Below are 95,543 nucleotides of genomic sequence, written 5' to 3'. Positions count from 1 at the left end.
AGTATAGACTGAAGCCCCTTGATTTGGTTTCATTATTATTTCTCTTAGGAGATAAAATTTATTTCCAAAATCCTTTATGCATACTTAGTTTTTTTACGAAACCAGCAGGTAAAAGAGTATAGTTCTGCCCTAGTTTATATCCGATGATTTTCATGAAATTATGCAGGCATGCCCTGACAATCCATGTGGGGTTAGTTTTCATTAAGAATTTAAACTCTGAAATTAAAAATTTTTTTCCTTCACCTCCAGCCCCACCAAAATTATCTCTGATCCACCTTTCATCATGATGAAAAACACCTATATCAAAATATCTCTTAAATTCTTCAAGTGGGGAATAATTATGAGAGTGCTTTACACATGCGTTAGCAAGGTAAGCAATCTTATAGTCGGCTAAAACAGCTTTAGCCGCAAAGTACATGTCCTCACTTAAAATTGTATTTGCCGGGAAACCACCGATATCTCTGAAAACGTCAGTTCTATATGCAGAAAAAGAATTTGAGGTAAATACAGTTTTTATTCCATACTGGTACTTCTTGCTTTTATCTGTAAGAAAGTCTTCTGTACTATAGTTGAAATTTCTTGCATGTATAGCAAGCGGATTTGCATCATCATGAGGTAATTGTCTACCGTAAGCCAAAGCCACTTGCGGATCATCAAAGGCGCGTATAATATTTATTATACAATTGGGGCCGGGAATAGCATCCTGAGTTAAGAAAATAATAATGTTACAATCACCTGCTATTTGCACTCCTTTATTACGAGTGCTTCCATGGTTAAACTCTTCTTTTGGAATTTTTATTGTAGTAAAATTCATCATTTCGCTGTACTGTACGGTGTCATCACTGCTTGATGAATCAATTATTATAATATCATCAACATATTTCTTCTGCTGACTCAACTCTTTTGCAACTACCTTCCACAATACCCCACCATTATATGTAGGTATGACGATTTTTACTTTTTCCAATTCAACCTCTTTTATCTATTTCAAAGATAGTTTTAAGCCCAAAAATTAAATGTTCTGCAGCTTTATTCCACGTAAATGATTCAGAAATAAATTTATATTGTTCAAGATTATCTGTTTCTTTCAACAAAAGAGACGATATCAATGAAAATGCATTTTCAATTTCTGTTGGGTTAAGATAATTTACTCTCTGTCCCAAGTATGAGTTAGTATACCCGTTAGAAGATGAAATAACATGGCATCCATAGGCATAAGCTTCAAGGTCAACTAAAGAAGCGACTTCAAACCAGCTAGCTGAAAGGCTTACTTTTGATCTTGAATATAGTTCGACCATTTCCCTTGAATTTACTTTTCCTAAATATTTTAAATTATCAGTTTCATCAATGACTTTTTGAAATTGCTCACAATATTTTTTAGAGTTTTGATTTAACGCACCAACGAATGACACATTACAATTTAAATTAGCTAATGATTTAGCTATGGCCAGCGCATTTTTCCTGGGTTCAATTCTACCTGCGACGAGAACGTCGATATCTCTCTTGTTCCAGGGGTAATTACCTATTTCTGCCAGATCAACTCCGTTATGAACAATAAAAAAATCATGTAAGGAAACCGAGAAATCTTTTTCTATACTTTCCCTCTCTTTTTCTGCAATGGTAATAAGCGCAGCGCTATTATTTATGATTTTTTTGATAGCCAAAGGATAATTTATAAAAAACTGCCTTATCGCAGGGAAAAGTAATTTTTTGTCTTTAATCCCCCTGATAATATTTTTTAATTTTTCTCTTTTTAAATTATTTGACAATAATTTAAAAGGAGTATACAGCAATCCTTCTCTGACATTTTTTTCATAATATTCGATATAGGAAAAATCATGATGAATAGACAAAATAAAGGTTTTATTCTCTAATCCTTTTAACGCTAGCTTTCTATAATACTCAACTAACTCCAGCGGCCGATCTAAATTCGCTATGATATAACAGTCAAAATCATCAGGAATGTTCATATCATTATAAATGACACCTTTATGATTTTTGGTATTTAAGTACTTTACGTACATTTCCAACTGATATGTATCGCCACCATATTTATTAAAAGCATCCACTCTTGTTAAAAAAGCAATTTTCATATTTTATCTCTATACTCTTCACGATGAGAATTGTCATCTTTCTCTTTCAGGTATACTCCATAGTAAATCCATAAAAGAAGCATAGCTTTCTGAGTAACAAAAATATCAATGAACAGAGCGGTAATCATAAGGATATATAAATAATTTCTAATGATTTTATCTTTAGTTTCCCTCAAAAAAGTTATCAAGAAAAAGCAATAAAGTATTAACCCCACGAATCCATTTTCTGCGAAGAGACGAGTATAATTCCCATCGACAGCCTTGCCCGCAAAAGAGGCTCCAAGTCCAAAAATAAACGAATCCAGACTATTGCAAGTTGTTTTTATCAACATAGCCCAGCGGGTAAACCTTATATATGCACTAAGGTCACCATCATTCATCATTATCTCATTTAATCCATCGCCATAGGTATAATCAAAATAAACATCTTTATTTTCAGCGACTTTACCAGTCGAATAAATGTCTTTAATTTTATTTAACGTACTAGCATCAAAGAACGATTCTATTCTGTTATAAACCTCTGGTATTTTAAATGTCGCATTAGAATACCCTGTCGTCAGATATAAAACATACATATTAGCTAGTAATATAGCACCAAGAAAAGAAACAAAGACGTATTTATTTTTTAATAATGATATCGTCTTTTTAAAATTACCAGCCAGAAAAACTAAAAGGGTTCCTGCTAGCGTAATTCTGGACTGCGTTAATATAAGTATAAAAAATGATAACGCAGATCTAACTACATATCTATTTTCAAAAAAATAGCAAGACAAAAAGGCGGAAACGGCGGCCAACTCCCAAGGCCCACCAGTATTAGCAATCGCACGGTCAAAAGAGAAGCTAGTCAGACCGCCGATTAGACCATTCATTTGGGCCAATACTAAGGCAATACAATAATAAACATATACCGTAAGTATTTTTTTGAAGCTATACCCATAACGAGCAATTTCATATCCAACAAAAACGTACAGAAGATATTCAAACGGTCTTATTGAAAACAAAACCCCCGACAATAATTCTATATTGTTGCCTATATAGTTGTATATTGTAGAAAAAATACAGAATGAAATATATAGTAAAAAAATGAATATTGGTTTTTTCTTAAATACAGCAATTAATTTGTTTTTCTTAAAGAAATAACATAGTATAAAAACAAGTAAAAGAACATCATCAATTCTAATACTAGATAATACTCCTCCAGAATCTGAACCATCTATGCTACCCGATAGTGAAAGCTTAAATCCAAATAAGGCATAAATAAACACCAGTAATACAAATTTTTTATACATAATTATGCTATTCTTTATTTTCTATGCTTGATAATCCTTGCTGGATTTCCAACAGATACTGTATTATCAGGGATATCTTTGGTTACAACACTTCCAGCACCAATTACAACGCCATCGCCGATGGTTACGCCATCAAGAATTATTACATTATTACCGATCCAGCAATCATCACCAATGTTAATCCCTTTTCTGGTGACTCCCTGTAGGAAAATATTACTGTCACCTTCGAATTTATGATTTTCGGCAATGAAGCTAACACCAGCACCGATTTGGCATCTTTTCCCTATTTTTAATTCAGCGGCAGCGCCTAAATTACAACGGGGGCCAATATATGTCTCATCACCGATAAAGATCCCTTCCCCCATCTCCGAGTTGTTACTCGTGATTTGCAACCATGCAAACTCTCGTATAGTGACTCTTCGGCCCAAATTAACCCCTTTTTTGCTCAGGCAGTTTATATATGAAAAATCGCCAATATAACAAAATGGTTTTGAGTTGATATGGTTCGCATGAATTATGCGAGTTTTTTTTCCACAGAAGAAAGGAAATGCGATCTTTTTATTTAGCAAACAACAAGCCAATCCTCTTAATAGAGGTGTCCCGCCTTTTCTAAGGATAAATTCAAAATAATCTCTATAACTTAGTCCATTCCTTTTTATTTTTTTTAAAATTCTACTTTCCATTATCTATTCCTTTATATACAGCCAAATATTTAGAGGCACAGTTTTCTAATGAAAAGCACGAAAGATCCGTCTTCAGGGATGTCTTGGGCATTTTTGCAATTTTTTTCATCGCCTCTGCATAATCCCGGTTTCTGCAAATTAAGCCATTCACTCCAGGTAATATTTGCTCCGGTAATCCCCCCTTATCCGAGACGATAACAGCTTTCCCCATAAATATCGATTCCATTGCAACGCGGCCAAACGGCTCATTGTACCTGGATGGTACTATTACACAATCGACTTTTTTATAAAATTCTATGCTATCGACAACACCTAAAAAAATCACATCATCACAATCTTTAATTAAATTCCCTAAATCTGGATATTTATCGAGGAACTCTTTTTTTAAAACGCCAGCGATAACAATTTTATAGTTTTCATTTCTTATTTTTAGAAATCCCCGGACCAAATCATCTAGTCCTTTTTCTTCTGAAAATCGCCCAATATAGCCAAATATCCTTATTTTATTTTCTAATTCACATTTTGTTTCTGGTATATATTTGGTGTTATCAAAGCCATTATATATTACGCTTTTTTTCTGTTTTTGAAAAAAACCACAAGCCAAATGATAATCCATCATAAATTTGCTATTAAATACAACATGATTAATAGACTTACTACAAACCAACTTATTCATTCTTCTTATTTTGTTTTTCAGTGTATTATGATTTTCATTTATATCACGGTACCAAGAACCACTATCTAACAAATAATAATCTCTGGTTGTATGAATAACACGAAACCCAAAAAACCTTAAAAAAGGGAAAATCCATGGAGATGCCCCTTTTACATTATTTGTATGTACTATATCAAAACCATTTTTTTTTAACCAAAAGCATAAAAAGAGCACCATTGGTATGTTACAAACGTCAATCAAGTTCCACACTACTTTCTTCAAAAAACTTTTCTTTTTTTTATCAGTAGGGAAATAAATATTTAACAATGGCAGTTTGAATATATTAACATTTCTATATTTTATTTTTTTTATTCCTGATTTGAAATTTTGCAAAGCGACGATAGATACATCCTCCCCAGCAGAAACCAATTTCTCCGCCAGCTCAAGACAGGATATTTCACTACCGCCCGACATTTCAGGATAAGAGTTTAAATTATAAATCGCTATCTTATTCATGGCACCTATTCTTTTTAAACAACAGCGAAAGATATATAAATACTATTAAACATTTTAACTCAAATGACCAGGAACACAAAGTAATGTTAAAGTTAATCTAAATAGCTGTTCCAAATAGTAGATCACCAGAAGGGAACTCAGTCCGAATTGAGCGATCTGATCAATCGCCAAAAAGAACACATCACCAACCGGACTGAGCAATGCCGATCATAGCACCGATACCCCGAACCGAACGACACCAGATGCAGAAAGCCATTCATAAAACACGCGATAAACAGCATGCTCGCTGGCTAACAGCCATGCTGATGCTGCACCGGGGCGACACTGTTAGTGATGTCGCCAGAACGCTTTGCTGTGCTCGTTCATCGCTGGGACGTTGGATACACTGGTTTACGCTTTATGGTGCTGAAGGTCTGAAATCATTGCCTCCGGGTCGGGCAAGACGCTGGCTGTTTGAGCATATCTGTTCACTCTTGTGCCAGCTTGTTAAGCACACGCCTGAGCGTTTTGGTTATCAGCGTTCCCGCTGGAGTACAGAGCTATTAACAATAAAAATCAATGAAATAACCGGATGTCAGTTACATGCTTCAACCGTGCGTCGCTGGCTTCCCGCTGCCGGGCTGGTGTGGAGAAGAGCAGCCCCTACACTGCGTATTCGTAATCCACATAAAGAAGAGAAAATGGCAGCCATTAATGAAGCGCTTGCCCGGTGCGATCTTGAAAACCCGGTATTTTACGAGGATGAAGTGGATATCCATCTCAATCCTAAAATCGGTGCTGACTGGCAACTCCGGGGGCAGCAGAAACGCGTTGTCACACCCGGTCAAAATGAAAAATATTATCTGGCTGGAGCCTTGCACAGCGGTACCGGGAAAGTCATTTATGTGGGCGGTAGCAGCAAGGGTTCATCGTTATTTATCGAGTTGTTGAAACATCTAAAGAGCCGATACCGACGAGCAAAAACCATCACAGTGATTGTCGATAATTACATCATTCACAAGAGTCATGAAACGCTATGCTGGTTGAAAAACAACCCGAAGTTCAGCGTAATTTACCAGCCAGCCTATTCGCCATGGGTGAACCACGTTGAACGGCTATGGCAGGCGCTACATGACACGATAACCCGGAACCACTGTTGTCGCTCCATGTGGCAGTTGCTGAACAAAGTACGCCACTTTATGCAGACGGTAAGCCCATTCCCCGGAGGGAAACATGGTCTGGCTAAAGTGTAGCGGTAATAGGATCAGCTATTTAGCAGATCAGTCATATAATCAGGTAGCGCAGATAAATTCATCAATCATGGTAGAAGCCAAACGAAGTTAATTTTTTATATATTAACTTTGGTCTGGCTCTCAAACTTATTTATATCTTTGATAGCATCTCATACGTTAACAATTATTCTTTCCCTTTATACTCATATGTATAATAGTTATAGTTGCCATAACCATAGTAACTGGCAGCACGTTTAACTATAGCATTAAGGATGACGCCTTTAATTTCTGTTCCATTCTGCTCAAAGCGACGAATACTTACCTCAATTTCTTTTAGCGTATTTTCTTCAAAACGCGCCACCAATAGCGATGTCCCGGCATGGCGGCTGATAATGGCCGCATCGGTTACCGCTAGAATCGGAGGAGTATCCAACAATACCAGATCGTAATGCTCACCAGCCCAAGTTATAAACTCGGCAAAGCGACTATGCATCAACAATTCGGAAGGATTGGGCGGCACTTGCCCGCGAGGAATAAAATGCATATTTTCCAGCGCCGTATTGTGCACGCTTTTTTCTGCGCTGCACTGAGCGGATAAAATATCCGAAAGGCCTTCGTTACTGTGAGTGCCCATCAGTTCATGGGCATACCCTTTACGCATATCGCAGTCGACAATCAGCACCCGCTGCCCGGCCTGCGCAATCACAGCCCCCAGGTTGGCGCTGATAAAGGTTTTACCAATCGCCGGACTGGCGCCGGAAATCATCAATACGTTGTTTTTCGCCTCCATCATGGCGAAATGCAGACTGGTACGTAAACTGCGGATTGCTTCAATAGCCAAATCCATTGGGTTACCGACAGCTAATAGCTCGTTAGAGCGCGTATTGGTTTTCTTACTTTTATTGCGGGTAAATAATTCCTTATCTTTCTTTTGCTGCCATTCGGAAAGCGGCACACTGGCATAAACATTAATACCCAATTCTTCTAACTGTTCCGGGCTTTCAATTCCTTTATGCAACATCGTCTTGATGATAACAAACACAGTGGAAAGTACCGCACCAAGAATCAGACTTAATAATATAATTAGTGTTTTTTTAGGCTTAACCGGTTTCAGCTGCGTAACGGCAGAGTCGATAATACGCACATTTCCCACCGTACTAGCCTTATTAATACTAAGCTCTTGCTGTTTATTAAGCAGTTGCATATACACTTCTTGCCCGGCTTCAACATCCCGCGTTAAGCGTAGTATTTCCTGCTGGGTTTTAGGCATCCCGCCCACTCGCTTATTCAGCTTATCCCTTTCCTGTTCCAGCGTGACGCGTTTCTCCATTAAAGCGCGATAGGCCGGGTGCTCTTTGGTATACAGCTTGGAGATTTCCGCTTCTTTAAAGGTCAGTTCATTAAGCTGCGATTCTACCGATACCATGGTATCCAGCACGGCTTTGGCCTCAAGTGACAAATCAACCGAGTCGTTTTGCTGGCGATATTTATTAAGCTTATTTTCTGCGTCGTTTAGTGAATCACGCACAAACGGTAGTTGCTCTTTTAAAAACTCCAGACTTTTCCCGGCTTCTTCCGATTTGCGCTCAACGTTTTGCTGCAAATAGTTTTTGCTAATGCTATTTAATATTTTACTGACTTTGGCCGGTTCTTCCCCTTCCAGACTAAGCTGCAACACGCCGGTATCTTTCCCGCTATCTTCCACTGAAAAATCATTAAGCAGTGCATTAATCGCGGTGAGCACATTTAGCTTTTTTAAGCGGAAAACCGTGCCATCCTTTGCTGCAATATCACTGACCAATAGCGAAAGTCCGTTCTGTTTTTCCAACTGACCGACCGTACCGGTAAAACTGACGATATCGCTGGCGGTTACCTGATAAGTGGTGCTGCTTAATACCGTTAATTCAATTTTTTCATCCTGCCAGGAATCGGGCACCTCCAGGCGAGAAACCGCGATTTCCCCCGGTTCTTTATTTAGAATTCGTGCAAAGCCTTTACCTACAACAGGGAAATATTTTTGCTCAACCACCGTATCCAGAGAAAGATCGCGGATAGTCTTACCAATCACCATCCGGGATTTGATCAGTTCAATTTCTGCATCGGATTGAGGCTTAGCCTCCGGCAGTATGCTGGAGATATCACTCAACAGTTTATTACCGGAGTTCTGCTCCACCTGAATTAACGCATCCGCTTTATAGATTGGCGTGGCCAAGGTGGCATATAAAATCCCGACAATCGTAAATAGCACGGTAACACCAATAATCAACCATTTATTGTCCAGCAATGTTCCCAATAAACGCCCTAAATCAATCTCATCTGAATTGGTTTCAGATGCTTTTACTGAAATTTTCTCTGCCATGGGTTTCCCTGACTGGTTAACGGCTTAATGCTTGCGCCCATTTCCGGGCAGACTGCTCAAGTTGCGAATAGACGAATTCAAATGCTTCGCGGCTTTTGCGGTAGGGGTCGGCAATTTCCTGCTGATTCAACCAGTGTCCGAACAGCATGGTTTTGCCGCGCACCTCGGGGGCAATACGGCACACCTCATCAATATGACCTTTTTCCATCACCAGAATCAGATCGTACTGACGGCATAAAGCGGAGGTGAGTTGTTGCGCGCTATGCCCTTCAAGTGAAAGACCATACTGGCTTGCCACTTCAGTTGCAGTGGCATCTGCCGGTTTTCCTACCAAGGCCCCTAATCCGGCCGAAGCAATCTGTTTTGCGGGTAATGCCTGTTTTAGCAACCGCTCCCCGGTTGGGGAACGGCAGATATTGCCCACGCAAACCACTAAAATAGAATCAAACATCATTTATCTCTATGGCCAGTTACGAATGCGCAATGTGCCTTCGGTCAAGTCGTTAAAGCCGGAGATGGTCGGTACAATCTGGCTGATAACTCGGTTCCAGCGCGCCAGCGGCGCCGTAGTCACATAAACGATATCGTAAGGCTGAAGATGAAACTCCGTGCCCATTACCATTGCCGTAGCATCAGCCATATTGAGCTGATAAATATTAGCCAGCTTTTTACCCTCCGTGCCGCGTAAAGAGCGAATGACAAAAATCCCGCTCGCATCGGACACAGACTGAGATATTCCTTCGGCATTACCCAACGCCTCGGTCAGCGTCATACCGCTGCGGTCCATTTTCAGCGTAGCCTGTTTGGTTACTTCCCCCATCACAAACACTTTCAGGTCATCGTTACGGGGAATATAAAGAATATCGCCGGGATACAGCAGACGGTTTTGCGACAGATCGCCATTTTGCATCAGCGCCTGCAGGGAGATAAGCTGCTCTTTGCCGTTATGGGTCAGCACAATATTGCGCCAGTCGGCATTTTCCGTTAACCCGCCAGCTTTATTAACCGCATCCAGCACCGTCAACGGCACATTGGTAATTTCCTGCTGGCCTGAAGTAGTCACTTCCCCCGTCACATACGCTTTTTGCGAGCGGAAAGCGGCGATGCTGACATCTACCTGCGGGGATTCAATATACTGGGCCAGGCGCCCCATAATCTCATCACGCACCTGCGTCACCGTTTTACCGACAACTTTTACCTTGCCGATATACGGATAGAAAATGGTGCCATCAGAGTGAACCCAGTTACCGGTATCCGCTGCGGTACGGTAAGTCCCCGCCGGGGTGGTTAACTCCGGGTGATCCCATACGGTAACCATAATCACATCGCCAATGCCGATACGGTACTCGTAGCGCTGCAATTCTTGATCAAGCTGTGGATTGGTCTGCGCCACCAGCGGTTTAGGGCGCATTTTATCCACCAGAGACGGGGTCAGCGGATAGACATTGACCAGTTTATCAATGTCAAAATCAGCATCCTGTTGCTTAAAAACTTCTTTACCGCTAGTAGAAAGGTGGGAACCGGGAACAATGGTACAGCCACTCAGCAAGACAGTGGATACCATTAGCGGTATCAACTTCAGTTTATGGTTTATCATCCTGTTTATGCCATCACTTTCAATAAGTTATGATAATATACGTATCAAATCCCTACAAAAACCATTCATTATAGAGAATAAAAGTTGTCTTAATACAATAAATTTGAGTGTAAAAAAACTAGTAATTCATTTATTTAATGCATGTGATCCGCTTACTTTGCCAACCAGTGTAGCCTGATTTTCTCCCTGATTACCCCTACGAATTACTGTCAGAATGTGACATATGCGACTGTTCGACCAGAAATAACCAACAAACATGACGATAAACGCGTTCAGCATTATAGATTCCGCCACACCTGCACGCTCGGCAACAATAGCAATCGCCGCTAAGAATAGTGCAAAACCGGTGATTACAACCAAAGCCTGACGAGGTTTTAATCCGCCCCGTATCAGAATATGGTGCAGATGTTCCCGATCAGGACGGAAAGGACTATGCCCACGAAGAATGCGTCGCACCATAATAGTCGTCATATCCATCAGCGGAATGGCTATCAACCACAATGCGGTTACCGGGTTAATAATCGCCTCTTCCCCCTGAGTCGCCAGGATCAGTAACCAGATTACGGTAAAACCTATCAGTGTGCTGCCTGCGTCACCCATAAAAACTTTAAATTTCTGCCCCAGCGGTATGCCAAGGTTTAACATAATATAAGGAATAAGCACAATCAGCAGACACAGGCTCCACTGGGCAAGCTCAGTTTTGCCGCCCAGCCAGAACAACACGGCCAGCGCTCCGAAAGTCACTGTGGACAGTGAACCTAGCAAGCCATCAATGCCGTCTACCATATTGAAAGCATTGATGGCTCCCCATACGGCAAATAGTGTCACAATATAGCCAAACAGCCCTAAAGCGACTTCATGACCAAAGAAAATGTTACCCAGGGTGGACAGATGGAGGCCGAAATACATCATCAGCACCGCTACCATAGCCTGTAGGACGACACGGGGGAAAACGGGAAGATCAAAGCGATCATCCAGTACACCAACCACCAGCAGCACGCTGGCACAGATCATATAGACGGAGAATTCGGGTAACCATTCAGGATGGAACGCATACAAAATCCATAGCGCCAGGTAGATAGAAATGCCGCCAACATACGGAATGTGTCCATGATGGTGTTTGCGTGCATTGGGCTTGTCCACTAACCCAACTTTTATCGCCGCTTTTCTTGCCAAGAAAAGCGCAATGAATGCACTTATAAAGATAACCGTAAATTCCTGCATTTTCGCACCATCATCAACCGTTATGAGTATGTAGCATCAGACACGCTACCGCCCTTGGCTTATAGCAACCAATGCGCTGTCGAAGTACGGAACACCATCCTGCTGGCTTAGACTTTGGGATCTTCAATCACACTCACTATGTGATATTTATGGCGGGCTATCCTGCTCGCCCCCTGCGGGCCGACACTGCGTAACGTTAAAAAACGCGCCCGGCGTTTTTTATGTTTACTCCGGCTTAAACTAGAACTAACAAAAAATTAACAACCATTTTTTTGTTAAAAAAGTGATCTTTACTACAAAAACTGAATTTTGCACACTCATAGTATTGACGAGTAATTGCAGAGCACAAGGATAAGATGTTTTAAGAGGAGTTTTTCGGAATAAGACTACGTTCATCCATAACTATGCGGCCTCCATTAGAATAAAAAACCAACTTAAGAGTAAAAATCAGTATGTTTTAATAAGAATTTTATTAAAGATGACAGTCTGTAATCATATACAGCTATCCAGACGTATTCTATTCACCGTATGCCAACACTTCAAACATTTCGCGCTGTAACATGGTCATAAAGCTAAAAAATCATATATAAGCGTGATTTTTAATCAGTTTTTATAGCTATCATTCGTTACAGCGGACTCGCATAGTTTGAATGAGTCTCATCCGTAAATAAGTTGTTTAATCACCACTCGCTTACAACAGTTTTTATTAACTGCTACAAATACCCACAAATTCTGGTTCATCTGCGTTTGCCCTGATACGCTAGCAAACGTCATATTCAGATAAAGGTGAAATAACAGGTATGGAGTGGATCGCAGATCCAACGATATGGGCTGGTTTGGCCACACTCGTCGTACTGGAACTGGTGCTGGGAATCGACAATCTCGTCTTTATTGCCATTCTGGCTGAAAAATTACCTAAACAACAAAGAGATAAAGCCAGAGTGGTTGGTCTGCTACTGGCACTGGTAATGCGGCTGATGTTGTTATCGTCGATTTCCTGGCTCGCATCCCTGACTACCCCCCTTTTCGCTCTGCTCGGACATTCATTCAGCGCACGTGACGTCATTATGCTGATTGGCGGCATGTTCCTGCTGTTTAAAGCAACGATGGAACTCAACGAGCGGTTGGAAGGCAAAGATCAAGAACAGCAAGCACAGCGTAAAGGCGCACGTTTTTGGCCCGTAGTTGCGCAAATCGTCGTGCTGGATGCCATTTTCTCGCTCGATTCAGTTATCACCGCCGTCGGCATGACAGACCACTTATTAGTGATGATGTCTGCGGTGACGATTGCCATCTTCCTGATGCTACTAGCCAGCAAACCGCTAACTCGCTTTGTCAACGAGCATCCGACCATTGTTATTTTATGTCTAAGCTTTCTGTTGATGATTGGTTTCAGTCTGGTCGCGGATGCGTTTGGTTATCATATTCCCAAAGGTTATCTGTACGCTGCGATTGGCTTTTCGGTACTCATTGAGTTGTTGAATCAGGTATCACAATTTAACCGCCGACGTTTTCTTTCCTCTTCCATTCCCTTGCGTCAACGCACCGCTGAAGTCGTTCTGCGTATTTTGCGGGGAAATCATGATGAGGCTGAACTGGACAACCAAACATCATCAATGATTGCGGATAATGCGCACACCGGTCAGGAAGTTTTCAACCAGCAGGAGCGCCGCATGATAGAACGCGTTCTTGGTATGGCACAGCGAACCATCAGCAGTATTATGACCTCCCGTCATGACATTGACCCGGTTGAACTGAATATCTCGCAGGCCGAATTAGCGCAAATATTAAAAACCAATCAGCATACCCGGCTGGTCACTATCGACAGTGGGATCTCTGATGAGCTATTGGGAATTGTGAATGTCACCGATCTGTTACAGCAACAGCTAAACCATGAACCTTTTGACCTGCGTATTCTGGTTCGTCAGCCCCTGGTTTTTCCCGAACAGCTTTCTCTGTTACTGGCCCTTGAGCAATTCAGGGAAGCACAGACCCATGTTGCGTTTGTCGTTGATGAGTTTGGTTCGGTGGAAGGTATTGTCACATTAAGCGATGTGATGGAAACCATTGCTGGCAACCTGCCACTGGCAGGCGAGGAGCTGGACGCCCGCCATGATATTCAGCAGAATGAGGACGGCAGTTGGACAGCAAACGGCTATATTCCTCTGGAAGATTTGACCATGCATATACCTCTCACGCTGGATGAAAAGCGGGAATACTATACGCTGGCAGGCTTACTGATGGAGCACTCGCAACGGATCCCACAGGCCGGAGATACGTTATCTTTTGATGGTTACCAGTTCACAATCTTAACGGTAGAAAGCCATCGCATTATGAAGGTGCTGATCACACCAGATAACGATCAGCCGTCTGATTTTGAGGTCTGATGATAATAAACGTTCAGATCGTTTCAATATCAAGAAAATCCCGGCCTGGTATCAAGATGATTTATCTTTTTGATTCCCAGGCTACTGGTCAAGAAAGCGTTTTAAATCCTTACCTTCCTGCTTTTGTTGATTTTTATCAGCCCATTCGTTTAAACGCTTTTTCATTTCGCTCTGCAAGCGCTTACGCAATAGCTGCTCCACTTGCAACTGATAATTCAACTTGTCCCATGAACCATAAATCCGTAACGGTATCGCGGTATTTTTCAGCACCTCAATCAACTGCGCATCACCCTGCCAACCATTGGTAATCCACACGTTCAAATTGGTATCACAGGTTCTGACGAGCAGGTCAATCTGCCCGGCGCCAGTAAGCGTCAGTAATTCAGAGCTACCGATTAGATCACTTATCCGCAGCTTGCCCGCATTCAACTGAATGTTTCCGGTTAATTGCCGAACTTCGGTATAGTGTTCGTAGCGTTCCTGCCCTCGTACACTATTGTTACTGCGCACAACAGCCATCTGCACCATCTGTTGAATATTCAACCCCTGCAAACGCAGGTTGGTGGCGTTCAGTGCCGCTTCCCCCTGCCACTGCTGCGTCATGGCTGGCTGAGTAAAGGCGTTACCGCCGAACTTACCGGTCATAGAGAACTTACCGCTCAGGTTTTCAGGCAAGGCAAACGCTGCCGTCAGTTGAGAAATCTCGACATCGTGGATTTCAGGCTGAAAAGTAATAGCAGGAGAGGCATTGACATCTCTCTTTCCGGGCAGAGAAAAACGCCCGTCGCCCAGTTTGCCGCTTAACGTGGTAATATCCAGCAGCCCCTGCTGATTGGTAGCCTGAATAGTAAACTGGTTAATATTAAGCCCGCGATAGAACAACGTTTCAGCCTGCAATGACAAACGCGCCGTAAATCCCCCCAAGCCGCCCTCACCGTTGTTTAGCATCCTTTCTTCTGCGGAGATGACCGGTTTCCCAGCTTTAACCTGAGCGGCTAAAGAACCACGTTCCGCCGTATTGATACCGAGCAGCGAATCCAAATCGAGTTTGTCAGATTTCAAATCCACCACATAGGCCGGAATATCGCCAAGCGTAGCACTACCGCTTCCCGTCAGTTGGCTCTCATTGGCACTCAACGCCAAATGGCTTACGGTGATTTTTTCCGGCCGTTGCTGATAACTGGCTTGCAAACTGCCCTTGCCAATAATGCCACCGGCTGGAATATCCGCTCCCTGAATCTGGTAATCCAACTTCTCAATATTCACATTTACCTGCTGCGGAAAATGCAGCGTATCCATGTCAGCTGACAGAGAAAAAACAATGTCCCGCTGATCGCGATTGACGCGACTGGACAGTTCAATACTCACCTGACGATTACCATCCTGCTGCATCAATAAATTAATATCGCGGACGTTTATCTGTTCATTGTCGTTACGTTGCAGAATCAGCAAACTGTCTGCGATCTTTAATTTATCAATATCCAACTGCCAGCCTCGCTCTTCAGCGGGGGCCGGTGATCCTGGCGGGGCGATGGGGGCATCAGTGGTTTGTTTAACTTCGCTTTCCGGCGTCAGCCGAATGACCGCGCCTTTCAGCATGACTTGCTTAACCGCGAGTTTATGAGAAAGAAGCGGCCAAAGTTTAACATCCAGACGCATGTTTTCCGCGCTGACCAGCGGTGCGGTTGAGCCTGGTGCGTTTAGCGACATACCGCCAGACAAAATACTGAGTTGCGGCCAGACATGCCAGCGCAGATCACCATCCAGCCGTAGCTGATAGCCGCTTCGCTCCTCGACTTGCCTAACCATGTAAGCGCGAAAATCATTGGGATTAACCAGCATGACCAGCGCCGTCATTCCTGCAACCAGCACAACAAGCAAAATTGCCAGTGTTGTCAGAAATCTTCTCATGCCATCCTCATTGTTATTCGCCTTACCGCAATCAATCAGTCTTCGTCGATCCGGCTTGCCACAGCACCTTGCTGGTCTTTATATTTGGCATCCTGACGGCGGTTATAAGGGCGGGCAGCCGGACCGGAAAGCGGTTCAAAACTCAGCGCGCCAATCATCATGCCGGGACGCAATGCCAACGGCAACTTACCTGAATTATAGAACTCCAGCACAATTCTTCCTTGCCAACCTGGATCGATACGGTGTGCTGTCACGTGAACCATCAACCCTAAACGCGCCAGGGAGGAACGTCCGTCAAGCCAGCCAACCAGATTATCCGGCAATGTTACTGACTCCAGCGTTACCGCCAGCGCCAGTTCTCCTGGGTGCAGAAAGAAGGCTTCGCCTTCCGGCAGGTTGATTTCATCACTCATCACGCGATCCAACGCCGCGCTGACTTCATCTTTCGGGCCACTTAAATCGATAAAGGCCGCAGTGTGCCCTCTGAAAACCCGGAACTGATTCCCTAAACGAACATCAACGGTCGCGCCATTAATTCTTTCTGTTGGCGGACGGGGTGTAATGACCAACCGGCCATCATCCAACCAGACCTCGATATCACGATCACACAGTCTCATTTTTTTCTCCACTCAACATCGGTATTGGGTAAAAAAAACCCAATAAGATTATTCAAAGAACTGGCTTATCTTGGCTTTCAGAATATCAATCGCAATCCGGTTTTTCCCGCCGCGTGGCACGATAATATCGGCATATTGTTTTGATGGCTCAATGAATTGCAGGAACATCGGACGTACCGTTTTCTGATACTGCTCCATAACAGAATCCATTGAACGGCCACGTTCGTTAACATCGCGCCGCATCCGGCGCATCAGGCAGATATCCAGTGGCGTATCAACAAAAATGGAAAAATTCATCTCATCACGCAGACGGGCTTCCGTCAGCAGCAGAATGCCTTCCAGAATAATGACCTTCTTTGGCTCAAGGTGCACCGTTTCCTGCTTACGGGTATGTTCAACATAGCTGTACAAGGGAAGTTCTATCGCCTGACCCGCTTTTAACATTTTAAGATGCGTCAGCAACAGGCTGTGATCCATTGCGTTGGGGTGATCGTAATTCGTCTTGACCCGCTCTTCCATCGTCAGGTGACGTTGATCTTTGTAGTAACTGTCTTCGGGTATCACACCAATATGCTCGTCACCAACCTGGTCACGCAATTCACGGTACAGTGTGCTGGAAATAAGACTTTTACCGGAAGCAGATGCACCCGCTATCCCGATGATGACACACTGATGAGATTTATCAGTCATGGTATTAACGACCTGATTAACATAAAAAAAGAGAGGGATACACCAATGGGTGCCGTGACGCGGCAATTATAGGGAGTTAGCGCTATTCATGCCAGCGTTTCCATTTCACGCTGGCCAGCCGGAATACGCCGCTCCCCGATCTGTGCTATCTCTTTGTTATTACGGCTGTCCCTCCGTCATTTCCGCGCCAAAAACACTCCCGGTGTTTTGAACGCCGATTGCGGCGACCCTAAAGGCCCCCAGGGATGGGACGAGTAACCGATTATCTTGTGGCCGATTACAAGGCGCGGAAAGCGATTTCGGTCGGAATCACCTCCCCCTGCCAGTAAAGCTGTGCGGCAACCTGCCCGGCCAGCTCACGATACAATGAGGTAAATTCGCTGTCAGGATGACTGACCACCGTCGGTTCGCCACGATCCAGATCTTCGCGCAGCGAAATATGCAGCGGCAGTTGCCCCAACAGCGCGCAATGGTATTTTTCCGCCAGTTTCTGCGCTCCGCCTGCCCCGAAAATCGGTTCCAGATGGCCGCAATGACTACAAATATGCACGCTCATGTTTTCTACGATGCCCAGAACCGGCACGCTGACCTTCTCGAACATGGCAATGCCTTTCATGGCATCCATCAGCGCGATATCCTGCGGCGTAGTCACCACTACCGCACCGGTGACAGGAATACTCTGCGCCAGCGTAAGCTGGATATCCCCGGTTCCCGGCGGCATGTCCAGCACCAGATAATCCAGATCCGGCCAGAGGGTGTCCTGCAGCAGTTGCAGCAGCGCCTTACTGGCCATCGGCCCGCGCCACACCATAGCGTTATCATCGGTGACCAGATAACCAATCGAATTGGTTGCCAGTCCGTGCGCCATAATCGGCGCCATATGCTGACCGTCCGGCGAGGTCGGGCGTTCGCTCGCCGCCCCAAGCATGGTGGGAATCGACGGCCCATAGATATCGGCATCCAGAATACCGACATTGCCCCCTTCCGCCGCCAGCGCCAGCGCCATATTCACCGCAGTACTGGACTTGCCGACGCCGCCTTTGCCGGAGCTGACCGCAATAATATTCTTCACGCCTTTCACCCCGGCCTGATCGTTCACCCGGCGCAACGTGGCGATACTGTGCGTTAAACGCCACTCTACCGCCGCCGCGCCAGACAGGCGCAGCAGCTCATCACTCATCGCTTCTTTTAATGCTTCCAGACCACCAAGCCAGGCAAAGGGCATGGTCAATTCAATATGCAACACATCATCCAGCAGCGCACAGTGATGCAGCGCATTCAGGGTCGTCAGGTTATTTTTCAACGTCGGGTGCTGAAAAGACGAGAGTACCCCGGTAACCATAGCACGCAGTGCTTCCGGACGCTGATCGGGGAGATTAGGGTTCATTCCGGCTCCTTGAAATTCTCGTTATTTAACCGATAAAAAACCGTTATAGCATACCAGAAGGACATACGGCTGGCGTCATCAGCGATAAAAAACCCCGTAACGCTTCGCAAAATAGCCACAACGGTTTGGTCTTCAAACCGGTTTGCATAAGGCAGCGGTTTACGCGCTAAGGCGCTATCGGTTAACATCGGCTTCCCTCTATCATCAAAAGAAAGCAAGTTCCTTATGACTCAAGTCGCAAAGAAAATATTGGTAACGTGCGCGCTGCCTTACGCTAACGGTTCGATCCACCTCGGTCATATGCTTGAACACATTCAGGCGGATATCTGGGTTCGTTTCCAGCGAATGCGCGGCAACCAGGTTCACTTTATCTGTGCAGACGACGCCCACGGCACGCCAATCATGCTGAAAGCCCAGCAGATGGGGATCGCGCCCGAGCAGATGATTGCGGCGATGAGTCAGGAGCATCAGCAGGATTTCGCGGGTTTCAACATCAGCTATGACAATTATCACTCCACGCACAGTGAAGAAAACCGTGAGCTGTCCGGGCTGATTTACCGTCGCCTCAAAGAGAACGGCTTTATTAAAAATCGCACCATCTCCCAGCTTTACGATCCGGAAAAAGGCATGTTCCTGCCGGACCGTTTCGTTAAGGGCACCTGCCCGAAATGTAAAGCGACCGATCAATATGGCGATAATTGTGAAGTCTGTGGCGCGACGTACAGCCCAACGGATCTGATCGATCCGAAGTCAGCCGTTTCCGGCGCCACGCCGGTGATGCGCGACTCAGAACATTTCTTCTTTGATTTACCGGCATTCAGCGGCATGTTGCAGGCCTGGACACGTTCAGGTGCGTTGCAGGAGCAGGTTGCCAATAAAATGCAGGAGTGGTTCGATGCCGGCTTGCAGCAGTGGGATATCTCCCGCGATGCGCCTTACTTCGGTTTTGAAGTGCCGGATGCGCCAGGTAAATATTTCTATGTCTGGCTGGACGCGCCGATTGGTTATATGGGCTCATTTAAAAATCTGTGTGATAAACGTAGCGATCTTGATTTCGATGAGTTCTGGCGTAAGGGTTCCACCACCGATCTGTATCATTTTATCGGCAAAGACATTGTCTATTTTCACAGCCTGTTCTGGCCGGCAATGCTGGAAGGCAGTAACTTCCGCAAACCCACCAACCTGTTTGTACACGGTTACGTAACGGTCAACGGCGCCAAGATGTCAAAATCACGTGGCACATTTATCAAGGCCAGCACCTATCTGCAACATCTGGATGCAGACTGCCTGCGTTATTACTACGCGGCCAAGCTCTCTTCCCGTATTGATGACATCGACCTTAATCTGGAAGACTTTGTCCAGCGCGTGAATGCCGATATTGTTAACAAACTGGTCAATCTGGCGTCCCGTAATGCCGGTTTTATCAGTAAGCGTTTCGGCGGCAAGCTGGCCGATAAGCTGGCTGATGCGAAACTGTACCAAACCTTTACCGATGCGGCAGAAAGCATTGCCGAAGCCTACAGCCAGCGCGAGTCAGGCAGAGCGATCCGTGAAGTGATGGCGCTGGCCGATGTGGCCAACCGCTACGTGGATGAAAAGGCGCCGTGGGTAGTGGCAAAAGAGGAAGGGCGCGATGCCGACCTGCAAGCCATCTGCTCAATGGGCATCAATCTGTTCCGTGTGTTGATGACCTATCTGAAGCCGGTGTTGCCTGCATTGGCGCAACGTGCCGAAACGTTTCTGAATCAGGAGCTGAAGTGGGATGAGATTACCGCGCCTTTGCTGAATCATCAGGTGAATACCTTTAAGGCGCTATTCAACCGCATCGATCTGGATAAAGTCACGGCCATGGTGAATGCGTCGAAAGAAGATATGGCGACCGCAAAAACCGTATCCGGCCCGCTGGCGGATAACCCGGTACAGGAAACCATCAGCTTTGATGACTTTGATAAAGTGGATATGCGTATCGCCCAGATCAAACAGGCTGAACGGGTTGACGGTTCCGATAAGCTGCTGCGCCTGACGTTGGATCTGGGCGGCGAAACCCGTCAGGTCTTCTCCGGCATCCGAACGGCTTACCCGGATCCTTCCGTGCTGGAAGGTCGGCTGACCGTAATGGTGGCAAACCTGGCTCCGCGCAAAATGCGCTTTGGCGTTTCAGAAGGTATGGTGATGGCCGCTGGCCCCGGTGGAAACGACATCTTCCTCCTCAGCCCGGACTCCGGGGCTAAACCTGGAATGCAGGTGAAATAAATACGCCGTCCAGATCGTTAGCAAACTGCGTTCATTACGCCGTCTCTGCGGCCTCTTCCCTCCCCCGTCCGATGCAAACGCACGCTATCGGAAGGTGAATACAAAGCCCCTGCTCCTGCAGGGGCAGCCAAACCCAACTTCGGCCGACCATCGATAACAACTCACATTTTCGTTCCGGTGCGGTGCGGTGCCGATGAAGGCGCTGAATAAAATGACATTAGGTATGCCGATCAGCGTTCGCGTTGCGTGCCATAGCCCGAAAAGGCACATTGTGTACTAAATCTCATTTATCCAACAATGCCAAATTTTCCCTTTAATCTGAAAAATAAAAGAATAGGGAACTCCATCCTTAATACACCACAAATAAACCGTAAGTCGCCACAGAATGTCTGTAAAAAAATTAATCATGCTAAAGATTGAATAAATAAACATCAACAAATTGAATGAGAATAGAAAAAATATGCACATAATGAATAATATCTATCCAAATAACTGGCAAACTCACTATCAAGATCTTAGCGACCAGGAAGCAACGAACTCTGGAATGTTAAGCCATTCTGAATACCAAGATGTTGCCTCTTCCTCCAACGTAACGAATCATCCACAATCATTACCCTCTCGTGTTGTTAATACCGCGACCGACCATGAACGCCAACTGAGCCTGGCGCAAATGGCACGTCCTACGGCTGGTAACCAGGAAAGGTCGTCATCAAACATCAATATGCGCCCATACCGCATATTGGAACAAACCTATCGTTCATTATTCAACGCGGGTGGCATCGAAGCAACAAATCGCACGAGCGTACCTAACTCAGGACGTGTATTGGATGTCGACATGGATGAATGCATGGCGACTACCACGCAACATTACAACAGTATCGGCACCAAAGCACTTGGCCCTTGTGTTGCAATATGCGGAAGGAGTAAGAATGAATCAGGAAACATGGTAATGGGCATCTATCATTACTCAGGCCTTGAAGATGCCAATGAAGCGATAGATCATTTAATTAATTCAATAAAAAAAATGGGCGGAAAAACAAATATTGATATCCAACTTGTCGGGGGGTGTGCTCTGGAAGATGAAGATGAAAGTAGCCTCGTCACAGAACAAAACTTACTTAGCCTTAGTAACGAGTACAACATTTCGGCAGTCAGGTTACATGTTAGTCAAGGAGCTGATGAAGACGATTGTACCCATTATGTAAACCTTATTATGACGCCGGAAAAAACTTATTACGGGCCTAATCTTGATTACTAATATTAATATCAGGTCTTTCTTTAAGTTTAGTGAGAGGTATATCCGCTGCGACGACAGGCAAAGCCACCAAAAAAACGCTGATGATAGATAATGACATCAGTTTAATTTTTTAGCCGCAGTAAGTTGATGTTTACTATATAGGGCGATAAACGTGCCGCCGACGACGATTGCCGCGCCCGTTACTTTCCACGGATTCAGACTGTCGCCCAATACTACGGCCCCCATCAGCAAGGCAAAAACCGGGCTAAGTAATGACCAGGGAATAATCTGGTTGACAGGATATTGCCGGAGTAAGCCATACCACAATGAATAAGCCACGACGGAGCATACGATGGCGCTATATAGCACGGCAAACCATCCGCGCCAACTGGCGTGGGTCATGGCGGTCAACTGATGCGACTCAAACAGCCATGACATTATCCCGACTATCGGGATCGCCAACAGCGACATCCATCCCGCCATCGTCACGGGATGGATAGCCGAAACCCGGCGCACGATAACATTGGTGACAGCCCATCCCAATGCGCTAATCAGCAGGATTAATCCCCCCAGCCAACTGTTGAGCGTCGGACTGCCGCAAAGCACCGCCAGCCCTGCCAACGACAGCACAATACCGCTCATTTGCCTTGCATTCAGCCTTTCATGATAGCAGATAGCCGCCAATATCATGGCCAGAGGCGTTCCCAACTGCACAATAACGGCTGCCGTACCGGCATCGGTGTAGGTCACCCCTAGAAACAACAATGAAAAATGCATAAAACCAAAGGTAAATGCCAGACAACACAGCACCGGCAACTGCGCCCGGCGAATACGGGTGAAAGGCACCACCAGCGCAGCCACGACGATAAAACGCAGTAACGTCATAAATAGCGGCGGGATCTCACTCACCCCCATCTTGATCGCCACGGCATTGAACGCCCAACAAGCGACGATGAATATAATCAACAGCAGATGTTTTAATGGCACGATATTTACTCATAAAAAGAGAACATACCGCCAACGGCGGACGGTACGAAACACAATGATGGCGATAATGCTGTTGTGCTTTTTCCAGCTAACGAACGCAATCCTCCCGCAGGCGGCTAAGGCGTTATTTCACCCGACAGTCGTCGAGAGAAAACGAATTGGCCGTGGCAAAACCGCGCAGGCCACCGACCAGTACCGACATTAGTTGCGTGCCCACCTGCTTTTCGGTCAGGCCCACGGTGTCAATCAGATCGAAAATTTCACGCGGGTCAAACAGAATATTCCACAGAAATACCGCCTTATCGCCGATATCCGGCAGATCCATCTCTTCCATAGCGTCACGCAGCGCGGGCCGTACGGCATTGGCTTGCACCAGCAGGTATTCCGCCCCTTCCCACAGGCGTTCCAGATATCCCCGGCGGTTACGCATCGGCACCATCGCCGCACCGCGCTGACGCACCAGTTTGATCCAGTAGCGGCTGATGCTATCCAGCCGCTCCAGGCCGCTGCCGGACTGTTTCTGGCTGTATTCAAGCAACAACGCGCCGACGTCGTGACGATAGGTGTTCAGCACTTCCTCAACCGAAGCGAATTGCCGATACGCCGTCGCCACCGAAACGCCAGCCTCATTGGCGATTTCCGTCATGCTGATCGGCCCTTCCGCCACTTCAAATAGTTTTGCCGCCGCCTGAATCAGGTTCTTACGGTTTCTCTCGGTGTCACTGCGCAGGGGTTTCCTCATCATGATCCTTATCCGTTGGTTATTGTCATCAGGCAGGGTTACCGCAGCATCGCCAACCCCTGTTTCAGGCGTTTGATACCTTCAACGATAGCCTCTTTGCTGGCCGCGTAAGAAAGACGCAAGTGCCCTTCGCCCGCCGCGCCGAATTCACTGCCTGGCCGCACGGCGATACCCTGTTCGCGCAGCAGGGCAACCATGTCGATGGATGGAATCGGCATTTCGTAAGACGGGAAGCAATAGAACGCGCCTTCCGGCTCATTGAGCGTCAGACCGGGGATGTCCCTCAGCCCCTCTATCATTAATACACGGCGTTCACGGTAAATATCATACATACGTTTGACGTCATCTTTACACTCTTTGAGCGCCACCAGCGCCGCTCGCTGAACCGCGCTGTTCACCGAGCCATTGACGCTATTATGCACCCTGGCGGCGGCGGCGATCATTCCGGCGCTACCGGCCAGATAGCCGACGCGCCAGCCGGTCATGGCATAGCTTTTCGAGAACGTCTGGCAGTACAGGGTGCGCCCGCGGAACGTCGGCAACGCCAACACCGAGGTGAACGGCTCGCCATTGAACACCAGATCGCTGTATGCCTCGTCGGCGATAACCAATGTATTGTGTTTATTGACCAGTTTGCCCAGCGTTTCAATCTCTTCACGGGTATGCACGATACCGGTGGGATTACCCGGGTTGCAGAAGACAAACAGCCGGGCTTCTTCCAGTACGTTGTCCAACCGTGCCAGATCCCAGTGGAGATCGGCCTTACAGGGCATCGGCACGCAAACGCCGCCCGCCATATTAACCAGATCCGCATACAGCGAATAGGTAGGATCGGGGATCACCACTCGATCGCCAGGATTGACCATCGATAAGATCGCCGCCGACAGTCCGGCGGTGCCGCCGTGCGTCACCAATACTTCGCCCGCTTTTACCGCATAGCCGGACTGAGCGGAAATATGATCCGCCAGCGCCTGACACAACTGTTTATCACCCAGCAGCGGCGCATAATGGGTAAAGCCGTTTTTCAACGCGTCGGCGGCGGCCTGTACGATGCGTGGCGGCGTATCAAAGTCGGGTTCGCCCATCGCCAGCGAGATCATATCGCCGCTGGACGCCGGCTGTTGTACGCGCAACGAGGTGCGTTCGATACGCAGAACGGCTTCCGCCGCTTTAAATTGAGAGACAGAGGAAAACATGCTTCACCTTTTTCGTTAATTGATGCTCAGAATTCAGAGAGATTCCGTCCGTTCGTCACAGCACTCCGGCGGGGCGTTTTTCCAGCGGCTGACATCCAAATCGCCGGAAATGTCGCGCTGATGAGTGGGCGCCACTATCAGTTCTTCAATCACAGTGCGGGACGGCAGCGCGGCGCACAGCAACACGGCCTCGGCCACGTCCTCCGGTTGCACCATGCTGTCGCGTACACTTTGCAGCGGCGGATTGGCGCGGCTGTCCATGATCGGCGTATTCACCTCGCCGGGCAGAATACAGGTGGCGCGAATGCCGTCATTGCGGAATGTGTTGTGCAGATAGGTCATAAAGTTGCGTACCCCGGCTTTCGCCGCGCCATAGGCCGCCCCCCCCAGCAGATTTGGGCGTAGCGCCGCCAGCGACGATACGGTGATGATGGTGCCGTTGTTGCGCGCCAGCATGTCCGGCAGCACCGCCTGCGTCAGCAGAAATACCGCTTTCAGGTTGACGTTCTGCACTTGCTCCCACTCTTCTTCCGGGACCCAACGTGCGTTCAGGGTTTTGCTGGCGCTGCCGGCATTGTTCACCAGAATATCGACGGCCCCCAGTTCGCGCCTGACCCAACCGACCAGCGCTTCAACTTCAGCCTTGTTTTCGATGTGGGCGGCGTAGGCCGATGCCTGTCCGTCCTGTTGACGGATCTCCCAAGCCACCGCTTCCAACACCGACTGGCGGCGCCCCACCAGCACTACATGCGCGCCGCGTGCCGCCAGTAATTGGGCCGAGCTTTTACCAATGCCGGTGCCAGCGCCAGTGACAATTGCTATCTTTCCTTGTAATGCGTTCATATTCAATTCCTCAACAGTTCTTCCGCACCGACGCCGTAATCACGCAGCGCCCCTTCTTTGGTGATATAGCCTTCTCTAAGGTCGAACAGGATGTCGGCTTTAGCCCGCTCAGTTGTCGGCATCTTGCCGCCGCCGCCGGGCATCTGAATGGTGACTTCACCACCGGGCATCACATCATGGCGACCCACGGGCTTTTCCAATTGCCGTCCATTGAGGGCGATAAAATTCGGCGCGCCGGCTTTGCCGCCCAGAACCCCTTCAGCCGGGTGTTTCTGGCGGGAATAAAACATGCTGTGCGACAGCGGATAGTTGCTGGTATTGCGGATCACCATGCGCTGCGCTACACCGCCGCGATAGCGGCCCGCGCCGCCGGAATCCGGCACAATCGCTTTTTCCAAAAAAAGCAGAGGCGTGGTGGATTCGATCAGCTCAATCGGCGTGGAGGACATGTTGCCGGGGAACCCGGTGACAATACCGTCTGCGGCAGGACGGGCGCCGGTGCCGCCGTTGACGCATAAACTTTCGACAAAGCGGTGGCCGTCATTGAACTGCCCGGCGAAAACGTCGCAGGTCACCGGGGCGCTTCCAGAGTGGCCCATCACCCGCTCCGGCATGACTTCCGACAACGCGCTAAAGATGGCGGCATGGGCCATATGGCCGACGCGGTTGCGCATTTCCACGGCACGTGGCGGGCGGGCGTTGGCGATAGAGCCTTCCGGCGCGGTCACCCGGATGGCGCGGAAACAACCTTCATTATTCGGCAGATGCGGCTCCAGCAGGCATTTGAGCGGATATACGCTGTAGGCATAGGTAAACGACATCGGGCAGTTGCTGCCGAACATCGATTCAGCGGAAGAACCGGTATAGTCGATCACGATACTGCTGCCGTTGACGATGACCGCCACATGCAGATGGATGTCGCCTTCGTAGTCACCGATATCGACGGTGGCCTCATAGCGGCCATCCGGCACCGCCTCAATAGCCTTGCGCATCGCGTTATCGGTCAGGGCGTGAATTTTTTCCGCCAGCGGTTCCACCGAACTGAGGCGCAGGTCGTTCATCAGGTTCAACAAGCCGTCTGCGCCGATCTGGTTGGCGGCCAGCATCGCGTGCAGATCGCCTTCCACCTGATCCGGCGCACGCACATTCGCCAGCAGCAGATCCATCAACTGCTGGTTTACCTGACCGGCGATCATCAGCTTGCTGGGGGGAATGAGAAAGCCTTCCTCGTACATATCACGTGAGGAGCCCATATTCAGCGAACCGCCAATATCCGACATATGCGCCGCCGAACCGGTGAACGCCACCAGTCGGCCACTGCGGAACACCGGAGTGACGATGGTGACGTCATTCAGATGACCGGTGCCAAGCCAGGGATCATTGGTGATCAGGCTGTCGCCCGGCTTAAGCGTTTCCGCCGGGTACTTCGCCAGCAGGTGGCGCACAGTGGCGGGCAACGTGCCGATAAAAACCGGGACGCTGGTTTTCGGTTGCGCCAGCGAATTGCCTTTCGCGTCCATCAGTAAACAGGAGTAGTCGCCCACCTCACGTATGATGCTGGAGAAAGCCATGTTGACCAGCGTGGTGGCCGCCTCTTCCGAAATGCTGACCAACCGATCCCAGGTAATACGCAGACTGATGGGGTCGTCGAGAAAGCTCAGATTATCTTGCGTCGGGTTGGTCATCAGTTTAACTCCATCAGAATATTGCCTTGTTCGTCGAGATGGGCGACCGCACCCGGCCCGACATAAATCGCACACTCTTTTTCCTGTAACAGCGCCGGCCCGTCGATTTTCCGCCCCGTTTCAAGCAGGCTGCGCGGCACCACCCGGCATTCGCCGAACCCTTGTTCGCGCCCCAGATAAACCTTCAGCCGTTTCTCGTGCGCTTCAGGTTCCGGTGCCTGTTTGGCGGAGGTATTCAGGCGTGGCGGCGTGGTCTGCACCCGGCCACGCCAGTTCACCACTTCCACGCCCAGCCCCGGCAAGGTGCGACCGAAACGCGCCATGTGCGCCGCCTCAAAGGCATCGATCAGCGATTGCACGTCTCCCTGAGAGAAAAATGTATCCGGCGGCGTGATAGTCAGTTCGGAGCCTTGTCCGACATAACGCACATCCGCCAGCCGTTGCGCCGTGGCGGTCGCCGGATCGGCATTCGCCGCCGCCAGCGTGGTGAAGGCTTCGTCTAACCCTTCGGCAAACAGCGCGTTAATCGCCTCAAAGTCGATTCCCGGTTGCAGGCGGCAGCGCTCGGCGCGCACGAAATCGGCGCTTGGCGGCGCGGTGAGCAGACCAAAAGCGGAATAAACACCGGCGCCGTTGGGGAAAAACACCCGTTTTACGTCCAACAGTTTGGCCAGCGACCAGGCGTGGCTGGGACCGGCGCCGCCGAACGCCAGCATGGTCATCTGCGCCGGACTAACGTTCTTCTCCACCGCATGGGTACGTAGCGCTTCCGCCATCTTATGGTTAGCGACTTCGTGAATGCCCCAGGCGGCGTCTTCCACGCTCAGGCCCAACGGTTCGGCCACGCGGCGTATGGCCTGACGTGCGGCTTCCACATCCAATGCCATGCGCCCGCCAAGAAAGGCGTCCGGGTCGAGCAGGCCCAGCACCAGGTTAGCGTCGGTGACGGTGGGCAGCTCGCCGCCGCGTCCGTAGCAAGCCGGGCCGGGGTAGGCGCTGGCGCTTTCCGGGCCGATTTCCAGCAGGCCGAGCGTGTCCACGCGGGCAATACTGCCGCCACCGGCGCCAATCTCAATCATGTCCACTACCGGCAGCTTGACCGGCAGGCCGCTGCCTTTCAGCAAGCGGTCTGCACGGCCAACTTCATAATCCGTGGTGATCGCCGGTTCACCGTTGCGCACTACACAGGCTTTGGCCGTTGTGCCGCCCATATCGAAAGCCAGCACCTGCTTCAAATCGGCCTTGCGCGCAAAAGCGGCGGTGGCGACAATCCCGCCCGCCGGGCCGGATTCGATAATACGCGTCGGGTACTCCGCCGCCACTTTGGGCGCCATCAACCCGCCATTGGAACCCATTACCAGCCAGTCGCAGGTAAATCCTCCTTCACGCAGCTTGTTTTCCAACCGCGCCATATAGTTGCGGGCTTTCGGCTGAACAAAGGCGTTCATCGCCGTCAGCACGCCGCGATCGTATTCGCGGATCTCGCGCGACACCTTATGCGACACCGAGATGGATACGCCCGGCAATTCCCGCGCCAACAACGCTTCAATACGGATCTCATGCTCAGGCCAGGCGTAAGCGTGCATACACAGCACCGCCACCGCCTCATAGCTCTGCGCTTTCAGCTCTGCCGCCAGCATCACGATCTCCTGCTCATCCAACGGTGTGACGACCGCTCCCCGGCTGGTAACGCGTTCGTTGATTTCATATGACTGTGAACGCGGCAACAGCGGCGCCGCCGGTGCGCCGTTCAGATCGTAAATGTCGTAACGGTATTCCCGCCCAAGCACCAGCACATCGCGGAAGCCTTTGGTCACCACGAACGCGGTTTTCGCTCCGCGCCGCTCCAACAACGCGTTAATGGCCAGGGTGGTGCCGTGGGTGATGGTGTGAATGTCGCCGGTTTGCAGTCCCGCCATTTCCACCAGTTGCGTCAGGCCGGTATAAGCTCCTTCCGACGGATCATGCGGCGTGGTCAGCGTTTTATGGCGCAGCGCATAGCCGGTGATATCATTCAGCAGCACCAGGTCGGTAAACGTACCGCCAATATCAAACCCGATTCGCCAGGGAAACGCGTGTTTCATAATTACCTCAGTGTTCGATTCAATAGGTTCAGATAACTACCCGATCAGGCAATCACTCCGCATTGAGCGGTTTGCCAGCCGTCTCTTTCAGATACAACGCGCTGATAATGGTGAGAATGGCGGTCAGTATCACCATATAGCTGGGGATACTGGCGATACCGGTCAGACCGATAAGCCAGGTCATCAGCAATGGCGCGGAACCGCCGAAAATCACCGTGGACAGGTTGAAACCAATGCTGTAAGCGCTGTAGCGCACGTTGGTCGGGAACATCTCCGCCAGCGTTGCCTGGATCACTGCGGCATGGCCAGCAAAGGCGAAAGCCAGCAGGATGGCGGCCATACAGGCCAGCGGCATCATGCCCAGCGTTAACAGCCAGAAACACGGCCAGGCCAGCACCGCCATCGCGACGGCGGACGCAATCAGCAGCGGTCTGCGCCCCAGGCGATCCGATAGCCAGGCCATCATCGGGATAGCGCCGATAATCGTCAGCAGGCCACAGGCGGTCACCATCAGGCTCTGTACCTGAGTGAAGTGCATAACCTTGTGTAGATAGGTCGGCATATAGACGAACAGCACGTAATAGCCCGGCCCGTTCACCGCCGGCAGCGTGATCGCCAGACCGATGGCTTTCAGATGACGTTTTGAGGTCAACACGGTACGAATAGGATTGTGAACCACCCGTTTGCTTTGCTTGATCAGTTGGAAGTGCGGGGTGTCCTGAATACGGGTACGGATATAGACGCCGATCATCGCCATAGGTATGGCCAGCAGAAAGGGAACGCGCCATAGCCATTCTTTCATGGCGTCAGCCCCCCAGATGTTGATAAGGCCACTCACCAGCAGGCTACCGAACAGCAGAGCGATAAACGATCCCATCACCAGCGGCGACATCACCACGGCGCGGCGGTGATCCTCGGCATATTCGGCCACGAATGAGCCTGCGCCGGAAACTTCCCCACCGGCGGAGAAGCCCTGCACGATACGCAGCAGAATAAGCAATGCCGGCGCTGCCCAGCCGATGCTGGCATAACTGGGCAATAGACCGATGGCTGCGGTAGCCAACGAAATCATCAGCAGCAGAATCGCCAATAGTTTTTGCCTGCCAATACGATCGCCAAGATAGCCGCAGATAACCCCGCCGAATGGGCGCACCACGAAACTGACGGTAAAACCAAGATAGGTGAGCATCAGTCCGGCGTCGGTCAAGCCCATTTCGCTGGATGAGAACACCAGCACCAGCGTGCTAACCATCAAGCCATAAATACCGTAGTCATACCATTCGACAAATGAACCCACGCCCCCTGCCAGTGAAGCGCGTCTGACAACGTTATTCTGAGCGTTTTCTTTGACGGGTAAAGCGTAATTCATTGGAACCGTTTGTGATTTAGTCATTTTTTTGCCCTGCAACGATAGTTGAAGTTACCCGCTCAACCACTGGCGGCGGCACCTGTTTGCTCTTTAAATCAGCGGTATTTCCGGGTGACCTCGGCAGTCATCTCGGCTTCGCGTTTTGCTACTTCCCGCACTTTTTCCAGCACGTCACGCGCACGCCAGAAGGGAATCACGATAGCGCCGTCTTCATCGGCGACCACGATATCGCCAGCGGCGCACACCACGCCGCCGATCGAGACGGGTTCGCCAATCACACCTGGTCCGTTTTTGTACGGGCCGGCCGGACTGACTCCGCGGGCAAAGGTGGCGAACCCGGTGGAAGCAATGACCCGAAGGTCGCGGACGGCGCCGTCAATTAGCTGTCCGACTGCGCCGGCATGTTGAAAACGTTGGGTGAGCTGTTCGCCGACCAGCGCACGGTCAATATGTCCCATGCCGTTAATCACCACGACATCACCGGGTTCGATATGATCCAACGCCATAATTACGGCGGCGTTATCGCCTGCGGGTACTTGTATCGGTAGCGCGAAACCGACCAAATGCGTGGCGGCGGTCATGGGCTTAATCCCGGCGTCGCACATATTTAGGCGTTCCATCGCGTCGCCGATATTGGCTACCGGAAATGGCGAGAAAGCGTCGAGCCATTCTTTTGACGGTCGATCCCAGTGCGGAGCGATACGGACTTCTGCATCTTCAAGAGCCATGAAACTCACCTCTGTCTTATAATTTAAAAGGAGAAAATTTTCTCTATTGAGAATGTATTATCATTTTTAAAAAGACAGTAATCATATTTTCTTTTGATTAATCCATTGGTGAGGGGAATAAATTTACGGGTTATTATAAAAATTATATGCTTCAATAAGTTAGTCTTTATTTTTCATAATTCATCGGTGGATTTACACTATTCTTGATAAGAAATTCATATACATAACAAATACCACAATAAAATAATGCACCATTTCGGAATATATGCACCATATGCGACTATTATTTTGCATCATATTAGCGCCCGAAATTAGGGCATTGCACCATAATTACTTCATTTAACTAATTGGTGAATATTTAAATCATTATGAGAAAACCAATAATATAGATTCAGATAAAATAGGCTTTTTATCTGAATATCCTGTTATGCCGATAACCTCTATCCGCAGGTTATCACCCGAGACACTCTGCACATGATCCAAGGTCGCATCGACCAGAACCTTGCTCTGCTGCGCTAAGGTTACACAAGCTGCGGTTGGTGGTGATAATCGTAGCGGCAAGACAGCGGCTCAATAGCCGTCCGGCCTATCGAACATTCTATTTTCCGATGAGATCCACTGCCCGGCAGCCAGCAACAATGAGTCGCTATTTGATAAAGATCTGTTTTAACCGCGGTATCAGTTTCATGACCATTACGGTTGCTTGTTTGTATCTCATGGGCCACATTAACCGATATCGACGATATATTGTGCAAAGCACGCCGTGAAACCGGTCTGATCCAAGAAGCGCTCGCCCAACGCCGGGTTGAGGAGGAATGAAACCAGGCGTGCGTATTTGCGGACAACCGTCGCTCGGTAAGCCCGCAGGCCACGCCACTGGCCGCACACAATCTCAAGAAGGTATGCCTTATTCCGATAAGCCGCACCCTTGTCAAATGCAAAAATAAAGGAGGAATCCATGTATACACGACGCAAATTCCTGACCAGCACGCTTACTGCTACAGCAGTACTAACCTTCGGTGGTTTGCCTGGCCTTAACGGCACTGTGCTGGCTCAGGACATGCCCGGAACAGGCAAGCGCCAGCTGGGCCGCTCCGGGATCGAGATTGCCCCGTTCGTGCTCGGTGGCAATGTGTTTGGCTGGGGCATCACCGACAAGCAACGTGCGTTCGATATCCTCGACCACTACCTCGACGCAGGCTTCCAGGCCATCGACACCGCCGACGCCTACTCGCACTGGGTGCCGGGCAACAGCGGCGGCGATTCGGAGACCCTGATCGGGGAGTGGCTGCGCAGCCGCGGCAGGCGTGACTCGGTGGTGCTGATAACTAAGGTCGGCGCCCCCTGGGGCGACAACGGCGGCGGCCTGGCCCCGGCCTATATCGAGCGTGCGGTGGAAGGCTCACTGCGGCGCCTGCAAACGGACCATATCGACGTCTACTTCTCGCACTTCCCCGATCCCGCCACGCCGCACGAGGAAACCCTGGCTGCTTACCAGCGCCTGATCGAAGCCGGTAAGGTGCGGGCTATCGGCGCATCCAACTTCAGCATCGAGCAGGTGCGCGTAGCGCTGGATGTCTCGGCGGCCAACGGCCTGCCGCGCTACGAAGTGCTACAGCCGACCTACAACCTCTATGACCGCCGCGACGACGGTACGAGCGGCTATGCCTATGCTTATTTCGACCGTGCGTTGGCCGACCTGGCGCTCGCCGACGGACTGGGGGTGATCACCCACTCCAGCCTCGCCCAGGGTTTCCTTTCGGGCAAGTACCGCAGCGAGGCTGATCTGTCCCAAAGTGTACGCGGCCCCGCCGTCGCCCGTTATCTCAACGCGCACGGGCATCGCATCCTTGCCGCGCTGGACGAAGTGGCCGCACGGCATCAGGCGCAACCAGCCGAGGTCGCGCTGGCCTGGAACCTGTCGCACCGAGGGCTGACGGCGCCGATCGCCAGCGTGACCAGCATCGAGCAGCTTGACAGCCTGCTGCGGGCACCCGCTCTGGCGCAGGCACTGACGGAAGAGGACATCGCCGTGCTCAATCAGGCCGACACCGCCTGAGGGCTGGCCGCATCAGCACAGAACTGCCGAACCAGAGCATCGCTGGGTTGACGAAGCGTAAAACGACCGGTACAAGATAGAAACCGATAGCCAGCAGAAAACAACAATCGCCAGAAATCTATATGATTTTACTGGCGATTCTCTGGATTATCTAAACTCTCGTACACGATATTTTCTTTGTCTAATCCATCCAGCCTCTCTCAATTCTTCCATAGTCAAACGACCTACACTTTTTGCTCGATGAGTATAAGCGATTGCGATATCGACAATTTCGAAATGGAATCGCCATTCAAAACAAATGGCATCCGTTTTATCGAACTGAACTGCAACAAGCCCACTTCTTTAGGATAGACTGCGGCCACTCATTAATGCGTCTGTTGTCATTCCCTGACCTTTGTTACTTTCGATCTGACTTTTGCACCTTACATTCACAGTTTGTTACGTCGTGTTTCAATAATGACACGCTCATAAAATGAGATTATTCTCACTCTACTGTTTTTTTTAACTCTCTGAGAATTCGATGAATAAAATAATCTTCATAGCTGTAATTGTTTCTTCAATGCTTCTTGGCGGTTGTGCCTCGGTTCCTTTAGCCAGCGATGCTGAAAATGCGACGGCTAAATCATTCCCTACACCGGAAAACGGTAAAGCTGGTCTCTACGTGTACAGGGACAGTTTTGTTGGGAAAGCATTAAGAAAAGACGTTTATCTTGATGGGCGCTGCCTCGGAGAAACCTCCGACAGAGTCTTTTTCTATCAGCAAATATCGGCCAGTCAGCCGCATATGCTGGGGACAGAGTCCGAGTTCTCCCCTAATAACCTGACGCTCAATGTAACCCCTGGGAAGAACCACTTTGTTCGCCAGTACATCAAAATGGGCGTTTTCGTTGGCGGTGCCGGGCTGGAACAGGTTTCTGAAAGCGAAGGTATGCGCGTCGTTTCCAAATCGGAAGTTAAGTTAGCCGTACCAGGTAAGTGCGATAACTAATCGGCTGCGATTGTATGCTACTGGCGTCCAGCCCGCATCCGTGGCTGGATGTTGTTTCACTGCTCCGCACCAGCATTTCTGTTTGATGGCCTGGACGATGGCCCCGGCCTGTGCCTTTAATTCCTCTCGTTTTACACGTTTGCCCAACACAATTATTTGCCAGATTAGCAGGGGCTTCTTAACAATCTTATTGTCATTTTTTCGAATAGACTCTGTAAGTCCGCTTCTCTCATAGCAGACCTGATGGCCCTTCTGTTTGCCCGCTCTGTACCAGGAGCGGCCAACAAAATGAATCAAAAAAACGCTATACCGTGGTCACTTTTAGCTAGCAACTATAATATCGGCGTCTCCACAATGGAGAATTGAGCAATTTTTATGGGAGATCACCACTCTATATGACAGAGATTTCTTGCAGCTCTGACCGGTCGAACTGGTCGGATATTGCATAACTCCCAGGCAAACCAATTACCCATTCATTTTTCTGGGTAGGAAATACAATATCCACCATCAGCCATGATTATGTTAGCAAGCCCTGTTCGGTCTAAGTGTTAGCGGAACTCAGCGGATGCTAAAAACTTATTCCCACTCTATCGTCGCCGGGGGCTTTCCTGACACGTCATACACCACGCGGGAAATGCCATCCACTTCGTTGATAATACGGTTAGATACGCGACCGAGGAATTCATACGGCAAATGCGCCCAGTGTGCGGTCATAAAGTCGATGGTTTCTACCGCACGCAGCGAGACGACCCAATCATACTTGCGGCCATCACCCATTACGCCGACAGAACGTACCGGCAGAAAGACGGTAAATGCCTGACTCACCTTGTTATACAGATCGGCCTTATGCAGTTCTTCAATGAAGATTGCATCGGCACGGCGCAATAGATCGCAGTATTCTTTTTTCACTTCGCCCAATACACGCACGCCAAGCCCCGGCCCCGGGAATGGATGTCGGTAAAGCATGTTGTACGGCAAGCCCAGTTCCAGACCGATCTTGCGAACTTCGTCTTTGAACAGTTCTTTCAGCGGCTCTACCAGACCCAGCTTCATCTCTTTCGGCAGACCACCGACGTTATGATGAGACTTGATGACATGGGCCTTACCGGTTGCCGACGCGGCGGATTCAATAACATCCGGGTAGATGGTGCCCTGCGCCAACCACTTGACCTGATCCTGCTTACTGGCTTCTTCGTCGAATACTTCAACAAAGACACGACCGATTGTTTTGCGTTTCACTTCCGGATCATCAATCCCGGCCAGCGCATTGAGAAAACGATTTTCCGCCGGCACGTGAACGATATTCAGGCCGAAATGATCGCCGAACATCTCCAGTACCTGATCGGCTTCGTTCAAGCGCAACAATCCGTTATCTACAAACACACAGGTCAGGCGCTTACCAATCGCACGATGCAGTAACATCGCCGTGACCGAAGAATCGACCCCGCCGGACAAACCGAGGATCACGTGATCGTCGCCCACCTGCTGCTGAATACGCGCCACTGCGTCGTCGATAATCTTGGCTGGCGTCCACAGGGCTTCACACTGGCAGATATCACGCACAAAACGCTCCAGAAGACGCAGCCCTTGTCGGGTATGCGTCACTTCCGGGTGGAACTGTACGCCGTAAAAATGCTTCTCTTCGTTAGCCATAATGGCAAACGGGCAGGTATCGGTACTGGCAACCGTGACGAAATCAGCGGGGATCGTCGTCACTTTATCACCGTGGCTCATCCAGACGTCCAGCAGCGGTGCGCCATCTGCGCTCAACGCATCCTGAATATCCCGCACCAGTTCGCTATTGGTTTTAACTTCAACCTGGGCATAGCCGAATTCACGTTGGGTGGAACCTTCAACTTTGCCGCCCAATTGCATCGCCATAGTCTGCATACCATAGCAGACGCCAAGTACCGGCACGCCAGCCTGGAAAACATACTCAGGCGCGCGCGGACTGTTAAACTCGGTGGTGCTTTCCGGGCCGCCGGAAAGGATAATCCCGTTCGGATTGAATTCGCGGATCTGCGCTTCTGTGACATCCCATGCCCAAAGTTCACAATAAACACCCAGTTCACGAATACGTCGTGCAACCAACTGAGTGTATTGCGAGCCGAAATCCAAAATAAGAATGCGGTGTTGATGAATGTTTTCTGTCATGAGAGGCGTATTCCAAAATACGAAAAAGCAAAAGTGATTAAACCCGGTAATGTTACCGGGTTTAACGGGTTAAATCAGCCTGCAAATCACCTTATGAACCCATCCGGTAGTTCGGTGACTCCTTAGTAATGGTAACGTCGTGGACATGGCTTTCCTGAATACCGGCGCCACTGATGCGCACAAACTCAGCCTGAGTACGCAGGGCATCAATCGTCCCGCATCCGGTCAGGCCCATACAGGAACGCAGACCGCCCATTTGTTGATGGACGATTTCTTTCAGGCGGCCTTTGTAAGCCACACGGCCCTCGATACCTTCCGGCACCAGTTTGTCGGCCGCATTGTCACTTTGGAAGTAGCGGTCTGACGATCCTTTGGACATCGCCCCCAGCGACCCCATGCCACGGTAGGATTTAAAAGAACGCCCCTGATACAGTTCAATCTCACCGGGTGATTCTTCCGTACCCGCCAGCATTGAACCCACCATCACGCAGGCAGCCCCCGCGGCAATCGCCTTGGCGATATCACCGGAAAAGCGAATACCGCCGTCGGCAATAACCGGAACGCCGGTGCCTTCCAATGCTTCTACCGCATCAGAAATTGCCGTGATCTGCGGTACACCAACACCGGTAACGATACGGGTAGTACAAATAGAACCAGGGCCAATACCGACTTTGACAGCGCTGACACCGGCTTCAGCCAGCGCTTTCGCACCTGCGCCCGTTGCTACGTTACCGCCGATGATTTGCAGATCCGGGTATTTAGCACGGGTTTCGCGGATACGCTGCAACACACCTTCGGAATGACCATGTGACGAGTCAATCAGCAACACATCAACCCCGGCTGCAACCAGCGCATCAATACGCTCTTCGTTGCCAGCGCCGGCGCCGACTGCCGCCCCTACGCGCAGACGACCATGCTCATCTTTACAGGCGTTAGGTTTACGTTCTGCTTTCTGAAAATCTTTTACGGTAATCATGCCGAGCAGGTGGAATTGGTCATCCACCACCAGCGCTTTCTCAACGCGTTTTTCGTGCATTCTGTGTAGAACCACTTCGCGGGCTTCCGCATCTTTTACCGTGACCAGACGTTCTTTCGGCGTCATAACGGCGCTGACCGGCTGATCCAGGTCGGTCACAAAGCGCACGTCACGACCAGTAATAATACCGACCAGTTCATTGCCTTCGGCCACCACTGGATACCCCGCAAACCCATTACGTTCGGTCAATTCTTTAATCTGACGCAACGTGGTGGTTGGCGTAACGGTTTGTGGATCGACCACTACACCGCTTTCATGTCTTTTTACGCGGCTGACTTCTTCAGCCTGACGCTCAATGGACATATTTTTGTGAATAAACCCCAGACCGCCTTCCTGCGCCAGCGCAATCGCCAGGTTGGATTCCGTTACGGTATCCATAGCTGCGGATAACATGGGGATATTCAAACGGATAGTTTTCGTCAGTTGAGTGGTCAAATCAGCCGTGTTAGGCAGAACAGTAGAATGTGCGGGAATAAGGAGAACATCGTCAAACGTCAGTGCTTCTTTAGCGATACGTAGCATGGGCAATATCTCACCAAGGTGGATGTGAAGAACGGATAAAATATTGCCGTGGCATTATACAGAGCGTAATCGGTTGCCTCCAGCATTTTTTCACTAAAATGCTTGATTACCTTTTACAGGCAGGTAGTATCAATCGATTAAGTCACTGTTTTAAAATTTGATCTGGCTCACAATGTCTCAATTTCCCTCCTCTGCAATTTTTACCGTTAGCCGCCTGAACCAGACGGTGCGACAACTACTTGAAATGGAAATGGGACAGATATGGCTTTCCGGCGAAATCTCTAACCTTTCTCAGCCGTCATCCGGCCACTGGTATTTTACGCTGAAAGATGAACGTGCGCAGGTACGCTGCGCCATGTTCCGCAACAGTAACCGCCACGTCACTTTTCGCCCGCAAAACGGTCAGCAGGTATTGATACGCGCCTCGATTACCTTGTATGAACCACGCGGTGATTATCAACTGCTGGCGGAAAGTATGCAGCCCGCCGGCGACGGTCTGCTGCAACAGAAGTTTGAGCAATTAAAACAGCGCCTTGCTTCGGAAGGACTTTTCGATCAACAGTTTAAACAGGTATTGCCAAGCCCGGCCAGACAGGTCGGGGTAATTACTTCCGCCAGCGGCGCCGCCCTGCACGATATTTTAAAAGTGTTACAACGGCGCGATCCCTCACTACCGGTCGTGGTCTACCCTACAGCCGTACAAGGCAACGACGCGCCGCTACAGATTGTCCGCGCTATTGAACTGGCAAACCTGCGCCATGAGTGTGATGTGCTGATTGTGGGTCGCGGTGGCGGTTCGCTGGAAGACTTATGGAGCTTCAACGATGAACGGGTGGCACGGGCTATTTTTGCCAGCCGCATTCCTATCGTCAGCGCGGTTGGCCATGAAACCGATATCACCATCGCCGATTTTGTCGGTGATTTACGCGCCCCTACGCCATCAGCCGCCGCGGAACTGGTCAGCCGTAATCAGCTCGAACTGCTGCGCCAGATACAATCCCAACGCCAGCGGTTAGAAATGGCGATGGATTATTATCTTGCCCAGCGTAACCGTGATTTTACCCGCCTGCATCACCGTTTACAGCAGCAACACCCACAACTGCGGCTGGCGCGTCAGCAAACAGAGCTGGTTAAACTGCGCCAACGTTTGGATGAAGGTATTCAGTTGCAGCTTAAGCAACTGTCGCGCCATAGCGAGCGTTTACAGCAACGTCTGATTCAGCAACAACCACAGCCGAAAATCCATCGTGCGCAGCAACGTTTACAGCAGTTACATTATCAGATGCAACATGCCCTTGAGCGTCAGCTTAGTCAACATAAGCAGCGGCTGGGCGTTGCCTGCTCACATCTGGAGGGCGTAAGCCCCCTGGCGACGCTGGCACGGGGTTATAACGTCACCACCGCATCGGATGGTAAGGTGCTGAAAAACGTCGCACAAATTACCGCTGGAGAAACGTTGAAAACCCGGTTACAAGACGGCTGGGTAGAAAGTCAGGTCACGGCGCTGATGCCGCAAAACGCTACCGCCACCTCGCCCACCAGGAAGCAACGTAAAACAACTTAGTGCAATATGGGGATTTATCCTAAAACAGAGGGCAGACCCCAAAATCCCCGCCAACTTCTGAATTATACTGTTCCCCCAGCCCACTAATTCTGGTAATGAAAGTAAGAATGAGTACGTTTTATTGATCGTCTGCGTTACCCGATGATCGCCTTTTTCAAGGAGATAAGGTATGAAGTCCAGACCGATTCACAGCGTGATCCCGCCCTACATTTTGCATCGCATTATTGCTAATGGTTCAGAGGCCGAGCGTCGTTGCGCCCAGCAAACCCTGATGCATGTCCAATCACTCATGGTCAGCGCCCACCCCAGACCTGCGCCTCATCCCCTGGCTTCTGCGGGTCAGGCCCAGCGCGAAATTCATGATGCGGGAAACCAGCAGCAGTTACCCGGCAAACGGGTGCGTGCAGAAGAGCAAGGCAGCAACGGCGATATCGCCGCCGATGAAGCCTATGACTACCTTGGCGTCACCTATGACTTCTTCTGGCAGGCCTTTCAGCGTAACTCGCTTGATAATCAGGGGTTAACGCTGGCAGGCACGGTACACTACGGTCAGGATTATCAGAATGCGTTCTGGAATGGACAACAGATAGTCTTCGGCGACGGTGACGGCAAAATCTTCAACCGCTTCACCATCGCCATTGATATCGTGGCGCATGAACTGGCGCATGGCGTGATAGAAAACGAGGCGGGATTAATCTATTTCAGGCAATCCGGGGCATTGAATGAATCGTTGTCTGACGTTTTTGGCTCACTCGTGAAACAATTTCATCGGGGGCAAACCGCAGAGCAGGCGGACTGGACGGTAGGTGAAGAGCTACTGGCGGAGGGGATCCACGGCACCGGCCTGCGCTCAATGTCAGACCCAGGAACTGCGTATGACGATCTATTATTGGGCCGGGATCCGCAACCTTCCCATATGGACAGATATATCAACACCCGTGAAGATAACGGCGGCGTACACCTTAACAGCGGTATACCGAACCGTGCATTCTATCTGGCGGCAACCGGGCTGGGGGGCTATGCCTGGGAAAAAGCCGGCAGAATATGGTATGACGCTCTGTGTGATAAATCGCTGCCACAGAATGCCGATTTTGAGATTTTTTCCCGCTTTACCATCCATCATGCCGCGCAACGTTTTGACTCGTCCGTGGCCGATATCGTTAAACAATCATGGGAAAAAGTGGGGGTGGTATCTGTAATGAGGGGCCTATGAAGACATTGCCCGAACTCACCAATGACGCCATTGTGGAGCTGGCGCGTGAAGGCGGTATTGCCTGGGTTCCCAAGCTGACGGGACTACGGCGTTTTACGTTGGACGGACTGCCGGCATTAGATCGGGAACGTATTTGTCGCGCTATCCGCGACGCGTTTCAACTGGCGCGTGAACCCGGAGAATCTGACTCCCCTGGGCGCGGTGATCAATTTTATTACCGTATCCACATCAGCTATCGCCATCCACAGAAAAGTCAGTATGCCGAAGCGACATTACTGATCCCGGAAAAATATGCGCCGCCGGAGTTGGAAGATCTGTGGCGTAACGGCATTCAGTAATGATACCGCATCAGGCGTCAGCCGGGAGATAGCTGAATACCACGCGTTTCTTTGAAATTAACCCATGCCCTTGCTGACAAAAGTAATCCACCGCGCCACAGGCTTTTAGCTCCTGAAGCAGGTGTTTACATTCGGGACAATGTGCTTCCCGCAGGTAATCCTGCTGACAGGCCGGGCAATGAAAATAGCTGCCACTTTTCCAGTTCATGACGCTGTGGCAGCGTGGGCAGGTGATTTCCACTTTTTCTCCCTAAATCACACCGAGTGAACGTAAGAAATAGACGCCCAGCGCAATCACAAAGAACGAACCGGCAGTGGTTAAACCAATGATATTGGCTGCCAGCGTCGGATTGCCGCCCATTGCCCTGGTCATTGCATAGCTGCCCGCAGCCGTTGGCGTGGCGGAAAACAAAAAAATCACCCCGAGCGTGACGCCACGAAAACCGACCAGCCAGCCACCCAACGTAAGAATACCCGGCACGATAAGCAGTTTAGCCAATGAAGAGAGCGCCGCCACGTTGGATGAGCGAAAAATCATACGCCAGTCAAGGCTGACACCGGCACACAACAACGCCAGCGGCAACGACAGCGCGGCAATGAAGTTACCGGTCTGCTGAATCACCGTTGGCATAGGCAAACCACTCTTCGAATAGCACAATCCGCCCAGTAAACCGATAATCAGCGGGTTGGTGACAATACTCTTCAGCAGCGCGAGTTTACCGATCCCCCGCCCGTCGGTTGTACGCTGCAAACTGCGCGTCAAGGTGATAACAGACAACACGTTGAACATAGTCACCGTCACCATCAGGTACAGAGAACCAATGGCGACACCTTCTTTTCCATAGGCGCTCATGGCAAATGCCAGCCCCATAATGCCGGTATTGGAGCGAAACCCGCCTTGCACAAAAATACCGCGTTCGGTCGGTTCTTTGACGACATAAACAGCGGCAAATTCCAGCAATAAATAGGTCAGCAACGTACCGACGACGCCATAAATCACCAGCGGCAGTTGTTCCATAATCGATTGGTGGTTGGTGGCCACACTGAAAAAAAGCAGGCAAGGCAGTGATACATTGAAGACCAACCGCATTGCTGAATCGCAAAAATCGTCATTCAGCATGTTAAGTTTGCGTAGCGCTATCCCCAGCAACAGCATCAACAGGTTCGGCACCGTGACGTTAAACGCAAAACTCCAGTTTTCCCAGGACATAAGTTCCCTTGTGATTCAACAATGCGGGGCGAATATTGCTATCCACCCCGCTTATTAATTATTTGCTCTTTTTAAGGTGCTGCATCAAACGCTTACGCTTGCGCAACTGATTCGGCGTCAGCGTGTTGCGCTTATCCGCAAAGGGGTTTTCGCCCTCTTTAAACTGGATGCGAATCGGCGTTCCCATTACATCCAGCGAACGACGAAAGTAATTCATCAGATAACGCTTGTAGGAATCGGGCAGATCTTTCACCTGATTACCGTGGATCACCACAATCGGCGGGTTATAGCCACCCGCATGAGCATATTTCAATTTCACACGACGGCCACGCACCAGCGGCGGTTGATGGTCATCCGCCGCCATCTGCATAATGCGAGTCAGCATAGAGGTTCCGACTCTGCGCGTTGCGCAGGTGTAGGCTTCAATGACCGATTCAAACAGATTACCCACGCCGCTGCCATGTAACGCGGAGATGAAATGAACACGAGCAAAATCGATGAAGCCGAGGCGTAAATCCAGCGTTTCTTTGACTTGATCGCGAACTTCCTGCGACAAACCATCCCACTTGTTGACCACGATCACCAGTGAGCGCCCGCTATTGAGGATAAAGCCCAACAGAGAGAGATCCTGATCGGCAATCCCTTCACGGGCATCAATGACCAGCATCACAACGTTGGCATCTTCTATCGCCTGTAGCGTTTTAATCACCGAGAATTTTTCGACCGTCTCGGTCACTTTGCCTCGTTTGCGTACCCCGGCGGTATCAATTAGCACGTATTCACGTTCATCACGCACCATCGGAATGTAAATACTGTCACGCGTGGTGCCGGGCATATCGTAAACCACCACGCGTTCCTCACCCAGAATACGGTTGGTCAGGGTGGACTTGCCCACGTTGGGGCGACCGACAATAGCCAGTTTGATCGGCAAATCTTCAGGATTAAAGTCATCCTCTTCAGCTTGCGCATTTTCAGCGGCTTGCTCATCAGCAAGCTGTTCCGCCCAGTAGGCGGCATTCTCTTCTTCTTCCGTTAGCTCAACGGGTTCAGGCTCGCCATCCTGCACAAACGGCAACAGGACTTTTTCCAGCAAGGATGATACGCCGCGCCCGTGAGAAGCCGCTATCGGATAAATTTCCCCCATCCCCAGCGAATAGAAATCCCCGATGACGGTGTCAGGGTCGATGCCATCGGTTTTATTGGCAACCAGAAAGGTTGCTTTCTGGCGGCTGCGCAGATGCTGGGCAATACTTTCATCAGCAGGCATCAATCCAGCGCGGGCATCCACCATAAACAGTACGATATCGGCCTCTTCAATCGCCACCAGCGACTGCCCGGCCATACGCGTTTCTACGCCATCTTCCGCGCCATCAATACCACCGGTATCAATGATAATAAATTCATGACCTTCCACTTCCGCACGGCCATACTTGCGGTCACGAGTCAGCCCTGGGAAATCCGCCACCAATGCATCACGAGTGCGCGTTAAGCGGTTAAACAGCGTGGATTTCCCCACATTCGGACGTCCGACCAGCGCGACGACAGGTATCATTGTTACAACCTCATTACTTATATTTCAATACGTTACAGCGAAAATACTCGCTGACGATAAAAGACGAAACGGCCCCTGATACTGTCAGGAGCCGTTGGGGGATCATATTTGCAAGAGGCAAAGATCCAAACGTTCTACCCTTCATCTTTCAAGTTGCAGGTGTGTTGGCCGCTCTACTCGGCCCCTCCCTGGGCCTCGCCCCTTTGGGGCCGCTGTGAACAGCGTTCAAATCTGCTCCAGGCAGATTTGTCAGTCACCCGAATCACTTACTTGTGTAAGCTCATCGGGATTCCTTCTCTTGCCGCCTTCCTGCATCTCGAAATCTATTGGGTATATTTTTAACTAGCGGGTGAAAGCGTAAACTTCGCCGTTCTTCGCCTGAATAAGCAGCTTATCACTGGCAATCACCGGCTTGCTCAGGAAACCGGCGCTATCCACTTTCTGTTGCACGACAAAGCGGCCATCAGCCGTATTCAGCCAGTGCAGATACCCTTCGCTATCACCCACCACCAGATAACCATTATACAGCACAGGCGCCGTCAGGTTACGGTGCAACAGATCGCTTTGACGCCACAGGTTCACGCCGCCATTAGTGTTCAGCGCCACAACGCGGTCATCCTGGTCGACCAGATAGATACGGTCGCCATCCACAATGAAATCATGCACCGAGCCCAGCTCCCGTTTCCATAAGATCTGACCGGAGCGCAGATCCAGCGCCGTCATATTGCCGTTATAGCCCAATGCGTATACCACATCACCGGCAACAACCGGCGTGGTATCGACATCATTCAGGCGATCAATTTCCGTCGCCCCGCTTGGCTGTGAAATACGCTGCTGCCAGATTAACTGCCCCTGATTAATCAGCACGGCATTCACACGCCCGTTATCACCACCAACGATAGCGGCGCCAAACGCTGCGGTCGGCGCTGATTCGCCACGCAGAGAAAGCGTTGGCATGTCCAGGTTAACCGTCCATTTAATCGCGCCATCAGCTTCATTCAACGCCTGCAACATGCCGTTAGTGGTATGAATCAGCACTACGCCGTCACTGCTCACCGGGCGCGAAAGCACTTCGCCGGCCACGTTCGTCTGCCATACCGATGTGCCGTCTTCAGTATTCAGAGCAAATACCTGCGCTCTTTCACTGCCAACATAGACATGGTTGCCCGATACGGCTACGCCGCCGGATAATAATGCAGGTGTATTCCGGGAGAGAAACCCGGTTTTTTCAGATAGATCCACCTGCCAGATTTCAGTGCCGTTGCTGAGATCCAGCGCTTTCACCGTCCCCCGGCGATCGGCGGCAAATACGCGATTATCCTGCCAGGCCGGGTGAAGATTAGAATAAAACTCACCAATTCCACTCCCCACAGAACGGCTCCATACCTTAGTCGGCGTGAACTGATTTTCCACCGTCGGCAGTGGCGACATAGTGACTACATCTTCCTCGCTGTTGAACAGCGAACATCCGTTCAGCAGGGCGACTGAAACCAGTCCTACCAAAAGTGTTTTACGCAGTTGCATGGAATTCCTCTTAGCTGGACAGGTTATTCAGTTTCATAGTCAGCAATGCTTTCAATGCCTGCGGTGGATTGGCAGACAAACCTTTGTTATACGCGTCGCGTGCCGCCTGATTATCCCCTTTGCTTACCAGGGCATCACCACGGACTTCCGCCGCCAAAGCAACCCAGCCGTCTGACTTGATGGCATCCAGTGTCTTCAGCGCTTCATCCGCTTTTTTATCTTGCAACTGAATCCGCGCCAAACGCAGATTCACTAAAGAAAGCAGATCGGCATCGCTGGTTTGGGACAGAGCTTGCGCCAATTGTCGTTCCGCTTTAGCAAAATCATTTTGATCCACGTAGTGACGGGCCAGTTCCAGCGAAGCCAGCACACCGTAGTTATTTTTATTTTCAGCAGAAAATTTCTCCGCTGAGGTTACGGCTTCAGCTTTCCCCTCCGCCAACTGGTCACTGATGAGCTGATATGACGTCGATGACGCCATAGCGCTGTTGCTCTGGTTATTCTGCCAGAAACGCCAACCTACCAACGCGCCGACACCCAGCACAACGCCGACGATTAACGCCTTTCCGTTTTCCGCGAGGAAACGACGTAGCGCATCAACCTGCTCATTCTCTGTGGTATAGACTTCCACTGTGTCTTTCTCCTCAATCCAGTAACGTTGCCAATCGTGCTGCAACGTCGGTCTGCGCCAATGTATCCTGCTCGCCATTTCTCAGGTTTTTTATCACCACCTGACCAGCCGCAACTTCATTTTCACCTAATACCAGCGCAATGCGTGCGCCCCATTTATCCGCTCGGGCAAATTGCTTTTTAAAATTGCCGCCGCCATAGTTGGTCATCAGTTTCAGTTGCGGCAGCGTATCACGTAATGTCTCAGCCAGTTGCATTGCGGCCACCTGAGTTCCCTCGCCAGAAGAGATCAGATAAACATCAACACTCGGTTGTGCTTTAAATTCAGGGTTGATGGACTGCACCAGCAGAACCAAACGCTCCAGCCCCATCGCAAAACCCACGGCTGGCGTAGCACGTCCGCCCAGTTGCTCGACCATACCATCATAACGCCCCCCGGCACAGACCGTGCCCTGAGCGCCCAGACTGGTTGTTACCCATTCGAAAACGGTGCGGTTGTAATAATCCAGACCGCGAACCAGACGCGGATTGACGGTATATGGGATACCAGCCTGCGTTAAAAGTTCACCCAACGCCTCAAAGTGTGCGCGAGATTCATCATCAAGGTAGTCAGTCAGGATCGGCGCTTCATCAAGCAGCGTCTGAACCTGGGGATTTTTTGAATCCAGCACCCGCAGCGGGTTGGTATACATACGGCGCAAACAATCCTCATCAAGCTTTTCTTTATGCTGCTCAAGGAAAGTAATCAGCGCTTCACGGTATTTTGCACGAGCGTCCAGCGAACCAATCGAATTCAGTTCCAGCTTAACCTGCGCTGAAATACCCAGCACCCGCCACCAGCGAGCGGTGAGCAGAATAAGCTCGGCGTCAATGTCCGGCCCCGGCAATCCAAAAACTTCACAACCCAGTTGATGAAATTGGCGATAGCGGCCTTTCTGCGGGCGCTCGTGGCGAAACATCGGCCCGATATACCACAGGCGCTGCTCCTGATTGTAGAGAAAACCATGCTCAATGCCAGCACGAACGCAAGAAGCGGTATTTTCCGGGCGCAACGTCAGACTGTCGCCGTTACGGTCCTCAAAGGTATACATCTCTTTTTCGACCACATCCGTAACTTCGCCAATGGCGCGTTGAAACAGCGATGTCTGCTCAACAATAGGTGTACGAATTTCACTGTAGCCGTAGCTGCCGAGCACCTGTTTCAGGCTGTTTTCAATACGCTGCCACAATGCCGTTTCGGCTGGCAGGTAATCGTTCATTCCACGAATGGCTTGAATATTTTTTGCCACGTCTGCTCTCTATGCGTTTTTCAAAAAATAAACCCGATTATAAGGGGATTGCTGTCGCATCTTCAATGCAAAGCCCCCCCATCGGGTTCAGGATAATATTATGCAAATGACGGCTACAGGCCGCACCAGCACAGCTTATTTATCGACCAGATTTACCGTAATGCGCTGGTTTTCATCCATCATGGACGCCTTGGCACGGATTTTAGCTTCAAGCTGGTCGATCATCTGCTCGTTATCGAAACGTTCTCTCTGACGCACGCCATCTTCATAAAAACCGCTCTTATTATGGCCGCCCGTCACGCCGATGGTGGAAACCAACGCCTCGCCCGGCCCGTTAACCACGCAGCCAATAATCGAGACATCCATCGGTGTGATGATGTCTTCAAGCCGTTGCTCCAGCGCGTTCACTGTACCAATGACATCGAACTCTTGCCGTGAGCAGGTTGGACAGGCAATAAAATTGATGCCGCGAGCGCGAATACGCAACGACTTCAGAATATCGAAGCCAACTTTAACTTCCTCAACCGGATCAGCCGCCAGCGAAATACGTAAGGTATCGCCGATCCCTTCAGATAATAGCAGACCAAGGCCAATTGCCGATTTAACCGCCCCGCTGCGCGCGCCACCTGCTTCGGTAATTCCCAGATGCAACGGCTGATCGATACGGGCGGCCAGCAGCCGATAAGACTGCACCGCCAGAAAAACATCGGATGCTTTCACGCTGACTTTAAACTGATCGAAATTGAGGCGATCGAGAATATCAACATGGCGCATAGCGGATTCCAGCAGCGCTTCCGGCGTCGGCTCACCATATTTTTCCTGCAAATCTTTTTCCAGCGACCCGCCGTTCACCCCGATGCGTATCGGGATATTGTAATCACGTGCGCAGTCCACAACGGAACGGATGCGTTCTTCGTTACCAATATTGCCAGGGTTAATACGCAGGCAGTCGACGCCATATTCCGCTACTTTCAACGCAATGCGGTAGTCAAAATGGATATCAGCAACGAGTGGGACATTAACCTGCTGTTTAATGAGTTTGAACGCTTCCGCCGCATCCATTGTCGGCACGGAAACGCGCACAATATCAACACCAACGCGTTCCAGTGATTTGATTTGATTAACCGTTGCTTCAACATCAGTGGTTCGGGTGTTGGTCATGGATTGCACCGCAATCGGCGCGCCATCTCCAACAGGCACCTTACCGACGTAAATCCGTTTTGATTTCCGGCGGGCTATGGGTGCAGCGTTATGCATTACATCTTCTCCAAAATTACAGCATCACGGGTAAATATTGCGTTATTCCGCCGCCAACGTCAGACGCGCAACCTGATTGCTTCTCACAAACTGGCTCAAGTCGACCGGCTTACCTTGAAATTGGATCTGTACCGCAGCAGGCGCGCCGATTTTCAGCCTATAGGGCGCCTGACCGCTCAGATTCAGCGCCCCGCCATTACGTTGTATACCGCTGAACAGTTTTTTTCCGCTGGCGTCCGTCACCTCCAGCCAGCAGTCGGCGTTAAAGTTCATTACCAGCACATTGGCAGCCGGTGTGTTAGCCGCTGACGCCGTCACCCCTGGCGTCAGTGCGCTCTGGTTCAGTAAGGGGGCGTCATCCGCGGCTGGCGGTTGTGGTTGCGCGGTTGGCGCAGAGGAGGTGGATGGCGTAGTCGCCGACTGCTCATCAGAAGGAGAAGAGGGAGGCGCGCCGTTTTCAAACGAGGAATCGGCCATATTTATCGGTACATCTGTCGGTGAGGACGGCGGAGCAGTTGAAGCAGCCGGATCCTTCTGCTCAATATTATTATCCACCAACGGCACAGACTGACCTTCATTCTGCCCCTGCATCGAACTGGCATGGTCGACCAAGGTGTTAATTTCCTGCTGCTGCGCCTGATGATTCTGCCACCACCATGCTCCGGTTAACCCCAAGACCACCACCACCACCAGCCAGGTGAAGGTCATTAACCAGCCATCCCGCTTCTTGCGGCTTTTCCCTAAGGAAAAACTTTGCATGGGAGCAACGTTGGATGCTCTGGGAGCCACATGCTTATCCAGCATGGGTAACAGCTCATCCTCAGGCAAGTGAACAAACTTTGCATAAGAGCGGATATAACCGCGTAAAAAAGTGGGCGCCAAATCGGTTGGCGTATTGCCTTCTTCAATCTCACGAACAGTGGAAAGCTTAAGGCATAAACGTTCAGCAACGATCTGCTGAGTCAACCCCAGACGCTCACGCGCCTGGCGCAAACGTTCGCCGGGAATGGTTGATTCTGTATTATTTTGAGTGGCTTCAGTATTCATTAGCTAAGAACTGCTGGTACTGTTTAGATTGTGGAAAACTTTGCGCCAGCAACTTGCCATAACGGTCAATATCGCCATCACGGCCCGCCAGCACGGCGAAACGAATCTGTAACCATAAACTTTCGGCGCTGACCGGAAGAATATGCTGATAAACATCCAGGAGCAATTGAGCCTGCTCGTGTTTTCCGGCAGAAAACTGTTTATCCGCCTCTGCCAGAAGCATGTCCCCTTTCACGGGATCATACTTCAATGCCCGACTTAATACGCTGCGCGCATTATCATTCTGGCCTGCTTTGAAAAAACAATATCCTGCATTTTCCAACGCATCGGCAACCTGACGGTAATCAGGGAGTTGAACAGCCGCGTTAAACTGCCTTTGCGCCGCTACATACTGCCCTAAACCACACAGAAACGCACCGTAATTATTCATTACGCTGCCGTTTTCCGGCGCCTGCCGCAATGCTAATTGATAACGCCGTTCTGCGGCCTGATTTTCACCTATCCGCTGCTCATAAAGCGCCATACCTAATTGGGTACGATAGTCTTGCGGCGCGGCTTCCAACGCCTTTTCAAGATTCTGGCGAGCGGCATCCAGGTTATTGCGGGCCAGATACTCCAGCCCCAATTGCAAACGGGTTTGCGCCACCGCCGGGTTTACCCCTTCACGAGCTGGATGACTGCATCCTGCCAACAGAACAATCATGACTACCGGCAACCAGCGCTTTCCCTGTCTTAACTGTTGTATCATTCCTGACGCCCTTCTATTGCCGTCCCGGCCTGTCATATCCCTGTCATATCAACGGTATGTCATCTTAAATCCATATTGCGTCACCGCTATCGTATGATTAACACGGTAAAAGTATTATCACCTTCATAGGTAACCAAGACAATCAGGTATCAGACCGTTTTAACCATGATAGGTTCACCTGCCATCTTTTTCTTCAGCGTACGCTTGGTTCTGTCCACGACTTCACCCGCAAGCTGACCGCAAGCGGCATCAATATCGTCACCGCGGGTTTTGCGCACAATGGTGGTAAAGCCATATTCCATAAGCACTTTGGAAAAACGATCGACACGGCTATTCGAACTACGCCCATAGGGCGCGCCGGGGAAGGGATTCCATGGAATCAGGTTAATCTTACATGGCGTGTCTTTCAGGCATTCAGCCAATTGATGAGCGTGCTCCGTACCATCATTAATATGATCCAGCATCACGTATTCCACCGTTACACGCCCCTGATTGGCATTGGATTTATCCAGATAACGCCGCACCGCGCCCAGAAAGGTTTCGATGTTATATTTCTTATTCAGCGGCATAATTTCGTTACGAATTTCATCGTTTGGCGCATGCAGGGAGATCGCCAGGGCAACGTCGATCATATCGCCTAACTTATCCAGCGCAGGCACCACGCCGGACGTCGACAGAGTGACACGCCGTTTTGATAAACCGAAGCCAAAATCATCCAGCATGATTTCCATTGCGGGGACCACATTAGTCAAGTTGAGCAAGGGTTCACCCATTCCCATCATGACCACGTTAGTAATCGGGCGCTGACCGGTGACTTTAAACGCGCCGATAATTTTCGCCGCACGCCACACCTGACCGATAATTTCAGAAACGCGCAGGTTGCGGTTAAAACCCTGCTGCGCGGTGGAGCAGAATTTGCATTCCAGCGCACAACCAACCTGCGAAGACACACACAGCGTCGCACGGTCTTCTTCCGGTATATATACCGTTTCCACTCGCTGGCCGCCAACCAGAATCGCCCACTTGATGGTGCCATCGGAAGAGCGCTGTTCATCCACCACTTCCGGCGCACGAATCTCGGCAACCTCTTGTAATTTGCTACGAAAGACTTTGTTAATATCGGTCATCTGAGTGAAATCATCACAGCAATAGTGATAGATCCACTTCATCACCTGATCGGCACGGAAGGGTTTCTCCCCCAATGACGCGAAAAACTCGCGCATTTGCTGACGGTTAAGATCCAACAGGTTAATCTTTTCCGCTCCGGATTTGGCGGCTTGAGAGATCTCGGCGGACGTCGGGGAAAATTCGGACACAGTTTGCTCAGACATAGGAACTCTTGGCCTCGTTATTACACGTTATGGCTCGAAAGAAAGATGATATATAGAAAATGCCCTGAATAAGCGCACACACATTCAGGGCGCGGCATTGTACAAAGTTTAATGCAGGTAAGCTACTGTCGCCGCATTTTTATATGCTGGCTTGTAACCCGGCACATTGCGGTATTGGTTCGATGCTAGCCGATTCACACCGTACGGAATTAGCGGTTACGCGGGCAAATTTCATCGGCGCTGAAGAAATAGGCAATTTCGCGTTGTGCGGATTCAATGGAATCAGAACCGTGTACCGCGTTCTCCGTGAAGCTGTCGGCATAATCAGCACGCAGCGTACCGGCCAGGGCGTTCGCCGGATTGGTCGCCCCCATAATGTCACGGTTACGCTGAACGGCATTTTCCCCTTCCAGCACCTGTACCATGATTGGGCCGGAGATCATGAATGCGACCAGTCCGTCAAAAAACGGTTTGCCCTGATGTTCGGCATAAAAACCTTCAGCTTGTTCACGAGTCAAATGCAGCATTTTGGCTGCAACAATTTTAAAACCCGCGCTTTCAAAACGCGCATAAATGGCGCCAATGGCATTCTTCGCCACCGCATTGGGTTTTACGATGGAAAAGGTACGTTCTACCGTCATATTGACCTCTTTCAATAACTGTCTGATAGCAGCCGGATGGGATAATGATATACCCGATAGATTTCAAGATGACAGGTATCGTTCCGGCCAGTGAAGTGGCGCAGATTATAGGGTGGCCTGAGCCGCTTGCCTACCAGAGACATAACATTTTATTAAAAAAAAAGACCATGCCCCGCTACAATAAAGCCTGTCTATACCCAGGCTTGTCGGGACAATAAAAATCACTGACAATGGTTTCATCATTTCACATCGGGGCTGAATCCATCAGCTTCAGCGTGGGGGTTCTATGCCAGTATCGTCTTCTGAATTGTTTGTTTCCGCCACCTGGCTTGCCGGGCATCTTAACGATAGCAAGATCACACTCATTGACGCCCGCATGTTACCGCCGGGTGAAACCACCCGCGATATCCACGCCGAATACCGGGCCGGGCATTTGCCCGGTGCGGTATTTTTTGATATTGAAGCCTTATCCGATCACCGCTCCGATCTGCCTCATATGCTGCCCGGCAGCCACGATTTTTCCCTCGCAATGGGCAAGCTCGGCATCAACGATCGGCAGCATATTGTCATTTATGACGAAGGCAACCTATTCTCCGCTCCCCGCGCCTGGTGGATGCTGCGTACCTTCGGGGTTGAGCGGATTTCGATTCTGAGCGGTGGACTTGCCAGCTGGAAGCGCCATAATCTGCCGCTGGAGCAGGGAAATATTGCACGTGAACCGCAGTCGTTCAACGCCCGCATCGATACTTCCGCCATTCGCCAGCGTGACGACATACTGGCTATTATCAATAATAAATCAGCACAAATTGTTGATGCCCGACCTGCCGCCCGTTTTAACGGGGAAGTGGATGAACCTCGCCCCGGTCTGCACCGCGGCCACATTCCCGGTAGCCTTAACGTTCCCTGGGCCGAACTGGTCGCCAACGGCGCGTTGAAGCCAAACGCCGAGTTGGCAACCATTCTGCACAAGCACGGCGTGGACTTCAGCCAGCCCGTCGTTGCCAGTTGCGGCTCCGGCGTGACCGCTGCCGTGGTGGTTCTGGCGCTGACGTTGCTAAATGTCCATCATGTCACGCTATATGATGGTTCATGGAGTGACTGGGGCAGCCGGGACGATGTTCCCATCACGCTGGATTAATAACAAAAATCAGGCAAAAAAACAGTGGATTACCAGCCTGACTGTTATGGGTGTCAGGCACGACCGGTGTTTTTGAAATCCCGCAGGAAGCTGCCCCATTTACGCTCATAAAACGGCGTAGTATGTTTCGTCAAATAGTGACTGATGCCCGGTTCACCTTCCTTCACCAGACACAAATCGACAGGTCGTTCGTCGGGTAAGGTATCGCTGGCAACGCTTCCTGCCGCCCGGATGATTTCTTCCACATCATTATCCGCTTCTATGCCGATCAACAGATGCGGATCTTTCTCATCCGGTTCATGGATCTGCGCCAAAAACGCACGGCGGACATGCCGGTATTTGGTAAACAATTGCGTCAGCGAGTCAATCATCTGCACCGGCATTTCTGCGGGCTGACCAATTAAAACCTGCATCTCTTCTTCGATGATCCGCTGCTGAACAAGTCCGTTACCTTCACCAGAAAGCATATGTTCCACTTCCTGCGCAAGAAACTCTTTACCATAGGCTAATTTGGGATTGAGAAACAACGTGGCGCCCCGCGTCATCTCAAACAGTGAACGTGCGGGTAGCGCTAAAAATGACTGCTCTTCAGTGACCGCCATCTGTAATGCTTCCAGCGAAGAGAAAAAAGGAATGGCTGAAGAGCCATCAGCTTTTTCCCAATGCTGAATCTGGACATGACTGCCTTCATGCAGGATATTCTCCCCCGGTGCGTCGCTGTCGTCGCTGTCGTCGCTGTCGTCGCTGCTGCCTAACACAAAAACCGTTGCCTCCAGCAGTTCGCTGAAAAATTCAGGCCGATGCGCCGGTTCGGTGGACGCCAACACCAAGATCTCTTCCAGTTTGTTTTGCGGAGAAAAATCCATAAATATCCTCAACCAATGATGCGCCCGAAAACCGGGCGCGTGACCTACGCATTACCTGTCGGGACAAATCACCCCAGATATGGCGAAATTTACACAGTCTTACTGAGCAGTAAATTCGCCAGTGTTCGCACACCCAGCCCGGTAGCCCCCGTAGCCCATTGTTCTACCGGCCCTTTACGATAGGTTGCCGAGCAGTCGATGTGCAGCCAGCCTTGCTGATAGCGCTTCACAAAATGAGACAAAAACGCGGCTGCCGTGCTGGCGCCCGCACTATGTGCGGCGCCGGCAACATTATTTAAATCCGCAAAGCTGGAAGGCAAATGGCTGCGGTGGAACTCTTCCAACGGCAAACGCCAGAACGCTTCCCCCTCCTGCCGGGCGCTTTGCTGTAAAGCCGCCGCCAGTTCATCATCAAAGCTGAACAAGGCATGATAATCATTACCCAGCGCCGTTTTTGCCGCGCCAGTTAATGTCGCACAATCGATGATCCATTGCGGATTCTGCTCTGAAGCATCAATCAAACCATCGGCCAGTACCAGACGCCCTTCCGCATCGGTATTCATCACTTCAACACTTTTGCCATTGCGGTAACGGATAATATCGCCCAGCTTGAACGCATTGCCGCTGACCATGTTGTCTGCACAGCACAGATACATTTTCACCCGCTGTTTCAGCCCGCGGGCCGCCGCCAGCGCCAGCGCCCCCGTCACCGTGGCCGCTCCCCCCATATCCGACTTCATGGAATCCATAAAGCTACTGGGTTTCAGGCTGTAGCCGCCGGTATCAAAAGTAATGCCTTTACCGACCAGACAGGCAAACACCGGGGCGTCCGGGTTACCCGTCGGGTTGTAATCCAGCGCCAGCAATACCGGAGAACGAACGGACCCCCGGCCTACGGTATGAATACCGGCATAGTTCTGCTCACGCAGATCGTCACCTTTGGTAATGCGATAGCTGATGGCTTCGCAGGCAACATCGTTCAACAGATCGATTGCGCGGGTTGCCAGTTGTTCCGGCCCCAGCTCTTCAGCCGGAAGGTTGATGGTATCGCGTACCCAGTCAACTATTTTAAGGCGATCATCCAGTTCTTTTTTATCGGCCTGCTTAAGTTCAGACCATTCAACCTTCCGTTGCCCTTTTGGCCCACGGAACCCCTGCCAGAATGTCCAGTTGCTTTCCAGATCCCAGCCTTCACCCGCCAGCTTAACGTGCCTGATTCCTTGTCCATCCAGTTTGCGGGCAGCACGTTGGATAATCGCCAACGGAAACTTTCCATTCAGATGGATGGTGAAACCCTGTTCGTTCGCACTTAGCAGCGCGTTCTCGCCCCAGCGCGCATCTGCGGGTTGATTAGAGAGTGAAATCAGCATAGCTTCGCTTGTCATAATTCTGCTCCGGATTGTTCTTTAGACTGCCTGTGCGCTCATGGCGCAAAAAATAAAGCGGGCCGCCGTCAGGCAGCCCGTGATGTCAATTATTCCGCTTCATCTAACCAAACCAGTAAGATCGCTTCCAGAGTTTTTTCACTGGATGCGTCAGGAAGGTCATCAAACGCTTCCAGCTCGCAGATCCATTGGTGCATATCCGTAAAACGTACGGTTTTCGGATCGACATCAGGAAATTGGTCATAAAGCGCCTCGCCAATTGCGCGGCTGTCCGTCCATTTCAATCCCATAGCCACTCCTGTCTGTCAATGTTCACGAGCATGATTAATCGTGTAGCGCGGGATTTCAACCACCAAATCTTCACCCGCTACACGCGCCTGACAGCCTAACCGGCTTTCAGGCTCAAGACCCCAGGCCTTGTCCAGCATGTCATCTTCGTCTTCTGTGCTTTCCGCCAAAGAATCAAATCCCTCACGAACAATACAATGACAGGTAGTGCAAGCGCAGGATTTCTCACAGGCGTGTTCAACTTCAATCCCGTTACGCAAGGCTGCATCCAAAATAGATTCCCCACGTTCTGCTTCCAAAACTACCCCTTCGGGGCACAAATCCTGATGAGGCAGAAATACAATCTTAGGCATGTTTACACCTCGTCCACAGAATGGCCCGCCAACGCACGACGAATAGAAGCATCCATCCGACGGGCCGCAAACCCCTGGGTTTGTTGATCTAATATTTTAATTGCCGCTTCAATCGCTGGCGCATCCGTTCCTGACATAACCTGCCGCACCTGTTCAGACGCCGTGGCGATGGCGGCTTTTTCATCATCGGTCAGCAGATCAGCATCAGATGCCAGCGCGCTTTGCAGGCTTTCCAGCACCCTGGACGCCTCAACTCTTTGCTCGGCCAACATTCGGGCGCTTACGTCCTGCTGCGCATTCAGCATGGAATCCTGAATCATGGCGGCGATTTCCGTATCATTCAGCCCGTAAGACGGTTTGACCTGAATAGAAGCTTCCACGCCGGTTGATTTTTCCATAGCCGTCACGCTCAACAAGCCGTCAGCATCTACCTGAAAGGTGACACGAATATGTGCGCCGCCGGCGAGTAATGACGGCAGTCCACGCAACGTGAAGCGGCCAAGCGAGCGGCAATCCTGCACCAGTTCCCGCTCCCCTTGCAAAACGTGGATCATCATCCCGCTCTGACCATCCTTAAATGTGGTGAAGTCCTGCGCTCGGGCAACCGGAATGGTCGTGTTACGCGGTATGATTTTCTCCACCAGCCCGCCCAGAGTTTCCAGCCCCAGCGACAGCGGAATGACATCCAGCAGCAACATTTCACTGTCCGGTTTATTACCGACCAGAATATCAGCCTGAATCGCCGCACCAACCGCCACCACTTTATCGGGATCAATGGAGGTCAGCGGCGTTCGACCAAAGAATTCACCGACCTGTTCGCGCACCAGCGGCACACGGGTGGAACCGCCGACCATCACCACTTCCTGCACCTCATACGGCGTGATACCGGCATCTTTCAAGGTACGACGACACGAAAGCAGCGTGCGTTTGACCAGTGAGGCAATCAGCATATTGAATTGGCTTCGGGTGATGTCACCTTGCCACTCCGCAATATCAACATGAGCTGATTCCGCCGAGCTTAGTGCAATCTTGGCCTGTATCGCCGCTTCCCGTAAGGCATATTGCAAATGGTGATCGTCACGCACGGTGATACCGGCCTGCTCACGCAGCCACTCCACCAGCAGATTGTCGAAATCATCCCCCCCCAGCGCCGAATCACCGCCGGTAGCCAGCACTTCGAATACGCCGCGACTCAGACGCAAAATAGAAATATCAAAGGTGCCGCCGCCCAGATCGTAAACGGCAATCACGCCTTCTTTACCGGAATCCAGTCCGTAGGCGATAGCCGCCGCCGTTGGCTCATTAAGCAAACGCAGCACATGCAACCCGGCTAAACGTGCAGCATCTTTGGTGCCTTGACGCTGGGCATCATCAAAATAGGCCGGGACGGTGATCACCACGCCATCCGGCGAGCCGCCCAACGCTTCCTGCGCCCGCTGCGCCAGAGCAGACAGAATATCCGCCGAGACCTGAACCGGATTCATAGCCCCAGCCGGCGTTTGAATTAACGGTAAACCGTTATCGCTGGCGTGATATTGATAGGGTAAATGAGGATAGCGCTGCTGAACATCAGACAGCGAGCGCCCCATCATCCGTTTTACCGAACTGATGGTATTGACAGGATCGCTGGCCGCTTTTTCACGGGCTTCCCAGCCTACCTCATGCCCTGCGGCATGATAGTGGACAACGGATGGCAGCAGATCGCGGCCTTGGTTGTCGGTCAGGGTTTGCGTCTCACCGCTACGCACGGTGGCCACCAGAGAATGTGTGGTGCCTAAATCGATGCCCACAGCGAGACGCCGCTGGTGCGGTGCCGCACTGAGGCCCGGTTCGCTAATTTGTAATAAGGCCATATTGAGCTTCCATCAATTGGCTGTCGGGAAAATTTATGCGCGGTGCGTTAATAGCACATCTTTCCCAAGCGGATTAACAGGTTATCTGTCCAGCAATTGTTCTTCGAATTGTTCAACCTGCTGCTGGAGTTTGTCTAAAAAACCCAGTTTACGCACGGTATCAGCAGCAGCAGCCCACGCTTCGCTATCCAACTCGCGGCGCATTTGCTCACTGCGGTTATCCAGCAAGGACTGCAACCGCCCGGCAAATTCAGCCAGCGCCGCTTCAGCATCGGAACGACATGCAATGGTCTCCAACTCCTCACGTAATTCAAGCTGTTCAATCAGAAAAACGGTGTCGTGTAATGTATGTTGCTCGTTACGTAAATCGAAACCGTGCAAAGATAGCATATACTCCGCACGTTTCAGCGGATGTTTCAACGCCTGGTAGGCATTATTGATCGTTGCTGCCTGCTGCAATGCCAGCATACGATCCCTTTCCGGGCTAGCTGCAAAACGATCGGGGTGAAACTGCCGTTGCAGTTCCTGAAAACGGGAAACCAGCAGACCGCCATCCACATCATAGCGAATCGGCAGCCCGAACAACGTAAAGTAATCCATAGCGCGCTCTGAGGGTTGTGGGTAATTGCTTTCATTTGCCGCTGTTTCTTCCGGCAGCCCGCCGGAAGAAACAGGGAGTGATCAATAACCTATGAGCGGTCAGACGTTAAAACTCTCGCCGCAACCGCACTCGCTTGAAACATTCGGGTTATTGAATTTAAAGCCTTCGTTCAGCCCTTCCTTGACGAAATCCAGTTCGGTGCCGTCAAGGTAGAACAGGCTTTTACCATCGATAATGACCTTGACGCCTTTGTCTTCGAATACCACGTCATCAGCGTTCACGTCATCAACAAATTCCAGCACATACGCCATACCGGAACAACCGGATGTCCGCACGCCAAGACGCAGGCCGAGGCCTTTTCCCCGGTTCGCCAGAAACGCATTTACGCGTTGCGCAGCACTGTCGCTCAAAGAAATTGACATATGACAACCTCGGCAATTTATTTGGCTTCACGTTTACTTTTATAGTCGGCAATCGCGGCCTTGATAGCATCTTCCGCCAGGATTGAGCAGTGGATTTTTACCGGCGGCAGCTCAAGCTCTTCAGCAATCTGGGTGTTTTTAATCGCTTCCGCCTCGTTAAGCGATTTACCTTTTACCCACTCAGTGACCAGTGAGCTGGAGGCAATGGCTGAACCACAACCATAAGTCTTAAAGCGGGCATCTTCGATGATGCCCTCATCATTGACTTTGATCTGCAACTTCATGACATCGCCACAGGCTGGCGCCCCCACCATGCCGCTACCGATGTTCGGATCCGTATTATCAAACGATCCTACATTGCGTGGATTTTCGTAGTGATCAATTACTTTTTCGCTGTAAGCCATAATCGTCGTCCCTTATCCTGAAAATTAATGATGCGCCCATTCGATGCTGCTGATATCTACGCCTTGTTTAAACATATCCCACAAGGGAGAAAGTTCGCGCAGGCGACCAATAGATTTACGCACCAGATCAATGGTGTAGTCGATTTCTTCTTCGGTGGTAAAACGCCCCAGCGAGAAGCGGATCGAACTATGCGCCAGCTCATCGTTCATGCCCAGCGCACGTAATACATACGAGGGTTCCAGGCTGGCTGACGTACAGGCGGAACCGGACGAAACGGCCAGATCCTTCAGCGCCATAATCAGCGATTCGCCTTCAACATAGTTGAAGCTGACGTTCAGGATGTTAGGCGCGCCCTGTTCAAGCTCGCCATTCAGATAGACTTCTTCGATATCTTTAATACCGTTCCACAGACGGTCACGCAGCGCACGCAGGCGAGCCACCTCAGCGACCATTTCCTCTCTGGCGATACGATACGCCTCGCCCATACCCACGATTTGGTGTACGGGTAAAGTACCGGAACGCATACCGCGTTCATGACCGCCACCGTGCATCTGCGCTTCGATACGAATACGGGGCTTACGACGAACATACAGTGCACCGATGCCTTTCGGCCCATAAATCTTATGGCCGGAGAAAGACATCAGATCCACTTTTAACTGGCTCAGATCGATAGGCAGTTTGCCCACGCTCTGGGTGGCGTCAACATGGAACAAAATACCGCGACTGCGGCACATTTCACCGATTGTCGCAATATCCTGCACTACGCCGATTTCATTGTTCACGTGCATGATGGAAACCAGAAGGGTGTCATCACGCATGGCGGATTCCAGCGTTTTCAGATCGATAATGCCGTTACGCTGCGGCGTCAGATACGTGACGTCAAACCCTTCACGCTCTAACTGGCGGCAGGTATCCAGCACGGCTTTATGCTCTGTTTTGCTGGTAATGATGTGTTTGCCTTTCTTCTGATAGAAGTTAGCGGCGCCTTTTATCGCCAGGTTGTCCGCTTCCGTCGCACCAGAGGTAAACACAATCTCACGGGGATCTGCACCCACTAATTCCGCAATTTGATTACGGGCGATATCGACGGCTTCTTCCGCCTGCCAACCAAAACGGTGGGAGCGGGAAGCCGGGTTGCCGAAAGTACCGTCCAGGGTTAAAAACTGCATCATTTTCTCAGCCACACGCGGATCAACCGGCGTGGTGGCGGAATAATCCAGATAAATCGGTAACTTCATTGCTCATAAACTCCATGCATCACTTCAAAATGTGCAAAGCGTCTTATTATATGGCGGACTATCCTGCCCGCATCTCTTCGGGCCGCCGCAAGCAGCGTTAAACATCTATCCCGGAAATTTTTCAGGCGCGCAAATTAACGTTAATCTTGTCTTGTATACGACCGTTGGCGGTACGACGCGTATCGGCTTCCTGACGATCGGCAACGTCCAGCACTTCTTTATTGTTAACCAACTCATCCAGAGTAATATTGTTCAGAAAGTCGGTGATCCGGTCGCTCAGATCGCGCCACAGAGTATGCGTCAGACAACGCTCGCCGCCCTGACAGCTTTCACGCCCCTGGCAGCGCGTCGCATCAACAGATTCGTCTACGGCAGAAATCACTGCGCCCACGGCAATTTCATTGGCGTGTTTACCCAGCAGATAACCGCCGCCTGGGCCACGCACGCTGGCAACCAGCCCGTTTTTACGCAAGCGCGAAAAGAGCTGTTCCAGATAAGACAGCGAAATACCCTGACGCTCCGAGATATCAGCCAGCGGAACCGGGCCTTCTTTGGAATGCAGAGCCACATCGAGCATGGCGGTAACGGCATAGCGGCCTTTAGATGTCAGTCTCATGATTGTGGTACCTGTAGATAAAACATGTATTATTGAAACATGTATTGGCGAAATGTAGTCCGAGTCTGACATTCCCGAGTGTTTTAGTCAACTATTTAACCCAGTAAACCACTCAAGTATTACTGCGTGTTATTTTTCTGAATCGAACTCAATATGCCGCGCAAAATATTCAGTTCCTGGCTCTCCGGTCGTGCCCGGGTAAACAGCCGGCGCAACTTATTCATCACCTGCCCTTGGTGTGCCTGCCGGATAAAACCCGTTTGCAGTAATGTCTGCTCAAGATGCTGATAAAAACGTTCCAGATCGTCCACCAGCGGGTAAGGCGTTTCGTCGTGCGCTTCCCTGCCGGCCTGCAAGCGATCCAAATGGGCGACGCGAACTTCATATGCCAGGATCTGTACGGCCATAGCCAGATTCAGTGAGCTATACGCCGGGTTGGCGGGGATCGCTACATGATAATGGCACTTCTGTAGTTCATCATTGGTTAGCCCAACACGTTCCCGGCCAAACACCAGGGCGACAGGCGCGTGTTCCGCTTCCTGTGCGCTGCGTACCCCGCACTCCCGCGGCTCCAGCATCGGCCAGGGTAGCGTGCGTGAACGCGCGCTGGTTCCCACCACCAGGCTGCACCCTTCGAGGGCTTGATCCAGCGTCTCAACCAGGGTGGCATTGCCAATAACATCACTGGCTCCGGCGGATAGGGCTATCGCCTGCGAATCGGGCTTTACCAGCGGGTTAACCAGATAAAGTTTACTTAACCCCATAGTTTTCATTGCCCTGGCAACCGATCCCATATTGCCGGTGTGGGACGTTTCAACCAGAACAATGCGAATATTGTGTAACATGCGGACTCTGTAATACGAGGAGGAAATCGGGATATTCTAACACAAACTTAGATATTTTCCTTTTCCCCTGCTATAATGCGCACCGCTTTCTGTTCTTTAACATTCTTGTGGACGATACCATGCATCCGATGCTCAACATCGCTATACGCGCTGCGCGTAAAGGCGGTAATTTAATTGCTAAAAATTACGAAACCCCTGACGCCGTAGAAGCCAGTCAAAAAGGCAGTAATGATTTTGTCACCAACGTTGACCGGGATGCAGAGCGTCTGATCATTGAAATCATCCGTAAGTCTTATCCGCAACATACCATCATTGGTGAAGAATGCGGCGAGCAGACCGGTGAAGATCAAGACGTACAATGGGTTATCGATCCACTGGATGGCACCACCAACTTTATCAAACGTTTGCCGCACTTCGCGGTGTCTATTGCAGTCCGCATTAAAGGCCGTACCGAAGTCGCCGTTGTTTACGATCCCATGCGCAATGAGCTGTTTACCGCCACTCGTGGTCAGGGCGCGCAGTTGAATGGTTATCGTCTGCGCAGCAGCCATGCCCGCGATTTGGACGGCACGGTACTGGCGACCGGTTTCCCGTTCAAGGCAAAACAACACGCCAAAGGTTACATCAGCATTATCGCCGCGCTGTTTAACGAATGTGCAGATTTCCGCCGCACGGGTTCCGCCGCGCTGGATCTGGCCTATGTTGCCGCTGGCCGGGTTGACGGATTCTTTGAAATTGGTCTGAAACCCTGGGATTTTGCTGGCGGTGAACTGCTGGTTCGTGAAGCGGGCGGTATCGTGACCGATTTCGTCGGCGGCCACAATTATCTTTCTTCAGGTAACCTGATTGCGGGTAATCCACGTATTGTAAAATCCATACTGGCAACCATCCGCGACGAATTAAGCGACGCATTAAAACGCTAATACACATTGCTACCGTCTATCAAGACACGTGCTGTCACGTGTCTTTAGTTATTCCAGCCTCTTGCGAGCGTCCACACAGTAATGCCATGGTTATATGATAATAGTTATTAAAATCATTTCCCTTCAATGGCAAGCAATCTCAGGATAATGGTAATATTCGAAAAAAATACGACAGATGATAACTACCGCTATTTCGTGCGTCATTTCATTACCTTGCCCGACAGCAACTTCATCTTTTTCTGGAAATCAGCCGAGTAAGCGTTTATGAGCGTAACACCAGATCCCAAGATTGCTAACGCGTCCGGCGTGGCTGAAAAACACACTTTAGGAAACAAAGTTTCCGAAAATAGCATAATGCTTCGCTATCGGCACATTGTTCGCCGTCGGATAACCGCCATCACGCTGCTGGTTGTAGCGATCCTCGGTTCTTTACTGCTGGATTTTACTATGGGCCCTTCGGGGCTGACGCTGGACGTGTTATGGCAGACCTTGACTAATCCCGCCAGCGCCGATGTAGGCACACGGGTGATCGTTTGGGAAATCCGCCTTCCGTATGCCCTGATGGCGATTATCGTCGGACTTGCACTTGGCCTGGCCGGTGCAGAGATGCAGACTATCCTGAATAACCCGTTGGCCAGTCCGTTTACGCTCGGCGTGTCATCAGCCGCCGCCTTTGGCGCCGCCCTCGCCATCGTACTGGGTATCGGTATTCCGGGCATTCCGGCGCAATGGTTCATTTCCGTTAACGCATTTTTGTTTGCGCTGTCGGCCGCCCTGTTGCTGGACGGCATCACCCGCTGGACTCAGGTTGCCACATCCGGTGTGGTGCTGTTTGGTATTGCGCTGGTGTTTACCTTCAACGCACTGGTATCCATGCTACAGTTCATTGCCAGCGAAGATACGCTGCAAGGGCTGGTTTTCTGGACTATGGGCAGTCTGGCGCGGGCATCGTGGGAAAAGCTGGCTATTCTGCTGTTTATCCTCATCGCCGTGATGCCGCTATCGCTGATGAGCGCATGGAAACTGACCGCGTTAAGGTTGGGAGAAGATCGCGCCGTTAGTTTTGGCATTAACGTCCGGCGTCTGCGGCTGGCAACCTTGTTACGCATCAGTATTCTGTCTGCTGTGTCTGTGGCCTTTGTCGGCCCCATCGGTTTTATCGGATTGGTGGCGCCACACATTGCCCGTATAATATTTGGTGAAGATCACCGTTTCTATTTGCCCGCCAGCGCATTAATCGGCGCGCTGGTGCTGTCGCTGGCCTCGGTGGCGTCGAAAAACCTGATCCCCGGCGTTATTATTCCTGTTGGGATCGTCACCTCGCTGATTGGCGTTCCTTTCTTCCTGAGCATTATTCTGCGCCATAGGGGAAATGTATGAGCCATCAGTTACCGTCAGGATTGCGCATCTCTCATTTCAATACCGGCTACCCTAAACGTCAGGTTATTCGCGATCTGTCCGTTCCCTTACTACCACGCGGGAAAATCACCGTATTGCTGGGTCCTAATGGTAGCGGTAAATCCACACTGTTGCGGGCGATGGCCGGGCTGAATCCTTCTACAGGGGAAGTGTGGCTGGACGACAGTAACCTGATGCAACTGCCGTTTGCCAGGCGGGCTGAAAAAGTGGTGTACCTGCCACAATCGTTGCCGGCTGGCGTGCATCTGCATGTGCTGGAATCGATTATTGTCGCCCAACGGGCATCAGGCGGGCTACATAACGCCGACAGCCAGGCTGAAGTAATGACGCTGCTACGTCAATTAGGAATCGAACATCTGGCATTGAGTTACCTTGATCAATTGTCCGGCGGACAAAAGCAGTTGGTCGGGCTGGCGCAGTCATTAATTCGTCAGCCTTCGTTGTTATTGCTGGATGAGCCACTCAGCGCATTGGATTTGAACTATCAGTTTCACGTTATGGATCTGGTGCGCAGGGAAACCCGCAAACGCAACATCATCACGGTGGTCGTGGTGCATGACATCAATATCGCGCTACGTCACGGCGACCATGCCTTGATGTTGCAAAACGGTAATCTGATAGCGGATGGCGCACCGGCAGAGGTGATAAGCCCGGAAAGCCTGGCGACGGTCTATGGCGTCAAAGGACGTATCGAAAAGTGCTCGCAAGGTATTCCGCAGGTCATTATTGATGGTCTGGTCACTGAATCAGGTATTTAGTCATACAGGTGCTGGCGGCAACATCTGCTGGCGTCCTTTTTTCAGCTAGCCGGAAAAAGGACGGATCCCCCCCATCATCGGCGGTTGCGTACTCAGGTACAGCACAATTCCGGTTCCAAGCAGAATAAGCCCCCCGGTCAAAGACAACAGAGACCATGCCACCGGCTGCCAGGCGGAAGGCGTACTGTTTCCGCCTAAACGAGCGGCCAAGCGGCGGCAATAAAACACCAGCATGGCCAGCATAGAGATGGTTAACGCTGTCCCCAACGCCATAACGATTGCCGAGACGATCCCCCAAAGAAATACGCCAATCACCTTAGAAAACAGCAATACCAATATCGCTCCAGAGCAGGGTCGCATTCCCATAGCGAAAACGATCATCAACCGCGTATGCCAATGGCTATCACGATTGAGTTCGTTATCGCTGGCAAAATGACGATGCCCGCATCCACAGTGGGCATCATGCTGATGATGCCCGCGATTAACGGAGTTAAAGGGGATTATTCGCCGGGCGCCCACATGATCGAGCGGCGTTAAACGCAAAATGACCACGGGTTTAGGCCGCCGGATAATACTGACATACAACCGCTTCACGGCGCGAAAACAGAGTACCGCCCCCAGACCGGCGATCAGAATAAAGCTCCCCTGCTCCATCCAGAAACTACTGTGATGCAAAGTCCGGCTGGAAAGCTGTAATAGTCCCAACACCACCGTCACCAGCAGCACGGCCATCAAGCCCTGAACCAGAGCTGCGGCAAAGGTAAGTTTAAGGCTGCTTTTTAGCTTTGACGGATGGGTTGCAAGATAGGTCATAATAATCACCTTGCCATGCCCCGGCCCAACAGCATGAAGCACGCCATAAACCAGACTGAATATCAGCAGGCTAAATCCCGCCTGATGCGGCTGGGCTTCTACCATCTGTAGCAATTGCGACATCTGCTGGTGCAACGACTTTTGCCAGACCGCACTTTGCAGCAGGATTTGCGGCCAATAGGCCATCACCCGTTGTAATGCCACGGCCAGCAGCAGTAGAAACAGCCATAACGGCCACAAACCAGCCAATCGGCTGAAAGATGATTTTTGACGCAGGATAGCACTCACCTTCAATGACATCGCAACGTCACTCGTTGAGCAAACTGTTTCCCTAGTTCCATATCTTCATCCGGCGAATCATTTTTATCCAGAAGCAGCGCATATGACTGTAAATCCGAGTTAGGTTCAGGCGTCACCAGCGTTGTTTTACAACGAGAGGCTAACGAGGGAGCCAGCCTGATAGCGTTATCATTCGCGTAAGACATATCAACGTAATAGCTGGGGTCATAAGTAGAAATCAGCAAGGGTTTTCCTGCCATTGGCTGTGGATTCGCCAGCGGCAAAACAAACTCCAGCACAGCCTGATTGCCCTGACGGGAGAGATGATACTCGGTCGGCATCGGCGCATATTTCACAGTCTGGTTATCCCGGTAAATATCGGTGAAATAGTGTTGCCCCAGCACATTTGCCATCACTTCCGCCGCCAGTTTTTTCCATATTTCGGAATCTTTTTCCGCCTTGCCAGCATCGTAAAGCAGGTCGGCTGAAGTAATCGCATCCATAGTCCACTGCATCCGCAAACCGGTAATCTGTTCGTTCTGGCTTTCAATGGTCGTTTGCATATCAATAAAACTATGCGGGTGGGCAAAAACAGGCTGACTGCCAACCGCAAAACCTGCTATCAGCAGGGGTATTCGCCTGCACCAGTAGATTAACACGTTATAATATAACATATTCTCCTCATGCATTTCAGATCGTGCGCTGGCTGGCTGAAGGGCGGACAAAGAGTGCCGGAACAGCCAGCATTGCCATCACCCAAAAGGTTCCGCTCTGTAAATGCTCGAACAGGAAACCGGAAACCATGGTCATCAGCGCAATGCTACCGCCCATTGCCAGCGCTGAATAAACTGCCTGTAAACGTAATACGTCACCACCGGTACGCGCCGCAATAAAGCGCATAGCCGCCAGATGACACACCGTGAAAGTCCCGCAGTGCAATATCTGCATTACAATCAGCCACGGCAGCGCCACCGTTGCCCCCATCAGCCCCCAGCGCACGACACCGCACACGGCGGAGAGTAATAACAAACCTCTGACGCTCCAGCGCCGGAACAAACGCTGGCTAAAGGTAAAAATGACAATTTCCGCCACTACGCCCAACGACCAGAGATAGCCAATAATCGACGCGGAGTAGCCAGCATCCTGCCAGTAAATAACGCTGAAACCATAGTAAGCCGCGTGAGCCCCCTGCAATAAAGAAACACAAAGCAAGAAACGCCACACCGGGGATTCCCGCAACAGCTTGTTCCAGGGTGTCACTACCGCAGATTGCACTGAAGATGCGGCAGCTTCCGGCATCACGTTGGGCCGTAATAACATGCACAGAAACATCGCTATCAACCCGGCGCTCAGGGTCGCCAGAATCGCCGTATGCCCCCAAACCGCCATCAGCTCGCCAGTAACGGCAGAACCGATGACAAAAGCAATCGATCCCCAGACCCGCACTTTGCCATAATCCATGACAATCTGTCGTTGCCAGGTTGCGGCCAGCGCATCAGTCAGAGGAACCAGAGGCGCAAAAAACAGGTTAAAACCAATTATCACCAACATGAGCCACAGCCAGGCATTACCTAGCCAGAAGCCAACAGATAGCCCCAGCGTCAGCAGGCCCAATATTCGTAAAGCCACAATCAGTTTCGACGGATCCTTAACACTGGGCGTAATCACCAGAGTGCCAATGAAACGAGCAACCAGGCCAGCCCCCAATAACAACCCGATGGACTCGGCAGACAGCCCCTCGCCCTTTAGCCAACCGCCCCAAAATGGCAGAAAAATGCCATAACAAAAAAAGTAAGTGAAATAACTCAGCGCCAACCAACGCGTTGATTGCAATACCATGACTCCTCCCGTTTGGTTGGCTACTCTGTCAGAGTGCAAACATTGGTGCAATGCGTTTTTCAACGTTATATGGAGATGGCCCGAAGGGCGACGGGCAGGGATAACCGCCATAAAAAAACGTCAGGAACGTTTTTCAACGCCGCTTGCGGCGGCCCGAAGGGTGGCCATAAAAAACGCCAGCACAAGGCTGGCGTCTTAATATATGCCCCAATAGAAGAAACTATCAGGGCAAATCGCGGTGGATTAGGCGTAAACCGGGAAACGGGCGCAGATATCCAGCACTTTCTGCTTGGTACGCTCGATGACAGCTTCGTCGTTGATGTTATCCAGCACATCGCAGATCCAACCAGCCAGTTCACGGACTTCAGCTTCTTTAAAGCCACGGCGGGTTGCCGCTGGCGTACCGATACGCACACCGGAAGTCACAAACGGGCTTTTGGGATCGTTCGGCACACTGTTTTTGTTAACGGTGATATTGGCGCGGCCCAACGCGGCATCAGCGTCTTTACCGGTGATATCTTTGCTGACCAGATCCAGCAGGAACAGATGGTTACTGGTACCGCCGGAAACGACGTCATAACCACGGGACAGGAACACCTCAACCATCGCTTTGGCGTTTTTCGCTACCTGCTGTTGATAAACCTTGAACTCTGGCTCCATCGCTTCTTTCAGCGCCACGGCTTTACCGGCGATAACGTGCATCAACGGGCCACCCTGTCCACCGGGGAATACCGCTGAATTCAGTTTTTTATACAGATCTTCGTCGCCGCCTTTCGCCAGAATCAGACCGCCACGTGGGCCAGCCAGCGTTTTGTGGGTCGTCGTAGTCACGATATGCGCGTGCGGAATCGGTGACGGGTAGACGTCTGCCGCAACCAGACCGGCAACGTGCGCCATATCCACAAACAGATAAGCACCGATGCTATCAGCGATTTCGCGCATTTTTGCCCAGTCAACAATACCTGAATAGGCAGAGAAGCCACCAACGATCATTTTGGGTTTATGGGTGCGGGCCAGTTCAGCCATTTCCTGATAATCGATCTTGCCGCTTTCATCGATACCGTAGGGGATGACGTTGTAAAGTTTACCGGACAGATTTACCGGCGAGCCGTGGGTCAGATGACCGCCGTGCGCCAGGTTCATCCCCAGAATGGTATCGCCCGGCTGTAACAACGCGGTATAGACAGCAAAGTTAGCTTGAGAACCCGAGTGAGGCTGCACGTTGGCATAATCCGCGCCAAACAGCGACTTGGCGCGGTCGATCGCCAGTTGTTCAACCACATCAACATACTCACAGCCGCCGTAATAACGTTTACCCGGATAGCCTTCAGCATATTTGTTGGTTAGCTGAGAACCCTGCGCCTGCATAACACGTGGGCTGGTATAGTTTTCTGACGCAATCAGTTCAATGTGCTCTTCCTGACGCACCACTTCTTGCTGCATTGCTTGCCACAGGTCGGCATCATAATCGGCAATGTTCATTTCACGCTTTAACATCCGCATCTCCTGACTCAGCTAACTTAAATAAACTGGAAAACAATCACCCTTTTGGGTAGTGGCCTATAGTGTAAACCGTTTCTCCCTGATGAAGATAGGCCTCGAGAGAGGTTTTTACGCAAACGATTAGCTCCAGTCAGCACAAGGCCTGACAAGATTTATCCCTGCTGATGGGAAACGGAATTTTCTTCATTTCCAACCTGTTTTTTATTCATGTTGACATCACCCTTACCAGAATTAGGTGCATAATAAAATCTTCATGCTTTCAACCGATTTAACGCCATCAGAGGAATCATTGTCTTCATCTGACCACACATGGAAGCTGCAAAAATATTTTCGGGTCTCGCAACAAGGGATATGTCTAATTATGTTAAACCGTTTTTCTGGCTGTATAAGTTTTGCTCTGTTATTTTCTGCTCCGTGGATGCTGGCATATGCCGAATCATCCGCCACCGCGCATAATGCCAAACCACAAAGCGGTATCGATATCATGTCCAGCATCACGCTGGAAGAAAAAACAACCCTGACAGGTAACGTGACACACCGTGAAATCCATCTTCCCGCCACCATTATTATCCGGGATCAGCAAGGCCATCGCAGGCAAACCCAAACCGATGATCAGGGGCGATATCACTTTGATGTTTCAGGATTATCGGCGCCTTTGCGTCTTATGGCTATCGAGTCCGGCGGCACCAACTGCCTGATTAACCATATTCCCCGGGCAATTTGTCTGACTGCGCTGGCTCCCTCGTTGCAATCCGGTCAGGATAATATCATCAACATTAATCCACTGACCGACCGTATCATTTCTGACGTTGCCGTCGCTGCAGGCTATATTGGCCCACAACAGTTGGCTGACGATCCCTCGTCGCCAACGCTTGATGCCGCCGCCTGGAAAAAGGCTTATGCCGTATTCCATACAGGTTTTAACTCAGCATTAAAGCAAACCGGCATTACCTCACCTGCACGTTTTGATCCCCTGACCTACCCTGCCACTCAGCAAGATTCCGTCACCAAAATCATCAAGGTGATTAACCACAACCGTAATTATCACAATAAGTCGGGTTACTCAGGGCATACGGTACTGACTGACAGCACTTTTCGCCCGATTGTAGGCCTGAATGGTCAGGGTGATTATGAACCATTGGATTACCTCTTTGCCCGCCAGCATCTGGATGATATCGAAAAAGCCCCCACCAGAATTTTCCTGGTGGGGGATTCCACTGCCGCAACCGGCGAGAAAGCTCGTATGCCGCGGATGGGCTGGGGACAGGTTTTTGAACAACAGTTCCGTAAAGATAGCGGAGTGAAAATTGTTAACGGCGCCCGCTCTGGCCGCGGCTCGCGTGACTACTTCCATGAGGGCTGGCTCCGTCAGATGCAACCGTTGATGAAAGCAGGTGATTTCCTGTTCATTCAGATGGGACATAACGACCAGAATTGTAACAGCGCCACGCCGGAACGAGGCGCTGCCGATGTTGCCAATCTGTGTACCTATCCCAATAATGCGGCGGGAGAACGCCAGTCGCCACCGGGCAAATCCGACATGTCGTTTCAGACGTCGCTGGAACGTTACGTTAATTTTGCCCGCCAGCATAAATTGACGCCGGTATTCCTTACGCCGACAACCCGTGTCCGTACCGCTGACGGCAAAGATGGCACGCCAGCGGTACACGGTCACTTTACGACACAGAATGCAGAAGGGGGATATGCGTTTACTGGTGACTACAGCCAGACAATCAAAGATACGGCAACGGCTAATCACGTCATTCTGCTGGATATTGAACCCGCAACGATTGCGCTGGCTAATCAGGGAAATAGCAATCACTGGAAACAGTACTGGCTGGCAGCCGATCCTGCGCACTATCCTTTCTACCGCAATCAGACAGGCAGCCTGACTAAACCGGATACCACGCATTTTCAGAAAAAAGGGGCGATAGCCGTATCAGGCATTGTCGCAGACGCTATTCGCCAGACGCCGGAATTAAAAGCACTGGCAGACAAACTGGTCAGCACCCATAAAAAGGATCATTAGTTAACCCGCTCTTTTCCCTTACCGTGGCGGAAAGAGCGGACTTGTAGTATATGAATCTGTGTGCTGTGGGGGCGATCGTTAAGTAATCAGATAGCCTCTTCGTCTTCTTCACCGGTACGGATACGCACGACACGGGCAACATCAAAAACAAAAATTTTGCCATCGCCGATTTTACCGGTCTGGGCAGTCTGCATGATGGTTTCCACACAGGTATCCACGATATCATCCCCTACCACGATCTCAACTTTCACCTTGGGTAAGAAATCGACCATGTACTCCGCGCCACGATAAAGCTCGGTGTGACCTTTTTGACGACCAAACCCTTTCACTTCGGTTACCGTCATCCCGGTGATACCCACATGCGCTAACGCTTCACGTACATCGTCCAGTTTGAACGGCTTAATAATCGCATCAATTTTTTTCATCGAAAAACCTTAGTATTACCTATGTTGCGGCCAAAGCCGGGCATCAGCAAACAAGAATACCGTCAGAATTCAAGATTACAATTCATTAACATTATTCTTTAAAGTCATTGGCGTCCAATTCATGACGGCCCAACAGTTTATAAAATTCCGTCCGGTTACGCCCCGCCATACGTGCGGCCTGGGTGACATTGCCTTTGGCTATCTGTAGCAGTTTGCGCAGGTAATTCAGCTCGAACTGATGACGGGCCTCAACGAACGTGGGTAGCGCGGTATTTTCTCCTTCCAGCGCCTGCTCAACCAATGCCTCGCTGATAACGGGCGCGCTGGTCAGCGCTACGCACTGTTCAATCACATTGACCAATTGCCGCACGTTGCCCGGCCAACTTGCGGTCATCAACCGTTTCATGGCATCCGTTGAGAACGTACGCACAAAAGGCTTATGCCTGGCAGCCGACTCACGCAATAGATGGTTAGCCAACAACGGGATATCTTCTGCCCGTTCGTGCAGCGCGGGCAGCTTCATATTGACCACATTCAGCCGATAATAAAGATCTTCACGGAACTCGCCTTTTTCCATTGACTTGGGTAAATCACGATGGGTGGCGGAAATAATCCGCACATCAATATCCAAATCACGGTTGCTGCCCAACGGACGAACTTTACGCTCTTGCAAAACCCGCAGTAGTTTCACCTGTAGCGAAATCGGCATATCGCCGATTTCATCTAAAAACAACGTACCGCCTTCCGCCGCCTGAAACAGCCCTTCACGGCTGCTGACCGCGCCGGTAAACGCCCCTTTGGCGTGACCGAATAACTCGGACTCCAGCAAAGGTTCGGGTAACGCACCGCAATTGATGGCAATAAAGGCTTTTTTCGCCCGTGGGCTGGCGGCATGGATTGCCTGAGCCAAGACCTCTTTCCCGGTACCGCTCTGACCATTAATCAAAACACTGACGTCCGATTGGGCGACCATTTTGGCCTGCTCCAGCAGGCGCAACATTAATGGACTTCGGGTAACAATGGTTTCACGCCAGCTTTCATCGCCAACCGGGGCCGACAACGCCATCGCTTCATCAATCGCCTGATATAACGCATCACGATCGACCGGTTTGGTCAGAAAGCTGAACACTCCCTGCTGTGTTGCCGCCACCGCGTCAGGAATAGAGCCGTGAGCGGTCAGAATAATGACGGGCATACCCGGTTGATAGCGCTGTATTTCAGAAAAAAGCGCCATACCGTCCATTTCATCCATGCGAAGATCGCTAATCACCAGATCGAACTGCTCTCTGGTTAACAGACGCAACGCTTCCTGACCACTTTCCGCCGTCGTCACGCTGAAACCTTCACTGGTCAGGCGCATCCCTAAGAGCTTTAGCAGGCTGGGGTCGTCGTCCACCAGTAACAAATTCGCCGCTTTCCGGGCTGTCATGGATTTTTCAGCTCCTTTTTCATCGTCGGGTTATCCGTATCTGATTCGGTTGGCGGCGTGTAGGTATCTTCCGCTTTTACCGGCTCAGAACCCGGTTCCGGTGATATCGCGTCACGCTCTGAATCTGCATTACTACGAGGGTCGGCATCGTTATCGGGTAATTCACCCGACAGTTGTTTACGGGACGAAAGCTGACGCTCAATGTCCGTCAGGTTTTCCAGCTTCCGTCTTGTTATCTCAAGCTGATATTGCAGTTGGTTTTGCTGGATACGCAGGGTATCCAACTGCTTATCACTGGCTTCCTGTAAACGCTGATAGCGTAAACGCTCATCGGATAAGGCCAAAAACAGCGTTTGTCTGTCACGCCAGGTCTGCATCAGCGGGCGCAATGCCGCAGGAAAGGCAAGGCGGTGCGTATTAATCTGCTCCAGCATCTGGCGTCTTTCCGCCTGCGTGATGCCAGCATTATCCAGTAAAATACTCTGTTTGAACACGCCCTCCCAGCTATCGCCCGCCATTAGCTGTGCTGTTTCGCGCGCCTGAAACTGGGTCAAGCGTCCGGCGCAATCCATCGCCCGCAGCCAGTAAAGCGCATTGTTCATGGCTTCCCGATCGTCCACTTGCCAGAGATGTCCACATGGTGCAATACGATAATCAGTTACCTGCTCTTTCGGCGTTGAATTTTCCGTATCCTGTGATGAGATGAAGCTACTGACGTTATTGTTACAGGCAGCTAATAGCAATGTCGTCAATAACAATAGCGATGGCATCACCACGGCCTTTAACATACGGCTAAAAGACATATCAAACAGGGCAGACAGGCGGTGTAGCGGGAAAAGACGGGCAGACCGTGCACTCATTATCTATTCATTCTCAGAAGTTAATGGCAATTCAATACGAAAACAGACATCAGCATAGTCAACAGAGATCAGGCTTAACTCACCACGCATCCGGCGAATACAATCCCGGGCGATACTCAACCCCAGCCCACTGCCTTTTACTGCGCCTTTGCGCTGATGACTCCCCTGATAAAAGGGCTCAAAAATCATACTATGCTCCGCGTCCGGAATCGGGATACCACTGTTCGCCACATCAATCTGAATTCGATGCCCAATCGGACGGCTACGAATCCAAATGTTACCGGATTCCTTACCATAGTGCACCGCATTGGAATAGAGATTATCTATCACGCGCATCAATAGCGTCGTCTCTGCCCAACAGTGTTCCGCCTTCAGTTCAATATCGGTATGAATCATTTTAGTACGGGCCGGCAAACTATGGGACGACACCACGATATCGACAATTTCCTCAATTTCGACCCGTTCCAGCTCCGTCGGCGTATCCGCTAGTTTACGGTTGTAGTCCAGCAGTTGGTCTATCAATTGAAGGAGATGTCGGCTACTGCTATCCAGAATCGACACCACTTCTTTCTGATCGGCGGTCAGGGGGCCAACCACTTCATCCGCCAGAAGTTCCGTGCCTTCACGCAGGCTGGCCAGCGGCGTTTTAAGTTCATGGGAAATATGCCGGAGAAATTCATGCCGTTGCGATTCCAGCCAGGAAAGCCGCTCACTCAACCAGATAATACGTTGTGCCAGAGAGCGGATTTCACGTGGCCCTTTAAAGGTACTGGTATTCCCCAGGGATCGACCTTCACCCAGGCGATTGATCATGCGCTCAACCCCATTTACCGGGCCGATTATCATCCGGGTAAACAATACTACCAGTAACAGACTCACCAGAAATAGCAGCAATGCCTGCCAGCCAAAAAACTGACCGCGCTCGGCTATCGCCTGTTGCAGTTGCTGCCCACGGGAAAACACCACTTCACGGGTTGCCTGAACCATTTGCCCGTTGGCACGGGAGAAGTTTTCCAGCAGCCCGGACGCCGCTTGAGCAGGCCCGCTGTTCTGGCAGCTTAATTCAGTAAGTTGGGTTAAATACTGGCGCAATGCCTGATAGTAGCGCTGATCCGGCAGAACCGTGGTGTGAGAATCCAGCATCTGTGAATACTGATTACGCTGGTTTTGATAGAGCGTTGCCAGAGTTTGATCATCCAGCACACAGTACTGACGATAGCTGCGCTCCATGGCTAACGCTACGCTGGTCATCGCCTCACTGCGGCGGGCATCCGTCAAGGTGGTATGGTTAATCTCTGCGGCCTGTTCACTGAGCGTATTCAGGCTTTGGTAAGCCTGATAAGCCAGTACCAGTAAAGGTAACAGCACCAGCAAAAAAGCCATGATTACTAACTGCCGCAGGGAGCGCGGAAATAGACGCCATCGTTTCAAGGAAATCATCTCGTTGCCTATCGATTCGTTCTGATGTTAACTGAATCTGCTAAAACGTCAGAACGTTTTAGCATCGCCAGCATAACAACGACACGGCAAATAAAAGTGATCATCAACAGAAGAGAAAAGCGGGCTGAATATTAGCATTACGCGGCCAGAAGAGTAATGTCCTCTGGCCGCGTAACTGAATAGGCGGTGCCTCACTCAACGTGTCGCCCGATGTTTGATAAAGTCAGCCTGCGCGTACTATTATCGATCTGGTGGACGATAGGCACCCTTTCTTTTGGCGTCATTCCGGGTGTTATGAGCGAATATCTCTGCCAGTCAGCAGCGCAATCATAACCAGTTGAATGAGCAACGCTGACTATTATGCACCAATTGTGCCAAGTTTAAAATTAATATTTAACCAATTGATTTTAATTTAATTATTTTTAAGACAACGTTACTGATATACCGATGAACCCTCAAAATGAACCGAAAACCGGTTTTATGTCGTCAAAAACAGACATCTTTCCCATTACGCGATCCAACTTATATAAATCAAACAGTTAAATGTCTTCTATTGGCGACACTCAAATATGCGTTTGTCGCAAAAACACGACAAGAGGCTTTAGCCCCTTGTCGTATCCACTTTCAGCACTGAGCGCGATTATCCCAGCTGCCTGCGCGCATTGCGGAACATGCGCATCCACGGCCCATCCTCGCCCCACTCTTCCGGATGCCAGGAGTTGCTGACGGTACGGAATACGCGCTCAGGGTGCGGCATCATAACTGTCGCCCGGCCACTGGCACTGGTAACGGCAGTAATACCGTGTGGTGAACCATTCGGGTTAGCAGGATAATTCTCCGTCACCTGACCGTAGTTGTTCACATAACGCAGCGCCACCAGATTATGCTGCTCAAGCGTAGCCAGATGTGCAGCATCACGCACCTCAACCTGACCTTCGCCGTGTGAAACCGCAATGGGCATACGCGACCCCGCCATGTCGTTCATAAACAACGATGGGCTTTTCTCGATTTCAACCAGACTAAAGCGCGCTTCAAAACGGTCCGATTTATTGCGGACAAAACGCGGCCAGAGATCGGCCCCTGGGATCAGTTCTCTCAGATTCGACATCATCTGGCAGCCGTTGCATACCCCAAGCGCCAGTGTCTGTGAACGCTGGAAGAAGGCAGCAAATTCATCACGCACCCGTGGGTTGAACAGAATAGACTTCGCCCAGCCTTCGCCTGCCCCCAAAACGTCGCCATAAGAGAAGCCGCCACAGGCAACCAGCGCCTGAAACGCTTGCAGATCCCGACGCCCCGCCAGTAAATCACTCATATGAATGTCAACCGCGTCAAAACCGGCACGGTGGAAAGCTGCGGCCATTTCAATATGGGAGTTAACCCCCTGTTCGCGCAACACCGCCACTTTCGGGCGAACCTGTTTGGCGATATAGGGCGCGGCAATATCTTCCTGTGGTTCAAAGGTCAATACCACGTTCAGACCGGGATCGCTGTCATCCTGCTTGGCGGTGTGCTCTTGATCGGCACACTGCGGGTTATCACGCAGGCGTTGCATCTGCCAGGTAGTTTCCGCCCACCAGTTACGCATGGTGGTGCGGCTTTCACGGTAAACCACATCCTCACCACGGGTAATAATAAAGCGGGTTCCCGCTTCGGCACGTCCAAGATAATGCACACTCGCCGCCAGACCATGCCGTGCGAACACGCTTTCCACCTCAGCCTGACGTGAGGCCGCCACCTGAATAACCGCCCCCAACTCTTCGTTGAACAGCGTAGCCAGCGTGTCGTCACCCTGCCCGGCAATATCAACATTCACGCCACAGTGACCGGCGAACGCCATCTCGGCCAGCGTCACCAACAGCCCGCCGTCAGAGCGGTCGTGATAAGCCAATAACGCCTTGTCGGCCACCAACTGCTGCATGGCATTAAAGAAGCCTGCCAATTGTTGCGCATCGTGAACATCCGCCGTTTCACGCCCTAACTGGCGGTAAACCTGAGCCAGTGCGGTAGCGCCCAGCGCTTTATGTCCGGCCCCCAGATCGATCAGCAATAGCGCATTATCCTGGCCGGTGCGCAACTGTGGCGTCACCGTCTTGCGAACGTCCTCCACACGGGCGAAAGCAGAGATCACCAGTGACATCGGCGAGGTCATGGCGCGTTCTTCTCCACCTTGCTGCCAGCGGGTTTTCATCGACATGGAGTCTTTGCCGACCGGAATCGTCAAACCCAGCGCCGGACAAAGTTCTTCACCAATGGCTTTTACCGCATCGTAAAGCCCGGCATCTTCCCCCGGATGCCCCGCTGCCGCCATCCAGTTAGCCGAGAGCTTAACCCGTGTCAGAGGGCCGATAGAGGTAGCGGCAATGTTGGTTAATGCTTCCCCCACAGCCAGACGGGCCGACGCCGCGAAATTGCGTAACGCTACGGGCGCACGTTCGCCAATCGACATGGCTTCGCCGTAGTAGCTGTCCAGACTCGCCGTGGTTACCGCACAGTCCGCCACCGGCACCTGCCACGGGCCGACCATCTGATCGCGGGATACCATACCGGTGACCGTGCGGTCGCCGATGGTGATAAGGAAGGTTTTTTCCGCCACTACCGGTAAGTGCAGCACGCGCTCTACCGCGTCAGCCAGATAAATGCCATCACGTTTTAACGGCGTACCTTCCACCTGTTTGCGCTCAACATCACGCAGCATTTTCGGCGTTTTACCCAGTAAGACATCCAGCGGCAGATCGATCGGTTGATTATTGAAATGACGGTCATTCAGCGTCAGGTGCAGTTCTTCCGTCGCTTCGCCAATCACCGCGTAAGGGGCGCGCTCGCGGCGGCAGATTTCATCAAACAACGCCAGTTGTTCCGGCGCAACGGCCAGGACATAACGCTCTTGTGACTCATTACACCAGACTTCCAGCGGGCTCATGCCCGGTTCATCATTCAAAATATCACGCAGTTCGAAACGACCGCCGCGACCGCCATCACTGACCAGTTCCGGCATGGCGTTGGACAGGCCGCCCGCGCCCACATCATGAATAAACAAAATCGGATTCTGTTCACCCAACTGCCAGCAGCGGTCGATCACTTCCTGACAGCGGCGTTCCATTTCCGGGTTATCACGCTGCACGGAAGCAAAATCCAGGTCGGCATCAGACTGGCCGGACGCCATTGACGACGCCGCCCCGCCCCCTAAGCCGATATTCATTGACGGGCCACCCAGCACAATCAGCTTGGCGCCCACGCTGATTTCGCCTTTTTTCACATGGTCGGCGCGAATGTTACCGATACCGCCCGCTAACATGATGGGCTTATGATAACCACGCAGCTCAGTACCGTTATGGCTATCCACCTGCTCTTCATAGGTACGGAAATAACCGGTAAGTGCAGGACGACCAAATTCATTATTAAACGCCGCGCCGCCCAACGGGCCTTCGGTCATGATATCCAGTGCGCTGACGATGCGATCCGGTTTGCCGAAATCCTCTTCCCACGGTTGTTCAAAGCCAGGAATACGCAGATTGGATACGGAGAAGCCAACCAGACCCGCTTTGGGTTTGGAACCACGTCCGGTCGCGCCTTCATCACGGATTTCACCGCCGGAACCCGTTGCCGCGCCCGGCCAGGGTGAAATCGCCGTCGGGTGGTTGTGGGTTTCCACTTTCATCAGGATATGCGCGTCTTCCTGATGATAATCATAATTACCGTGGGTATCGGCATAGAAGCGCCCAACAGCAGAACCTTCCATAACGGCGGCGTTATCCTTATAGGCGGATAACACATGGTTCGGCGTGTGTTCAAAAGTGTTTTTGATCATCTTGAACAGCGATTTCGGCTGTTCCACACCATCGATCACCCAGTCGGCATTAAAAATTTTATGACGGCAATGTTCGGAGTTCGCTTGCGCAAACATGTAAAGCTCAATATCTGTTGGGTTACGCCCCAGTTTACTAAACGCATCCAATAGATAATCGATCTCATCTTCCGCCAGTGCCAGTCCCAGCCGTCCATTCGCCTCTTCCAGCGCCTGACGGCCCCGTAACATGATTTCTACGCGTTTTAACGGCGCGGGTTGATGATGAGAGAAGAGTTTCTCCGCCTGTTGCATTTCATCGAATACGCTTTCCATCATACGATCATGCAACAACGCCCCCAGTTGCTGCCACTGTTCATCACTTAGCGTCGGCGCGTGGATATAAAAAGCCAGGCCGCGTTCCAGACGCAAAATCCTATTCAGTCCGCAGTTACGCGCAATATCAGTCGCTTTGGAAGACCACGGGGAAATCGTGCCGGGACGCGGAGTAACTAACAGCAAACGGCCTTGTGGCTCATGTTCAGCGAGAGAAGGGCCATACTTCAGCAAACGTGTTAGTTTAGCCAGTTCATCGTTGTTCAGCGGGGCGCTGACATCGGCGAAATGCACGTATTCGGCATAGATATCACTGATCGGCAAAAAGTACTCTTTGCAGCGAACCAGTAATTTATTAATACGAAAAGCCGACAAAGCAGGTGAACCACGCAGTATTTCCATAATCTAAAGTTCTCTCGTCTTCGATGCACTGACTGCGGTGCAGTCGTTGGGCGCGCTACAGGGGGGAAACGCGCGTCATTATAGAGAATCCTTCCCCCGGACGAAACCGTTTGCGTTGCTATTGTTGAGCAACATATTGCGGTAACGGTTAATCATTAACCAAATCAATAACAGTTGCACACTGGCGGTTTGTTACGCAAAATGCCCCGACCCCAGGACTTTTGGTGTAAAAAATCGCCTGGAGCGATTTTCAACGCCGTTTACGGCGGCCCGAAGGGCGAGTCTCAGGGATGAGACGAGTAAAAAATCGCCTGGAGCGATTTTCAACGCCGCTTACGGCGGCCCGAAGGGCGAGTCTCAGGGATGAGACGAGTAAAAAATCGCCTGGAGCGATTTTCAACGCCGTTTACGGCGGCCCGAAGGGGAGCGGGCAGGATAGCCCGCCGTAAAAAAACGGCTGCTACAAACAGACGGGCTGACAAGCCGCCGAGAGACAACTATTTGAAGCGTTTAACAATAAACTACTTTTTCATCGGGATTATCACGTTACTGCTGGCGCTGGCCTTGTGGCCGAATATCCCCTGGCGCAGTAGTCAGGACGTGCAGCTCAGACAGATCCTTTCACGCGGCGAGTTACGTATCAGTACCGTCAACTCTCCGCTGACTTACTATATCAGTAACGGTGCCCCGGCAGGTCTTGATTATGAACTGGCAAAACGTTTCGCCGACTATCTCGGCGTCAAGCTGGTGGTTTCGTCGCGTAAAAATCTTGACGATCTGTTTGACGACCTGGACGACGACGAGGCGGACTTACTGGCTGCCGGGTTGATTTACAATCATGAGCGTCTGGGGCGCTTTCGTGCCGGACCAACCTATTATTCCGTCTCACAACAGTTGGTATATCGTCTGGGCAATACCCGCCCCAGAACATTGAAAAACGTAAAAGGGCGGCTGGCCGTGACATCAGGCTCGGCGCACGTTGCCACCTTGCGCGATCTGAAAGCAGAAAAATATCCACAGTTGAACTGGGAGTCAGCTTCCGATCTGACCACACAGGAACTGCTGAAACAGGTGGCTGACGGTAAACTCGACTATACGCTGGCGGACTCGATCACCATTGGTTTAATGCAGCGTATCCATCCACAGCTCGCCGTGGCGTTCGATCTCAGTGACGAAGAACCAGTCACCTGGTACATGCGGCGCTCGCACGACGACAGCCTGTCTGCGGCGTTACTGGATTTTTTCAGCCTGATCGTTGAAGACGGCACCCTCGCCCGTCTGGAAGAAAAATACCTGGGCCATGTCGGCGAATTTGATTACGTTGACACCACCACTTTCCTCAGCGCCATTGATGAAACGCTACCCGATTTTCAGCCGCTATTTGAAAAACACGCGACGGATATCGACTGGAAATTACTGGCGGCTATTTCTTATCAAGAGTCACACTGGAATCCATTGGCCACCTCTCCGACTGGCGTCCGCGGACTGATGATGCTCACCCGCAGTACCGCGGAAAGTCTGGACGTTACCGATCGTCTCGACCCTGAACAGAGTATTCGTGGCGGCGCGCAATATATGTCGCACATGATGCAAAAAATGCCCGACACCATTCCTGAAGATGAAAAAATCTGGTTTGCGCTGGCCGCTTACAATATGGGGTACGCCCATTTGCTGGATGCCCGCAAACTGACGGAAAAACAGCAAGGCAACCCCGATAGCTGGGTCGATGTGAAAATGCGCCTGCCGATGCTGAGTCAGAAGCGTTACTACACGCAAACGACTTACGGCTATGCTCGCGGACACCAAGCCTACAACTATGTAGAAAACATCCGCCGTTATATGGTGAGCCTCGAAGGATATCTGTCAGAAAAAGAGACGAAAGCACGGCAGCAACGGCTATCCGCTCAGGCTTATCCGGTTGTACCGCCCAATAAAGTGCCGGAGTAACGCCGGGCGAATTTAAGATGATCGCGCCGCGTTATTCTTGTGCGGCCTTTTTCCCGCGTCCCGCTTCGCTTTATGCTGCTCACGGCGCTGGCGGAAAAAAGCGCTCAACGTAGCGGAACACTCCACAGCCAGAATGCCGGAATCGATGGTTATCTGATGATTCATGCCGGGATGACGCAAGATATCCACCAGCGACCCCGCCGCACCGGTTTTTTCATCCGCCGCGCCGTAAACCAGCCGACCAATGCGGCTATGTATCATCGCACCGGCACACATAATGCATGGCTCCAGCGTCACATACAGGGTGGTATCCAAAAGACGATAGTTCTGTAACACCGCTCCCCCCTGACGCAACGCCATGATTTCAGCATGGGCGGTGGGATCGTGATGCCCGATCGGGCGATTCCAGCCTTCACCTATCACCTGATTATTCCAAACCAGCACCGCACCGACCGGCACTTCGCCTTCATCCTGAGCACGCCGGGCCAGCATCAGCGCATGGCGCATCCAATATTCATCATCCAATACGCGACTCACGGTTTCCTCTCAGGCTAGTTTATCTGTCACTTTGGCGGCGGGCGGCATTATAGCTATTGAATCCCCCCGGACAAGACCTGCGAGGAATTACTCCAGTTGTTGCAGGCTGCCGTTTGGCGTAACACGCCAGCGGTGCTCACAAAAATAGAGCAGCGGGTTATCCTGCTTACTGTCGCTGTATCCGCTATAGAGCTTCAGCGGTGCGCCCAGACGCTGTTCCATCTGGATGACTTTTTCCTGACCCAGACAGCGCAGCGTCAATACCCAGCCGCCACCGCGCCGGGTTATCTGGCTTCCCATCAGACGGACGCCAGGTAAAAAAGGGGAATCATGATAGACCTGCTCAACCAGACGCTGAGGTGAACCGGTTACCAACCAGACCTGAGCATGGGTATCTTGTAAATATTCCGTCAACCGCTGCTGTACCTGCGGAAAAGGGGTCACCTGGCGGCGAAAATCACTGACAAACTGTTTTTCCAACTGAACAAGATTATCCTCGCTGCGGCCAAAGGTAATCGCCCACAACAGCCAGCTCATCGGCCAGCGGGCCGCACGGCCACGCACCAACATACCTGCGCCGATAACCGGCAATAACGGCAATACAAGAGTAAGGTTGAGTGGCAACCGCCTGAGCAGAAAGCGTAAAAAACTACCGAACATATCCTGTTGATGCAGTGTGCCGTCCAGATCAAAAAACACAACGCGCAGGCTTCGCTTATCACTCAAAACGTCACTCCTCAGTGATTGGTATATAGAAATAACGGACGATATGCCATCATGTCAGGCAATCAGCGCTTCACGCAGATATCCATTATGGCGTATCAGTTTCAGCCGCGCCTCTTCGGCGCTCACACCGCTCAGAATCATCAGAATAGCAGGTTTCACCTCATTCCCGGTCTGCGCCAATGCCTGGCGGGCCACCTCCGGTTCCGCTCCCGTGGCTTCGATCACAATCCGGCAGGCACGATCCAGCAATTTGACGTTGGTGGCTTTCACATCCACCATCAGATTCTGATACACCTTACCCAGTTTCACCATGACACCGGTGGAAATCATATTCAGCACCAGCTTCTGTGCGGTTCCCGATTTCAGGCGGGTCGATCCCGTCAGGGCTTCCGGGCCGACAACCGGAGAAATTGCTATCTGGGCTTCCTGAGCAATGGGGGAATGTGGATTACAGGATATCGCCGCAGTACGACAGCGCACACTACGGGCATAGCGTAGGGCGCCGATGACGTAAGGTGTTCTGCCGGAAGCCGCCAGGCCGATCACCATGTCATCAGGCGTGAGATGGAGGGCAATCAGATCAGCCTCACCTAACGCCGGATCATCCTCAGCCCCTTCAACCGCCTTAAGCAACGCGCCAGGGCCACCGGCTATCAGGCCGACCACCAACCCATGCGGCACCCCAAACGTCGGGGGACATTCCGATGCATCCAGCACACCCAATCGACCACTGGTTCCCGCGCCAAGGTAAATCAGCCGTCCCCCGGCTTTCAGCGCAGCCGTGGCCAGATCGACCGTATTGGCGATCGCCGGCAAAACCTGACGGATGGCTTCCGGCACCTTTTGATCTTCCTGATTAAAAACACGCATCATTTCCAGCGTAGACAGCATGTCTAAGTCCATTGTGGCGGAGTTTCGGGTTTCTGATACCAGTTCCCCTAAATGGAGAGCACCTGCATTCATTCTGCTACCTCATTCGTTGCGCCTGTTTTTTTCTGACCTCATCCCGGCGCCATAGTAATCGCTTTTTGCCACTATAAAAGTAAGATATTCTGCAATGATTTGTATAATTTATTAGATCTTTACGTTGCCGGAGACTGACCTGTGGGCAAACAGAGAAACATCAGTGCAATACCATTTGCCTAAGGCATCTTATTACAAGCTTTTTCTCGTCTGCTGTCTGTTGTTGCTGCTGGCGGGTTCCCTGCGCGCAGACTGGGATTTTATCCTCATTACTCAGCGAACGGAGCAACTTTATGGCCCGGCGACACCTGAGGCCAGCCGACGGATTAATGAATGGCAGGCATTATTGGTTGCCCAACGTAATGCGGATGAGAAAAAACAACTGGAAACCGTGAACCGTTTTTTTAATGATCATTTGCTGTTTCGTGATGACAGCGTCATCTGGGATCAAGAAGATTACTGGGCAAGCCCCATAGAGGCGCTACGCAAAGGCGCGGCGGATTGTGAAGATTACGCCATTGCCAAATATTTCACCTTGCGCCGTTTAGGCGTGGCAGGTGAAAAACTGCGAATCACTTATGTTAAGGCATTGCGTCTTAATAAGGCGCATATGGTTCTCACCTTTTACCCGACGCCCACCGCGATCCCACTGGTGCTGGATAACCTGACGGATAAAATTCAACCTGCGACCCAGCGCACCGATTTGCTGCCGGTTTATTCCTTTAATGGAGAAGGTTTATGGCTACCGGGCACCGGCGGCAACAAACGTGTGGGCGACAGTAAACGGCTTTCACGCTGGCAGGCGTTGCTCACTAAAATGCGTGCCGAGGGTTTTTCAATTGAGGAGTAGGATTAGGCTATGTCTCTATACAAACAATTACTGATAGCCATCTGCCTGTTTGTACTAATTATTTTCAGCGGTAGTTTTTTTGTCGGCCTGGAAAACTCACGCGAGCAATATAATAACCAGCTTCATTCCCATGCGCAGGATGCAGCAACCGCGCTCGGGTTGTCCCTGACGCCGAATATTGACGATCCGGCGATGGTGGAACTGATGGTCAGTTCCATTTTTGACAGCGGCTATTTTTCCAGTATCCGCGTTCGGGATTTAAAAACGGATAACATTACGCTGGAGCGTACCACTTCACCGGAAGTGCCCAATGTCCCGGCCTGGTTTGTCCGACTGGTTAATCTTCAACCCGGCGCGGGCGAATCGATAGTCATGCGGGGGTGGGAACAAGCGGCAAAGGTGGAAGTGGTCAGCCATCCGATGTTCGCCATCACCCGTTTGTGGAAGAGCAGTTCAGCGGTGCTCATCTGGCTGCTGAGTTGCGGTGTACTTGGGGTGTTGTTCGGCGCAATACTGCTGCGCCGCCAACTGCGCCCGCTGGATTATATTGTAAAACAATCGCTGGCTATTACCCGCCGTGAATTTCTCAGCCAACCTGACTTGCCCACCACGCCAGAGTTCCGCCGCGTGGCGCAGGCGATGAACCTGATGGTCAGCAAACTCAAAACTTTATTTGAGGAAGAGGCTGAACGAAGCGAACGCTTACGTAAGGAAGCCTATCAGGATCCCCAGACCGGGTTGAATAACCGCCGTGCTTTCGATATTCAGTTTCAGGACAAACTCACTGATGATGAAACGCCGCCCGGCTTCCTGATTATGATCCGCATTCAGGATCTATCGGGCATGAACCAGCGACTGGGCGGGCAGCGCACCGACACGCTGCTGGCCTCAATCGGCCACATTATCCGCAAAATCCAAAAGCAGTATGTCAATGCAGATAGCCTGTCAGCCCGTATCCGCGGCGGCGAATTTGCCCTGCTTTGCCCCGGTTTAGTGATTAAGGAAGCCGACGCCTTGATAGACGATCTGACGCGCAACATTGAAAGCCTATATTTAACGGGTGAAACCGACGTATCCCCGATCGCCAGATTTTGTATGGTGCCATTCCGCCCCGGAGACGCCGCACAATCTCTGCTGATACAGGGCGATCAGGCACTGACCAGTGCCGAAAGGCATTCAGACAAAACCACTGTTGATGAAACATTGCAGACATCAACACAGGTTGAGACCGATCGGCATATGTGGTTTAACCGGCTCGATCCCATACTGGAACAGGGACATCTGCAACTTTTCTTACAGCCCGTGGTAGATTGCCTTAATCCGAACCAGATACTGCACCATAAAGTGCTGGCAAGAATTAAGGATGAACAAGGGAACAGCATTGCCGCAGGCCGCTTCCTTCCCTGGGTACAGCGTTTTGGCTGGAATACCCGGCTGGATCAGGTGATGCTGAAACAGGTATTGGATTATTTACGCCAGCATAAGGGTAATCTGGCGTTAAGCCTGTCCTGCGACACCGTTCTCAATCTGCCGTTGATGGCGCAGTTACTGGCGCCGCTGAAACATCAGCCTCATCTGGCGACGCGTCTGATTCTGGAATTAGATGAGAACCAACTGCCAGACGCCGATCGGCTTGAGGCATTAATCAAACTGCTGAACGAACATAACTGCGCGCTGGGGCTTCAGCATTTTGGCGGTCGGTTTAATATGATCGGTAATTTATCTCAATGGGGTCTGGCTTACTTAAAAGTAGACGGCAGCTATATTCGGGGTATCGATCAGGAAGAGGATAAAAAAATGTTTATTGAAGCGCTCTACCGTGCAACCAATAGCATTGCGCTGCCGCTTATCGCCGAACGTGTCGAAACAAAGGGTGAATTGAAAGTGCTTCAGAAAATGGGTTTGCAAGGCGCTATGGGGCGTTTATTGGGAGAACCTACACCAGCCACGATGTAACCGTCATACAAAAAACGGCCTGTTAAGGCCGTTTTTCATCATAGCTTCACGCTAATTGGATCAGAACATACCGTCTTCATCATCACCGATTAATTTGTTCAATCCGCCATTCAATGCTTCACGCGCCTGTGCCCGGCCAATCAGCTTTAGCTGCGCCGCCGAAGGAAAATCAGTAATACTGATGACCCCTTTATTGATTAATACCTGAATCAAATCTTCAAGTACTCGCACCATTTCCAGGTCGCTCTGACGCAACTGTTGCAAACCGGCAACCGCCATTTGGTGACTTTCGTACCACGCCAATGCTTCTGCTGAGTCGTCAGCAAGTTCACCATTCATTTCAGGAAAAGGACTATCCTCAACCTTCATCAGATGACCGTCACTATCACGCTGGATATAAAACATACTCAGAGACCTTTTTTAAGCATTCTTTATCAGTGAAGGAACCTCATAACCTGAGGTTCCAACCTGCGCGATGATCAGTCAGTTGATGACTTGATCTGGCTTACTGATTAAACTTTCAAGCGACGGCAAATCACCACTGTAGTGCTCAAGCGTAATAGATACCGCAACCGTTCCGCCTTTGTCTCCGGTGAAGTTGCCCTCCGTGCTGACTTCGATCACCGGCGAACCCTGATTCTCCGTAATACGGAGATAGCGGCTGATATCGGTACCCTCTTCCAGTTCGCCGATAAGATCGCTTAAATCGATCCTATCGCCTTCATTGGCATTGAAGTCCTTGATGATATCATGCCCTACCTCACCAGCCTGCCAGGTAAAGGTGTCAGCTCCGGCTCCGCCGATCAACACATCATTACCTGCCCCGCCGATCAGCAAGTCATCACCGCTACCGCCGTACAGCAGATCGTTACCGCTTCCGCCATTAAGAATATCCCTGCCGCCCTGCCCGAAGAGAATGTCATTCCCCGCTCCGCCATTGAGAATATCATTACCATCATTGGCAGAAGGGAGGTCGAACTCTGAACTATGAGACGTGATATAGCCATGCATATCCTTCGCCGTTACCGATGTTCCATCCTGAACGCCCATTTTTTCGGCAATATAGCTTTGTAACGCCGACAATCCATTGCCTTCGATATTGTCAAAGGCCACTACGTCGCCAAACAGGATATCATTACCTAACCCGCCATCGAGATAGTCATCCCCGGCTTTCATCGGCTCGTTGCTGCCCAGGATCGCCTCATTAAGCTGGCTGGGATCGATATGATCCTGCACATATCCGTCAGTGTCATAATGTTGCAAGCTGCTGGCGTTCAGATCGTTACCAATCCCGATCGCTTCAACGTTTGACAGTGCTTTCAGTTGTGAGAACGCCTCAGCGGCGTGGGTGTTACTGGTATCGAGGTTGCCAGAGTTATCGACCCAACGCCAACCGTTCCAGTAGCTATTATTATTACCTGCGCCGCCAAGTGAAGATATTTCGTAGGTTCCGTCGCCCTGTGCATGAACCTGACCAATAACCGTCTTGGTAACACTGTTCCAGAGGCCACCGTGATATTGATAAACATTTCCCTGCGCATCGATCACTTCCCGCATCGCGCCCCGCACATCCATATAGTAGGATTGTCCCGGCGTATAGGTAATATTGTCAATATTGAGCGACTGCCACCTGTCACTGACACGCACCTCATTGCTCTCAATGATCTGGTAAAACGTTGGTTCACCATCGGTAATAAAGTAGGTCAGGTTATTTCCTACATTGCTTGTTACTGTATCGCTCTGGAACCAGTTAGCCGTGGTTTTGAACACATCCTCATAGTTGGTGCCGCCACCGCTGGCGGAACCGCCCACCATCGAATTCAGCACATCCGTCAGACTCTGAAGCGCGTTTGGATCACTGAGGTTAACCGAAACCGTCTTGCCAACCTGCGTGTCAAAGTCAGCTAAAAAGACATTTACCGTTCCTGCATTTGTTCCGCTGGCGCTTTTTACCAGGCTGTTGAACACGTCGGTCAGTGAAGCCTGGGTTTTTGCTATATCGCTGCTCGACATGCTGCCCGATGAGTCAACCATAAACGCAATGTTATAGTTCTGCCCTTCCACAAGCTGCAATCCGGAAACATCAGCGACCATCAAATCATGGCTGTTAGTACCCGGCATATCGTCATTACCGGTTGAGCCGATACTCAGCCCATACTGTTCGACCCCTTCCATAGAAGAGCCGGTTGCGGAATCATAATTCGCTGATTCGGTTGAAGTGGCCTGAGCGACCACGCTAAACTCGCCAACGTCAACCGGAACACTAATGGTGATTGTCCCTGCAAGCGTCGACGCCCCCTGGGTATTGGGGATCAAATAGGAACCATCGCTACCTACGGTATAAGTCACATTATTGATATGATCGTTCAGTATCGTTCCTTCAGGAATACCCGTTAAGGTAATTCCTGACAGCGTTTCGCTACCGTCAAGATCAACCAGCGAAGCAGATACTTCAATGGTATGCTCCTGAGTGCCAGCCTGGCCGGAAACTTTTTCAATCGTCGCACTGTTGCTGCCGGGCGTATAGGTCGTCCCGTCGCTGTAAATCACGCCTTCAATATTGTTACTGACCTGAGTGGTGAAAGAACCGGAATTTCCTTCACTGTCGGTGTAATTTACCTTCAGCCCGTCCAACGTATTAACCGAGGAGTCCTGATTATTATTAGTGCTATTACTGGCGCTGTAGGTATATCCGTCCTCTTTCATGACAAAAACATAGTCTTGATGGGCGCCGCTACCGTTACTGGTACGATTTCCGTTGAACGAATCCAGAAGCTTTAACTGTTTCTGATCTTCACTCCAATCACTCTGCCGATAAAAATAGCCGCTACCGGAATGCACGACAAAAATATCGGCATAATTTCCATCACCGCTGGTATTACCCTGACTGTAATAGGCAACCGTTCCGCTTCCTACTACCGTCGGTAGCGGATCCCCCTCAGTCAACCATACGCGCACACCATCGCCAATGGCGATAATTTGACCATCCTGTATGTCAAATCCGCCGTTTTCACTACCGCCGTTGACCGCAATAATCTCCGATGCCGCCGGCGTCGTTTCACCACTGGTGATGTTAAGGGTAACGATAGGCGCATCCGCAACAGGAGTAATATCAATACTCACCGAAGCATTGCTACCGATATTTCCCACCGCATCGACTGGCTGGTATAAGAATTCACTGAACGGTAAACCGGCGGCGTTTTCCACCGGTTCAAATCTCAAATCGAGATTTTGCGCCGTAAATTCCTGCCCGATCGTTACCGCTTTCCAGTCACCGCCATCATTAAAATACAGTATGCCAACATTGGCCGTGGGCAGCGCGGAGATAACAATACTGGCGGTGTCGGCAGATACGCCGAGATCGCTCCAGCCAATATGCAGCGGCGAATCTTCCGATCCGGTCACGGAATTATTATGAGCAATCGGTGGCGTAGCATCCATCACTGCATTGCTACTATCAACCGATTGATTACCCGCCTGATCGGTTGCCGTAGCATCGACAGTAATCTTCCCTTCTGCCAGCGAACTAAGATCAGTTTGTGTCTGCCACCTGCCATCCACAACCGGCACATTACTCAAGGTGACCGACTTACCATTCACATCGGTAAATACTAAATCGACGGTTTTCTCGCTGCTGGTGCCGCTGATAGGCGTATTGATCAACTCATACTGACTGATATAACCATCATTACCCGCAAAATGAGTGATATCGATTTCCGGGGCCACGGTGTCGATAGTGTAAGGTCGGATGGCCTCTGCAACATTAGTGTTACCGGCGGTATCGGTGATCGCTATGCTCGCATTAACTTGCGTGTTACTTGCCAGGATGCTTCCCAGAACAATCACGCTCCAGGTGATACCATCCGCATTCACCGTGGTCTGGTAGGTTTCTGAACCGACGGTTACCGTGACCGTATCACCGGCCTGAACGTTGTTGCCAACCTTGCCGGTCACGTTGATGGCTTGATTAGACTCGGCGATATTCACCACATCATCACCGGCAATGGTGTCGATGGTGATGGACGCCTCCGGGGCTATGGTATCCACCGTGTAAGGACGGCTGGCCTCTGCTGTGGTGGTATTACCCGCCGCATCGGCGGTAGTGACGCTGGCGCTAACTGCCAAGTTGGAAGCCAGTACAGAACCCGGAATATCTATGCTCCAGCTAATTCCATCGGCATTCACCGTGGTCTGGTAGGTCTCTGAACCGACGGTGACCGTCACCGCGTCACCGGCTTGAACGTTGTTGCCGACCTTGCCGGTCACGTTGATGGCTTGACTGGACTCAGCGATATTCACCACATCATCACCAGCCACTGTGTCGATAGTAATGGAGGCGTCCGGCGCTACCGTATCGACGGCGTAAGGACGGCTGGCTTCTGCGGTGGTGGTATTACCGGCGGCATCGGCGGTAGTCACGCTGGCATTAATCTCGGTATTACCGGCCAGCACATTACCCGGTACGCTAACACTCCAGCTAACACCATCGGCATTGACGGTAGTCTGGAAGGTCTCCGCACCCACGGTGACCGTCACCGCGTCACCGGCTTGAACATTATTACCAACACGGCCTGTCACATTAATGGTCTGGCCGGACTCAGCGATATTTACCACATCATCACCAGCCACGGTGTCGATAGTGATGGAGGCGTCCGGGGCTATGGTATCCACCGCGTAAGGTCGATTAGCTTCTGCGGTGGTGGTATTACCCGCCGCATCGGCAGTGGTCACGCTGGCATTAATCTCGGTATTACCGGCCAGCACATTACCCGGTACGCTAACACTCCAGCTAATTCCATCGGCATTGACAGTAGTCTGGTAGGTCTCTGAACCGACTGTTACCGTCACCGCATCACCGGCCTGCACATTGTTGCCGACCTTGCCGGTCACGTTGATGGTCTGATTGGACTCATCGATATTCACCATATCGTCACCAGCCACGGTGTCGATAGTGATGGAGGCGTCCGGCGCTACCGTATCGACGGCGTAAGGACGGCTGGCCTCTGCGGTGGTGGTATTACCCGCCGCATCGGCAGTGGTGACGCTGGCATTAATCTCGGTATTACCGGCCAGTACGCTGCCCGGCACATTCACGCTCCAACTGGTGCCGTCAGCATTGACCGTGGTCTGGTAGGTTTCATTGCCCACGGTGACCGTTACCGTATCACCAGCTTGAACGTTATTACCAACGCTGCCTGTCACATTCACCGTCTGACCGGACTCGGCGATATTGACCATATCGTCACCGGCAATGGTGTCGATGGTGATGGACGCTTCCGGGGCTATGGTATCAACGGTGTAAGGTCGATTAGCTTCTGCGGTGGTGGTATTACCCGCCGCATCGGCAGTGGTGACGCTGGCGCTAACTGCCAAGTTGGAAGCCAGTACAGAACCCGGAATATCTATGCTCCAGCTAACACCATCGGCATTGACAGTAGTCTGGTAGGTCTCCGCACCCACGGTGACCGTCACCGCATCACCGGCTTGAACGTTGTTGCCGACCTTGCCGGTCACGTTGATGGCTTGACTGGACTCAGCGATATTCACCACATCATCACCAGCCACTGTGTCGATAGTGATGGAGGCGTCCGGCGCTACCGTATCAACGGTATAAGAACGATTGGCGCTTGCCGTAGTGGTATTACCGGCGGCATCGGCAGTGGTCACGCTGGCATTAATCTCGGTATTACCGGCCAGCACATTACCCGGTACGCTAACACTCCAGCTAATATCATCGGCATTCACCGTGGTCTGATACGTTTCAGATCCCACCGTTACCGTCACCGTATCACCGGCCTGCACATTGTTGCCGACCTGACCGCTGATATTCACGGACTGGCTGGATTCGGCAATATTTACCCTATCATCACCGGCAATGGTGTCGATGGTGATCGACGCGTCCGGCGCTATGGTATCGACGGTGTAAGAACGATCCGCACTTACCGTAGTGCTATTACCCGCCGCATCGGCAGTGGTGACGCTGGCATTAATCTCGGTATTACCGGCCAGTACGCTGCCCGGCACATCCACGCTCCAGCTAACACCATCGGCATTGACAGTAGTCTGGTAGGTCTCCGCACCCACGGTGACCGTCACCGCATCACCGGCTTGAACATTATTACCAACACGACCTGCCACATTAATGGTCTGATTGGACTCAGCGATATTCACCACATCATCACCAGCCACGGTGTCGATAGTGATGGAGGCGTCCGGCGCTACCGTATCGACGGCGTAAGGGCGGCTGGCTTCTGCGGTGGTGGTATTACCCGCCGCATCGGCAGTGGTGACACTGGCATTAATCTCAGTGTTTGCCGCCAGTACGCTGCCCGGCACGCTGACGCTCCAGCTAATTCCATCGGCATTGACAGTAGTCTGGTAGGTCTCCGCACCCACGGTGACCGTCACCGCGTCACCGGCCTGCACATTGTTGCTAACCTTGCCGCTGATATTCACGGACTGGCTGGATTCAGCAATATTTACCCTATCATCACCGGCAATGGTGTCGATGGTGATCGACGCGTCCGGCGCTACCGTATCGACGGCGTAAGGACGGCTGGCCTCTGCGGTGGTGGTATTACCCGCCGCATCAGCAGTGGTCACACTGGCGGTGACATTGGTGTTTGCCGCCAGTACGCTGCCCGGGATATTCACGCTCCAGCTAATTCCATCGGCATTGACCGTGGTCTGGTAGGTCTCTGAACCGACGGTGACCGTAACCACATCACCGGCCTGCACATTATTACCAACACGGCCTGTCACATTAATGGTCTGGCCGGACTCGGCGATATTTACCATATCGTCACCAGCAATAGTGTCGATGGTGATCGACGCCTCCGGGGACAGGGTGTCGACGGTGTAAGAACGATCCGCACTTATCGTAGTGGTATTACCGGCAGAATCGGCAGTGGTCACGCTGGCATTAATCTCGGTATTACCGGCCAGTACGCTGCCCGGCACATTCACGCTCCAACTGGTGCCGTCAGCGTTGACCGTGGTCTGGTAGGTTTCATTGCCCACGGTGACCGTCACCGCATCATCGGCTTGAACGTTGTTGCCGACCTTGCCGGTCACGTTGATGGCTTGACTGGACTCAGCGATATTCACCACATCATCACCGGCAATGGTGTCGATAGTGATCGAGGCTTCCGGGGCTACGGTATCGACAGTGTAAGGACGATTGGCTTCTGCCGTAGTGGTATTACCCGCCGCATCGGTGGTGGTCACGCTGGCGGTGACATTGGTGTTCGCCGTCAGCACGCTGCCCGGCACGCTAACGCTCCAGCTAACGCCATCCGCATTCACGGTAGTCTGGTAGGTTTCATTGCCCACGGTGACCGTCACCGCGTCACCGGCCTGAACATTATTACCGACCTTGCCGGTCACGTTGATGGCTTGATTGGACTCAGCGATATTGACCCTATCGTCACCAGCCACGGTGTCGATAGTGATGGACGCTTCCGGGG

Annotated in this window: 78 protein-coding genes; 17 read left to right on the top strand and 61 right to left on the bottom strand. The window is 51.1% G+C overall.

Annotated elements, in window-relative coordinates; genetic code table 11:
• Positions 1-58: 58 nt before the first annotated feature.
• From BIY29_RS06370 to BIY29_RS06350, 5 genes are read right to left on the bottom strand one after another with little or no spacing between them, the layout of a single operon-like run.
• On the bottom strand, positions 59-967 hold the full coding sequence (locus BIY29_RS06370) for a glycosyltransferase (RefSeq protein WP_121574317.1): 909 nt from the start codon (positions 965-967) through the stop codon (positions 59-61).
• 1 nt (position 968) lies between these two features.
• The gene (locus BIY29_RS06365; RefSeq protein ID WP_121574316.1) at positions 969-2,093 is read right to left on the bottom strand and encodes a glycosyltransferase family 4 protein; all 1,125 of its coding nucleotides are present in this window, start codon (positions 2,091-2,093) and stop codon (positions 969-971) included.
• Positions 2,090-3,382, bottom strand: a complete 1,293-nt coding sequence (locus BIY29_RS06360) for a hypothetical protein (protein WP_121574315.1) — start codon at positions 3,380-3,382, stop codon at positions 2,090-2,092. The genes BIY29_RS06365 and BIY29_RS06360 overlap by 4 nt, the downstream gene beginning before the upstream one ends.
• A 14-nt stretch (positions 3,383-3,396) precedes the next feature.
• Positions 3,397-4,065 (bottom strand): acyltransferase, encoded by a 669-nt coding sequence (locus BIY29_RS20805; protein ID WP_147437143.1) that lies wholly within the window; start codon positions 4,063-4,065, stop codon positions 3,397-3,399.
• The gene (locus BIY29_RS06350) at positions 4,055-5,236 is read right to left on the bottom strand and encodes a glycosyltransferase (RefSeq protein WP_121574313.1); all 1,182 of its coding nucleotides are present in this window, start codon (positions 5,234-5,236) and stop codon (positions 4,055-4,057) included. Before BIY29_RS06350 ends, BIY29_RS20805 begins: the two co-directional genes overlap by 11 nt.
• Positions 5,237-5,436: 200 nt before the next feature.
• Between BIY29_RS06350 and BIY29_RS06345 the strand changes: the two genes are divergently transcribed.
• Positions 5,437-6,468: an IS630 family transposase gene (locus BIY29_RS06345; protein WP_121574312.1), complete on the top strand. Its 1,032-nt coding sequence runs from the start codon at positions 5,437-5,439 to the stop codon at positions 6,466-6,468.
• 163 nt (positions 6,469-6,631) lie between these two features.
• Here BIY29_RS06345 and wzc read toward each other — a convergent pair whose 3' ends face one another.
• The 4 genes from wzc to wecA form a co-directional block, all read right to left on the bottom strand.
• The gene (gene wzc, locus BIY29_RS06340; RefSeq protein WP_121574311.1) at positions 6,632-8,806 is read right to left on the bottom strand and encodes a tyrosine-protein kinase Wzc; all 2,175 of its coding nucleotides are present in this window, start codon (positions 8,804-8,806) and stop codon (positions 6,632-6,634) included.
• Positions 8,807-8,822: 16 nt separating this feature from the next.
• A complete protein-coding gene (locus BIY29_RS06335) occupies positions 8,823-9,257 on the bottom strand; it encodes an arsenate reductase/protein-tyrosine-phosphatase family protein (protein ID WP_121574319.1) in 435 nt (144 codons plus the stop codon).
• Positions 9,258-9,266: 9 nt separating this feature from the next.
• Positions 9,267-10,403: a polysaccharide export protein gene (locus tag BIY29_RS06330; protein WP_121574310.1), complete on the bottom strand. Its 1,137-nt coding sequence runs from the start codon at positions 10,401-10,403 to the stop codon at positions 9,267-9,269.
• Positions 10,404-10,529: 126 nt separating this feature from the next.
• Positions 10,530-11,627 (bottom strand): UDP-N-acetylglucosamine--undecaprenyl-phosphate N-acetylglucosaminephosphotransferase, encoded by a 1,098-nt coding sequence (gene wecA / locus BIY29_RS06325; protein ID WP_121574309.1) that lies wholly within the window; start codon positions 11,625-11,627, stop codon positions 10,530-10,532.
• 800 nt (positions 11,628-12,427) lie between these two features.
• On the opposite strand from wecA, the gene BIY29_RS06320 reads away from it, so the two are divergent.
• The gene (locus BIY29_RS06320; RefSeq protein WP_121574308.1) at positions 12,428-14,014 is read left to right on the top strand and encodes a TerC family protein; all 1,587 of its coding nucleotides are present in this window, start codon (positions 12,428-12,430) and stop codon (positions 14,012-14,014) included.
• 81 nt (positions 14,015-14,095) lie between these two features.
• Here BIY29_RS06320 and asmA read toward each other — a convergent pair whose 3' ends face one another.
• From asmA to BIY29_RS06295, 5 genes are all read right to left on the bottom strand, one after another.
• The gene (asmA, locus tag BIY29_RS06315; RefSeq protein WP_121574307.1) at positions 14,096-15,925 is read right to left on the bottom strand and encodes an outer membrane assembly protein AsmA; all 1,830 of its coding nucleotides are present in this window, start codon (positions 15,923-15,925) and stop codon (positions 14,096-14,098) included.
• Between the two features lie 35 nt (positions 15,926-15,960).
• On the bottom strand, positions 15,961-16,542 hold the full coding sequence (gene dcd, locus BIY29_RS06310; protein ID WP_121574306.1) for a dCTP deaminase: 582 nt from the start codon (positions 16,540-16,542) through the stop codon (positions 15,961-15,963).
• 48 nt (positions 16,543-16,590) lie between these two features.
• A complete protein-coding gene (gene udk, locus BIY29_RS06305) occupies positions 16,591-17,232 on the bottom strand; it encodes a uridine kinase (RefSeq protein ID WP_121574305.1) in 642 nt (213 codons plus the stop codon).
• 277 nt (positions 17,233-17,509) lie between these two features.
• The gene (apbC, locus tag BIY29_RS06300) at positions 17,510-18,619 is read right to left on the bottom strand and encodes an iron-sulfur cluster carrier protein ApbC (RefSeq protein ID WP_121574304.1); all 1,110 of its coding nucleotides are present in this window, start codon (positions 18,617-18,619) and stop codon (positions 17,510-17,512) included.
• Positions 18,616-18,807 (bottom strand): hypothetical protein, encoded by a 192-nt coding sequence (locus tag BIY29_RS06295; RefSeq protein ID WP_121574303.1) that lies wholly within the window; start codon positions 18,805-18,807, stop codon positions 18,616-18,618. The genes apbC and BIY29_RS06295 overlap by 4 nt, the downstream gene beginning before the upstream one ends.
• Positions 18,808-18,844: 37 nt before the next feature.
• Between BIY29_RS06295 and metG the strand changes: the two genes are divergently transcribed.
• The gene (metG, locus tag BIY29_RS06290) at positions 18,845-20,872 is read left to right on the top strand and encodes a methionine--tRNA ligase (RefSeq protein WP_121574302.1); all 2,028 of its coding nucleotides are present in this window, start codon (positions 18,845-18,847) and stop codon (positions 20,870-20,872) included.
• A 469-nt stretch (positions 20,873-21,341) separates the two neighbouring features.
• Entirely contained in the window at positions 21,342-22,130 is a 789-nt protein-coding gene (xopAK, locus tag BIY29_RS20025; RefSeq protein ID WP_147437142.1) for a XopAK family type III secretion system effector, read from the top strand.
• Positions 22,131-22,226: 96 nt separating this feature from the next.
• On the opposite strand, the gene BIY29_RS06280 is transcribed toward xopAK, so the two are convergent.
• The 9 genes from BIY29_RS06280 to BIY29_RS06235 all read right to left on the bottom strand — a co-directional run bounded on the left by BIY29_RS06280 (position 22,227) and on the right by BIY29_RS06235 (position 32,703).
• Entirely contained in the window at positions 22,227-23,096 is an 870-nt protein-coding gene (locus BIY29_RS06280; protein ID WP_121574300.1) for a DMT family transporter, read from the bottom strand.
• Positions 23,097-23,220: 124 nt separating this feature from the next.
• Positions 23,221-23,841 (bottom strand): TetR/AcrR family transcriptional regulator, encoded by a 621-nt coding sequence (locus BIY29_RS06275; RefSeq protein WP_240629998.1) that lies wholly within the window; start codon positions 23,839-23,841, stop codon positions 23,221-23,223.
• A gap of 35 nt (positions 23,842-23,876) precedes the next feature.
• Positions 23,877-25,034, bottom strand: coding sequence for a pyridoxal phosphate-dependent aminotransferase (locus tag BIY29_RS06270; RefSeq protein ID WP_121574298.1), 1,158 nt, complete (start codon positions 25,032-25,034; stop codon positions 23,877-23,879).
• 33 nt (positions 25,035-25,067) lie between these two features.
• Positions 25,068-25,877 carry an SDR family oxidoreductase gene (locus BIY29_RS06265; protein WP_121574297.1) on the bottom strand — a complete coding sequence of 270 codons (810 nt, stop codon included), beginning with the start codon at positions 25,875-25,877 and terminating at the stop codon, positions 25,068-25,070.
• Between the two features lie 2 nt (positions 25,878-25,879).
• Entirely contained in the window at positions 25,880-27,562 is a 1,683-nt protein-coding gene (locus tag BIY29_RS06260) for a hydantoinase B/oxoprolinase family protein (protein ID WP_121574296.1), read from the bottom strand.
• Positions 27,562-29,646, bottom strand: coding sequence for a hydantoinase/oxoprolinase family protein (locus BIY29_RS06255; RefSeq protein ID WP_121574295.1), 2,085 nt, complete (start codon positions 29,644-29,646; stop codon positions 27,562-27,564). The genes BIY29_RS06260 and BIY29_RS06255 overlap by 1 nt, the downstream gene beginning before the upstream one ends.
• A 52-nt stretch (positions 29,647-29,698) precedes the next feature.
• Positions 29,699-31,039, bottom strand: a complete 1,341-nt coding sequence (locus BIY29_RS06250; protein WP_121574294.1) for an MFS transporter — start codon at positions 31,037-31,039, stop codon at positions 29,699-29,701.
• Between the two features lie 71 nt (positions 31,040-31,110).
• On the bottom strand, positions 31,111-31,743 hold the full coding sequence (locus BIY29_RS06245) for an RraA family protein (RefSeq protein ID WP_121574293.1): 633 nt from the start codon (positions 31,741-31,743) through the stop codon (positions 31,111-31,113).
• Positions 31,744-32,469: 726 nt separating this feature from the next.
• A complete protein-coding gene (locus BIY29_RS06235; RefSeq protein ID WP_121574292.1) occupies positions 32,470-32,703 on the bottom strand; it encodes a hypothetical protein in 234 nt (77 codons plus the stop codon).
• 100 nt (positions 32,704-32,803) lie between these two features.
• On the opposite strand from BIY29_RS06235, the gene BIY29_RS06230 reads away from it, so the two are divergent.
• Positions 32,804-33,802 (top strand): aldo/keto reductase, encoded by a 999-nt coding sequence (locus BIY29_RS06230; RefSeq protein WP_121574318.1) that lies wholly within the window; start codon positions 32,804-32,806, stop codon positions 33,800-33,802.
• Positions 33,803-34,322: 520 nt separating this feature from the next.
• On the top strand, positions 34,323-34,790 hold the full coding sequence (locus BIY29_RS06225) for a DUF2846 domain-containing protein (protein WP_121574291.1): 468 nt from the start codon (positions 34,323-34,325) through the stop codon (positions 34,788-34,790).
• A gap of 576 nt (positions 34,791-35,366) precedes the next feature.
• Here BIY29_RS06225 and guaA read toward each other — a convergent pair.
• The gene (guaA, locus tag BIY29_RS06220) at positions 35,367-36,944 is read right to left on the bottom strand and encodes a glutamine-hydrolyzing GMP synthase (protein WP_121574290.1); all 1,578 of its coding nucleotides are present in this window, start codon (positions 36,942-36,944) and stop codon (positions 35,367-35,369) included.
• Positions 36,945-37,035: 91 nt separating this feature from the next.
• Positions 37,036-38,502, bottom strand: a complete 1,467-nt coding sequence (gene guaB / locus BIY29_RS06215; RefSeq protein WP_121574289.1) for an IMP dehydrogenase — start codon at positions 38,500-38,502, stop codon at positions 37,036-37,038.
• 172 nt (positions 38,503-38,674) lie between these two features.
• On the opposite strand from guaB, the gene xseA reads away from it, so the two are divergent.
• The 3 genes from xseA (at position 38,675) to BIY29_RS06200 (ending at position 41,617) form a co-directional block, all read left to right on the top strand.
• Positions 38,675-40,066, top strand: coding sequence for an exodeoxyribonuclease VII large subunit (gene xseA, locus BIY29_RS06210; RefSeq protein WP_121574288.1), 1,392 nt, complete (start codon positions 38,675-38,677; stop codon positions 40,064-40,066).
• Between the two features lie 169 nt (positions 40,067-40,235).
• The gene (locus BIY29_RS06205; protein WP_121574287.1) at positions 40,236-41,279 is read left to right on the top strand and encodes a M4 family metallopeptidase; all 1,044 of its coding nucleotides are present in this window, start codon (positions 40,236-40,238) and stop codon (positions 41,277-41,279) included.
• Positions 41,276-41,617, top strand: a complete 342-nt coding sequence (locus tag BIY29_RS06200) for a protealysin inhibitor emfourin (RefSeq protein WP_121574286.1) — start codon at positions 41,276-41,278, stop codon at positions 41,615-41,617. The genes BIY29_RS06205 and BIY29_RS06200 overlap by 4 nt, the downstream gene beginning before the upstream one ends.
• A gap of 10 nt (positions 41,618-41,627) precedes the next feature.
• Here the strand turns inward: BIY29_RS06200 and BIY29_RS06195 are convergent, their stop codons facing one another.
• From BIY29_RS06195 to ndk, 11 genes are all read right to left on the bottom strand, one after another.
• The gene (locus BIY29_RS06195; protein WP_121574285.1) at positions 41,628-41,858 is read right to left on the bottom strand and encodes a zinc ribbon domain-containing protein; all 231 of its coding nucleotides are present in this window, start codon (positions 41,856-41,858) and stop codon (positions 41,628-41,630) included.
• Positions 41,859-41,867: 9 nt separating this feature from the next.
• The gene (locus tag BIY29_RS06190) at positions 41,868-42,827 is read right to left on the bottom strand and encodes an AEC family transporter (protein ID WP_121574284.1); all 960 of its coding nucleotides are present in this window, start codon (positions 42,825-42,827) and stop codon (positions 41,868-41,870) included.
• Between the two features lie 58 nt (positions 42,828-42,885).
• The gene (der, locus tag BIY29_RS06185; protein WP_121574283.1) at positions 42,886-44,379 is read right to left on the bottom strand and encodes a ribosome biogenesis GTPase Der; all 1,494 of its coding nucleotides are present in this window, start codon (positions 44,377-44,379) and stop codon (positions 42,886-42,888) included.
• 342 nt (positions 44,380-44,721) lie between these two features.
• Positions 44,722-45,903, bottom strand: a complete 1,182-nt coding sequence (bamB, locus tag BIY29_RS06180) for an outer membrane protein assembly factor BamB (RefSeq protein WP_121574282.1) — start codon at positions 45,901-45,903, stop codon at positions 44,722-44,724.
• Positions 45,904-45,913: 10 nt separating this feature from the next.
• Positions 45,914-46,534, bottom strand: a complete 621-nt coding sequence (locus tag BIY29_RS06175; RefSeq protein ID WP_121574281.1) for a YfgM family protein — start codon at positions 46,532-46,534, stop codon at positions 45,914-45,916.
• 13 nt (positions 46,535-46,547) lie between these two features.
• Positions 46,548-47,822 (bottom strand): histidine--tRNA ligase, encoded by a 1,275-nt coding sequence (gene hisS, locus BIY29_RS06170; RefSeq protein ID WP_121574280.1) that lies wholly within the window; start codon positions 47,820-47,822, stop codon positions 46,548-46,550.
• A 135-nt stretch (positions 47,823-47,957) separates the two neighbouring features.
• Positions 47,958-49,079 carry a flavodoxin-dependent (E)-4-hydroxy-3-methylbut-2-enyl-diphosphate synthase gene (ispG, locus tag BIY29_RS06165; protein WP_121574279.1) on the bottom strand — a complete coding sequence of 374 codons (1,122 nt, stop codon included), beginning with the start codon at positions 49,077-49,079 and terminating at the stop codon, positions 47,958-47,960.
• A 42-nt stretch (positions 49,080-49,121) separates the two neighbouring features.
• Entirely contained in the window at positions 49,122-50,126 is a 1,005-nt protein-coding gene (gene rodZ, locus BIY29_RS06160) for a cytoskeleton protein RodZ (protein WP_121574278.1), read from the bottom strand.
• The gene (gene pilW, locus BIY29_RS06155) at positions 50,116-50,874 is read right to left on the bottom strand and encodes a type IV pilus biogenesis/stability protein PilW (protein WP_121574277.1); all 759 of its coding nucleotides are present in this window, start codon (positions 50,872-50,874) and stop codon (positions 50,116-50,118) included. The genes rodZ and pilW overlap by 11 nt, the downstream gene beginning before the upstream one ends.
• 149 nt (positions 50,875-51,023) lie before the next feature.
• Positions 51,024-52,205 carry a dual-specificity RNA methyltransferase RlmN gene (gene rlmN, locus BIY29_RS06150; protein ID WP_121574276.1) on the bottom strand — a complete coding sequence of 394 codons (1,182 nt, stop codon included), beginning with the start codon at positions 52,203-52,205 and terminating at the stop codon, positions 51,024-51,026.
• Between the two features lie 209 nt (positions 52,206-52,414).
• Positions 52,415-52,846: a nucleoside-diphosphate kinase gene (gene ndk / locus BIY29_RS06145; RefSeq protein WP_121574275.1), complete on the bottom strand. Its 432-nt coding sequence runs from the start codon at positions 52,844-52,846 to the stop codon at positions 52,415-52,417.
• Positions 52,847-53,132: 286 nt separating this feature from the next.
• Between ndk and sseA the strand changes: the two genes are divergently transcribed.
• Positions 53,133-53,984, top strand: a complete 852-nt coding sequence (gene sseA / locus BIY29_RS06140; RefSeq protein WP_121574274.1) for a 3-mercaptopyruvate sulfurtransferase — start codon at positions 53,133-53,135, stop codon at positions 53,982-53,984.
• A 53-nt stretch (positions 53,985-54,037) separates the two neighbouring features.
• Here the strand turns inward: sseA and sseB are convergent, their stop codons facing one another.
• The 11 genes from sseB to trmJ form a co-directional block, all read right to left on the bottom strand.
• Positions 54,038-54,850, bottom strand: coding sequence for an enhanced serine sensitivity protein SseB (sseB, locus tag BIY29_RS06135; RefSeq protein ID WP_121574273.1), 813 nt, complete (start codon positions 54,848-54,850; stop codon positions 54,038-54,040).
• Positions 54,851-54,939: 89 nt separating this feature from the next.
• Positions 54,940-56,235 carry an aminopeptidase PepB gene (pepB, locus tag BIY29_RS06130; protein ID WP_121574272.1) on the bottom strand — a complete coding sequence of 432 codons (1,296 nt, stop codon included), beginning with the start codon at positions 56,233-56,235 and terminating at the stop codon, positions 54,940-54,942.
• A gap of 89 nt (positions 56,236-56,324) precedes the next feature.
• Positions 56,325-56,525: a Fe-S cluster assembly protein IscX gene (gene iscX, locus BIY29_RS06125; protein ID WP_121574271.1), complete on the bottom strand. Its 201-nt coding sequence runs from the start codon at positions 56,523-56,525 to the stop codon at positions 56,325-56,327.
• A 15-nt stretch (positions 56,526-56,540) separates the two neighbouring features.
• A complete protein-coding gene (fdx, locus tag BIY29_RS06120; RefSeq protein ID WP_121574270.1) occupies positions 56,541-56,876 on the bottom strand; it encodes an ISC system 2Fe-2S type ferredoxin in 336 nt (111 codons plus the stop codon).
• 2 nt (positions 56,877-56,878) lie between these two features.
• Positions 56,879-58,729, bottom strand: coding sequence for a Fe-S protein assembly chaperone HscA (hscA, locus tag BIY29_RS06115; protein WP_121574269.1), 1,851 nt, complete (start codon positions 58,727-58,729; stop codon positions 56,879-56,881).
• An 81-nt stretch (positions 58,730-58,810) separates the two neighbouring features.
• Positions 58,811-59,329, bottom strand: a complete 519-nt coding sequence (hscB, locus tag BIY29_RS06110) for a co-chaperone HscB (protein ID WP_121574268.1) — start codon at positions 59,327-59,329, stop codon at positions 58,811-58,813.
• 99 nt (positions 59,330-59,428) lie between these two features.
• On the bottom strand, positions 59,429-59,752 hold the full coding sequence (gene iscA / locus BIY29_RS06105) for an iron-sulfur cluster assembly protein IscA (RefSeq protein ID WP_121574267.1): 324 nt from the start codon (positions 59,750-59,752) through the stop codon (positions 59,429-59,431).
• Positions 59,753-59,769: 17 nt separating this feature from the next.
• Positions 59,770-60,156, bottom strand: coding sequence for a Fe-S cluster assembly scaffold IscU (iscU, locus tag BIY29_RS06100; RefSeq protein WP_121574266.1), 387 nt, complete (start codon positions 60,154-60,156; stop codon positions 59,770-59,772).
• Positions 60,157-60,180: 24 nt separating this feature from the next.
• A complete protein-coding gene (locus tag BIY29_RS06095) occupies positions 60,181-61,395 on the bottom strand; it encodes an IscS subfamily cysteine desulfurase (RefSeq protein ID WP_121574265.1) in 1,215 nt (404 codons plus the stop codon).
• Positions 61,396-61,516: 121 nt separating this feature from the next.
• On the bottom strand, positions 61,517-62,011 hold the full coding sequence (gene iscR / locus BIY29_RS06090; RefSeq protein WP_121574264.1) for a Fe-S cluster assembly transcriptional regulator IscR: 495 nt from the start codon (positions 62,009-62,011) through the stop codon (positions 61,517-61,519).
• Between the two features lie 119 nt (positions 62,012-62,130).
• Positions 62,131-62,856, bottom strand: coding sequence for a tRNA (cytosine(32)/uridine(32)-2'-O)-methyltransferase TrmJ (trmJ, locus tag BIY29_RS06085; RefSeq protein WP_121574263.1), 726 nt, complete (start codon positions 62,854-62,856; stop codon positions 62,131-62,133).
• A 119-nt stretch (positions 62,857-62,975) separates the two neighbouring features.
• Between trmJ and suhB the strand changes: the two genes are divergently transcribed.
• From suhB to BIY29_RS06070, 3 genes are all read left to right on the top strand, one after another.
• Complete coding sequence (gene suhB, locus BIY29_RS06080) at positions 62,976-63,779, top strand: inositol-1-monophosphatase (RefSeq protein ID WP_121574262.1); 804 nt, start codon at positions 62,976-62,978, stop codon at positions 63,777-63,779.
• A gap of 264 nt (positions 63,780-64,043) precedes the next feature.
• The gene (locus BIY29_RS06075) at positions 64,044-65,159 is read left to right on the top strand and encodes a FecCD family ABC transporter permease (protein WP_121574261.1); all 1,116 of its coding nucleotides are present in this window, start codon (positions 64,044-64,046) and stop codon (positions 65,157-65,159) included.
• Positions 65,156-65,956 carry an ABC transporter ATP-binding protein gene (locus tag BIY29_RS06070; RefSeq protein ID WP_121574260.1) on the top strand — a complete coding sequence of 267 codons (801 nt, stop codon included), beginning with the start codon at positions 65,156-65,158 and terminating at the stop codon, positions 65,954-65,956. The genes BIY29_RS06075 and BIY29_RS06070 overlap by 4 nt, the downstream gene beginning before the upstream one ends.
• Positions 65,957-66,001: 45 nt before the next feature.
• On the opposite strand, the gene BIY29_RS06065 is transcribed toward BIY29_RS06070, so the two are convergent.
• From BIY29_RS06065 to glyA, 4 genes are all read right to left on the bottom strand, one after another.
• Complete coding sequence (locus BIY29_RS06065) at positions 66,002-67,069, bottom strand: nickel/cobalt transporter (protein ID WP_121574259.1); 1,068 nt, start codon at positions 67,067-67,069, stop codon at positions 66,002-66,004.
• Positions 67,060-67,722: a DUF1007 family protein gene (locus BIY29_RS06060; RefSeq protein ID WP_121574258.1), complete on the bottom strand. Its 663-nt coding sequence runs from the start codon at positions 67,720-67,722 to the stop codon at positions 67,060-67,062. Before BIY29_RS06060 ends, BIY29_RS06065 begins: the two co-directional genes overlap by 10 nt.
• Positions 67,723-67,738: 16 nt before the next feature.
• A complete protein-coding gene (locus BIY29_RS06055) occupies positions 67,739-68,887 on the bottom strand; it encodes a 3-phenylpropionate MFS transporter (RefSeq protein ID WP_121574257.1) in 1,149 nt (382 codons plus the stop codon).
• Positions 68,888-69,130: 243 nt separating this feature from the next.
• Positions 69,131-70,384 carry a serine hydroxymethyltransferase gene (glyA, locus tag BIY29_RS06050; RefSeq protein ID WP_121574256.1) on the bottom strand — a complete coding sequence of 418 codons (1,254 nt, stop codon included), beginning with the start codon at positions 70,382-70,384 and terminating at the stop codon, positions 69,131-69,133.
• A gap of 367 nt (positions 70,385-70,751) precedes the next feature.
• On the opposite strand from glyA, the gene paeY reads away from it, so the two are divergent.
• Complete coding sequence (paeY, locus tag BIY29_RS06045) at positions 70,752-72,419, top strand: pectin acetylesterase PaeY (protein ID WP_121574255.1); 1,668 nt, start codon at positions 70,752-70,754, stop codon at positions 72,417-72,419.
• 86 nt (positions 72,420-72,505) lie between these two features.
• On the opposite strand, the gene glnB is transcribed toward paeY, so the two are convergent.
• From glnB to purL, 5 genes are all read right to left on the bottom strand, one after another.
• Positions 72,506-72,844 carry a nitrogen regulatory protein P-II gene (glnB, locus tag BIY29_RS06040; protein ID WP_121574254.1) on the bottom strand — a complete coding sequence of 113 codons (339 nt, stop codon included), beginning with the start codon at positions 72,842-72,844 and terminating at the stop codon, positions 72,506-72,508.
• 91 nt (positions 72,845-72,935) lie between these two features.
• Positions 72,936-74,273, bottom strand: coding sequence for a two-component system response regulator GlrR (gene glrR, locus BIY29_RS06035; protein ID WP_121574253.1), 1,338 nt, complete (start codon positions 74,271-74,273; stop codon positions 72,936-72,938).
• Positions 74,270-75,076 carry a two-component system QseEF-associated lipoprotein QseG gene (gene qseG / locus BIY29_RS06030; protein ID WP_240630001.1) on the bottom strand — a complete coding sequence of 269 codons (807 nt, stop codon included), beginning with the start codon at positions 75,074-75,076 and terminating at the stop codon, positions 74,270-74,272. The genes glrR and qseG overlap by 4 nt, the downstream gene beginning before the upstream one ends.
• Before the next feature lie 60 nt (positions 75,077-75,136).
• Entirely contained in the window at positions 75,137-76,573 is a 1,437-nt protein-coding gene (locus BIY29_RS06025; protein ID WP_121574251.1) for a sensor histidine kinase, read from the bottom strand.
• 640 nt (positions 76,574-77,213) lie between these two features.
• The gene (gene purL, locus BIY29_RS06020; RefSeq protein WP_121574250.1) at positions 77,214-81,098 is read right to left on the bottom strand and encodes a phosphoribosylformylglycinamidine synthase; all 3,885 of its coding nucleotides are present in this window, start codon (positions 81,096-81,098) and stop codon (positions 77,214-77,216) included.
• Positions 81,099-81,599: 501 nt separating this feature from the next.
• Here purL and mltF point away from each other — a divergent pair.
• Positions 81,600-83,045 (top strand): membrane-bound lytic murein transglycosylase MltF, encoded by a 1,446-nt coding sequence (gene mltF, locus BIY29_RS06015; RefSeq protein ID WP_240629996.1) that lies wholly within the window; start codon positions 81,600-81,602, stop codon positions 83,043-83,045.
• A gap of 12 nt (positions 83,046-83,057) precedes the next feature.
• Here mltF and tadA read toward each other — a convergent pair whose 3' ends face one another.
• From tadA to murQ, 3 genes are all read right to left on the bottom strand, one after another.
• A complete protein-coding gene (gene tadA, locus BIY29_RS06010) occupies positions 83,058-83,582 on the bottom strand; it encodes a tRNA adenosine(34) deaminase TadA (protein ID WP_121574248.1) in 525 nt (174 codons plus the stop codon).
• Positions 83,583-83,669: 87 nt separating this feature from the next.
• Entirely contained in the window at positions 83,670-84,308 is a 639-nt protein-coding gene (gene yfhb / locus BIY29_RS06005; protein WP_121574247.1) for a phosphatidylglycerophosphatase C, read from the bottom strand.
• A gap of 54 nt (positions 84,309-84,362) precedes the next feature.
• Positions 84,363-85,271, bottom strand: coding sequence for an N-acetylmuramic acid 6-phosphate etherase (gene murQ, locus BIY29_RS06000; RefSeq protein ID WP_121574246.1), 909 nt, complete (start codon positions 85,269-85,271; stop codon positions 84,363-84,365).
• Positions 85,272-85,434: 163 nt separating this feature from the next.
• On the opposite strand from murQ, the gene lapG reads away from it, so the two are divergent.
• The gene (lapG, locus tag BIY29_RS05995) at positions 85,435-86,121 is read left to right on the top strand and encodes a cysteine protease LapG (protein ID WP_121574245.1); all 687 of its coding nucleotides are present in this window, start codon (positions 85,435-85,437) and stop codon (positions 86,119-86,121) included.
• 9 nt (positions 86,122-86,130) lie between these two features.
• Positions 86,131-88,077, top strand: a complete 1,947-nt coding sequence (gene lapD, locus BIY29_RS05990; RefSeq protein ID WP_121574244.1) for a cyclic di-GMP receptor LapD — start codon at positions 86,131-86,133, stop codon at positions 88,075-88,077.
• A 60-nt stretch (positions 88,078-88,137) separates the two neighbouring features.
• Here lapD and BIY29_RS05985 read toward each other — a convergent pair whose 3' ends face one another.
• Both BIY29_RS05985 and BIY29_RS05980 read right to left on the bottom strand, forming a co-directional pair.
• Complete coding sequence (locus BIY29_RS05985) at positions 88,138-88,482, bottom strand: tryptophan synthase subunit beta (protein ID WP_121574243.1); 345 nt, start codon at positions 88,480-88,482, stop codon at positions 88,138-88,140.
• Positions 88,483-88,560: 78 nt separating this feature from the next.
• On the bottom strand, positions 88,561-95,543 hold a 6,983-nt coding region (locus BIY29_RS05980), incomplete at its 5' end, for a beta strand repeat-containing protein (protein WP_121574242.1).

The sequence above is a fragment of the Brenneria alni genome, assembly GCF_003666245.1.
Classification (GTDB): Bacteria; Pseudomonadota; Gammaproteobacteria; order Enterobacterales; family Enterobacteriaceae; genus Brenneria; species Brenneria alni.
The sequence above is the reverse complement of the archived record's forward strand: the minus strand, read 5'-3'. Positions and strand labels throughout refer to the sequence as shown.

What these genes read in the sequence shown, in the direction of transcription:
- BIY29_RS06060 (WP_121574258.1), bottom strand. Translation starts at nt 67,722, where the DNA reads ATGTTATATTATAACGTGTTAATCTACTGGTGCAGGCGAATACCCCTG.
- murQ (WP_121574246.1), bottom strand. Translation starts at nt 85,271, where the DNA reads ATGAATGCAGGTGCTCTCCATTTAGGGGAACTGGTATCAGAAACCCGA.
- der (WP_121574283.1), bottom strand. Translation starts at nt 44,379, where the DNA reads ATGATACCTGTCGTCGCGCTGGTCGGACGTCCGAATGTGGGGAAATCC.
- pilW (WP_121574277.1), bottom strand. Translation starts at nt 50,874, where the DNA reads ATGATACAACAGTTAAGACAGGGAAAGCGCTGGTTGCCGGTAGTCATG.
- BIY29_RS06230 (WP_121574318.1), top strand. Translation starts at nt 32,804, where the DNA reads ATGCCCGGAACAGGCAAGCGCCAGCTGGGCCGCTCCGGGATCGAGATT.
- lapD (WP_121574244.1), top strand. Translation starts at nt 86,131, where the DNA reads ATGTCTCTATACAAACAATTACTGATAGCCATCTGCCTGTTTGTACTA.
- BIY29_RS06335 (WP_121574319.1), bottom strand. Translation starts at nt 9,257, where the DNA reads ATGTTTGATTCTATTTTAGTGGTTTGCGTGGGCAATATCTGCCGTTCC.
- rodZ (WP_121574278.1), bottom strand. Translation starts at nt 50,126, where the DNA reads ATGAATACTGAAGCCACTCAAAATAATACAGAATCAACCATTCCCGGC.
- guaA (WP_121574290.1), bottom strand. Translation starts at nt 36,944, where the DNA reads ATGACAGAAAACATTCATCAACACCGCATTCTTATTTTGGATTTCGGC.
- trmJ (WP_121574263.1), bottom strand. Translation starts at nt 62,856, where the DNA reads ATGTTACACAATATTCGCATTGTTCTGGTTGAAACGTCCCACACCGGC.
- BIY29_RS06070 (WP_121574260.1), top strand. Translation starts at nt 65,156, where the DNA reads ATGAGCCATCAGTTACCGTCAGGATTGCGCATCTCTCATTTCAATACC.
- dcd (WP_121574306.1), bottom strand. Translation starts at nt 16,542, where the DNA reads ATGAGACTGTGTGATCGTGATATCGAGGTCTGGTTGGATGATGGCCGG.
- xseA (WP_121574288.1), top strand. Translation starts at nt 38,675, where the DNA reads ATGTCTCAATTTCCCTCCTCTGCAATTTTTACCGTTAGCCGCCTGAAC.
- apbC (WP_121574304.1), bottom strand. Translation starts at nt 18,619, where the DNA reads ATGAACCCTAATCTCCCCGATCAGCGTCCGGAAGCACTGCGTGCTATG.
- rlmN (WP_121574276.1), bottom strand. Translation starts at nt 52,205, where the DNA reads ATGTCTGAGCAAACTGTGTCCGAATTTTCCCCGACGTCCGCCGAGATC.
- fdx (WP_121574270.1), bottom strand. Translation starts at nt 56,876, where the DNA reads ATGCCTAAGATTGTATTTCTGCCTCATCAGGATTTGTGCCCCGAAGGG.
- BIY29_RS06250 (WP_121574294.1), bottom strand. Translation starts at nt 31,039, where the DNA reads ATGACTAAATCACAAACGGTTCCAATGAATTACGCTTTACCCGTCAAA.
- BIY29_RS06350 (WP_121574313.1), bottom strand. Translation starts at nt 5,236, where the DNA reads ATGAATAAGATAGCGATTTATAATTTAAACTCTTATCCTGAAATGTCG.
- BIY29_RS06270 (WP_121574298.1), bottom strand. Translation starts at nt 25,034, where the DNA reads ATGTTTTCCTCTGTCTCTCAATTTAAAGCGGCGGAAGCCGTTCTGCGT.
- BIY29_RS06225 (WP_121574291.1), top strand. Translation starts at nt 34,323, where the DNA reads ATGAATAAAATAATCTTCATAGCTGTAATTGTTTCTTCAATGCTTCTT.
- ndk (WP_121574275.1), bottom strand. Translation starts at nt 52,846, where the DNA reads ATGACGGTAGAACGTACCTTTTCCATCGTAAAACCCAATGCGGTGGCG.
- BIY29_RS06320 (WP_121574308.1), top strand. Translation starts at nt 12,428, where the DNA reads ATGGAGTGGATCGCAGATCCAACGATATGGGCTGGTTTGGCCACACTC.
- paeY (WP_121574255.1), top strand. Translation starts at nt 70,752, where the DNA reads ATGTTAAACCGTTTTTCTGGCTGTATAAGTTTTGCTCTGTTATTTTCT.
- BIY29_RS06255 (WP_121574295.1), bottom strand. Translation starts at nt 29,646, where the DNA reads ATGAAACACGCGTTTCCCTGGCGAATCGGGTTTGATATTGGCGGTACG.
- pepB (WP_121574272.1), bottom strand. Translation starts at nt 56,235, where the DNA reads ATGACAAGCGAAGCTATGCTGATTTCACTCTCTAATCAACCCGCAGAT.
- BIY29_RS06295 (WP_121574303.1), bottom strand. Translation starts at nt 18,807, where the DNA reads ATGTTAACCGATAGCGCCTTAGCGCGTAAACCGCTGCCTTATGCAAAC.
- metG (WP_121574302.1), top strand. Translation starts at nt 18,845, where the DNA reads ATGACTCAAGTCGCAAAGAAAATATTGGTAACGTGCGCGCTGCCTTAC.
- BIY29_RS06235 (WP_121574292.1), bottom strand. Translation starts at nt 32,703, where the DNA reads ATGGATTCCTCCTTTATTTTTGCATTTGACAAGGGTGCGGCTTATCGG.
- BIY29_RS06200 (WP_121574286.1), top strand. Translation starts at nt 41,276, where the DNA reads ATGAAGACATTGCCCGAACTCACCAATGACGCCATTGTGGAGCTGGCG.
- BIY29_RS06330 (WP_121574310.1), bottom strand. Translation starts at nt 10,403, where the DNA reads ATGATAAACCATAAACTGAAGTTGATACCGCTAATGGTATCCACTGTC.
- BIY29_RS06075 (WP_121574261.1), top strand. Translation starts at nt 64,044, where the DNA reads ATGAGCGTAACACCAGATCCCAAGATTGCTAACGCGTCCGGCGTGGCT.
- BIY29_RS20805 (WP_147437143.1), bottom strand. Translation starts at nt 4,065, where the DNA reads ATGGAAAGTAGAATTTTAAAAAAAATAAAAAGGAATGGACTAAGTTAT.
- BIY29_RS06360 (WP_121574315.1), bottom strand. Translation starts at nt 3,382, where the DNA reads ATGTATAAAAAATTTGTATTACTGGTGTTTATTTATGCCTTATTTGGA.
- guaB (WP_121574289.1), bottom strand. Translation starts at nt 38,502, where the DNA reads ATGCTACGTATCGCTAAAGAAGCACTGACGTTTGACGATGTTCTCCTT.
- hscA (WP_121574269.1), bottom strand. Translation starts at nt 58,729, where the DNA reads ATGGCCTTATTACAAATTAGCGAACCGGGCCTCAGTGCGGCACCGCAC.
- wecA (WP_121574309.1), bottom strand. Translation starts at nt 11,627, where the DNA reads ATGCAGGAATTTACGGTTATCTTTATAAGTGCATTCATTGCGCTTTTC.
- xopAK (WP_147437142.1), top strand. Translation starts at nt 21,342, where the DNA reads ATGAATAATATCTATCCAAATAACTGGCAAACTCACTATCAAGATCTT.
- BIY29_RS06205 (WP_121574287.1), top strand. Translation starts at nt 40,236, where the DNA reads ATGAAGTCCAGACCGATTCACAGCGTGATCCCGCCCTACATTTTGCAT.
- BIY29_RS06065 (WP_121574259.1), bottom strand. Translation starts at nt 67,069, where the DNA reads ATGTCATTGAAGGTGAGTGCTATCCTGCGTCAAAAATCATCTTTCAGC.
- BIY29_RS06275 (WP_240629998.1), bottom strand. Translation starts at nt 23,841, where the DNA reads ATGATGAGGAAACCCCTGCGCAGTGACACCGAGAGAAACCGTAAGAAC.
- iscX (WP_121574271.1), bottom strand. Translation starts at nt 56,525, where the DNA reads ATGGGATTGAAATGGACGGACAGCCGCGCAATTGGCGAGGCGCTTTAT.
- BIY29_RS06345 (WP_121574312.1), top strand. Translation starts at nt 5,437, where the DNA reads ATGCCGATCATAGCACCGATACCCCGAACCGAACGACACCAGATGCAG.
- BIY29_RS06365 (WP_121574316.1), bottom strand. Translation starts at nt 2,093, where the DNA reads ATGAAAATTGCTTTTTTAACAAGAGTGGATGCTTTTAATAAATATGGT.
- asmA (WP_121574307.1), bottom strand. Translation starts at nt 15,925, where the DNA reads ATGAGAAGATTTCTGACAACACTGGCAATTTTGCTTGTTGTGCTGGTT.
- BIY29_RS06190 (WP_121574284.1), bottom strand. Translation starts at nt 42,827, where the DNA reads ATGTCCTGGGAAAACTGGAGTTTTGCGTTTAACGTCACGGTGCCGAAC.
- glrR (WP_121574253.1), bottom strand. Translation starts at nt 74,273, where the DNA reads ATGACAGCCCGGAAAGCGGCGAATTTGTTACTGGTGGACGACGACCCC.
- iscA (WP_121574267.1), bottom strand. Translation starts at nt 59,752, where the DNA reads ATGTCAATTTCTTTGAGCGACAGTGCTGCGCAACGCGTAAATGCGTTT.
- glyA (WP_121574256.1), bottom strand. Translation starts at nt 70,384, where the DNA reads ATGTTAAAGCGTGAAATGAACATTGCCGATTATGATGCCGACCTGTGG.
- udk (WP_121574305.1), bottom strand. Translation starts at nt 17,232, where the DNA reads ATGACTGATAAATCTCATCAGTGTGTCATCATCGGGATAGCGGGTGCA.
- iscU (WP_121574266.1), bottom strand. Translation starts at nt 60,156, where the DNA reads ATGGCTTACAGCGAAAAAGTAATTGATCACTACGAAAATCCACGCAAT.
- BIY29_RS05985 (WP_121574243.1), bottom strand. Translation starts at nt 88,482, where the DNA reads ATGTTTTATATCCAGCGTGATAGTGACGGTCATCTGATGAAGGTTGAG.
- BIY29_RS06095 (WP_121574265.1), bottom strand. Translation starts at nt 61,395, where the DNA reads ATGAAGTTACCGATTTATCTGGATTATTCCGCCACCACGCCGGTTGAT.
- BIY29_RS06025 (WP_121574251.1), bottom strand. Translation starts at nt 76,573, where the DNA reads ATGATTTCCTTGAAACGATGGCGTCTATTTCCGCGCTCCCTGCGGCAG.
- ispG (WP_121574279.1), bottom strand. Translation starts at nt 49,079, where the DNA reads ATGCATAACGCTGCACCCATAGCCCGCCGGAAATCAAAACGGATTTAC.
- purL (WP_121574250.1), bottom strand. Translation starts at nt 81,098, where the DNA reads ATGGAAATACTGCGTGGTTCACCTGCTTTGTCGGCTTTTCGTATTAAT.
- bamB (WP_121574282.1), bottom strand. Translation starts at nt 45,903, where the DNA reads ATGCAACTGCGTAAAACACTTTTGGTAGGACTGGTTTCAGTCGCCCTG.
- BIY29_RS06265 (WP_121574297.1), bottom strand. Translation starts at nt 25,877, where the DNA reads ATGAACGCATTACAAGGAAAGATAGCAATTGTCACTGGCGCTGGCACC.
- BIY29_RS06260 (WP_121574296.1), bottom strand. Translation starts at nt 27,562, where the DNA reads ATGACCAACCCGACGCAAGATAATCTGAGCTTTCTCGACGACCCCATC.
- BIY29_RS06245 (WP_121574293.1), bottom strand. Translation starts at nt 31,743, where the DNA reads ATGGCTCTTGAAGATGCAGAAGTCCGTATCGCTCCGCACTGGGATCGA.
- qseG (WP_240630001.1), bottom strand. Translation starts at nt 75,076, where the DNA reads ATGTCTTTTAGCCGTATGTTAAAGGCCGTGGTGATGCCATCGCTATTG.
- iscR (WP_121574264.1), bottom strand. Translation starts at nt 62,011, where the DNA reads ATGAGACTGACATCTAAAGGCCGCTATGCCGTTACCGCCATGCTCGAT.
- sseB (WP_121574273.1), bottom strand. Translation starts at nt 54,850, where the DNA reads ATGGATTTTTCTCCGCAAAACAAACTGGAAGAGATCTTGGTGTTGGCG.
- suhB (WP_121574262.1), top strand. Translation starts at nt 62,976, where the DNA reads ATGCATCCGATGCTCAACATCGCTATACGCGCTGCGCGTAAAGGCGGT.
- sseA (WP_121574274.1), top strand. Translation starts at nt 53,133, where the DNA reads ATGCCAGTATCGTCTTCTGAATTGTTTGTTTCCGCCACCTGGCTTGCC.
- BIY29_RS06055 (WP_121574257.1), bottom strand. Translation starts at nt 68,887, where the DNA reads ATGGTATTGCAATCAACGCGTTGGTTGGCGCTGAGTTATTTCACTTAC.
- wzc (WP_121574311.1), bottom strand. Translation starts at nt 8,806, where the DNA reads ATGGCAGAGAAAATTTCAGTAAAAGCATCTGAAACCAATTCAGATGAG.
- hscB (WP_121574268.1), bottom strand. Translation starts at nt 59,329, where the DNA reads ATGGATTACTTTACGTTGTTCGGGCTGCCGATTCGCTATGATGTGGAT.
- glnB (WP_121574254.1), bottom strand. Translation starts at nt 72,844, where the DNA reads ATGAAAAAAATTGATGCGATTATTAAGCCGTTCAAACTGGACGATGTA.